The organism is Parvibaculum sp. MBR-TMA-1.3b-4.2 (assembly GCF_053628815.1).
In genome coordinates, this window is record NZ_JBRJHC010000001.1 from 1 (window position 1) to 109203 (window position 109203).

The 109203-nt window shown below is 61.9% G+C and carries 122 protein-coding genes, 2 tRNA genes, 1 pseudogene and 1 riboswitch (1 of these 126 only partly in view); of the genes and pseudogenes, 84 read left to right on the forward strand and 41 right to left on the reverse strand.

The annotated features are described in order from the left end of the window. The 29 genes from ACSSVQ_RS00005 to ACSSVQ_RS00145 all read left to right on the forward strand — a co-directional run. Positions 1–735 (forward strand): EF-Tu C-terminal domain-related protein (locus tag ACSSVQ_RS00005; RefSeq protein WP_454180325.1); only part of this gene is annotated, 735 nt, incomplete at its 5' end. A gap of 70 nt (positions 736–805) precedes the next feature. After that, complete coding sequence (gene rpsJ, locus ACSSVQ_RS00010) at positions 806–1114, forward strand: 30S ribosomal protein S10 (RefSeq protein WP_167089717.1); 309 nt, start codon at positions 806–808, stop codon at positions 1112–1114. Between the two features lie 37 nt (positions 1115–1151). Next, positions 1152–1946: a 50S ribosomal protein L3 gene (gene rplC / locus ACSSVQ_RS00015; protein WP_293328322.1), complete on the forward strand. Its 795-nt coding sequence runs from the start codon at positions 1152–1154 to the stop codon at positions 1944–1946. After that, a complete protein-coding gene (gene rplD, locus ACSSVQ_RS00020; protein WP_454180326.1) occupies positions 1946–2566 on the forward strand; it encodes a 50S ribosomal protein L4 in 621 nt (206 codons plus the stop codon). Before rplC ends, rplD begins: the two co-directional genes overlap by 1 nt. Then, entirely contained in the window at positions 2563–2853 is a 291-nt protein-coding gene (locus tag ACSSVQ_RS00025; protein ID WP_293328320.1) for a 50S ribosomal protein L23, read from the forward strand. The genes rplD and ACSSVQ_RS00025 overlap by 4 nt, the downstream gene beginning before the upstream one ends. Before the next feature lie 43 nt (positions 2854–2896). Continuing rightward, positions 2897–3730: a 50S ribosomal protein L2 gene (gene rplB, locus ACSSVQ_RS00030; protein WP_293328319.1), complete on the forward strand. Its 834-nt coding sequence runs from the start codon at positions 2897–2899 to the stop codon at positions 3728–3730. Between the two features lie 11 nt (positions 3731–3741). After that, complete coding sequence (rpsS, locus tag ACSSVQ_RS00035; protein WP_167089707.1) at positions 3742–4017, forward strand: 30S ribosomal protein S19; 276 nt, start codon at positions 3742–3744, stop codon at positions 4015–4017. Between the two features lie 3 nt (positions 4018–4020). Further along, on the forward strand, positions 4021–4401 hold the full coding sequence (gene rplV / locus ACSSVQ_RS00040) for a 50S ribosomal protein L22 (protein ID WP_167089706.1): 381 nt from the start codon (positions 4021–4023) through the stop codon (positions 4399–4401). Beyond that, positions 4401–5111, forward strand: coding sequence for a 30S ribosomal protein S3 (rpsC, locus tag ACSSVQ_RS00045; protein WP_293328318.1), 711 nt, complete (start codon positions 4401–4403; stop codon positions 5109–5111). Before rplV ends, rpsC begins: the two co-directional genes overlap by 1 nt. 65 nt (positions 5112–5176) lie before the next feature. Further along, a complete protein-coding gene (gene rplP, locus ACSSVQ_RS00050; protein WP_293328317.1) occupies positions 5177–5596 on the forward strand; it encodes a 50S ribosomal protein L16 in 420 nt (139 codons plus the stop codon). A gap of 63 nt (positions 5597–5659) precedes the next feature. Further along, positions 5660–5866 (forward strand): 50S ribosomal protein L29, encoded by a 207-nt coding sequence (gene rpmC, locus ACSSVQ_RS00055; protein WP_293328316.1) that lies wholly within the window; start codon positions 5660–5662, stop codon positions 5864–5866. Between the two features lie 11 nt (positions 5867–5877). Next, a complete protein-coding gene (gene rpsQ / locus ACSSVQ_RS00060) occupies positions 5878–6114 on the forward strand; it encodes a 30S ribosomal protein S17 (protein ID WP_293328315.1) in 237 nt (78 codons plus the stop codon). Positions 6115–6158: 44 nt separating this feature from the next. After that, on the forward strand, positions 6159–6527 hold the full coding sequence (gene rplN / locus ACSSVQ_RS00065; RefSeq protein WP_167089696.1) for a 50S ribosomal protein L14: 369 nt from the start codon (positions 6159–6161) through the stop codon (positions 6525–6527). Next, positions 6527–6844 (forward strand): 50S ribosomal protein L24, encoded by a 318-nt coding sequence (gene rplX / locus ACSSVQ_RS00070; RefSeq protein ID WP_293328314.1) that lies wholly within the window; start codon positions 6527–6529, stop codon positions 6842–6844. Before rplN ends, rplX begins: the two co-directional genes overlap by 1 nt. After that, the gene (rplE, locus tag ACSSVQ_RS00075) at positions 6837–7397 is read left to right on the forward strand and encodes a 50S ribosomal protein L5 (protein ID WP_293328313.1); all 561 of its coding nucleotides are present in this window, start codon (positions 6837–6839) and stop codon (positions 7395–7397) included. The genes rplX and rplE overlap by 8 nt, the downstream gene beginning before the upstream one ends. Before the next feature lie 42 nt (positions 7398–7439). Then, entirely contained in the window at positions 7440–7745 is a 306-nt protein-coding gene (rpsN, locus tag ACSSVQ_RS00080) for a 30S ribosomal protein S14 (RefSeq protein ID WP_293328312.1), read from the forward strand. Between the two features lie 13 nt (positions 7746–7758). Beyond that, positions 7759–8157 (forward strand): 30S ribosomal protein S8, encoded by a 399-nt coding sequence (gene rpsH, locus ACSSVQ_RS00085; RefSeq protein ID WP_293328311.1) that lies wholly within the window; start codon positions 7759–7761, stop codon positions 8155–8157. Positions 8158–8204: 47 nt separating this feature from the next. Next, positions 8205–8738: a 50S ribosomal protein L6 gene (gene rplF, locus ACSSVQ_RS00090; protein WP_293328310.1), complete on the forward strand. Its 534-nt coding sequence runs from the start codon at positions 8205–8207 to the stop codon at positions 8736–8738. A gap of 12 nt (positions 8739–8750) precedes the next feature. Continuing rightward, positions 8751–9104, forward strand: a complete 354-nt coding sequence (gene rplR, locus ACSSVQ_RS00095; protein ID WP_293328309.1) for a 50S ribosomal protein L18 — start codon at positions 8751–8753, stop codon at positions 9102–9104. Positions 9105–9116: 12 nt separating this feature from the next. Continuing rightward, positions 9117–9671, forward strand: a complete 555-nt coding sequence (gene rpsE, locus ACSSVQ_RS00100) for a 30S ribosomal protein S5 (protein WP_293328308.1) — start codon at positions 9117–9119, stop codon at positions 9669–9671. Between the two features lie 20 nt (positions 9672–9691). Then, positions 9692–9892, forward strand: a complete 201-nt coding sequence (gene rpmD / locus ACSSVQ_RS00105; RefSeq protein ID WP_293328307.1) for a 50S ribosomal protein L30 — start codon at positions 9692–9694, stop codon at positions 9890–9892. A 31-nt stretch (positions 9893–9923) separates the two neighbouring features. Next, complete coding sequence (gene rplO / locus ACSSVQ_RS00110) at positions 9924–10412, forward strand: 50S ribosomal protein L15 (protein WP_454180327.1); 489 nt, start codon at positions 9924–9926, stop codon at positions 10410–10412. A 73-nt stretch (positions 10413–10485) separates the two neighbouring features. After that, positions 10486–11817 (forward strand): preprotein translocase subunit SecY, encoded by a 1332-nt coding sequence (gene secY, locus ACSSVQ_RS00115; RefSeq protein ID WP_293328305.1) that lies wholly within the window; start codon positions 10486–10488, stop codon positions 11815–11817. Further along, positions 11814–12386: an adenylate kinase gene (locus ACSSVQ_RS00120; RefSeq protein WP_293328304.1), complete on the forward strand. Its 573-nt coding sequence runs from the start codon at positions 11814–11816 to the stop codon at positions 12384–12386. The genes secY and ACSSVQ_RS00120 overlap by 4 nt, the downstream gene beginning before the upstream one ends. A 335-nt stretch (positions 12387–12721) precedes the next feature. Then, positions 12722–13090, forward strand: coding sequence for a 30S ribosomal protein S13 (rpsM, locus tag ACSSVQ_RS00125; RefSeq protein WP_293328303.1), 369 nt, complete (start codon positions 12722–12724; stop codon positions 13088–13090). Positions 13091–13150: 60 nt separating this feature from the next. Then, positions 13151–13540, forward strand: coding sequence for a 30S ribosomal protein S11 (gene rpsK, locus ACSSVQ_RS00130; protein ID WP_167089670.1), 390 nt, complete (start codon positions 13151–13153; stop codon positions 13538–13540). 154 nt (positions 13541–13694) lie between these two features. Next, entirely contained in the window at positions 13695–14711 is a 1017-nt protein-coding gene (locus ACSSVQ_RS00135; RefSeq protein ID WP_293328302.1) for a DNA-directed RNA polymerase subunit alpha, read from the forward strand. 68 nt (positions 14712–14779) lie between these two features. Further along, positions 14780–15211, forward strand: a complete 432-nt coding sequence (gene rplQ, locus ACSSVQ_RS00140; protein WP_293328301.1) for a 50S ribosomal protein L17 — start codon at positions 14780–14782, stop codon at positions 15209–15211. A 201-nt stretch (positions 15212–15412) separates the two neighbouring features. After that, entirely contained in the window at positions 15413–16876 is a 1464-nt protein-coding gene (locus tag ACSSVQ_RS00145) for a DegQ family serine endoprotease (RefSeq protein WP_454180328.1), read from the forward strand. A 6-nt stretch (positions 16877–16882) separates the two neighbouring features. Here ACSSVQ_RS00145 and bfr read toward each other — a convergent pair whose 3' ends face one another. Both bfr and ACSSVQ_RS00155 read right to left on the reverse strand, forming a co-directional pair. After that, the gene (bfr, locus tag ACSSVQ_RS00150; protein WP_454180329.1) at positions 16883–17365 is read right to left on the reverse strand and encodes a bacterioferritin; all 483 of its coding nucleotides are present in this window, start codon (positions 17363–17365) and stop codon (positions 16883–16885) included. Positions 17366–17458: 93 nt separating this feature from the next. After that, positions 17459–17665 carry a (2Fe-2S)-binding protein gene (locus tag ACSSVQ_RS00155; RefSeq protein ID WP_293328298.1) on the reverse strand — a complete coding sequence of 69 codons (207 nt, stop codon included), beginning with the start codon at positions 17663–17665 and terminating at the stop codon, positions 17459–17461. A gap of 171 nt (positions 17666–17836) precedes the next feature. Here ACSSVQ_RS00155 and ACSSVQ_RS00160 point away from each other — a divergent pair, with 171 nt between their 5' ends. The 9 genes from ACSSVQ_RS00160 to ACSSVQ_RS00200 all read left to right on the forward strand — a co-directional run bounded on the left by ACSSVQ_RS00160 (position 17837) and on the right by ACSSVQ_RS00200 (position 28799). After that, positions 17837–19141 (forward strand): replication-associated recombination protein A, encoded by a 1305-nt coding sequence (locus tag ACSSVQ_RS00160; RefSeq protein WP_454180330.1) that lies wholly within the window; start codon positions 17837–17839, stop codon positions 19139–19141. Beyond that, positions 19138–19518 carry a fluoride efflux transporter CrcB gene (crcB, locus tag ACSSVQ_RS00165; RefSeq protein WP_293328296.1) on the forward strand — a complete coding sequence of 127 codons (381 nt, stop codon included), beginning with the start codon at positions 19138–19140 and terminating at the stop codon, positions 19516–19518. Before ACSSVQ_RS00160 ends, crcB begins: the two co-directional genes overlap by 4 nt. Next, on the forward strand, positions 19515–20513 hold the full coding sequence (locus ACSSVQ_RS00170) for an RluA family pseudouridine synthase (RefSeq protein WP_293328295.1): 999 nt from the start codon (positions 19515–19517) through the stop codon (positions 20511–20513). Before crcB ends, ACSSVQ_RS00170 begins: the two co-directional genes overlap by 4 nt. Next, positions 20510–21202, forward strand: a complete 693-nt coding sequence (locus ACSSVQ_RS00175; protein WP_454180331.1) for an HAD family hydrolase — start codon at positions 20510–20512, stop codon at positions 21200–21202. Before ACSSVQ_RS00170 ends, ACSSVQ_RS00175 begins: the two co-directional genes overlap by 4 nt. An 11-nt stretch (positions 21203–21213) precedes the next feature. Further along, positions 21214–23022, forward strand: coding sequence for an AsmA family protein (locus ACSSVQ_RS00180; protein WP_454180332.1), 1809 nt, complete (start codon positions 21214–21216; stop codon positions 23020–23022). Positions 23023–23042: 20 nt separating this feature from the next. Further along, positions 23043–23852, forward strand: coding sequence for an ATP12 family chaperone protein (locus tag ACSSVQ_RS00185; protein WP_454180333.1), 810 nt, complete (start codon positions 23043–23045; stop codon positions 23850–23852). Between the two features lie 247 nt (positions 23853–24099). Further along, positions 24100–25632, forward strand: a complete 1533-nt coding sequence (locus ACSSVQ_RS00190) for an acyl-CoA carboxylase subunit beta (protein ID WP_293328291.1) — start codon at positions 24100–24102, stop codon at positions 25630–25632. Positions 25633–25643: 11 nt separating this feature from the next. Beyond that, complete coding sequence (locus tag ACSSVQ_RS00195) at positions 25644–27659, forward strand: acetyl-CoA carboxylase biotin carboxylase subunit (RefSeq protein WP_454180334.1); 2016 nt, start codon at positions 25644–25646, stop codon at positions 27657–27659. 108 nt (positions 27660–27767) lie between these two features. Beyond that, positions 27768–28799: a bactofilin family protein gene (locus ACSSVQ_RS00200; RefSeq protein WP_454180335.1), complete on the forward strand. Its 1032-nt coding sequence runs from the start codon at positions 27768–27770 to the stop codon at positions 28797–28799. Here ACSSVQ_RS00200 and lipB read toward each other — a convergent pair. Further along, positions 28796–29491: a lipoyl(octanoyl) transferase LipB gene (gene lipB, locus ACSSVQ_RS00205; RefSeq protein ID WP_454180336.1), complete on the reverse strand. Its 696-nt coding sequence runs from the start codon at positions 29489–29491 to the stop codon at positions 28796–28798. The genes ACSSVQ_RS00200 and lipB overlap by 4 nt on opposite strands. Positions 29492–29554: 63 nt before the next feature. Here lipB and ACSSVQ_RS00210 point away from each other — a divergent pair, with 63 nt between their 5' ends. The 6 genes from ACSSVQ_RS00210 (at position 29555) to ACSSVQ_RS00235 (ending at position 34180) form a co-directional block, all read left to right on the forward strand. Next, positions 29555–29803, forward strand: a complete 249-nt coding sequence (locus ACSSVQ_RS00210; RefSeq protein WP_293328286.1) for a FliM/FliN family flagellar motor switch protein — start codon at positions 29555–29557, stop codon at positions 29801–29803. Positions 29804–29974: 171 nt separating this feature from the next. After that, positions 29975–30535 (forward strand): precorrin-2 dehydrogenase/sirohydrochlorin ferrochelatase family protein, encoded by a 561-nt coding sequence (locus ACSSVQ_RS00215; RefSeq protein WP_454180337.1) that lies wholly within the window; start codon positions 29975–29977, stop codon positions 30533–30535. Next, on the forward strand, positions 30532–31365 hold the full coding sequence (locus ACSSVQ_RS00220; protein ID WP_454180338.1) for a phosphoadenylyl-sulfate reductase: 834 nt from the start codon (positions 30532–30534) through the stop codon (positions 31363–31365). The genes ACSSVQ_RS00215 and ACSSVQ_RS00220 overlap by 4 nt, the downstream gene beginning before the upstream one ends. A gap of 103 nt (positions 31366–31468) precedes the next feature. Then, a tRNA-Leu gene (locus ACSSVQ_RS00225) sits at positions 31469–31555 on the forward strand. A 160-nt stretch (positions 31556–31715) separates the two neighbouring features. Beyond that, positions 31716–33098, forward strand: a complete 1383-nt coding sequence (mgtE, locus tag ACSSVQ_RS00230) for a magnesium transporter (protein ID WP_454180339.1) — start codon at positions 31716–31718, stop codon at positions 33096–33098. A gap of 92 nt (positions 33099–33190) precedes the next feature. After that, positions 33191–34180 carry a Kelch repeat-containing protein gene (locus tag ACSSVQ_RS00235; RefSeq protein WP_454180340.1) on the forward strand — a complete coding sequence of 330 codons (990 nt, stop codon included), beginning with the start codon at positions 33191–33193 and terminating at the stop codon, positions 34178–34180. A gap of 39 nt (positions 34181–34219) precedes the next feature. Here ACSSVQ_RS00235 and ACSSVQ_RS00240 read toward each other — a convergent pair whose 3' ends face one another. Next, positions 34220–35128, reverse strand: coding sequence for a phosphatase PAP2 family protein (locus ACSSVQ_RS00240; RefSeq protein WP_454180341.1), 909 nt, complete (start codon positions 35126–35128; stop codon positions 34220–34222). Positions 35129–35219: 91 nt separating this feature from the next. On the opposite strand from ACSSVQ_RS00240, the gene ACSSVQ_RS00245 reads away from it, so the two are divergent. Continuing rightward, the gene (locus ACSSVQ_RS00245) at positions 35220–36410 is read left to right on the forward strand and encodes an acetyl-CoA C-acyltransferase (protein WP_454180342.1); all 1191 of its coding nucleotides are present in this window, start codon (positions 35220–35222) and stop codon (positions 36408–36410) included. A 3-nt stretch (positions 36411–36413) separates the two neighbouring features. Here the strand turns inward: ACSSVQ_RS00245 and ACSSVQ_RS00250 are convergent, their stop codons facing one another. Together ACSSVQ_RS00250 and ACSSVQ_RS00255 are read right to left on the reverse strand one after the other, a co-directional pair. Next, positions 36414–36815 (reverse strand): nuclear transport factor 2 family protein, encoded by a 402-nt coding sequence (locus tag ACSSVQ_RS00250; RefSeq protein WP_454180343.1) that lies wholly within the window; start codon positions 36813–36815, stop codon positions 36414–36416. 7 nt (positions 36816–36822) lie between these two features. Then, positions 36823–37419, reverse strand: a complete 597-nt coding sequence (locus ACSSVQ_RS00255) for a TetR/AcrR family transcriptional regulator (RefSeq protein WP_454180344.1) — start codon at positions 37417–37419, stop codon at positions 36823–36825. A 139-nt stretch (positions 37420–37558) separates the two neighbouring features. On the opposite strand from ACSSVQ_RS00255, the gene ACSSVQ_RS00260 reads away from it, so the two are divergent. The 6 genes from ACSSVQ_RS00260 (at position 37559) to ACSSVQ_RS00285 (ending at position 44763) form a co-directional block, all read left to right on the forward strand. Next, a complete protein-coding gene (locus ACSSVQ_RS00260) occupies positions 37559–38731 on the forward strand; it encodes an isovaleryl-CoA dehydrogenase (protein WP_454180345.1) in 1173 nt (390 codons plus the stop codon). Between the two features lie 12 nt (positions 38732–38743). Then, on the forward strand, positions 38744–40336 hold the full coding sequence (locus tag ACSSVQ_RS00265) for a carboxyl transferase domain-containing protein (RefSeq protein ID WP_454180346.1): 1593 nt from the start codon (positions 38744–38746) through the stop codon (positions 40334–40336). Between the two features lie 11 nt (positions 40337–40347). Next, a complete protein-coding gene (locus tag ACSSVQ_RS00270; RefSeq protein WP_454180347.1) occupies positions 40348–42360 on the forward strand; it encodes an acetyl/propionyl/methylcrotonyl-CoA carboxylase subunit alpha in 2013 nt (670 codons plus the stop codon). 74 nt (positions 42361–42434) lie between these two features. Beyond that, the gene (locus ACSSVQ_RS00275) at positions 42435–43328 is read left to right on the forward strand and encodes an alpha/beta hydrolase (protein ID WP_454180348.1); all 894 of its coding nucleotides are present in this window, start codon (positions 42435–42437) and stop codon (positions 43326–43328) included. 49 nt (positions 43329–43377) lie between these two features. Further along, a complete protein-coding gene (locus ACSSVQ_RS00280) occupies positions 43378–43812 on the forward strand; it encodes a DUF1489 family protein (protein ID WP_293325470.1) in 435 nt (144 codons plus the stop codon). A 93-nt stretch (positions 43813–43905) separates the two neighbouring features. After that, positions 43906–44763 (forward strand): phosphatase PAP2 family protein, encoded by an 858-nt coding sequence (locus ACSSVQ_RS00285; protein WP_454180349.1) that lies wholly within the window; start codon positions 43906–43908, stop codon positions 44761–44763. A 6-nt stretch (positions 44764–44769) separates the two neighbouring features. Here the strand turns inward: ACSSVQ_RS00285 and panC are convergent, their stop codons facing one another. Further along, positions 44770–45636 carry a pantoate--beta-alanine ligase gene (panC, locus tag ACSSVQ_RS00290; RefSeq protein ID WP_454180350.1) on the reverse strand — a complete coding sequence of 289 codons (867 nt, stop codon included), beginning with the start codon at positions 45634–45636 and terminating at the stop codon, positions 44770–44772. 157 nt (positions 45637–45793) lie between these two features. Here panC and ACSSVQ_RS00295 point away from each other — a divergent pair, with 157 nt between their 5' ends. Beyond that, the gene (locus tag ACSSVQ_RS00295) at positions 45794–46126 is read left to right on the forward strand and encodes a hypothetical protein (protein ID WP_454180351.1); all 333 of its coding nucleotides are present in this window, start codon (positions 45794–45796) and stop codon (positions 46124–46126) included. 138 nt (positions 46127–46264) lie between these two features. Continuing rightward, the gene (locus tag ACSSVQ_RS00300; protein ID WP_454180352.1) at positions 46265–47143 is read left to right on the forward strand and encodes a division plane positioning ATPase MipZ; all 879 of its coding nucleotides are present in this window, start codon (positions 46265–46267) and stop codon (positions 47141–47143) included. Here ACSSVQ_RS00300 and ACSSVQ_RS00305 read toward each other — a convergent pair whose 3' ends face one another. Then, positions 47144–48778, reverse strand: a complete 1635-nt coding sequence (locus tag ACSSVQ_RS00305) for a D-alanyl-D-alanine carboxypeptidase (RefSeq protein ID WP_293325455.1) — start codon at positions 48776–48778, stop codon at positions 47144–47146. A gap of 647 nt (positions 48779–49425) precedes the next feature. On the opposite strand from ACSSVQ_RS00305, the gene clpS reads away from it, so the two are divergent. From clpS to ACSSVQ_RS00325, 4 genes are all read left to right on the forward strand, one after another. After that, positions 49426–49758 (forward strand): ATP-dependent Clp protease adapter ClpS, encoded by a 333-nt coding sequence (clpS, locus tag ACSSVQ_RS00310; protein WP_293325452.1) that lies wholly within the window; start codon positions 49426–49428, stop codon positions 49756–49758. Between the two features lie 60 nt (positions 49759–49818). Further along, positions 49819–52239, forward strand: coding sequence for an ATP-dependent Clp protease ATP-binding subunit ClpA (gene clpA, locus ACSSVQ_RS00315; protein ID WP_454180353.1), 2421 nt, complete (start codon positions 49819–49821; stop codon positions 52237–52239). Between the two features lie 120 nt (positions 52240–52359). Continuing rightward, the gene (locus ACSSVQ_RS00320; protein ID WP_454180354.1) at positions 52360–52746 is read left to right on the forward strand and encodes a hypothetical protein; all 387 of its coding nucleotides are present in this window, start codon (positions 52360–52362) and stop codon (positions 52744–52746) included. A gap of 48 nt (positions 52747–52794) precedes the next feature. Next, positions 52795–53160 (forward strand): VOC family protein, encoded by a 366-nt coding sequence (locus ACSSVQ_RS00325; RefSeq protein WP_454180355.1) that lies wholly within the window; start codon positions 52795–52797, stop codon positions 53158–53160. A gap of 141 nt (positions 53161–53301) precedes the next feature. On the opposite strand, the gene ACSSVQ_RS00330 is transcribed toward ACSSVQ_RS00325, so the two are convergent. From ACSSVQ_RS00330 to ACSSVQ_RS00345, 4 genes are all read right to left on the reverse strand, one after another. After that, a complete protein-coding gene (locus ACSSVQ_RS00330; RefSeq protein WP_454180356.1) occupies positions 53302–54948 on the reverse strand; it encodes an SMP-30/gluconolactonase/LRE family protein in 1647 nt (548 codons plus the stop codon). Positions 54949–55013: 65 nt separating this feature from the next. Next, complete coding sequence (locus ACSSVQ_RS00335; RefSeq protein WP_293325440.1) at positions 55014–55433, reverse strand: HIT family protein; 420 nt, start codon at positions 55431–55433, stop codon at positions 55014–55016. A gap of 3 nt (positions 55434–55436) precedes the next feature. Then, positions 55437–56636 (reverse strand): GNAT family N-acetyltransferase, encoded by a 1200-nt coding sequence (locus ACSSVQ_RS00340; protein ID WP_454180357.1) that lies wholly within the window; start codon positions 56634–56636, stop codon positions 55437–55439. Positions 56637–56698: 62 nt separating this feature from the next. Continuing rightward, positions 56699–57166, reverse strand: coding sequence for a RidA family protein (locus ACSSVQ_RS00345; protein ID WP_454180358.1), 468 nt, complete (start codon positions 57164–57166; stop codon positions 56699–56701). A 155-nt stretch (positions 57167–57321) separates the two neighbouring features. On the opposite strand from ACSSVQ_RS00345, the gene aguB reads away from it, so the two are divergent. Then, positions 57322–58194, forward strand: a complete 873-nt coding sequence (gene aguB, locus ACSSVQ_RS00350) for an N-carbamoylputrescine amidase (protein ID WP_454180359.1) — start codon at positions 57322–57324, stop codon at positions 58192–58194. 15 nt (positions 58195–58209) lie between these two features. On the opposite strand, the gene ACSSVQ_RS00355 is transcribed toward aguB, so the two are convergent. Then, positions 58210–58926, reverse strand: a complete 717-nt coding sequence (locus ACSSVQ_RS00355; protein ID WP_454180360.1) for a GGDEF domain-containing protein — start codon at positions 58924–58926, stop codon at positions 58210–58212. Between the two features lie 212 nt (positions 58927–59138). Beyond that, a riboswitch (cobalamin riboswitch) is annotated at positions 59139–59340 on the forward strand. Between the two features lie 118 nt (positions 59341–59458). On the opposite strand from ACSSVQ_RS00355, the gene ACSSVQ_RS00360 reads away from it, so the two are divergent. Next, the gene (locus ACSSVQ_RS00360; RefSeq protein WP_454180361.1) at positions 59459–59998 is read left to right on the forward strand and encodes a hypothetical protein; all 540 of its coding nucleotides are present in this window, start codon (positions 59459–59461) and stop codon (positions 59996–59998) included. A gap of 33 nt (positions 59999–60031) precedes the next feature. Here the strand turns inward: ACSSVQ_RS00360 and ACSSVQ_RS00365 are convergent, their stop codons facing one another. Further along, positions 60032–60997, reverse strand: a complete 966-nt coding sequence (locus ACSSVQ_RS00365) for a 2-hydroxyacid dehydrogenase (protein ID WP_454180362.1) — start codon at positions 60995–60997, stop codon at positions 60032–60034. Between the two features lie 93 nt (positions 60998–61090). On the opposite strand from ACSSVQ_RS00365, the gene ACSSVQ_RS00370 reads away from it, so the two are divergent. Beyond that, positions 61091–61918, forward strand: a complete 828-nt coding sequence (locus ACSSVQ_RS00370) for an EipB family protein (protein ID WP_454180363.1) — start codon at positions 61091–61093, stop codon at positions 61916–61918. A gap of 1 nt (position 61919) precedes the next feature. On the opposite strand, the gene ACSSVQ_RS00375 is transcribed toward ACSSVQ_RS00370, so the two are convergent. The 4 genes from ACSSVQ_RS00375 to ACSSVQ_RS00390 all read right to left on the reverse strand — a co-directional run bounded on the left by ACSSVQ_RS00375 (position 61920) and on the right by ACSSVQ_RS00390 (position 65159). Then, positions 61920–63221 (reverse strand): DNA polymerase IV, encoded by a 1302-nt coding sequence (locus tag ACSSVQ_RS00375; protein ID WP_454180364.1) that lies wholly within the window; start codon positions 63219–63221, stop codon positions 61920–61922. After that, positions 63218–64126: an ROK family protein gene (locus tag ACSSVQ_RS00380; protein WP_454180365.1), complete on the reverse strand. Its 909-nt coding sequence runs from the start codon at positions 64124–64126 to the stop codon at positions 63218–63220. The genes ACSSVQ_RS00375 and ACSSVQ_RS00380 overlap by 4 nt, the downstream gene beginning before the upstream one ends. 61 nt (positions 64127–64187) lie before the next feature. Next, positions 64188–64871, reverse strand: a complete 684-nt coding sequence (locus ACSSVQ_RS00385) for a hypothetical protein (RefSeq protein ID WP_454180366.1) — start codon at positions 64869–64871, stop codon at positions 64188–64190. A gap of 9 nt (positions 64872–64880) precedes the next feature. Next, positions 64881–65159 (reverse strand): DUF3572 domain-containing protein, encoded by a 279-nt coding sequence (locus ACSSVQ_RS00390; protein WP_293326702.1) that lies wholly within the window; start codon positions 65157–65159, stop codon positions 64881–64883. 306 nt (positions 65160–65465) lie between these two features. Here ACSSVQ_RS00390 and ACSSVQ_RS00395 point away from each other — a divergent pair, with 306 nt between their 5' ends. Both ACSSVQ_RS00395 and ACSSVQ_RS00400 read left to right on the forward strand, forming a co-directional pair. Further along, positions 65466–65831 (forward strand): response regulator, encoded by a 366-nt coding sequence (locus ACSSVQ_RS00395; RefSeq protein WP_167089572.1) that lies wholly within the window; start codon positions 65466–65468, stop codon positions 65829–65831. Positions 65832–65840: 9 nt separating this feature from the next. After that, a complete protein-coding gene (locus ACSSVQ_RS00400; protein WP_293326694.1) occupies positions 65841–67214 on the forward strand; it encodes a PleD family two-component system response regulator in 1374 nt (457 codons plus the stop codon). 488 nt (positions 67215–67702) lie between these two features. On the opposite strand, the gene ACSSVQ_RS00405 is transcribed toward ACSSVQ_RS00400, so the two are convergent. The 5 genes from ACSSVQ_RS00405 to ACSSVQ_RS00425 all read right to left on the reverse strand — a co-directional run bounded on the left by ACSSVQ_RS00405 (position 67703) and on the right by ACSSVQ_RS00425 (position 72235). Continuing rightward, positions 67703–69193 carry an aldehyde dehydrogenase gene (locus ACSSVQ_RS00405; RefSeq protein ID WP_454180367.1) on the reverse strand — a complete coding sequence of 497 codons (1491 nt, stop codon included), beginning with the start codon at positions 69191–69193 and terminating at the stop codon, positions 67703–67705. A 54-nt stretch (positions 69194–69247) separates the two neighbouring features. Further along, on the reverse strand, positions 69248–69415 hold the full coding sequence (gene rpmG, locus ACSSVQ_RS00410; RefSeq protein WP_293326688.1) for a 50S ribosomal protein L33: 168 nt from the start codon (positions 69413–69415) through the stop codon (positions 69248–69250). Between the two features lie 108 nt (positions 69416–69523). After that, a complete protein-coding gene (locus ACSSVQ_RS00415) occupies positions 69524–70783 on the reverse strand; it encodes an MFS transporter (protein WP_454180368.1) in 1260 nt (419 codons plus the stop codon). 1 nt (position 70784) lies between these two features. Beyond that, on the reverse strand, positions 70785–71465 hold the full coding sequence (locus ACSSVQ_RS00420) for an NUDIX hydrolase (RefSeq protein WP_454180369.1): 681 nt from the start codon (positions 71463–71465) through the stop codon (positions 70785–70787). 5 nt (positions 71466–71470) lie between these two features. Then, a complete protein-coding gene (locus ACSSVQ_RS00425) occupies positions 71471–72235 on the reverse strand; it encodes an NUDIX hydrolase (RefSeq protein ID WP_454180370.1) in 765 nt (254 codons plus the stop codon). Positions 72236–72337: 102 nt separating this feature from the next. Between ACSSVQ_RS00425 and ACSSVQ_RS00430 the strand changes: the two genes are divergently transcribed. Continuing rightward, a complete protein-coding gene (locus tag ACSSVQ_RS00430) occupies positions 72338–72649 on the forward strand; it encodes a hypothetical protein (RefSeq protein WP_454180371.1) in 312 nt (103 codons plus the stop codon). Positions 72650–72688: 39 nt separating this feature from the next. On the opposite strand, the gene ACSSVQ_RS00435 is transcribed toward ACSSVQ_RS00430, so the two are convergent. From ACSSVQ_RS00435 to ACSSVQ_RS00470, 8 genes are all read right to left on the reverse strand, one after another. Beyond that, positions 72689–73372: a hypothetical protein gene (locus ACSSVQ_RS00435; RefSeq protein ID WP_454180372.1), complete on the reverse strand. Its 684-nt coding sequence runs from the start codon at positions 73370–73372 to the stop codon at positions 72689–72691. Positions 73373–73438: 66 nt separating this feature from the next. Further along, positions 73439–73864 (reverse strand): DUF983 domain-containing protein, encoded by a 426-nt coding sequence (locus ACSSVQ_RS00440; protein WP_454180373.1) that lies wholly within the window; start codon positions 73862–73864, stop codon positions 73439–73441. A gap of 123 nt (positions 73865–73987) precedes the next feature. Continuing rightward, positions 73988–76393: a ribonuclease R gene (gene rnr / locus ACSSVQ_RS00445; protein WP_454180374.1), complete on the reverse strand. Its 2406-nt coding sequence runs from the start codon at positions 76391–76393 to the stop codon at positions 73988–73990. Continuing rightward, positions 76390–79077 (reverse strand): type I DNA topoisomerase, encoded by a 2688-nt coding sequence (topA, locus tag ACSSVQ_RS00450; protein ID WP_454180375.1) that lies wholly within the window; start codon positions 79075–79077, stop codon positions 76390–76392. The genes rnr and topA overlap by 4 nt, the downstream gene beginning before the upstream one ends. A gap of 620 nt (positions 79078–79697) precedes the next feature. Then, a complete protein-coding gene (gene dprA / locus ACSSVQ_RS00455) occupies positions 79698–80825 on the reverse strand; it encodes a DNA-processing protein DprA (protein ID WP_454180376.1) in 1128 nt (375 codons plus the stop codon). After that, positions 80822–81481: a glycerol-3-phosphate 1-O-acyltransferase PlsY gene (gene plsY, locus ACSSVQ_RS00460; protein ID WP_454180377.1), complete on the reverse strand. Its 660-nt coding sequence runs from the start codon at positions 81479–81481 to the stop codon at positions 80822–80824. Before plsY ends, dprA begins: the two co-directional genes overlap by 4 nt. A 2-nt stretch (positions 81482–81483) precedes the next feature. Beyond that, entirely contained in the window at positions 81484–82779 is a 1296-nt protein-coding gene (locus ACSSVQ_RS00465; RefSeq protein WP_293323514.1) for a dihydroorotase, read from the reverse strand. Then, the gene (locus ACSSVQ_RS00470; RefSeq protein ID WP_454180378.1) at positions 82776–83759 is read right to left on the reverse strand and encodes an aspartate carbamoyltransferase catalytic subunit; all 984 of its coding nucleotides are present in this window, start codon (positions 83757–83759) and stop codon (positions 82776–82778) included. Before ACSSVQ_RS00470 ends, ACSSVQ_RS00465 begins: the two co-directional genes overlap by 4 nt. Before the next feature lie 137 nt (positions 83760–83896). Between ACSSVQ_RS00470 and ACSSVQ_RS00475 the strand changes: the two genes are divergently transcribed. Together ACSSVQ_RS00475 and ACSSVQ_RS00480 are read left to right on the forward strand one after the other, a co-directional pair. After that, a complete protein-coding gene (locus tag ACSSVQ_RS00475) occupies positions 83897–85585 on the forward strand; it encodes an isovaleryl-CoA dehydrogenase (RefSeq protein WP_454180379.1) in 1689 nt (562 codons plus the stop codon). Between the two features lie 4 nt (positions 85586–85589). After that, positions 85590–85844 carry a hypothetical protein gene (locus ACSSVQ_RS00480; RefSeq protein WP_454180380.1) on the forward strand — a complete coding sequence of 85 codons (255 nt, stop codon included), beginning with the start codon at positions 85590–85592 and terminating at the stop codon, positions 85842–85844. Between the two features lie 76 nt (positions 85845–85920). Here ACSSVQ_RS00480 and ACSSVQ_RS00485 read toward each other — a convergent pair whose 3' ends face one another. The 3 genes from ACSSVQ_RS00485 to ruvX form a co-directional block, all read right to left on the reverse strand. Further along, complete coding sequence (locus tag ACSSVQ_RS00485) at positions 85921–86097, reverse strand: YegP family protein (RefSeq protein WP_454180381.1); 177 nt, start codon at positions 86095–86097, stop codon at positions 85921–85923. Between the two features lie 87 nt (positions 86098–86184). Next, entirely contained in the window at positions 86185–87099 is a 915-nt protein-coding gene (locus ACSSVQ_RS00490; protein ID WP_293327270.1) for an AEC family transporter, read from the reverse strand. A gap of 18 nt (positions 87100–87117) precedes the next feature. Further along, positions 87118–87525, reverse strand: coding sequence for a Holliday junction resolvase RuvX (gene ruvX / locus ACSSVQ_RS00495; protein ID WP_454184620.1), 408 nt, complete (start codon positions 87523–87525; stop codon positions 87118–87120). 244 nt (positions 87526–87769) lie between these two features. On the opposite strand from ruvX, the gene gatC reads away from it, so the two are divergent. The 14 genes and pseudogenes from gatC to ACSSVQ_RS00565 all read left to right on the forward strand — a co-directional run bounded on the left by gatC (position 87770) and on the right by ACSSVQ_RS00565 (position 97525). Then, positions 87770–88057, forward strand: a complete 288-nt coding sequence (gene gatC, locus ACSSVQ_RS00500; protein ID WP_454180382.1) for an Asp-tRNA(Asn)/Glu-tRNA(Gln) amidotransferase subunit GatC — start codon at positions 87770–87772, stop codon at positions 88055–88057. Positions 88058–88062: 5 nt separating this feature from the next. Next, positions 88063–89550, forward strand: a complete 1488-nt coding sequence (gene gatA, locus ACSSVQ_RS00505; protein ID WP_454180383.1) for an Asp-tRNA(Asn)/Glu-tRNA(Gln) amidotransferase subunit GatA — start codon at positions 88063–88065, stop codon at positions 89548–89550. Next, the gene (gene gatB / locus ACSSVQ_RS00510) at positions 89550–91040 is read left to right on the forward strand and encodes an Asp-tRNA(Asn)/Glu-tRNA(Gln) amidotransferase subunit GatB (RefSeq protein ID WP_454180384.1); all 1491 of its coding nucleotides are present in this window, start codon (positions 89550–89552) and stop codon (positions 91038–91040) included. Before gatA ends, gatB begins: the two co-directional genes overlap by 1 nt. A gap of 221 nt (positions 91041–91261) precedes the next feature. After that, entirely contained in the window at positions 91262–92047 is a 786-nt protein-coding gene (locus ACSSVQ_RS00515; RefSeq protein WP_454180385.1) for a histone H1-like repetitive region-containing protein, read from the forward strand. 146 nt (positions 92048–92193) lie between these two features. Continuing rightward, positions 92194–92841, forward strand: a complete 648-nt coding sequence (locus tag ACSSVQ_RS00520; RefSeq protein ID WP_454184621.1) for a glutathione S-transferase family protein — start codon at positions 92194–92196, stop codon at positions 92839–92841. A 106-nt stretch (positions 92842–92947) separates the two neighbouring features. Beyond that, complete coding sequence (locus tag ACSSVQ_RS00525) at positions 92948–93310, forward strand: hypothetical protein (protein ID WP_454180386.1); 363 nt, start codon at positions 92948–92950, stop codon at positions 93308–93310. Positions 93311–93358: 48 nt separating this feature from the next. Next, positions 93359–93634: an acylphosphatase gene (locus tag ACSSVQ_RS00530; RefSeq protein ID WP_454180387.1), complete on the forward strand. Its 276-nt coding sequence runs from the start codon at positions 93359–93361 to the stop codon at positions 93632–93634. 121 nt (positions 93635–93755) lie between these two features. Continuing rightward, a complete protein-coding gene (locus tag ACSSVQ_RS00535) occupies positions 93756–94391 on the forward strand; it encodes a glutathione S-transferase N-terminal domain-containing protein (protein ID WP_454180388.1) in 636 nt (211 codons plus the stop codon). 116 nt (positions 94392–94507) lie between these two features. Continuing rightward, complete coding sequence (locus ACSSVQ_RS00540; protein WP_454180389.1) at positions 94508–94840, forward strand: hypothetical protein; 333 nt, start codon at positions 94508–94510, stop codon at positions 94838–94840. Positions 94841–94942: 102 nt separating this feature from the next. Continuing rightward, positions 94943–95809: an acyl-CoA thioesterase II gene (gene tesB, locus ACSSVQ_RS00545; RefSeq protein ID WP_454180390.1), complete on the forward strand. Its 867-nt coding sequence runs from the start codon at positions 94943–94945 to the stop codon at positions 95807–95809. Between the two features lie 81 nt (positions 95810–95890). Further along, a tRNA-Ser gene (locus tag ACSSVQ_RS00550) sits at positions 95891–95981 on the forward strand. Positions 95982–96102: 121 nt separating this feature from the next. Then, positions 96103–96345: a GIY-YIG nuclease family protein gene (locus tag ACSSVQ_RS00555; RefSeq protein WP_454180391.1), complete on the forward strand. Its 243-nt coding sequence runs from the start codon at positions 96103–96105 to the stop codon at positions 96343–96345. A 67-nt stretch (positions 96346–96412) separates the two neighbouring features. Beyond that, positions 96413–96559: pseudogene (locus ACSSVQ_RS00560) on the forward strand (DUF4236 domain-containing protein); the annotation flags it as partial. Positions 96560–96667: 108 nt separating this feature from the next. Next, entirely contained in the window at positions 96668–97525 is an 858-nt protein-coding gene (locus ACSSVQ_RS00565; RefSeq protein ID WP_454184719.1) for a GlsB/YeaQ/YmgE family stress response membrane protein, read from the forward strand. A gap of 51 nt (positions 97526–97576) precedes the next feature. On the opposite strand, the gene arsH is transcribed toward ACSSVQ_RS00565, so the two are convergent. The 3 genes from arsH to ACSSVQ_RS00580 form a co-directional block, all read right to left on the reverse strand. Beyond that, on the reverse strand, positions 97577–98287 hold the full coding sequence (gene arsH, locus ACSSVQ_RS00570; protein WP_454180392.1) for an arsenical resistance protein ArsH: 711 nt from the start codon (positions 98285–98287) through the stop codon (positions 97577–97579). Next, positions 98280–98699 carry an arsenate reductase family protein gene (locus tag ACSSVQ_RS00575; protein ID WP_454180393.1) on the reverse strand — a complete coding sequence of 140 codons (420 nt, stop codon included), beginning with the start codon at positions 98697–98699 and terminating at the stop codon, positions 98280–98282. The genes arsH and ACSSVQ_RS00575 overlap by 8 nt, the downstream gene beginning before the upstream one ends. A gap of 89 nt (positions 98700–98788) precedes the next feature. Continuing rightward, complete coding sequence (locus tag ACSSVQ_RS00580; RefSeq protein WP_454180394.1) at positions 98789–100573, reverse strand: SLC13 family permease; 1785 nt, start codon at positions 100571–100573, stop codon at positions 98789–98791. 223 nt (positions 100574–100796) lie between these two features. Between ACSSVQ_RS00580 and can the strand changes: the two genes are divergently transcribed. Then, positions 100797–101462: a carbonate dehydratase gene (can, locus tag ACSSVQ_RS00585; protein WP_293323781.1), complete on the forward strand. Its 666-nt coding sequence runs from the start codon at positions 100797–100799 to the stop codon at positions 101460–101462. Between the two features lie 24 nt (positions 101463–101486). Here the strand turns inward: can and ACSSVQ_RS00590 are convergent, their stop codons facing one another. Together ACSSVQ_RS00590 and ACSSVQ_RS00595 are read right to left on the reverse strand one after the other, a co-directional pair. Then, on the reverse strand, positions 101487–102269 hold the full coding sequence (locus ACSSVQ_RS00590) for a 3-hydroxybutyrate dehydrogenase (protein ID WP_293323784.1): 783 nt from the start codon (positions 102267–102269) through the stop codon (positions 101487–101489). Between the two features lie 26 nt (positions 102270–102295). Next, entirely contained in the window at positions 102296–103450 is a 1155-nt protein-coding gene (locus tag ACSSVQ_RS00595) for a DUF3734 domain-containing protein (RefSeq protein ID WP_454180395.1), read from the reverse strand. A gap of 136 nt (positions 103451–103586) precedes the next feature. Here ACSSVQ_RS00595 and ACSSVQ_RS00600 point away from each other — a divergent pair, with 136 nt between their 5' ends. The 4 genes from ACSSVQ_RS00600 to ACSSVQ_RS00615 all read left to right on the forward strand — a co-directional run bounded on the left by ACSSVQ_RS00600 (position 103587) and on the right by ACSSVQ_RS00615 (position 107401). Then, positions 103587–104441 carry an MBL fold metallo-hydrolase gene (locus tag ACSSVQ_RS00600; protein ID WP_454180396.1) on the forward strand — a complete coding sequence of 285 codons (855 nt, stop codon included), beginning with the start codon at positions 103587–103589 and terminating at the stop codon, positions 104439–104441. Between the two features lie 401 nt (positions 104442–104842). After that, the gene (locus ACSSVQ_RS00605; RefSeq protein ID WP_293324503.1) at positions 104843–105658 is read left to right on the forward strand and encodes a glycine/sarcosine N-methyltransferase; all 816 of its coding nucleotides are present in this window, start codon (positions 104843–104845) and stop codon (positions 105656–105658) included. Continuing rightward, positions 105645–106487, forward strand: coding sequence for an SAM-dependent methyltransferase (locus tag ACSSVQ_RS00610; protein WP_454180397.1), 843 nt, complete (start codon positions 105645–105647; stop codon positions 106485–106487). Before ACSSVQ_RS00605 ends, ACSSVQ_RS00610 begins: the two co-directional genes overlap by 14 nt. Before the next feature lie 224 nt (positions 106488–106711). Beyond that, positions 106712–107401 carry a hypothetical protein gene (locus ACSSVQ_RS00615; protein ID WP_454180398.1) on the forward strand — a complete coding sequence of 230 codons (690 nt, stop codon included), beginning with the start codon at positions 106712–106714 and terminating at the stop codon, positions 107399–107401. A gap of 10 nt (positions 107402–107411) precedes the next feature. On the opposite strand, the gene ACSSVQ_RS00620 is transcribed toward ACSSVQ_RS00615, so the two are convergent. Continuing rightward, positions 107412–108290, reverse strand: a complete 879-nt coding sequence (locus ACSSVQ_RS00620) for an alpha/beta fold hydrolase (RefSeq protein ID WP_454180399.1) — start codon at positions 108288–108290, stop codon at positions 107412–107414. Between the two features lie 33 nt (positions 108291–108323). Further along, a protein-coding gene (locus tag ACSSVQ_RS00625) for a lytic transglycosylase domain-containing protein (RefSeq protein WP_454180400.1) crosses the window boundary here: on the reverse strand, positions 108324–109203 show its 3' end. The gene runs 1289 nt beyond the window's last position; 880 of the gene's 2169 nt are visible here — the last part of the coding sequence; its start codon lies off the right edge, out of view; its stop codon occupies positions 108324–108326.

A 109203-nucleotide genomic window follows, 5' to 3' on the forward strand; every position in this document is an offset into this window, starting at 1 on the left:
GAAATCCGCGAGCTTCTGTCGGCTTACGAGTTCCCGGGCGACGATATTCCGATCGTGAAGGGCTCTGCTCTCGTGGCGCTTGAAGGCGGCGATCCCAAGATCGGTGCCGATGCGATCCTCGAGCTGATGCGCGCGGTCGACGACTACATTCCGCAGCCGGAGCGTCCGGTTGACCAGCCGTTCCTGATGCCGATCGAAGACGTGTTCTCGATCTCGGGTCGCGGCACGGTTGTGACGGGCCGCGTGGAGCGCGGTATCGTGAAGGTTGGCGACGAGCTTGAAATCGTCGGCATCAAGGACACGCAGAAGACGACCTGCACGGGCGTCGAGATGTTCCGCAAGCTGCTCGACCAGGGCGAGGCGGGCGACAATGTGGGCGTTCTGCTTCGCGGTACGAAGCGCGAAGACGTGGAGCGCGGCCAGGTTCTGTGCCAGCCGGGTTCGATCACGCCGCATACGCGTTTCGAGGCCGAGGCCTACATCCTGACGAAGGATGAAGGTGGACGTCATACGCCGTTCTTCACGAACTACCGTCCGCAGTTCTACTTCCGCACGACGGACGTGACGGGCGTGGTGACGCTTCCGGAAGGGACCGAGATGGTCATGCCGGGCGACAATGTGAAGATGGTGGTTCAGCTGATCGCGCCGATCGCGATGGAAGAGAAGCTGCGCTTCGCCATCCGCGAAGGCGGCCGTACCGTCGGCGCCGGCGTCGTCTCCAAGATCATCGAGTGATGTAAGAAACAGGTGAGGGCGCGCCTTGGCGGCGCGCCCCGCCCAAGCCGATTACAGGCAAGGATTGAAGATGCAACAGCAGAAGATCCGCATCAGGCTCAAGGGTTTCGACCACCGTGTGCTGGACGTGTCCACGCGGGAAATCGTGAACACGGCGAAGCGTACGGGCGCCCAGGTTCTGGGTCCTATCCCGCTGCCGACGCGGCTTGAAAAATTTACGGTGCTTCGCGGCCCGCATATCGACAAGAAGAGCCGTGAGCAATTCGAAATTCGGACGCACAAGCGTGTGCTCGACATCGTGGACCCCACGCCCCAGACGGTAGACGCTCTTATGAAGCTCGACCTGGCGGCCGGTGTGGACGTGGAAATCAAGCTCTAAGCAGCTTGTTTTCTGGATCAAGACGAGGAATGGGACCATGCGTTCCGGTGTGATTGTCAAAAAGATGGGCATGACCCGCCTGTTCACCGAAGACGGGCGGCATGTACCAGTGACGGTGCTGAAGCTGGATAATTGCCAGGTTGTCAGCCAGCGTACCGAGGAAAAGAACGGCTACACCGCCGTTCAGCTCGGTGCCGGGCTTGCCAAGGCGAAGAACGTGTCCAGATCGCAGCGCGGCCAGTTTGCCGTGGCGAGCGTCGAGCCGAAGAGGGAGATCGTGGAGTTCCGCGTGACCCCGGAAAACCTGCTCGACGTGGGCGTGGAACTGACGGCGGATCATTTCGTCGCCGGCCAGCTCGTCGATGCCTGCGGCACGTCGATCGGTAAGGGCTTTCAGGGTGCGATGAAGCGGCACAATTTCGGCGGCCTGCGTGCAACGCATGGCGTGTCGATCAGCCACCGCAGCCACGGCTCGACCGGTCAGTGCCAGGACCCCGGCAAGGTGTTCAAGGGCAAGAAGATGGCCGGCCACATGGGTGCGCGTCGTGTGACGACGCAGAACCTGGAAGTGGTGCAGACCGATCCCGAGCGCGGTCTCATCATGGTGCGCGGCGCGGTGCCGGGCTCCAAGGGCGGCTGGATCATGCTTCGCGACGCGGTGAAGTCCAAGCTTCCCGACGAAGCCCCGATGCCGGGCGCGTTCCGCCGGGCTGGCGAAGAGCTTGCGAAGCCTGCCGAGGAAGCCGCGGAAGTGGCTGCCGAAGACGCTCCCGCCGAAGCGCCGGCTGAAGAGACGAATGGTGCCGAAGGCGCCGACAAGGAAGGTGCGTGATGAAGGCGGACGTAACCACGCTCGACGCCGGCAAGGCGGGCTCTGTCGAGCTTCTCGACGAAGTGTTTGCGCTGGAACCCCGCGCGGACATCCTGCATCGCATGGTCAGCTATCAGCTAGCCAAGCGTCAGGCTGGCACGCACAAGACGAAGGGCCGCAGCGAGATCGCGGCCACGGGCAAGAAGTTCGTGCGTCAGAAGGGTTCTGGCGGTGCGCGTCACGGTGACCGCAAGGCGCCGCAGTTCCGCGGTGGCGGCAAGGCGTTCGGTCCGGTTGTGCGCAGCCACACGATCGACCTGCCCAAGAAGGTTCGCGCGCTTGCGCTGCGCCATGCTCTTTCGAGCAAGGCCAAGAGCGACAATCTCGTCATCATCGACGAGGCGAAGCTCGCCGAGCCGAAGACCAAGGCCGCCAAGGAAGCCTTCGCGAAGCTGGGGCTGAGCAATGCACTCATCATCGACGGTGCGGAGCTCGACTCGAATTTCGCCAAGGCGGCGAGCAACATCCCGAATGTGGATGTGCTGCCGGTGCAGGGCATCAATGTGTACGACATTCTGCGGCGCGAGAAGCTCGTGCTGACCAAGGCCGCAGTCGAGAGCCTGGAGGCGCGCTTCAAATGAGCGAGACGCATTACGACATCATCGTGGCGCCGATCATCACCGAGAAGTCGACTTTCGCGGCCGAGAACAACCAGGTGGTTTTCAAGGTCGTCGATAGCGCGACGAAGCCTCAGGTGAAGGAAGCGGTCGAAGCTCTCTTCAAGGTGAAGGTGAAAGCGGTCAACACGCTGAACCGGAAGGGCAAGACGAAGCGTTTCCGCGGCATCAAGGGTAAGCAGAGCGACGTCAAGAAGGCGGTCGTGACCCTCGAAGAGGGCCATTCGATCGACATCACGACGGGTCTTTGAGGAATTGGTCCGCTAGGGCCGCCAAGGTAAGAAGCTTAAAGCTATGGCACTTAAAAAGTACAAACCGACAAGCCCGGCGCAACGCGGCCTGGTGATCGTGGACCGGTCGGGTCTTCACAAGGGCAAGCCCGTGAAGACCTTGACGGAAGGCCTCACCAAGTCGGGTGGCCGTAACAACAAGGGCCGCGTGACGACGCGCTTCCGCGGTGGCGGGCACAAGCGCAGCTATCGTCTCGTGGACTTCAAGCGCCGCAAGGCCGACGTCTCTGCGACGGTGGAACGCCTCGAATACGATCCGAACCGGACCGCGTTCATCGCGCTCATCAAGTATGACGATGGCGAGCTGAGCTACATTCTGGCGCCGCAGCGTCTGCAGGCTGGCGACAAGGTGGTTTCGGGCGAGCGCGTCGACGTGAAGCCGGGCAATGCGATGCCGCTGAAGAACATTCCGGTCGGCACCATCGTCCACAATGTGGAGATGAAGCCGGGCAAGGGTGGTCAGATCGCACGGTCCGCGGGTGCCTATGTGCAGCTCGTCGGCCGCGACCAGGGTTACGCGCTGCTTCGCCTTTCTTCCGGCGAGACGCGCATGGTTTCGGGTGAGTGCATGGCGTCGATCGGCGCGGTGTCCAATCCGGACCACATGAACATCACGATCGCGAAAGCCGGCCGCAAGCGCTGGATGGGCAAGCGCCCGCATGTTCGCGGTGTGGTTATGAACCCGGTCGACCATCCGCATGGCGGTGGTGAAGGACGTACTTCGGGCGGCCGTCATCCGGTGACGCCGTGGGGCAAGCCGACCAAGGGCAAGCGCACGCGCAGCAACAAGGCGACCGACAAATATATCGTCCGTAGCCGTCACAAGCGTAAGGGTTAAGGGAACTAACTATGGCTCGTTCAGTCAAAAAAGGCCCCTTCGTCGACGGGTATCTGCTGAAGAAGGCAGAGAAGTCGGGTTCTTCGGGACGCAAGGAAGTCATCAAGACCTGGAGCCGCCGCTCGGTCATCCTGCCGCAATTTGTCGGCCTGACCTTCGGTGTGCATAACGGCAAGAAGCATGTGCCGGTCCTGGTCACGGAAGACATGGTGGGCCATAAGCTCGGCGAGTTCTCGCCGTCGCGGACCTATTACGGCCACACGGCCGACAAGAAAGCGAAGAGGTAAGCCATGGGCAAACCTGCAGCAAAAAGGCGTCTGCCTGAGAATGAGGCGCAGGCCGTGGGTCGCATGATCCGCATCAGCCCGCAGAAGCTGAACCTCGTCGCGCAGACCATTCGCGGCAAGAAGGTGGAGACGGCTCTGGCCGACCTGACCTTCTCGCGCAAGCGTATCGCGAAGGACGTGAAGAAGATTCTGCAGAGCGCGATCGCGAATGCGGAAAACAACCACGACCTCGATGTCGACGATCTCGTCGTCTCCGAGGCCTATGTGGGCAAGAATCTGGTGATGAAGCGGTGGCATGCCCGTGCGCGTGGTCGCGTGGGCCGCATCGAGAAGCCGTTCAGCCAGCTCACGATCGTCGTTCGCCAAGTCGAGGAGACGGCCTGATGGGTCATAAAGTTAATCCGATCGGTCTGCGGCTGGGTATCAACCGCACCTGGGACTCCCGCTGGTACGCCGGCCGTCACGAATACGGCAAGCTGCTGCATGAGGATCTGAAGATCCGCGAGTTCCTGGCCAAGGAAGTCAAGCAGGCCGGCGTTTCGCGCATCGTGATCGAGCGCCCGCACAAGAAGTGCCGCGTCTCCATCCACACGGCGCGTCCGGGTGTGGTGATCGGCAAGAAGGGCCAGGACATCGAAGTCCTTCGCCGCAAGATCAGCAAGATGACGAATTCGGAAGTTCATCTGAATATCGTCGAAGTTCGCAAGCCCGAAATCGATGCGACGCTGGTCGCGGAGAATATCGCGCAGCAGCTCGAGCGCCGTGTGGCGTTCCGCCGCGCGATGAAGCGGGCGGTGCAGTCTGCCATGCGTCTCGGCGCGGGCGGCATCCGCATCACCTGCTCGGGCCGTCTGGGCGGTGCAGAAATCGCACGCACGGAATGGTACCGCGAAGGCCGTGTGCCGCTTCACACGCTGCGCGCCGACATCGACTACGGCGTTGCGACGGCGAAGACCGCTTACGGCACCTGCGGCGTGAAGGTCTGGATCTACAAGGGCGAAATCCTTGAGCACGATCCGATGGCGTCCGAACGCCGCGCGCTGGAAGGCGATGGCAGTGGCCAGCGTCAGCGCCGTGAGCACCAGAACGGCTAAAAGGGCTTAAGCACAATCGGCGGGACGGAAACATTCCCGCGATCGAGCGATAGAGAGTAACGACGATGCTGCAACCGAAGCGCACAAAGTTCCGCAAGCAACACAAGGGCCGTATTCACGGCGCTGCCAAGGGCGGAACGAATCTGGATTTCGGCGCCTATGGCCTCAAGGCCCAGGAGCCGGCTCGAGTGACCGCGCGCCAGATCGAGGCGGCACGCCGTGCGATCACGCGTCACATGAAGCGTGCGGGCCGTGTGTGGATCCGCATCTTCCCGGATGTCCCGGTTTCCCAGAAGCCGACCGAAGTCCGTATGGGTAAGGGTAAGGGGACGCCGGAATATTGGGCGGCCAAGGTGAAGCCGGGCCGGATCATGTTCGAGATCGACGGTGTTCCGCACGCGATCGCCGAAGAGGCGCTGCGTCTCGGTGCGGCCAAGCTTCCGGTCAAGACGCGCTTCGTGTCGCGTCCCGGTGAGCACGGTTGAGCTTGAGGTCGGTTAAGGCAAATTTCCCGCCGTGCGGCGGCGACGAAATGAAAGGGTCGGGCCATGAAGGCCAGTGAAGTGAGAGATATGACGCCGGATCAGCTCGACGACGAGCTGGTGAAGCTGAAGAAGGAACAGTTCAACCTTCGCTTCCAGCAGGCGAGCGGCCAGCTGGAGAAGACTGCACGCTTCCGTCAGATCCGCCGCGATATTGCGCGGATCAAGACCATGCAGCGGCAGAGCGCGCCGGCTGAACAGAATAAGGGCTGAGGACGAAAGCAATGCCGAAGAGAATCCTCCAGGGTGTCGTTGTCAGCGACAAGAACGAAAAGACGGTGACAGTGAATATCGAGCGCCGCTTCAAGGACCCGCTCCTGAAGAAGATCGTGCGCCGCACCAAGAAGTATCACGCTCATGACGAGAGCAATCAGGCGAAGGTCGGCCAGATCGTGAAGATCCAGGAATGCCGCCCGCACTCTCGTAGCAAGCGATGGGAAGTCATTACGGACGAGTCCTGATCCCGTAGGGGTGAGGTTCGGTCCGAGCGAAGGCGGATTAAGTTATGATTCAGCAGGAAACAAACCTGGAGGTCGCCGACAACTCTGGTGCGCGTCGCGTGATGTGCATCAAGGTTCTGGGTGGTTCCAAGCGGAAATACGCTTCCGTGGGCGACATCATTGTCGTCAGCGTGAAGGAAGCCATTCCGCGCGGCAAGGTGAAGAAGGGCGATGTGGTCAAGGCCGTGATCGTTCGCACCGCGAAGGATATCCGCCGCGCAGATGGAAGCGTCATCCGTTTCGACCGCAACGCGGCGGTGCTTGTGAATAACCAGGGCGAGCCGATCGGCACCCGTATCTTCGGTCCGGTGACCCGCGAACTTCGCGCGAAGAACCACATGAAGATCGTCTCGCTGGCCCCGGAGGTGCTCTGATGGCCCAGAAGATCAAAAAGGGTGACAAGGTCGTTGTCCTCACGGGCAAGGACAAGGGCAGGACCGGCGAAGTTCTCGCCGTGCTCCCGAAAGAGTCCCGCGCTCTGGTTCAGGGCGTGAACATGGTGAAGCGCCACGAGAAGCCGTCCCAGGTGTCGGCCGGTGGTATTTCGACCCGCGAGGCGTCCATTCACCTGTCGAATCTCGCCATTGCCGATCCGGCTTCCGGCAAGGCGACGCGAGTTGGTTTCAAGACGCTGGACGACGGCCGCAAGGTCCGGTTCGCCAAGGCGTCGGGAGATGTGATCGATGGCTGAAGCACAGAGCTACGCGCCGCGTCTGCGCGCACAGTATAACGAGGCCATTCGTGGCGAGATGAAGGAGCAGTTCAACTATGCGAACCTGCTTCAGATCCCGCGGATCGACAAGGTCGTGATCAACATGGGTGTCGGCGAAGCTGTCGGCGATTCCAAGAAGATCAAGTCCGCCTTTGAAGACCTGCAGGCGATTACCGGTCAGAAGCCGGTTATCACCAAGGCCAAGACGTCGATCGCGGGCTTCAAGCTCCGCGAAGACATGCCGATCGGCGTAAAAGTTACGCTGCGCCGCGACCGCATGTATGAGTTTCTCGACCGGCTGATCACCATCGCGCTGCCGCGCGTGCGTGACTTCCGCGGCCTGAACCCGAAGAGCTTCGACGGGCGCGGCAACTTTGCGATGGGACTCAAAGAACACATCGTTTTCCCCGAGATCGAATACGACAAGGTCGATCAGGTCTGGGGTATGGACATCATCGTGTGCACCACGGCGGACACGAACGACGAAGCGCGCGAGCTGCTTCGGAAGTTCAACTTCCCGTTCACGAAGTAAGTTTCTCACGGTCCGCATGGGGCGGACCCGACGGAGGTAGGAATGGCTAAGAAAAGCGCCATCAACCGGGATCAAAAGCGCCGCAAGCTTGTTGCGCAGTATGCCGAAAAGCGCGCCAAGCTGAAGGCGATGACTAAGGACGGGTCTCTTTCGATGGAAGAGCGTTTCCAGGCGCAGCTCAAGCTCAACGAGCTGCCGCGCAATTCGTCCAAGACGCGTCTTCATAACCGGTGCGAAGTCACCGGTCGTCCCAAGGCGTACTACCGCAAGCTGCGCATGTCGCGTATCGCGCTCCGGGACCTCGCGTCCAAGGGGCAGATTCCCGGCATGGTGAAGTCGAGCTGGTAAGGAGACTACGCGCATGACAATGTCCGATCCTCTTGGCGATATGCTCACCCGGATTCGCAACGCGCAGACGCGCGGCAAATCCAAGGTGGTTACGCCGGCTTCCAAGCTTCGTGGCTGGGTGCTCGACGTTCTCGCTGAAGAAGGCTTTATCCGCGGCTATTCGAAGACCGAATATGCCGACGGCAAAAGCGAGTTCGAGATCGAACTGAAATATACCGAGGGTGAGCCGGTCATCCGGGAGATCGAGCGTGTCTCGACGCCGGGCCGCCGGGTGTACTCTTCGGTCAAGACGATGCCGACGGTCCATAACGGGCTCGGCATTTCGATCCTCTCCACGCCGAAGGGCATTATGTCCGACGCGGCGGCGAGGGAACAGAATGTAGGTGGCGAAGTCCTGTGCCGCGTCTTCTAAGACGCGTCAGACCGGCTGCAACGAGTTGACGACAGGAAGCAGAGACCATGTCTCGAATTGGCAAAAGACCCATTGAGGTTCCGAAGGGCGTCGAAACGAAGATCGACGGCCAGAAGGTGTCGGTAAAGGGCCCGAAGGGGACCCTGGAACTGACGCTGGTTGACGACGTCACAGTGGAGATGGGCGACGAAGGCATCTCCGTGCAGCCGCGCGAAGGCGCGCCGCGTGGCCGTGCCATGTGGGGCCTGAGCCGTACGCTGGTGCAGAACCTGGTGACGGGCGTGACCGAAGGCTTCACCAAGAAGCTCGAGATCAACGGTGTCGGTTACCGTGCAGCAGTGCAGGGTAAGGCGCTCCAGCTCAATCTCGGCTTCAGCCATGACGTGAAGTATCCGATCCCGGACGGCATCGAGATCAAGTGTGCGAAGCCGACCGAGATCGAAGTGAGCGGTATCGACAAGCAGCGCGTCGGTCAGGTGGCGGCGGAAATCCGCGCCTATCGCGCTCCGGAGCCCTATAAGGGCAAGGGCGTGAAATATGCCGGCGAGTACATCTTCCGCAAGGAAGGCAAGAAGAAGTAATCGGGTGTATCCATGAAGAACATGACCCTTTCCCAGCGGCGCGCAATGCGCAACCGCTCGCGGCTCGCGAAAAACGCGAATGGGCGCCCGAGGCTCTCGGTGTTCCGTTCGTCCAAGCATATCTATGCCCAGGTGATCGATGATAAGGAGGGCAAGACGCTTGCCCACGCCTCGTCGCTCGATCCGGATCTCGGCATCAAGGCCGGCGGCAATGTCGATGCGGCGAGCAAGGTTGGCGAACTGCTGGCAAAGCGTGCCAAGGATGCGGGCGTCACCGAAGTGGTGTTCGACCGCGGCGGCTATATCTATCACGGTCGGGTCAAGGCGCTCGCGGACGGTGCGCGCGAGGGCGGACTCAACTTCTAAGGGAATTTGAACGTGGCACGTAAAGACAATCGTGAACGGGAAGATCGCGACAGCGAATTCGTGGACAAGCTGGTCCACATCAATCGCGTCGCCAAGGTGGTGAAGGGCGGCCGTCGTTTCGGCTTTGCCGCGCTCGTCGTTGTCGGCGACCAGAAGGGCCGTGTCGGCTTTGGTCACGGCAAGGCGCGTGAAGTGCCGGAAGCGATCCGCAAGGCGACCGAGGCCGCCAAGCGCTCGATGATCCGGGTTCCGCTTCGTGAAGGGCGTACGCTGCATCACGATGTCGATGGCCGTCATGGCGCGGGCCGCGTTGTGCTTCGCGCTGCGCCTCCCGGCACCGGCATCATCGCCGGCGGTCCGATGCGCGCCGTTTTCGAGACGCTGGGTGTGCAGGATGTCGTGGCGAAGTCGCTCGGCACCTCCAATCCCTACAACATGGTTCGCGCGACGTTTGACGCGCTGAAGAACGAGCAGAGCCCGCGTATGGTTGCGGCGCGCCGCGGGAAGAAGGTCAGCGACATCGTTGGCCGTCGTTCCGATGCCGCCGCCGAAAGCGGCCTCGAGTAAGCGCGGAGAGGTAACTGACAATGGCTGCCAAGAAGTCGGCGAAGACCATCACGGTTCAGCAGATCGGAAGCCCGATCCGCCGCAAGGCGGACCAGCGTGCCACGCTGGTGGGTCTTGGACTGAACAAGATGCACAAGACGCGGACCCTTGCCGATACGCCGGCGGTTCGCGGCATGATCAATAAGCTGCCCCACCTCGTTCGCATCGTGGACGAAGGCTAATCGGGCTCAAGTGGTTGCAGAGGCAAAGCCAATGAAACTCAATGAAATCGCCGACAATGAAGGCGCCCGCAAGTCGCGCATGCGCGTGGGCCGCGGTATCGGTTCCGGCAAGGGCAAGACCGGCGGTCGCGGTGTGAAGGGCCAGAAGTCCCGCAGCGGCGTGGCGATCAAGGGCTATGAGGGCGGCCAGATGCCGATCCACATGCGCCTGCCCAAGCGCGGCTTCAAGAATCCGTTCCGGCTGGACTACAACACGGTCAATCTCGGCCGTGTGCAGCAGGCGGTCGAAGCCGGCAAGCTTGCCGATGGCGCGACGGTCGATGCGGCTGCGCTGGTCGAGGCCGGTGTCCTTCGCCGGGTGAAGGATGGCGTGCGCCTACTCAACAAGGGCGAGCTCAAGGCCAAACTCAACTTCCAGGTTGCGGGCGTGTCCGAAGCGGCCAAGGCCGCGGTCGAGAAGGCCGGCGGTTCGGTGACGGTTGTCGAGCCGAAAGCCAAGGCGAAAGCTGCTGCCGAGTAATCGGCGGCGCGTGAGTTAAACGGGATTCGCATTTCTCAAGGGGCGCCAGGCGATCGGCGCAGAGGTGAGTTGAATGGCATCAGCGGCGGAACAGCTTGCAGCGAATCTTAATTTCTCCGCGTTTGCGAAGGCGGAAGAGCTGAAAAAGCGCATCTGGTTCACACTGGGTGCGCTCATCGTTTACCGGCTGGGCACCTATATTCCGCTGCCCGGCATCGACCCGGCGGCGCTGGCGCGTGTTTTTAACCAGCAGCAGTCGGGCCTGCTCGGCGTGTTCGATATGTTCGCGGGCGGTGCGGTCGGTCGCATGGCGATCTTCGCGCTGGCGATCATGCCCTATATTTCCGCGTCGATTATCATCCAGCTGATGACGAGCGTTTCGCCCCATCTTGAGCAGCTCAAGAAGGAAGGTGAGCAGGGACGCAAGCAGATCAACCAGTACACGCGTTACGGCACGGTGTTCCTGGCGGCGATCCAGGGGTATGGCATCGCGATCGGCCTTGAAGGCGCCCAGAACGTGGTGATGGATCCGGGGCTCTTCTTCAGGGCGACGACGACCATCACGCTTGTGGGCGGTACCGTGTTCCTGATGTGGCTTGGCGAGCAGATCACCTCGCGCGGCGTCGGTAACGGTATCTCGCTCATCATCTTCTCTGGCATCGTGGCGCAGCTGCCCCATGCGATCGTCGGCACGCTGGAACTCGGCCGGGAAGGGGCGCTGTCCACCTTCGTGATCCTGTTCCTCGTCGTCATGATCGTCGCGGTTATCATGGCGATCGTCTTCATGGAGCGCGCGCAGCGAAAACTGATCGTGCAGTATCCAAAGCGACAGGTCGGGAACAAGATGTATGGCGGCGACAGCTCGCATCTTCCGCTGAAGCTGAACACCGCCGGTGTGATTCCGCCGATCTTCGCCTCCTCGTTGCTGCTGCTGCCGGTGACGGCCGCCAATTTCAGCGGCGGGCAGGGGCCTGAATGGCTGAACACGATGACGGCCCTGCTGGCGCATGGTCAGCCGCTCTATATGCTGCTTTATGCTGCCGGTATCATTTTCTTCGCCTTCTTCTACACGGCGATCGTCTTCAATCCTCAGGAGACGGCCGACAATCTGAAGAAGTATGGCGGCTTCATTCCGGGCATCCGTCCGGGCACCCGCACGGCGGAATATATCGACTACGTACTGACGCGGCTTACCCTTGTTGGCGCGATCTACCTCGTCGCCGTCTGCCTGCTGCCGGAAGTGCTGATTTCGCAGTACAAGGTGCCGTTCTATTTCGGCGGTACGTCGCTGCTGATCGTCGTCAGCGTGACCATGGATACGGTCTCGCAGATCCAGAGCCATTTGCTGGCTCACCAGTATGAAGGACTCATCAAGAAGTCGAAACTGCGGGGGCAGCGCCGATGAAACTCATTCTTCTTGGTCCGCCCGGGGCGGGTAAGGGAACCCAGGCAAAACGGCTGGAAGAGCGGTATGGCTTTACCCAACTTTCCACCGGCGACATGCTGCGCGCCGCGGTGAAGGCCGGGACGGAAGTCGGCAAGAAGGCCGAAAAGCTGATGGAAGCCGGCGAGCTTGTGCCGAACGAGCTTGTGGTCGGCATCATCGAGGATCGCATTGCCGAGCCGGATTGCGCCAAGGGCTATATCCTGGACGGTTTTCCGCGCAATGTGGCCCAGGCCGAGGCGCTGGACGCGATGCTGGCCCGTAACGGCACCCAGCTCGATGCTGTGGTTGAACTTAAGGTCGACGACAATGCGCTTCTGGCGCGTATCGAAGGCCGCGCGGCGGAAACCGAAGGCGGTCCGCGCGCAGACGACAATGCAGAGGCGCTGGCGAAGCGCCTCAAGGTCTATCATGAGCAGACGGCGCCTCTCTCCGCCTATTACGCGGGCAAGGGCCAGCTCAAGACCGTGGACGGCATGAAAGATATCGACGAGGTGACCCGCCAGATCGAGGCGGCTCTCGGAGTTTAAGGATTTTCCGGCTGTAAGCCGGTTGGACGTTGAAAAACAAAGAGGAATCTCGCTTAACGCGGTTGACTGGGGTGGGGTAAATCCTATAATCCCGGCCTTCGCGACGGCTCCGATGATGTAGATTCCGGTTGGGTCCGAAAAATTGGCGGGTTTCCGCGGTTTTTCCGGAGCTGAACAACCGGTTTTTCGTGCAGGCGCCGTGTAAGCGATTCCAGGTCGCTTTAAGGAAAAGTGCCCCCCTTGTGAAGACAGGGGCGATTTTCCGAAAAGGGCGATCTAACCATAAGAGTTAGAGCGTTTTCGCCGAAAACGCTCTGGGTGAGCAGGAGAAAACATTGGCTCGTATCGCTGGCGTCAACATCCCGACCAACAAACGGGTTGTCATCGCACTGACCTATATTCACGGCATCGGTGATGCCAAGTCGAAAGAGATTTGTGATCAGGTCGGCATTCCGGCCGAGCGTCGCGTCAATGAACTGACAGATGCCGAGGTCATTCAGATCCGCGAATCGATCGACCGCGACTATCTCGTGGAAGGCGATCTTCGCCGCGACGTCGCGATGAACATCAAGCGTCTGATGGATCTGGGCTGCTATCGCGGTCTGCGCCATCGTCGCGGGCTTCCGGTTCGCGGGCAGCGCACGCATACCAATGCGCGCACCCGCAAGGGGCCGGCCAAGGCGATTGCCGGTAAGAAGAAGTAAGTTTCGAAGGTTTTCAGCCGCGGATGCTTGTTGCTCGCGGCACAAGAGGTTTAGAGACGCATGGCCAAGGAAAAGGCGCGCGTGAAGCGCAAGGAACGTAAGAATATCTCGTCGGGCGTTGCTCACGTGAATTCGACGTTCAACAACACCATGATCACCATCGCCGACGCGCAGGGGAATGCGATCTCCTGGTCTTCGGCCGGGATGATGGGCTTCAAGGGGAGCCGTAAGTCCACTCCCTTCGCCGCGCAGATGGCTGCCGAAGATGCGGGCAAGAAGGCCCAGGAGCATGGCATGAAGACCCTTGAGGTCGAAGTTTGCGGTCCGGGCGCCGGCCGTGAATCCGCGCTTCGCGCGCTGCAGTCCGTCGGGTTCACCGTGACGTCGATCCGCGACGTGACGCCGATCCCGCATAATGGCTGCCGCCCTCCGAAGCGTCGCCGCGTCTGACACGACCTATCTGACAGAGCCCGTTGCATGCCGGCACCGGGTTCGTCACGTCCGCTCGCACGAATGAATGGTGGAGGGGACGTTAAACAGCTCAGATGGCGGGTTAGCCCGCCCGGATGCCAACGGCATCCGTTAACGGCACGAGGTTCAAGACGTGATCCAGAAGAACTGGGAAGAGCTGATCAAGCCGAACAAGCTTGAGATCAATCCGGGCCATGATGCCCAGCGTTTCGCGACCGTGGTTGCCGAGCCGCTCGAGCGCGGTTTCGGTCTGACGCTCGGTAATGCGCTGCGGCGTGTGCTGATGTCCTCGCTGCAGGGTGCGGCGGTGACCGCGGTGCAGATCGATGGTGTGCTGCACGAGTTCTCCTCCATCGCGGGCGTCCGCGAGGATGTGACGGACATCATTCTGAACATCAAGCAGCTCGCGCTCCGCATGCATGCGGAAGGCACCAAGCGCATGACGCTGACCAAGACCGGTCCCGGCATCGTGACGGCTGCCGACATCACCGCGCCGGCCGATATCGAAGTGCTGAACCCGGAGCTGGTGATCTGCACGCTCGATGAAGGCGCCGAGATGCGTATGGAATTCAGCGTGTCGCAGGGCAAGGGCTATGTGGCTTCGGACCGCAACCGGCCTGAAGATGCGCCGATCGGCCTGATCCCGATCGACAGCCTTTACAGCCCGGTGAAGCGCGTTTCCTACAAGGTGGAAAACACGCGCGAAGGCCAGATCCTCGACTATGACAAGCTCACCATGCAGGTCGAGACCAATGGCGCGATTTCGCCGGACGATGCGGTGGCCTATGCCGCGCGCATCCTGCAGGATCAGCTCCAGACCTTCGTGAATTTCGAAGAGCCCGAGCAGAAGCAGGTCGAAGAGACCCGTCCGGAACTCGAGTTCAATGCCGCCCTTCTCAAGAAGGTGGACGAGCTGGAATTGTCGGTCCGTTCGGCGAACTGCCTGAAGAACGACAACATCGTCTATATCGGCGACCTCATTCAGAAGACCGAGAGCGAAATGCTCCGTACGCCGAATTTCGGCCGCAAGTCGCTGAACGAGATCAAGGAAGTGCTGGCGCAGATGGGGCTCCATCTTGGTATGGAAGTGCCGAACTGGCCGCCGGAGAATATCGAAGAGCTGGCCAAGCGCTACGAAGACCAGTATTGATTGCCCAATCGGGCGTTTGAGTTGACCGCAGCGTCTGGGAGACGCCGCAATAGACAAGGAGACGGGTCATGCGTCACGGAAATTCCGGCCGCAAGCTCAACAGGACGGCAAGCCATCGCAAGGCGATGCTCGCCAATATGGCTGTCGCGCTGATCAAACATGAGCAGATCGTTACGACGCTGCCCAAGGCGAAGGAGCTTCGTCCCTATGTGGAGAAGCTGGTGACGCTCGGCAAGCGTGGCGACCTCCATGCCCGCCGCCAGGCCTATTCGGCCCTGCCGGACAAGGAGTGGGCGGCGAAGCTGTTCGACGTGCTCGGACCGCGCTATGCAGAGCGCAATGGCGGCTACACCCGCGTTCTGAAAGCCGGCTTCCGCCATGGCGACAGCGCGCCGATGGCCGTGATCGAGTTCGTCGACCGCGACGAGACGGCCCGCGGACAGGATTCCGGTCCGGTCTATGTCGAGGGCGAGCAGGAAGCGGCGCTCGAAAACGCCTGATCCTTCAGAGCGAACAGAGATTTCAAAGGGGCGGTTGCTTTGGGCAGCCGCCCCTTTTCTTTGTGACAATTCGGTCAGGTCGTATATCGGCGCTTGAAAGCGATGTGACGAACCCGGAAAATCGGTTTGCGGCGGTCGGAATGGACGGGTGGGATGTGAGGCCATGAGCTACCTGTCGGTTTCTGCCGGGGGGCGAGCCGTATGTTGGTGGAGATTATGTCGCAATCGTCATTTGGAAGCGTGGTGCTGATGCTGGTCACGGCGGTCGTGCTCAGCGTCACCCTGGCGCTTTTTCCGTGGACCGCCGGCAAGGCGCGCGCCGACGCGCAGGTGCCGCAGAGCCGCGAGCAGATACAGCTTTCCTATGCGCCCGTCGTGAAGCGTGTCGCGCCTGCCGTCGTGAATGTCTATGCGCGGCGCGTGGTGAAGGAGCGGGCCTCACCGCTCTTCAACGATCCCTTTTTCCAGCGGTTTTTCGGCGGTCAGGTTCCGGGCGGCCCCTCGCGCGAGCGGGTGGCGCAATCGCTCGGCTCGGGCGTGATCGTTTCCAAAGACGGGCTCATCGTCACCAACAATCATGTGATCGACGGCGCGCAACAGCTCACCATCGCGCTGACGGACCGGCGCGAATTCGATGCGAAGGTGGTGCTTGCGGACAAGCGCACCGACCTCGCCGTGCTGAAGATCGATACGAAGGGCAAGGATCTGCCTTATCTGAAGTTCCGGGATTCAGATACGCTCGAAGTCGGGGACCTGGTGCTGGCCGTCGGCAATCCGTTCGGCGTGGGACAGACGGTGACCACGGGCATCGTGTCGGCGCTGGCGCGCACGCATGTGGGCGTTTCCGACTATCAGTTCTTCATCCAGACCGACGCGGCGATCAATCCGGGCAATTCCGGAGGGGCGCTCGTCACCATGGATGGCAAGCTTGCCGGCATCAACACGGCGATCTTCTCGCAATCGGGTGGCAGTGTCGGGATCGGTTTTGCCATTCCGGCCAATATGGTGCGCCTCATCGTGGACGGCGCGCGCGATGGCGGTCACATCAAGCGGCCCTGGCTCGGCGCGCAGCTTCAGGCGGTCGACAAGGAGATGGCAGGTTCGCTCGGGCTCGACCGGTCTGGCGGCGGCATTATTCGCGACATCTATCCGAACGGGCCTGCCGCGAAGGCGGGCCTGAAGGTCGGCGATGTGATCCGCGCCGTGGACGGGCATGACGTCATCGATCCGGCCGCGGTGCGCTACCGCTTCGCCACGAAGGGGCTCGGCGGCAAGGCGGATGTTTCCTATATGCGTGACGGCGATGTGCACACGGCGCGTGTCATGCTTGTGGCGCCGCCGGAAGATCCGCCCGCGCATGAAACCAGCATCGACGGACGCAATCCGTTTTCGGGCATGCGTGTCGCCAATCTCTCGCCGGCCATTGCCGACCGTCTCGGCCTGTCGGTGATGGGCGGGCAGGGCGGCGTGGTTGTGCTCGACGTGGAGCAGGGCTCGCCCGCGTCGCGCATCAAGTTCCAGCGCGGCGATGTGATCCTGGAGGTCAACCGGCGCAAGATCGAGCGAGTGAAGGACCTTACCGGTCTTGTCGGCACGAGCCGTGCGCAATGGGATTTCTCGGTGCGCCGGGGCGACCGGGTCTTCAGTGCGACGGTAAGCGGGTAAGGCGCCTCAGCCTTCTCCGCCTTCGCCGATCTGGGTCTGGAGATAGTTTTCGCTGCCGACCTTCTTCGCCAGGTCGAGCTGGGTTTCAAGGAAGTCGATATGCTCTTCCTCGCCTTCGAGAATGTCCTCGAAGAGCTCGCGGGTGACATAATCCTTGGCGCCCTCGCAGAAGGCGACGGCCTCGCGATAGAAGGCTTGCGCTTCCATCTCCAGCTTCAGGTCGCATTCGAGGCACTCGACGACGTCTTCGCCGATATAGATTTTGCCGAGATCCTGCAGGTTGGGCAGGCCTTCCAGGAACAGGATCCGTTCGATGAGCTTGTCGGCATGCTTCATCTCATCGATGGATTCTTCGTATTCCTTGTCCGCGATCCGCTTGAAGCCCCAGTCCTTGAACATGCGGGCATGCAGGAAATACTGGTTGATGGCGGTCAGTTCCATCTTCAGCGCCCGGTTCAGATACTCGATGACCTTAGTGTCGCCTTTCATGGGGTGCCTCTTGGATCGCGCGGGGGGAATCTCATGCCCATCGTCCCCCTTCAGGCGAACGGGGTCAAACGGTGAAAAGAACCGATTTGTGGATTAATCGGCGGCCTGAACAGAGGAGGCGAGAGCGGTTTCGAGCTTCGCTTCGGCGATCAGCTCGGCCAGGCTCGGCAGGCAGCGGCCGCATTGGGCCTTGCAGCCATGGGCGCGGTGGAGGGCGGCCGGCGTTGCAATATGCGGCGCGGTCGCGAGCGTTTGCTTTACGGAACGGTCGCTGATGGCATTGCAGACGCAGACGATCATGCTGTTGGCCTTCCCTTCGGTCGGGCTTTATCCCCATTTCGCTGGCAATATGCCATGGCTGAACCGTTATTGCAAGGCATTCGCAATTGCAAATTGTCGCACACCCAGTTTTTTGCACCGGCTTTCCCGGGCGCTGGTGAGTACGCCCGGCAAACGTGATAAATCCCGCGCATGAGTAATCTTTTCGAAGCAGCCGGAATGGATGAGGGGGCGCCGCGCCCGCTCGCCGACAAGCTGCGCCCGCAGACGCTGGAAGAGGTGGTCGGCCAGTCGCATCTGCTGGGCGAGAAGGGACCGCTTGCGCGGATGCTGGCGTCCGGGCATCTCTCCTCGATTATCCTCTGGGGGCCGCCCGGCACGGGCAAGACGACCATCGCCCGGCTGCTGGCAAACCGGGTGGGGCTCCATTTCGAGCCCATGTCGGCGATCTTCAGCGGTGTGGCGGACCTCAAGAAAGTGTTCGACGCCGCCCGGGCGCGCCGCCAGACGGGGCAGGGGACGCTGCTTTTCGTGGATGAGATCCACCGCTTCAACCGGACCCAGCAGGACAGCTTCCTGCCGGTCATGGAGGACGGGACGGTGACGGTGGTGGGCGCGACGACGGAGAACCCGTCTTTCGAGCTCAATGCCGCGCTTCTCTCCCGTGCGCAGGTGCTGGTGCTGAACCGGCTGGACGATGCCGCGCTGGAGGAACTGCTGGCGCGTGCCGAGGCGCATAAGGGTCGCCCGCTGCCGCTGACCGACGAGGCGCGGGCAAGCCTCCGCGCCATGGCCGATGGCGACGGGCGCTATGCGCTGAACCTGGCCGAAGAGGTTTATGCGCTGGCGCCGGACGAGCCGTTCGAAACCGCCGATCTGATTGCCGCCATTCAGCGACGGGCGCCGCTTTACGACAAGGGGCGGGAGGGGCACTACAACCTCGTCTCCGCGCTCCATAAATCCATTCGCGGCTCCGATTGCGATGCGGCGCTCTATTGGCTGGCGCGCATGCTTGTCGGCGGCGAAGATCCGCTCTTCATTGCCAGACGGCTGGTGCGCGCGGCAATCGAGGATATCGGTCTGGCCGATCCGCAAGCGGTACACCAGGCGCTGGCGGCCAAGGAGGTTTTCGATTTCCTGGGCTCGCCGGAGGGCGATCTGGCACTGGCGCAGGCGACGATCTATCTCGCCATGGCGCCGAAATCGAATGCTGGGTACAAGGCCTTCGGCGCCTCGAAGCGCGCGGCCAAGGAGACGGGCTCCGTCTCGCCGCCCGCTCATATCCTCAATGCGCCGACGCGGCTGATGGAAGATCTCGGCTATGGCGCAGGCTATGAATACGACCATGACGCGCCGAACGCGTTTTCGGGACAGGATTATTTCCCCGAGGAGATGACGCGCCAGAAATTCTATTCGCCGGTGGATCGCGGTTTCGAGCGCGAGATCGCAAAGCGGCTGGCTTATTGGCAGAAACTCAGACAGGAGAAGGGTCAGTGAACGGACTTTTCGCAGTGGCAATTGGCGGCGCTGTCGGCGCGAGTGGACGATACTTGCTTAGCGCGCAGATGCTGCATTGGTTCGGCTCCAGTTTTCCGTGGGGCACTTTCAGTGCGAACCTGATCGGCTCTTTCATTATGGGTTTTGTCGCGGAGGGGCTGGCGCTGAAGTTCCACCTCTCTCCTGAAATGCGCAGCTTCGTCATGACGGGCCTTCTTGGCGGGTTCACGACCTTCTCCGCTTTCTCTCTCGATGCGGCCAATATGATGGAGCGCGGTGATGGGCTTCTTTCCTTGCTCTATGTGGGCGGCTCGGTGATAGGCGCGATCGCGGCTCTCTTCGCCGGGCTTTATTTCGTACGATTGGTTCTTGTATGAGCGCTGTCGAGCAGATCGAGGTTTCGCAGGCTGAAGACGGGACGCGGCTTGATCGCTGGTTCAAACGCCGTTACCCGGCGTTGACGCATGGCCGTCTCGAAAAGCTTCTGCGCACCGGGCAGGTTCGTGTGGATGGCGCTCGGGCCAAGGCCAATCTGCGGCTTGAGGCCGGGCAGACCGTGCGCGTGCCGCCGATGGGCGACGATATCGAAAAGCCTGCGCCGAAAAAGGAACAGAAGCTCTCCGATGAAGATGCAGACTTCGTTCGTTCGCTTGTCATCTATCGCGACGATGATGTGATTGCGATCAACAAACCGGCGGGACTTGCCGTGCAGGGCGGAACGAAGACCGAGCGCCATTTGGACGGGATGCTCGACGCACTCACATTCGATGCGAGCGAACGGCCCAAGCTTGTGCACCGGCTGGACCGCGATACGTCCGGCGTGCTCGTTCTGGCGCGCAATACCAGGGCCGCGACGGAGCTTGCTCGAGCCTTCAAGCAGAAGGATGCCCGCAAGGTTTACTGGGCGCTGGTGGTGGGCGTGCCGATGCCGCATCGCGGGACCATCAAGCTGGCGCTCTCCAAGCAGGGCGGGCCGCGGGCGGAGCGCGTGTTCCCCGCCGCCAAAGGCGATCCCGACGGCAAATATGCCGAGACGCATTATGCGGTTGTCGGCACGGCGTCCTACAAACTTGCCTGGGTCGCTTTCATGCCGATGACAGGGCGTACCCATCAGATCCGCGCCCATGCGGCGGCCATCGAAACGCCTATCGTGGGCGACGGGAAATATGGCGGCGTCAATGCCCATCCGGGCGGCGAGATTCCGCGTCAGCTTCATCTGCATGCGCGCTCGCTTGACATTGCGCATCCGGCAGGTAAAGGCAAACGTCTGCATCTTGTCGCGCCTTTGCCGCCGCATATGCAGAAGAGCTGGAAGCTGCTCGCCTTCGACCTGGAAGACGACGAGAACCCCTTCGAGGAGCTTGAGCTTTGAGTGATCGCCTGAAACTTGTGGTTTTCGATTGCGACGGCACGCTGATCGACAGCCAGCACATGATCGTCGCTGCCATGTCTCATGCCTTCACCAAGCATGAGATGGAGCCGCTGCCGCGCGAGCAGGTGCTGTCGATTGTCGGGCTGTCGCTGGACGAGGCCATCGCGACGCTGGTGCCGCATGTGGAAGCGCCGAAGCGGGACGAGCTGACGCTGGCTTATAAGGATGCGTTTTTCGAACTGCGCAAACGGGCCGATCTGGTGGAGCCGCTCTTCGAGGGCGCGCGGGCCGCGCTGGAAGGGCTCTATGCCATCGACCATGTGCTGATGGGCGTCGCGACGGGCAAGTCGCAGCGAGGGCTCCGTCACGCGCTGGAGGCGCATGGGCTCGGGCGCTATTTCATGACCCTTCAGACGGCGGACGATGCACCGTCCAAGCCGCATCCGGAAATGCTGCGCCGCGCCATCAGGGAGGCGGGTGTGGAGCCCGCCGACACGGTGCTCGTGGGCGATACGACTTATGACATGGAGATGGCCCGTGCCGCGGGCGCATATGCGCTGGGTGTCGATTGGGGCTATCATGAAGTGGACACGCTGAGGCGTGCCGGCGCCGGGAAGGTGCTTACCCATTTCGACGAGCTTCTGCCGGCACTGGATCGCTTATGGGCGGCGGAAGCGCCAACAGGATAAGAGGTAGTGACATGAAGGGTCTGCTGAAGGTTCTCGTCGTTCTCGTCCTCGTTTTGGGTGGCGCGCTGGTCGCGCTCAGTTTCGTCGATCTCGGGCGCTTTGCGCCGCAGATCGAGCAGGCGGCGAAAGAGGCCACGGGGCGTGAGCTCAAGATTTCGGGGCCGCTCCATATCGGTGTTTCGCTGGTGCCCACGGTCGTTGCGGAGAATGTGAGCTTCGCCAATGCCGATTGGGGTTCGAGGCCGAACATGCTCACCGCGAAGAAGCTCGGCATTCAGGTCGCTCTTCTGCCGTTGCTGAGCGGGAAGATCGATGCGCGCTCGGTGGAGATCGACGGCGCGGATATCTATCTGGAGACGAACAGGAAGGGCGTGGGTAACTGGGAGCTGTCGACCGGCGCCGCGCCCGAGCCTGCCAAACCGGAAGACAATTCGGGCGGTCCCAGCCTGGCGAGCATCCCCGATGTGAAGATCGCCGATCTCGCCATCACCTATCGCGATGGCGTGACGGGCAAGGTGAACGAAGCCAGCTTCGACGAGGTGCGGCTCGATCCGGGGTTCAGCTCCACCGATGTCAGAGTGAAGGGCGAGGTGAACGGCACCGAGATTTCATTCGACTCGGTCGTTTCCGGTGATGCCTCCGATCTGTCGCTCAAGGGAACGGCGCTGACCATCGGCGATACCAGCGTCAGCGGCGACCTGTCGTTGAAGCGCGGCGCGAACAAGCGGCTGACGCTGAAAGGCGCATTTACGAGCCCGGAACTCGATGTGACGCCGCTGCTGAAAGGCGGCAAGACCGGTTCTTCCGGCGGAAAGTCGGGCGGCAAACTTTTCAGCAGCGATCCGCTTCCTTTCGATGCGCTCGAAACGGTGGATGTCGATCTCGACCTTTCCATTGATAAGCTCGTTTACGGCGGCGTGACGCTCACGGATTTCAAGGCGCCGCTCAAAATCGGCAACGGTAAACTCGACTTGCCTTTGAGCGTGCGATATCGCGACCGTCCCATCACGGCGGATATCGGCGTCAACGGCAAGGCAAAGTCGATGAGCCTCGATGCGAAGTCTTCCGCCTTGGATTTCGGCCGTCTCCTGAGCGATGCGGATGTGACCGACCTTCTGAGTGCCAAGGCCGATTTCGGCGCGGAACTTCGAGGGCGCGGCGCTTCGCTCCATGCGATCGCGGCCAGTGCGAACGGCCAGACCAATTTTGCGCTCGGCGAGGGCAGTATCAATTCACGCGCCTTCGCGATGGTGTCGGACGATCTGGTGAATGTCCTCATTCCCAATGGCGAGAAGGGCGACCGCGCAAAGCTTGTTTGCGCGCTGAGCCGGTTCGATTTCAAGAAAGGCGTCGGCACGTCGAAGGCGCTGGCGCTGGAGACGGACAGCCTCGTCACCACGGGCAGCGGCACGGTCAATCTCGGGTCGGAATATGTCGACCTGTTGCTGAAGCCCAAGCCCAAGAACCCGTCGCTTGTCAGCCTTGCCTTTCCGGTGCGCCTGTCAGGGCCGCTGGCATCGCCCTCTGCTGGTCTCGACAGGACGGGCGTGGTCACCGGCGTGGCGACGGCGGTGGCCGGTACTGCGCTGACGGGCGGTGTGGGCGCGCTCCTGCCGCTGATGAGCACCGGCGATCAGTCGGTTGCCAGTTCCGGCGGTTGCGCCGCGCTAGCCGCGACGGCGGCGAAGGATGGCGGCATGACGGGCCTCGTGAAGGGCGTCGGCGAGACCGTTGGCGGTGCTGCCAAGGGCGCGGCGGAAGGCGTCGGCGGCGCGCTTGAGGATGTCGGCAAGGGCATCGGCAATCTATTCGGCAAGTAAGGATTTCGAGTAAGGATTTCATGCAGGACGATAGCGACAAGAGCGGCGGCATTTTCGATCTCGCCGAACGAAAAGAAGGCGACGAGCAGGCCGCCCATCCCGGCGGACAGAAGCTCAGAAAGCTGCCCAAACGCTTCTACAAGAAAGCGGAGGCCGCGCCGCTGGAGGACGGGCATACGGTGCTGCTGGACGGCAAGGGCGTGAAGACCCCTTCGCGCCGGGCGCTTGTCGTGCCCAGCGAGGCGCTGGCCCGCGCCATGGCCGAGGAATGGGAGGCGCAGACCGAGGAAATCGATCCGCGTGTCATGTGGCTCACACGGCTTGCCAATACCGCGCTCGATTTGGTGGAGCCGCGCCATGACATAGTGGCGGAGGAAATCGTCAAATTCGGCGGCTCGGACCTCACCTGCTACCGGGCGGAATATCCCGAGGGGCTCGTGGCCCTGCAGGCCGCGCATTGGGATCCGGTACTCAACTGGGCGCGTGACGAACTCGGGGCCGCCTTCGTCACGACCAGCGGCCTCATTCAGGTGCCGCAGGATGCCGATGCGCTGGACCGGCTGCGCCGCACCGTGAGCGGGCTCGATGCCTTCCGGGTCGCAGCGCTCCACAATATGACCACGCTGACGGGCTCTGCCCTGATCGCGCTGGCGATGGTGCGGGGCAGGATGGATGCGGAGGCGGTCCACCAGGCGGCCCATGTTGAAGAAGCCTGGGCGGAACAGCTTTGCGGGGAGGATGAGGAGGAGCGAATCCGCCTTGAAACCCGCCGCTCGGAGATTGCCGATACCGCGCGGTTTCTGGCCCTGCTGGACCGAGAACCGGTCTGACGCAGCGTCGGCGCGCCGGGCATGGCCCGTGCCCCCGGAAAACCGCCGTAAACCGCGCGTACCATTGGCAATTTTTCGTGCAGGGTGCTATTGAAAGCGCCTCGCACAGGGAAGGCGTTCGCAGCCGGCCTGCGTCTCCGATCGGGAGAGGGCAGGCGGTTTCCGGCGCCGGATAATGTCATCACGCCCGGCCACAGCCCGCCTGTTTTCCAGCGGCGGGAAGCCAGCCAGCAAATAAGGGGGCGGCATGAAGGAAATTCTTCGCCAGCTTGAGGAGAGGCGTGCCACAGCGCGGCTCGGCGGCGGTCAGAAGCGCATCGACTCGCAGCATTCCAAGGGCAAGCTGACGGCCCGCGAACGCATCGAGCTTCTGCTCGACGAGGGCTCCTTCGAGGAGTTCGACATGTTCGTGGAACATGACTGCCACGATTTCGGGATGGACGGACAGAAGATCCCGGGTGACGGCGTCGTCACCGGCTGGGGCACCGTCAACGGTCGCCCGGTCTATCTTTTCGTGAAGGACTTCACCGTCTTTGGCGGCTCGCTGTCGAAATCCCATGCCCGCAAGATGACCAAGGTACAGGACATGGCGCTGAAGACCGGTGCGCCGATCATCGGTCTGTTCGACGCGGGCGGCGCGCGCATTCAGGAAGGTGTGGATGCGCTGGGCGGTTACGGCGAAGTGTTCACGCGCAACGTGCTGGCCTCGGGCGTGATCCCGCAGATTTCCGTCATCATGGGGCCTTGCGCGGGCGGCGACGTTTATTCGCCGGCGATGACCGATTTCATCTTCATGGTGCGCGATACCTCCTACATGTTTGTGACCGGCCCGGATGTGGTGAAGACGGTGACGAACGAGACCGTTACGTCGGAAGAGCTGGGCGGTGCGTCCATTCACACGGTGAAATCTTCGGTCGCGGACGGCGCCTGGGACAATGACGTCATCACGCTGGGTCAAATTCGTCGCCTGATCGACTTCCTGCCGTCGTCGAACCGCGATGAGGTGCCGGAGCGTCCTTTCTTCGACGACAAGGACCGTAACGAGCCGTCGCTCGACACGCTTATCCCCCGCAACCCCAACATGCCCTATGACATGAAGGAGTTGATCCAGAAGACGGTGGACGAGGGCGACTTCTTCGAGCTGCAGGAAAACTTCGCCAAGAACATCATTACCGGCTTTGGCCGTATCGAGGGCCGCACGGTGGGCGTCGTCGCCAACCAGCCCATGGTGTTGGCGGGCGTGCTGGACAGCGATGCGAGCCGCAAGGCCGCGCGCTTCGTGCGCTTCTGCGACTGCTTCGATATTCCGATCGTCACCTTCGTCGATGTGCCGGGCTTCCTGCCGGGCACCGCGCAGGAATATGGCGGCCTCATCAAGCATGGTGCGAAGCTGCTCTTTGCCTATACGGAAGCGACGGTGCCGAAAGTCACCGTTATCACCCGCAAGGCCTATGGCGGTGCTTATGACGTGATGTCGTCCAAGCATCTGCGCGGCGATCTGAACTATGCCTGGCCGACCGCCGAGATCGCGGTGATGGGCGCCAAGGGCGCGGTGGAGATCATCCATCGTCAGGACCTTGGGGACGAAGAGAAAATCGCGTCCCATACCAAGGCTTATGAAGACCGCTTCCTCAACCCCTTCGTCGCGGCGGAGCGGGGCTATATCGATGAAGTGATCATGCCGCATTCCACGCGGCCGCGGCTTGCCCGCGCGCTCGCGCTCCTTCGCGACAAGGAGCTCGAGAATCCCTGGAAGAAGCACGACAACATTCCGCTCTGAGGGCGATCTCCATGTTCAAGAAAATCCTGATCGCCAACCGAGGCGAAATTGCCTGCCGCGTCATCAAGACGGCGCGCGCCATGGGCATCAAGACGGTGGCCGTCTATTCCGAGGCGGATGCCGACGCACTTCATGTCGAGATGGCGGACGAGCACGTGTTTATCGGCCCGCCGCCCGCATCGGAATCCTATCTGATCGCGGACAAGATCATCGCGGCCTGTAAGGAGACGGGCGCCGAGGCCGTTCACCCCGGCTATGGCTTCCTGTCGGAGAATGCGAAATTCGCTCAGGCGCTCGCCGATAACGGCATCGCCTTCATCGGGCCGAACATCAGGGCCATCGAGGTGATGGGCGACAAGATCGAGTCCAAGAAGTTCGCCAACGAAGCCAAGGTCAACACGGTGCCGGGTTATCTCGGCGTGATCGAGACGGCGGAAGAGGCCGTGAAGATCGCCAACGACATCGGCTATCCGGTGATGATCAAGGCGTCTGCCGGCGGTGGCGGCAAGGGCATGCGTATCGCCTGGTCGGAATCCGAAGTGGCCGACGGCTTTGCCTCGTCCATGTCGGAAGCCAAGTCGAGCTTCGGCGACGACCGCGTCTTCATCGAAAAGTTCGTGACGCAGCCGCGCCATATCGAAATTCAGGTGCTGGCCGACAAAAAGGGCAATGCGATCTATGTGGTCGAGCGCGAATGCTCGATCCAGCGCCGCAACCAGAAGGTGATCGAGGAAGCGCCGTCTCCCTTCCTCGATGAGGAAACCCGCAAGGCCATGGGCGAGCAGGCCGTGGCGCTTGCCAAGGCCGTGAACTATGAGAGCGCGGGCACGGTGGAGTTCATCGTCGACAAGGACAAGAACTTCTACTTCCTCGAGATGAACACGCGCCTGCAGGTGGAGCATCCGGTGACCGAGCTCATCACCGGTATCGACCTGGTGGAACAGATGATCCGCGTCGCCAATGGCGAAGAGCTGAAGATCAAGCAGTCGGATGTGAAGATCAACGGCTGGGCCATGGAGAGCCGCATCTATGCGGAAGATCCGTACAGGAACTTCCTGCCGTCCACCGGCCGTCTGGTGCGCTACCAGCCGCCGCAGGAGGGGACGGAGAAGGGCCTCACCATCCGCAACGATACCGGCGTGTTCGAGGGCGGCGAGATTTCGCTGTTCTACGATCCGATGATCGCCAAGCTCTGCACGCACGGGCCGGACCGGCTCTCGGCGATCAAGCATATGTCGAAAGCGCTGGACAGCTTTCATATCAAGGGGATCGGGCACAATATTCCGTTCCTTGCCGCGATCATGGAGCATCCGCGGTTCCGCGAAGGCCGCCTGACGACCAATTTCATCCCCGAAGAATATCCGGACGGGTTCAAGGGTGTGGATCTGGCCGATGAGCGCGCCGTCATGCTGGCCGTCATCGCGGTTCACATGAACAAGCTGCATGCGGACCGCGCGGTGCAGATTTCCGGTCAGCTGCCCAACAGGCCGCGCGTGCTGCCGACGGAGTGGATCGTGTCGCTGGACGAATGGAACCAGCGCGTTTCCGCGACGGATGTGGCGGCGGGGCTGGAGGTCTTCTTCCTCGACGAGAACGGCAAGCGGCTTTCCGAGCATCTGGTGCGGTCGGACTGGACGCCGGGACAGGCTGTCTGGAAGGGCAAGATCGACGGCAAGGAATATGTCGTCGAGACGGACCGCGCCAAACAGGGCTATCTGCTGCGTTATCGCGGTGCGACGGCCAATGCCATCGTGCATACGGTGCGCGGCTATGCGCTCGCGGCGCTGATGCCCGAGCTCAAGGTCGCCGACACGTCCAAGATGCTTCTCTGCCCCATGCCGGGCCTGGTGAAGAAGCTTCATGCGGAGGTCGGCCAGGAAGTGCAGGCGGGCGAAGCGCTTGCCGTGGTCGAAGCCATGAAGATGGAAAACATTCTCCGCGCCGAAGTGGATGCGGTGGTGAAGAGCATCAATTGCGAAGAGGGCGACAGCCTGGCAGTCGACGCCGTCATCATGGAATTCGAATAGGTTTTCCGTTCGAGAAGCACAAAAAAGGGCGCTTTCGGGCGCCCTTTTTCATATGCGGCGCTTGTGCCTATAGTGCGGGTTGAGCGTCACGAGCTGAAAGGACCGACGATGCGCGCGTTTCTGCTGGCCTTGTTGCTGATGATCCTGCCGGTTCTGTCCGCCTTGCCGGGCGGTTCGGCCCATGCGGCCCAGAAAGGCTATGAATGGGGGACGGATAACGCCCTGTTCCTGACCGGGCAGGAAGTGACCTTCTCGCGCAAGACGGACCGCGATCTCAATGTGCTGGCCGAGACCGTGATTCTGACGCCGGATGCCGCTATCGACGGGAACGTCTGGGTTGCCGCGCGGCGTGTCGCGATGAGCGGCAAGGTCGATGGCGATGTTTCCATCCGCTCGCAGGATGCGCTTATCAATGGCGTGGTCGACGGCAACGTCACATTCTATGGCAGCAAGCTGACGCTCGGACCGGATGCGAAGATCGGCGGAGATGTGAATTATTACGCTGCCTCGCGGGCCGAAATCGATCCGGGGGCGGAAGTTTCCGGCAAGGTGAGCGAAAACGCCTGGTCGTCCGAGGAGGCCGAACCGCGTCCCGTCCCGCGGGCCATGCCCGGTGACCGGCAACTGCCGCGCGAATGGGAAGAGCGGAGCCGGTCGGAATGGTCCGCGCCGGGCTATCGTGTCTCGGCAGGCGGTGCGGTCGTATTCGGTATTCTTGCTGCGATCTTCGCCCTGCTATCACCGGAGGGGAGCGCGCGTCTGTGCGACGGGTTTAGCGACAACCCGCTGCTCGCCTTTCTCTTCGGCCTGGCCTGGATCATCGGCGTGCCGGTTCTTGCAGTCGCCGTTGCGTTGACGATTGTCGGCATTCCGGCGGCTTTCATTCTGATCCTGTTGTGGCCGCTCGGCGTGATCGCAGGGTTCATCACTTCGATCGTCGCGGCTGGCGCCTTTGTCTGGTCGAAGCTCGGTGCGGTGGGCGAGGGCGCGCTGGGTCGCATTATCGGCGTTGCCATTGCGACATTCGTGTTCTGGGTGGCGCTTTCCATGCCGATTGCGGGCGGCCTTTTCTGGCTCGCCATCGTGACCGCGGGGATCGGGTCTATCGTGCTGGGGATGAAGCAGGCGGATTTGCCTTAGGCGTTCTCGTTATCGCGGAAAACCTCATCGAAGGTCTCGCGCAGCACCATGTCGACTTCCGGGATCGAGACGAGATGCCCGAGATCGGCGAGGCTCGTCACGCCATGCTGGCTGATGCCGCAGGGCACGATGCCGGTGAAGTGATCGAGATCGGGATCGACGTTCAGGCTGATGCCGTGAAACGTCACCCAGCGGCGCAGGCGTACGCCAATGGCGGCGATCTTGTCTTCGCGGCCCGGTCCCTTTTCAGGGCGGCGGACCCAGACGCCGACGCGATCCTCGCGGATTTCGCCCTTCACGTTGAACCGTTCCAGCGCGGCGATGAGCCATCGCTCCAGGTCCTGCACATAGGCGCGGACATCCGGCTTGCGGCGTTTCAGATCCAGCATGACGTAAGCCACGCGCTGGCCGGGACCGTGATAGGTGTACTGGCCGCCACGGCCCGTCTTGAAGACCGGGAAGCGGTCGGGCGTCAGCAGGTCGCGCTCATCGGCGCTGGTGCCGGCGGTGTAGAGCGGTGGATGCTCCAGCAGCCAGACCAGCTCTGGCGCCTCGCCGGCGGCAATGGCGGCGGCGCGCTCTTCCATGACGGCGACGGCCTCTTCATAGGGCACGGGCGCGTCCGACACGCGCCATTCCACTTCGGATGGTGCGTCGGCTGAAAGGGTCTGGCTGTTCGTCTGGTTAACCACGAGGTAACTCCGCCATGCGAATTTGTGCTCCGGGTGGTGCTCCTCTACGGGGCAGATAAGCTAATGGGCGCGAAAATGAACTCCGTCAACAAGGTCTTTGTCGAACTATCGGTGGTACTTGGCAAGACCACCTTGCCAATTCAGCAATTGCTGAAGATGGGCCGCGGCGCGGTGATCGAACTCAATACGCGCCATGAGGACGATGTCCTCCTCCTCGCCAACAATATCCCGATTGCGAGGGGCCAGATCGTCGTGGAAGGCGAGCGGATCGCCATTTCGGTCACGGAGCTGATCAGCCAGCAAGCCGATTAGGTCGCTAAACGCCCCGGATTCGACTGGAAGGGCCGGGAGCGGCTCTTTTTTGCGCGCAAAAAGAACATAATATTTGTGTTATTATTTGTATAATACGTTATCTTCTTGAATTATTTTCTCCGGTTCCATATCTCTTTGGGGAATTGGAGTTTAGCAGGAGGCCGGACGTCCATGTTTCCGATCCTGATCGATACCGCCAGCGTGAAGATTGTGCTGATCGGAGAGGGCGAGGATGCCCAACGCCGGCTGCGCCTGCTGGATGAGGCCGGTGCGGTGCGGCTGGACGTTTATGCGCGCGATCCGGCGCCGGATTATGCCGAGGCGATTGGCGACAGGTTGCGTGGCGTGCGGCCCTCGGCGGAGGCGCTGAAGACGGCGGGCGTGGTCTTCATTGCGGGTCTCGAGGAAGACGAGTCTGCGAAAATGGCCAGAGCGGCGCGGGAGGTAGGTGCCCTTGTGAATACGGAAGACCGCCGGGCGCTCTGCGATTTTCATGTGCCCTCCATGCTGCGGCGTGGCGATCTTACGCTCACCGTTTCGACGGGCGGCAAGTCGCCGGGTCTGGCACGACGGCTGAAGCGCTATCTGGCTGAAAAATTCGGGCCGGAGTGGGGCGGGCGGCTCGACGAACTGGCCCGCCAGCGAGAGATGTGGCGGGACGAAGGAACAGGCATTGCCGAACTCGGACGCCGGACCGACGCCCTTATCGACGAGAAAGGCTGGTTGTCATGACCGCACTCGACCTTACGAGAAAAAGCACGGGGCTGACCGACCGGCAGGCCGCGGTGATGGATGCCGAGCCTGTCACGTCGGAACGTCTGCGCGCATTGCGCGACGCCTATGAGAGTCTTGCGCCGCAGGAGCTTCTCGAGGTCATGATCCAGCGCGAGTTTCAGGGCCGTATTGCCGCCGTATCCTCCTTCGGGGCGGAATCGGCCGTGCTGCTCCACATGATTTCGCAGATCGACCCGACGACGCCGGTCATCTTTCTCAATACGGGAAAGCTCTTCGGCGAGACGCTGCGCTATCGCGACCGGTTGCAGGAAAAGCTGGGGCTTGCGGATTTGCGCGCCATTGGCCCGCATCCCGACGACCTGAAGGCCGATGACCCCCAGGGCGGTCTGTGGAACGCCAATCCGGACCGGTGCTGCCATATCCGCAAGGTGCTGCCGCTGGAGCGCGCCCTCAAGGGCGTGGATATGTCGATCACGGGCCGGAAGCGCTTCCAGACGAGCGCCCGCTCCGCCATGCACAAGATCGAGGAAGAGGCGATCCGGGGCACCGGTGAGCCCGGAGCGGCCAAATCCGCCGCGCTTGGCACCCGCTTCAAGCTCAATCCGCTGGCGGATTGGGACCAGGAGAAGCTGGAGGCCTATCTGGACGAATACCGGCTGCCGCGCCATCCGCTGGTGAAGGACGGCTATCTGTCCATCGGCTGCATGCCCTGCACGGAACGTGTGCCCGAGGGCGGGTCTTATCGCGACGGGCGCTGGGCCGGGCAGGACAAGGACGAGTGCGGCATCCACCTTCCGGTCACCAATACCGACGGCGACGGCATTTAATCCCAACTTGTGCGTTCGGATGCATTTTGCCGCTTGAGTAGCCGTCAGGGATTTGTTACATGGGCGGCTCTCCAGAACGGAATCTGGTCTGGGACATGCGTGCGCGGTCGTGGCGGAATTGGTAGACGCGCAGCGTTGAGGTCGCTGTGGGGTAAAACCCGTGGAAGTTCGAGTCTTCTCGACCGCACCATGTCCTTCGGACCTGTCGGATTTCCGGTCCTCCCTTCTATTCGCCGCCGGCGCCTACCGGCTGGCAGGCAATCGCCAAATAGCGCACACTCTGCACGCTTATGCGTCGGATTCGCTTTGCCGCGTCCGCGCCCGTGTTTGAGAGATCAGGAGGTGCCCGCTTGGCAGATCTGGCGACCAGGACTGATACGGAAGAACCAGACGATCTTTTGAGCCCGGCCTTTGTCCGCGCGGTGGTCGATGCGATCGATCGCGCCGACAGGGAAAAGGTGCGCTCGCTGGTTCTCGAACTCAGACCGGCCGACCTTGCCGAGTTGCTGGAACTGGTGCGTCAGGACGAGCGTCATGCGCTTGTCGAGATGCTCGGCTCCGACCTCAACCCGGAAACGCTTCACGAACTCGACGAATCCGTCCGCGACGACGTGATGGAGATGCTCGATCCGAGCGTGATCGCATCTGCCGTCGCCGAAATGGATTCCGACGACGCGGTCTATCTGCTCGAGGACATGGACGCGCACGACCAGCGCGAAATTCTCGAACAGCTCCCGGCGACCGACAGGGCGGTTCTGGAAAAGTCGCTGGAATATCCCGAATACTCCGCCGGCCGTCTCATGCAGCGCGAACTGGTCGCAGTGCCGCCGTTCTGGGACATCGGCCAGACGATCGACTATCTGCGCGAGGCCGAGCAGCTTCCCGACGAGTTCTACGAAATCTTCGTCGTCGATCCCGGCTACAAGCCGGTGGGGACGGTGCCCTTGTCGCGCGTCATGCGCACCAGGCGGCCCGTCAAGATGTCGGAAGTCATGGAGGAGGAACAGACGCTCATTCCGGTCGCCATGGACCAGGAAGACGTGGCGCTGCTGTTCAGCAAATACGACCTTATCTCGGCTGCCGTGGTGGATGAGGACGAGCGCCTTGTCGGTGTGATCACGGTGGACGACATCGTCGAAGTCATCACCGAGGAGGCGACGGAAGATATCCGGCGTCTCGGCGGTGTCGGCGAGGAAGCGATTTCCGATACGGTCATTCAGACGACGCGCAGCCGTTTCTCATGGCTGTTCCTCAATCTGCTGACGGCCATTCTGGCCTCGGCGGTCATCGGGCTTTTCGACGGTACGATTTCGCAGATGGTTGCGCTGGCCGTACTGATGCCCATCGTTGCCTCCATGGGCGGCAATGCGGGGACGCAGACGATGACGGTGGCGGTGCGCGCATTGGCGACGAAGGATCTCGTGCCCTTCAATGCGTCGCGTATCGTGACGCGCGAAGTGATGGTCGGTTTTCTGAACGGCATCATGTTCGCGCTGCTGATGGGGGGCATTGGCGGGCTCTGGTTCGAGAACCCTGCGCTGGGGATGATTATCGCGGCGGCCATGATTATCAATCTCGTGGCGGCAGGGCTCGCCGGCATCCTGATCCCGATAGGTCTCGACAAGATAGGGGTGGACCCGGCTGTGTCTTCCGCCGTCTTCCTGACGACGGTGACCGATGTGGTCGGGTTTTTTGCCTTTCTGGGGCTCGCAGCCCTGTTCCTCTTCAACTAGGCTTGCAGGGCGCGGATGCCGGATACTTCATTTCTTTTGGGGGAGGGCGGTTCGGGCGTTCCGGCAATTGTGAGGCAGGGGAAGGAGAAAAGATGACCCGGATCCGGCGTATCGCTCGTTTGGTGTCGAGCGGGATTACGGCGTTTGTCCTTTTGGCCGCTACCGGTATGCAGGCCAATGCCGACGGCTGGACGGAAGGCGCGCCGATGCTCAATGGCCGCGTCATGGCCGCCAGTGCGCTGCTGGGCGACGAGCTTTATGTGCTGGGCGGCGATGCGATCGCAGGCCCGCGTTCAGATACGACAATCTTCGACCTCAAAGGTAATTTCTGGCGATCGACCTCGGCGATGCCCGCGGGCGTGCAGCAGGCCGCGGCGGCGGCGCTTGACGGTCGCATCTATGTGTCCGGCGGCTACAAGTCGAACAAGGCGCATCCGGAAAAGTCGGGCGGTCCGAGCCGGTCCTTGTGGATTTTCAATCCGCGTATCGGCACCTGGGTGGATGGTGCGTCGATGCCCGCGCCGCGAGTGGGGCATGGTCTCGTCGCGGTCGATGACAAGCTTTACGCGATTGGCGGCAAGGGACCCGATGCGGCCCGTGTCACCGCTTACGATCCGGCTGAAAACAAATGGTCGAATACGGGTGCCGCTATTCCCGCACCGAGGGTGGAGGCCGCTTATGTGGCGGTGGGCAACCGCATCTATGTCATTGGCGGGCTTTCCGCCTCGGGCAATGCCATGTCGCGTGTCGATATTTTCGATGTCGCCAAGGGAAGCTGGTCGCGCGGTCCCGACCTGCCGTCGCCCCGCGCGGGCCATGTCGCGGTCGTTCTCGGCAACGCCATTCACGTACTGGGCGGCGAACAGCGCGATCCGCCCAAAACGCATGGCGACCATTATGTGATGGATCTGGACAGGCAGGCGCGCTGGCGCAAGTCCGTCGCACTGCCGACGCCACGTCATGGCGCGGTCGCGGCAGCTGATGACGGCAAACTCGTCGTTGCGGGCGGCAGCCCCGGCGCCGGTTTCTATTCGGTGTTCACCGAGAGCGATGTCGTGGAAATTTTCTCCACGACCGAGTAATCCGAAAGCCGGAAAGGTGAAGGCCGCCACCGTGCCGCCCTATGCCTTGGCGTGAGATGCGCCCGGTTTCATCAGGCCGAGCTTGCGGAATATCCAGGGCGCGATGCCGGTGGCGTAGAAACCGAGCAGGGCCGATACCGCCAGCCCCGTGACGGGGTGGCCGAGGCCTGTTGCCACCACCAGTTTCGTCGCACCGGCACGCAGCGCAAAGAGACCCAGCGTGCCGCCGATAGCCATGACGATCTGGAGCCACCAGGCGGGAAGGACCGGCTTATGCGGGGCGGCCTTTTTGTCCAGCGCCGCGCCGGCGAACCAGCCCAGCAACAGGAAGAGAACGCTGGCGATCGGTGCGGGATTTTCGCCATTGGGCCAGATGATCCAGAGGGCCGGGATCGAGACGATGATGACGGCGAATTCAAAGCCCGCGGGCAGACTGCGGATGAAGGCGATGACGCGCTCGCTGACCAGCCAGGCGAAGATACCGAGCGTGATGAAGCCGAGGATGGTGCCGGCCAGCACGTCGTCGATGTCGTGCACGCCGAGATAGAGGCGGCTGAAAATGACGCCGGAGGCAATGAAGGCCGCTGCGGCCCACGCCCATGGGCGTCGCATTTCCCAGGCAAGCCAGAACCACATGGCGACGGCAACCTGGGCATGGCCCGATGGGCGCCCGTAGGAATCCGCGACGCGGTCGGCATCGAGCTGAAACCGGGCTGCCGGGCGCGGGTCCTGCCAGAAATCCTTCAACCAGCCATTGAGAACCGCCGTCAGGCCGATCAGGACGACGAGGCGGGTGAACATATCCCGGTCCCATAGCCAATAGCCGATGGGCAGGAAGATGAGGAAGAAGGGGGCGTAGCCGAGAAAGGTGAAGCCGTAAAATATGTTTGTCGCGAGGTCGTTCCGCAGCGGAAGGACCCAGTTCATATCGTGAAGAATGCTGTACAAGGCTTTTTCTCTCCCCCCATCTCTCCTATCCTCCCCGACGAACAATCATCGCCGGAGAGCCCGGCGGCCATAATAAACACGGGAAGCGGAAATGTCAGACGCGAGCAAGGATCCCATCGTCATCGTCAGCGCTGCGCGCACGCCCATGGGCGGTTTTCAGGGCGCGCTCTCGAGTTTCAAGGCGCCGCAACTGGGCGCCACGGCCATCGAGGCGGCCTGCGAGAAGGCCGGTCTCAGCCATACGGCGGTGGACGAGGTGCTGATGGGCTGCGTGCTGACGGCGGGCGTCGGTCAGGCTCCGGCGCGCCAGGCGGCGCTGGGCGCGAAGCTCGATGAAAGCACACCCTGCACCACGGTGAGCAAGGTGTGCGGCTCCGGCATGAAAGCCGTGATGCAGGCGCATGACGCGCTGGCGCTGGGCAATGGCGCGGTGATCGTGGCCGGCGGCATGGAGAGCATGTCCAACGCACCGTATCTCCTGCCCAAGGCGCGCGGCGGCATGCGGCTCGGCCATGCGGAAGTGAAGGATCATATGTTCCTCGACGGGCTTGAAAACGCCTATGACGGCTATCTGATGGGCCATTTCGCCGAGGAGACGGCAAAGCACTATCAGTTCAACCGCGAGATGCAGGACGCCTATTCCATCGAATCGCTGAAGCGGGCGCGTGAGGCCAATCACGACGGCTCCTTTTCCCATGAAATCGTGCCGGTGGAAGTGAAGTCGAAAAAGGGCTCGGTCGAGGTGACGGGCGACGAGCAGCCGGACAAGTCCGATCCCGCCAAGATCCCGACACTGAAGCCGGCCTTCGCGGCGGGCGGTTCGGTGACGGCTGCGAACTCGTCATCGATCTCGGACGGCGCGGCGGCGCTCGTCATGATGAAGATGTCGGAGGCGGAACGGCGCGGGCTGAAACCGCTCGCCGTCATTCGCGGCCATGCTTCCCACGCCCGCGCGCCGGAATGGTTCACCACCGCGCCGGTGGGCGCCATCGAAACGCTGATGGAAAAGACCGGGTGGAAAACCGGCGATGTCGATCTGTGGGAAATCAACGAGGCATTCGCTGTGGTCGCCATGGCGGCGATGCGCGAACTCGATATTCGCCACGACAATATGAACGTCTATGGCGGTGCCTGTGCGCTGGGCCACCCGATCGGTGCGTCGGGTGCGCGCATCATCGTGACGCTGCTCAATGCGATGAAGCAGAAAGACGCGAAGAAGGGCGTCGCCTCGCTCTGCATTGGCGGCGGCGAAGCGACGGCTCTGGCGGTCGAACGTCTCTGAGGTTTAGGAGGCCGCCTTCGTGAGGGCGGCCTTCACATGTTCGGCCAGTGCGACCAAACCGTTCAACGGGCGGATGAGAACCTCGATATGTTCCATCTGCCCGTTTTCGTTCACGGTGATGCGGTCGATGCCCTTGAGCTTCGTGTCACCGAGACGGCCCTCGAATTCCAGGATCATCTCGTTCCCGTCGAACCATTCCTTCGTATAGGTGAAATCCTCCAGGCCTTCTGCCACGGCGCGCAGGATCGCCATCACATAGGGGCGGTCGTATTTCGGCGCGAAGAAGGCGGGGGAGGAGATGCCGGTGTTTTCCGCCACGAGTTTGTCCAGCAGGTCCGGATCGTGGTTTTCGATATAGGCATACCAGAGGCTGAGAAACTTCTCGGCTGCGGGGCTTTTCGACATGGGGTCTTCACCTGTTTTTTGTCACGCCGTCGAGCACCAGTTGCTCATGGATGCGGATCAGCGCTTTCCGGTCGATGCGGCCGCCCGGATCGTACCATGTGCAGATGCCGGTCAGCATGGCGAGTATGGCATAGGCGGCCACCCGAACGTCTTCCGCGATGAAGTCGCCCGAGGCGACACCTGCCTCCAGAATGGCGCAGAGACGGTCTTCATAGGTTCGGCGCAGGCCGACAATGATCTCGCGGTTTTCCGGGTCGAGGCTTCTCAGCTCCGCCGAGCCGATGAAGACCTCCCGCTTTCTCTCGATGTGATAGGTGAGGTGGAAGGCGGTGAACGCCTTGAGGCTCTCCACAGGGTTCGTATGGCCTTCCAGCGCCTTGTCCAGGCTTTCCATGAGGGTAATCATGTGATTGTGGATGAGGTCGAACAGCAGCTCCTGCTTGGTCGCGATGTGATTGTAGAGCGACCCCGGCTGCAGCCCGACCTCCCGGGCGAGGCGGCGCAGCGTCATCGCTTCATAGCCATGTTCGTAGATAAGCTGGAGCCCGGCCTCGCGGATCGCGGCCAGCGTCTTGGCGCCAGATGAGCCGGCGGTTCTGGACATTTCGGACGGGTTCCCCGCTTGCGGCGAAAAATAAAAGAACGTATGTTCGTTTTTATAATAAGGAATGATGGCTGCCGGTCAAATGCGTAATCCCGCCGACCGCCGCGGCCGATCCGGCATTCTGTGAGGAGAGGCTTCCATGCTGCCCAATGAATACCCCTCGCTCGATTTCGACCTCGGCGAGACGGCCGACGCGATCCGCGACACGGTGCGCGCCTTTACGGCCGACAAGATCACCCCTCGCGCCGACGAGATCGACAAGACGAACGAGTTTCCGCGCGATCTCTGGCCACAGATGGGCGAGCTGGGCCTGCTGGGCATGACGGTGGAAGAGGAATATGGCGGCACGGGGCTCGGCTATCTGGAGCATGTCGTGGCGATGGAGGAGATCAGCCGCGGCTCGGCGAGCGTCGGTCTTTCCTATGGCGCGCATTCCAATCTCTGCGTGAACCAGCTCCGCCGCTGCGGCTCGGATGCGCAGAAGCGCAAATATCTGCCCAAGCTGATGACCGGCGAGCATGTCGGCGCGCTCGCCATGTCGGAGCCGGGGGCGGGGTCCGATGTCGTCTCCATGAAGCTCAAGGCGGAGAAGAAGGGTGACCGCTACGTCCTCAACGGCAACAAGATGTGGATCACCAACGGCCCGGATGCCGAGGTGCTGATTGTCTATGCCAAGACGGACCCGCAAGGCGGCCCGCGCGGTATCACGCCCTTCATCATCGAAAAGGGGATGAAGGGGTTCAGCCCGGCGCAGAAGCTCGACAAGCTCGGCATGCGCGGCTCCAGCACCGCCGAACTCGTCTTCGAGGATTGCGAGGTGCCGGAAGAGAATATCGTCGGCAAGCTCAATGAAGGCGTGCGGGTGCTGATGTCCGGTCTCGATTATGAGCGCGCGGTGCTCTCCGCCGGGCCGCTCGGCATCATGCAGGCCTGCATGGACGCGGTGATCCCTTACGTGCATGAGCGCAAGCAGTTCGGTGAGCCCATCGGCAATTTCCAGCTCATGCAGGGCAAACTCGCCGATATGTATTCGACCATGAATGCCTGCCGGGCCTATGTCTATGCCGTCGCCAAGGCCTGCGACCGCGGTCAGACCACGCGCAAGGACGCGGCGGGTGCGATCCTTTATGCCGCCGAGAAAGCGACCTGGATGGCGCTTGAAGCGATCCAGACGCTGGGCGGTAACGGCTATATCAACGATTACCCGACAGGCCGCCTGCTGCGCGACGCGAAGCTTTACGAGATCGGCGCGGGTACGAGCGAAATCCGCCGCATGCTGATCGGGCGCGAACTCTTCAACGAGACGGCGTAAGGGAGGCGGGTCATGTCCATCCTGCAAAGCGGCGTCTCCACGCGCGACGACAAGTTCAAGGCGAATGCCGAAGCGATGGCGGCACTCACCGCCGATCTCAACGCGCAGCGCGAAAAGGCAGCGCTGGGCGGCGATGAGCGTTCGCGCGAGCGGCATGTGAAGCGCGGCAAGATGCTGCCGCGCGATCGCGTTTACGGGCTCATCGATCCGGGTACGCCGTTTCTGGAACTCTCGCTCCTGGCCGCGCATGGCCTTTATGGCGAGGACATCAATGCGGCGGGCATCATCACCGGTATCGGCCGCGTGGCAGGGCAGGAATGCGTCATTGTCTGCAATGATGCGACGATCAAGGGCGGCACCTATTATCCGGTCACGGTGAAGAAACATCTGCGTGCGCAGGAAGTGGCGTTGGAAAACAACCTGCCTTGCTTCTACCTCGTGGATTCAGGCGGGGCGAACCTGCCCAACCAGGCCGACATCTTTCCCGACCGCGAGCATTTCGGGCGCATCTTCTACAATCAGGCGCGCATGTCGGCGGCGGGCATTCCGCAGGTCGCGGTCGTCATGGGGTCCTGTACGGCGGGTGGGGCCTATGTGCCGGCCATGTCCGACGAGACGATCATCGTGCGCAATCAGGGCACGATTTTTCTGGGCGGTCCGCCGCTGGTGAAGGCGGCGACGGGAGAAATCGTGACCGCCGAAGATCTGGGCGGCGCGGATGTGCATTCGCGCAAATCCGGCGTGACCGACCATTATGCGGTGGACGATGCGCATGCGCTGGCGCTTGCCCGCCAGATCGCGTCCACGCTCAACCGCAAAAAATCCATCGACATTCCGCTGAAAGAGCCGGAAGCCCCGCTTTACGACATGGCGGAGCTCGACGGCGTGGTGCCGTCCTCGCTCTCCGTGCAATATGATGTACGCGAAGTGATAGCACGTCTGGTGGACGGGTCGGCTTTCGACGAATTCAAGAAGCTCTACGGCACGACGCTGGTTTGCGGCTTTGCCCATCTTCATGGCATTCCGGTCGGGATCGTCGCGAATAACGGCATTCTCTTCTCGGAATCGGCGCTCAAGGGCGCGCATTTCATCGAGCTTTGCGCGCAGCGGAAAATTCCGCTTCTCTTCCTGCAGAACATCGCGGGCTTCATGGTCGGCCGCGAATACGAAACCGGCGGCATCGCCAAGGATGGCGCGAAGCTCGTGACCGCCGTGGCGTGCGCCAATGTGCCGAAGATCACGTTGGTGATTGGCGGTTCCTATGGCGCGGGCAATTACGGCATGTGCGGACGCGCCTATTCCCCGCGTTTCCTTTTCACCTGGCCGAATGCACGCATCTCCGTCATGGGCGGCGAGCAGGCGGCGAGTGTGCTCGCAACCGTGCATCGCGATGCCGAGAAATGGACGGAGGAAGAGGCGGAAGCCTTCAAGGCTCCGATCCGCGAGAAATATGAGGAAGAGGGGCATCCCTATTTCGCGACAGCGCGGCTCTGGGATGATGGCATCATCGCACCGTCCGAAACGCGCCGCGTGTTGGCGCTTGCCTTCTCAGCCACGCTCAATGCGCCCGTGCCGGACACGAAGTTCGGCGTCTTCAGGATGTGAGGCAGCGATCCATGTTCAAGTCTCTTCTCATCGCCAATCGCGGCGAAATCGCTGTCCGTGTCATCCGCACCGCGCGGGCGATGGGCCTGCGTACCATAGCGGTCTATTCGGATGCCGACGCGAATGCCTATCATGTGGCGGAAGCCGACGAGGCCGTGCATATCGGTCCCGCCGCGGCGGCGGAGAGTTATCTTCGTCCTGAAAAGATCATCGAGGCAGCGAAGCTCACCGGCGCGGAGGCGATCCATCCGGGCTACGGCTTTCTGTCGGAGAACGCAGCCTTCGCCGAGGCTTGTGCGGAAGCGGGCATTATCTTCGTCGGGCCGCCGGCGGAGGCAATCCGCGCCATGGGACTCAAGGACGCCGCCAAGGCGCTGATGGAAAAGGCGGACGTGCCTGTCGTGCCCGGCTATCACGGCGACAATCAGGACCCGGAATTTCTCGCGGGCGAAGCGGAGCGCATCGGCTATCCGGTGCTTATCAAGGCGGTTGCGGGCGGCGGCGGCAAGGGCATGCGCCGCGTGGATGCAGCCGACGATTTCGCAAAGGCTTTGAAGTCCGCACAGCGCGAGGCGAGTTCCGCGTTTAGTGATGAACGTGTGCTGATCGAGAAATTCGTGACGAGCCCGCGTCATATCGAGGTGCAGGTCTTCGCGGACGGTCACGGCAATGTGGTGTCGCTCTGGGAGCGCGACTGCTCGCTTCAGCGCCGCCACCAGAAGGTGATCGAGGAAGCGCCCGCGCCGGGCATGCCGTCCGACATGCGCGATGCGATGAGCGATGCGGCGGTGAAGGCCGCGCTTGCCATCGGCTATCGCGGGGCGGGAACGATCGAGTTCATTGCTGACGGCTCCAACGGTCTCTCCAAGGATCGTTTCTTCTTCATGGAGATGAATACGCGGCTTCAGGTGGAGCATCCCGTAACGGAGGCGATCACCGGGCAGGATCTTGTCGAATGGCAGCTCCGTGTCGCGGCGGGCGAGCCGCTGCCGCTGGCGCAGGACGAAATTCCGCTCAACGGCCATGCGGTGGAAGCGCGTCTTTATGCCGAAGATCCGGCCAAGAGCTTCTTCCCGTCCACGGGTCGTCTCGTTCGGCTGCGCATGCCGCAGAACCGGCCCGAGATCCGCACCGACATGGGCGTGCGCGAAGGCGACGAAGTAACGATGTTCTACGATCCGATGATCGGCAAGATCATCGCGCATGGGGCAGACCGTCATCAGGCCATCGGCGCGCTTGCGAACTTCCTGAGACAGATGGAGGTTGCGGGCCCCAAAACGAATCTGCGCTTTCTGGAGCGCGTCATGTCCTCGGAAGCCTTCCGCGCGGCGCATCTCGATACGGGTTTCATCGACCGCCATATCTCGGACCTCGTGCCGAAGGGCCCTGCACCGGCCGAGGTGATTGCGCTGGCCGCGCTTGGGCATTTGCTGGCGCGGGATGAGCGGCAGTGCGCGCGGCAGCTCGAAACCGCGGAACCTCATTCGCCCTGGGCGGCGAATGATTCCTTCGTACTGGGCGGCCATCGCCGCGAGGTGCTGAGGCTCGAATGCGACGGCGATACGCTGATGGTGGGCGTGGAGCCCTCGGGTGAGGGCTGGCGCATTCAGCCCGAAGGCGGGGAGGCGCTTGTCGCGTCCGGCACGCTTTCGGCGGATGGCGCCTTGCTGGCGACAGTCGGCACGCGCCGTCTCCGCGCCGGGTTCGTCGCGCAGGCGAAAGGCTTTGTCCTGATCCATGAAGGTGCATCCTACGGTTTCGATCCGCATGACGCGCTGGAGGCTGACGATGCGGCGGAGGGTGGTACCGGCGCGGTGACGGCGCCCATGCCGGGCAAGGTCATTCAGGTGGCGGTAAAGCCCGGCGACCGTGTGAAGAAGGGTTCCGCGCTTGTCGTGCTGGAAGCCATGAAGATGGAGCAGACGCTTTCCGCCGCGTCTGACGGCGTGGTCGCCTCGGTCAATGCGGGCGAGGGCGATCAGGTGGACGGCGGCGCGGTGCTTGTCACCTTCGAGGAAGAATAGACCCGCCCGAAAAGACGGGTGACAGGCCGCTCTCTCCATGTTGAGGTTTAAGAAAAACCGGGAGGGAGAAAACAATGCGGCGCGATATCGAATTTAAGACCGAAGACGGCGTGACACTTCGCGGCTGGTTCTACCAGGGCAAAGGAACGAAGGGCCCTGCGCCCATCGTCGTGATGGCGCATGGCTTTTCCGCCGTGAAGGAAATGTATCTCGGCGATTTCGCTGAGTTCTTCGCGGGGGAGGGGATTTCCACGCTCGTCTACGATCACCGTAATCTGGGCGATAGCGATGGCTCGCCACGCGGACATATCGATCCGCGCCAGCAGATCGACGGCTATCGCGATGCGATCACCCATGCGCAATCCATGGACGAGGTCGATGCGGATCGCATCGGCATCTGGGGGTCGAGCTATTCCGGCGCGCATGTGCTGGTCGTCGGCGCGATCGACCGGCGCGTCAAATGCGTCGTCTCGCAGGTGCCTCTGGTGGCCGGACTGGAGTCCGCGCGCCGGCTTATCCGTGGCGATCACTGGGCGATGCTGCGCGCCGGTTTCGAGGCGGACAGGGCGGCGCGTATGCGTGGCGAGCCGGGCGCGCGCATGCCGGTGGCCGCGCCCGAAGGAGAACCCGCCGTATTGCCGACGCCGGATACCTATGAGTTCTTTACCGAGTTCGCAAAGTCGAATGAGAGCAAATGGGAAAACGACGTGACGATGCATTCCGTCGAGCTTTTCACGGAATATGAGCCGGGCGTCTATGTTCCACGCATCTCGCCGACGCCCTTGCTGCTCATCGCGGCGACGGGAGATCATCTGACGCCCTACGACCTCACGGCGAAGGCCTATGAGGAGGCGCTGGAACCGAAGAAGTTTCTGTCGATCCCCTGTAAGCATTTCGAGGCCTATACCGGGGAGAACTTCAAGATGTCCGCACCGGTGCAGAGGGAGTGGTTCAAGACGCATCTTTGAACCATGTCCTCGGTTGCGGCTTTCGCGCCGAAAGGCATAATCGGGCGCCATGACCCTTCACCTCTTGAAACTATGCGTCGGCGCCGAAGACGTGGACGATCTGCGCGGCTGGCAGGCGGCGCGGCTCGCCGACAAGAAGGCACGTGGCGAGGACCCCGTTCTCGCCCATGTGACGCGCATGGTGCCCAAGCGGGCCGACGAGCTGCTGGATGGCGGCTCGCTCTATTGGGTGATGAAGGGCGTCATCCGCTGCCGGCAGACGCTTCTTGATATCGAGCCCTTTGTGGACGGGGAGGGAACCCGGCGCTGCCGCCTCGTCCTCGACCCGGAGATCGTGCTGACCCAGCGCCGCGAGAAGCGCCCGTTTCAGGGCTGGCGCTATCTGGAAGCCGCCGATGCGCCCCGGGACGCCGCCACGGGCGGGGATGTGGAGGAAATGCCGGAGGAAATGCGGCGGGAGCTGGAGGAGCTGGGGCTTCTCTGAGTGCATTTCCAGCGGAAACCGCCATTCCCGAATGGTTCGCTTAACCGCCCTGTGCCATATTGCGCGCTGATTTAACGCCCGCCTTCAAAGCCCATGCAGCGCTATAAAAATCCCATCCGCTGGTTCGTCCTCGTGTCGCTCTTCTTCCTGATGTTCCCTGATGTGGATATCTGGGTGTCGGGCCTCTTCTATTCGCCTGAAAGCGGCTTTTTCTGGCGTGACGCAGCGCCGATGCGCTTCGTCTATGAGGGCATCCATTTCGTCACGCGCTGGCTTTCCATCTTCCTGCTGGGCAGCCTTCTGGTCCGGCTTATCGTGGCCTGGGTGCCGCGTTTGCGGTCGCGCTATGCGGCGTCGCCTGCCGGGGCCGCGTCGCGGCGGATCGAGCGCCGCGTCGGGGCAGCGGTGGATGCCTCGCTCATCTTCCGCATGGGCGCGGGCGCATTGCGTGCGGTCAAGGGTGTCTGGCGGGAAGTCTGGGGCTTCATCAAGGGGATCGCCCATAGCGTGTCGACGGCAAAGCTCGTCTATCTTGCGCTTTGCATGGCGCTGGGGCCGGGCCTTGTGGTCAATACGATCTTCAAGAACGAATGGGGCCGGGCACGGCCGCATCAGATCGTGGAGTTCGGCGGCGCGGATCAGTTCACGCCGGTCTGGGTCATTTCCAACCAGTGCGTGAAGAATTGCTCCTTCGTCTCCGGCCATGCGGCGATGGGCTATTACCTGTTCGCCTTTGCCTTCCTGGCATTTCCGCCCTTGCGGCGCTGCCTGTTCGCTCTTTCCATGGTCGCGGGCTTTGCGGTGGGCATGGTGCGCGTCATACAGGGCGATCATTTCCTCAGCGACGTGATCCTGCCCGGCTTCTTCGTCTTTGCCGTTTGTGCGGCGCTCTATGAGCTTTTCGTTGCCCGCGGCTGGCTTGCGGATGCGCGGTCGCCCGGACGCTACTGAGGCGGCTTATACCGGCATATTGTCGATCAGGCGTGTGCGGCCGATTTTGGCGGCGACGAGGATGCGCGCATCGCCATGCGTCTTGTCGTCCTCGAAGGGGGCCAGCGACGCGGCGTGACGGATTTCCAGATAGTCCAGCGTGTCGAAGCCGGCGGTGAGAATGCGCTCTCCGCCTTCCTTTACCGCCTGTGAAACGGGCGTGCCGCTGGCGGCCATTTTTGCCGTCTCACGCAGGATGACGTTCAGTTCGCCCGCAATCCTGCGTTCTTCCGGCGAGAGATAGACGTTGCGCGAGGACATGGCGAGGCCGTCCGCCTCGCGCATGATGGGGCCGCCGAGGATTTCCACCGGAATATTGAGATCGCGCACCATGCGGCGGATGACCATGAGCTGCTGCCAGTCCTTCTCGCCGAAAATGGCGATGTCGGGCAGCGCGGCCAGCAGCAGCTTGGAGACGATGGTGGCGACGCCTGCGAAATGGGTGGGGCGGAAGCTGCCTTCCAGCGGTTCGGAGACGCCGAAAACGCTGACCGTGGTGGAAAAGCCTTCCGGATACATTTCCTGCGCCGTGGGCGCGAAAATGAGCGAGGCCTTGTCGGCCAGCGCGTTCGCGTCCGCTACTTCCTGACGGGGATAGGCGTCGAGGTCCTCATGCGGTGCGAATTGGGTCGGGTTTACGAAGATCGAGACGACGACATGGTCGGCCTTTTCGCGGGCGAGATCCACCAGCGACAGATGGCCTGCATGGAGCGCCCCCATGGTCGGGACGAGCGCGACCGTCTCGCCCTTCATGACCCAACCGGCAACCGCGGCGCGAAGGTCTTCTATCGAGCGGGCGACGGGCAGGGCGTAGCTGTTCGTGTCGAGCGCCATATTCGTATTCCCCGAAAGGCTGTGAGTTCTGCCGGACAATAGGCAGGCCCCGCGCTTCGTTCAATGGCGTTGGGCCTTGGGCGCGCGGGATAAGGCATATCCGGCATGCGACCGTTGGGCCGCTTCCAATCGGGGGAAAACGGACTACATATTGGTGATGTCCAAAATCGCGACCAGTCTTGCCGTTCTTGTCTCGCTCGCCCTTCCGGCGGTGCCGGCCCATGCGGTCGATCTGATGTCGGGCGGGAAGCCCGGATCGGCTGCCTCGCCAAACTATCCGATGCCCGAAACCAAATCCTCGACGGCACCGGAAGTGAAGCCGCGCAAGAATTACATTCCGGGGCATCCGAGCAAATATGGCGGTTATGTCCGCGGCCGGTACGAAGAGGGGCCGCCTTTGCCGCCGCTTGCACCGGGCGAGAAATCGCAAGGCTATGTACCGGGGCATCATGATGCGGACGGGCGCTATATCCCCGGTCATCCCAAATAGAAAACCACGTGTTTGTGCCGTTTCCGAACGGAAGCGCACGGGCTTGGGCGTCCCGCTCCGCAACAAGTTGACGAGCGGTGCCCGGCGCTCGCAAACTCCGGTAATCGATTCCCATTTATGTGGCGTTTGCGGGGGCGAATGAGCCAGAGCGAAGGGCGGAATGCCGCCCATGTCATTGTTCTAGGCAATGAGAAGGGCGGGTCGGGCAAGACCACCACCGCCATGCATGTCATTGCGAGTCTGCTTCATGAAGGCATGCGCGTCGGGTCCATCGACCTCGACAGCCGCCAACGCTCGCTTACCCGTTATGTGGAAAACCGCAAGGCCTGGTGCGATGCCAATGGCGTGAAGCTTGCCATGCCGGATCATCGCGTGATCGACCGCTCCAAGGCGGCCACCGTGGCCGACGCGCAGGCGGAAGAACAGGCGGCTTTCGACGCGGCTTTCGGGGAGCTGGCGAGTACATGCGATTTTATCGTCATCGATTCTCCGGGTACGGATAACTACCTGTCGCGCGCAGGCCATGCCGTTGCCGACACGCTGATCACGCCGATGAATGACAGTTTCGTCGATTTCGACCTGTTGGGACGCGTGGATCCGCAGACCTATCAGCTCAAGGGGCCGAGCGTTTACAGTGAAATGGTCTGGGAAAGCCGCAAGCGGCGCGCGATGAAGGATGGCGGTCAGATCGACTGGGTGGTGATGCGAAACCGCCTGTCGCATGTCGATGCCAAGAACAAACGCCGCGTGGAAGCCGTGCTCGAAACGCTTACCGAGCGTATCGGGTTTCGCCTTGCGCCGGGGTTCGGCGAGCGTGTGATCTTCCGTGAGATGTTTCCCTCCGGCCTGACCTTGCTGGACCTGCGCGATGGCGGGGTGGACCAGCAGCTGTCGATGAGCCATGTCGCGGCGCGTGCAGAGATCAGAGCTCTGTTCGATATGCTCGAATTGCCGATCGGAGAAAAAGGGGATGGCGGTTCGTCGGAGAATCTGCGCGCCGCTGCGGCCTCGGGCTGATCAGCCCCGATCGTTGCGCGCCGTCCTTATGCCCGCGGGCAGCGACCAGTTGGACGGCGGAATGGCAACGCAGGAAATGTTCTGACGCGAAAGGCGTCCGCAGGCCGTGCTGGCCGATTTCTCACCGTCGAAACCACCGAAACGCGAGCGGTAAAGCGTGCGGTTGTCCGCCGTGCGCACGGGGATCGTCACAGGTACGGCGGCGTCGAGCTGGTCCGGCGCGGCGCGAATGGCGCGGCGAATGCTTTGCACGGCATCCGACTGGTTGGAATAGGCGCCGATCTGGATGACCCAGGTGCCTTCCGGGATGAGCGGCGCGCCCGCTTGCCAGTTCTGTTCCGCAGCGATAACGCCCGCCGTCTGCTTGACGACCGGTGCGCGGGGCTGCTCGCCGGTGCTGGCATGGGCGGGGGTCACGAGCATGCTGCCCAGGCTTTCGCCGGCCTTGGCGACAGGGCCCTTGGCTTTGCGATAGGCGGCCACGGCGAAGGATTTGACGTCCTCGAGCGATTTCTCACCACTATCCTTCTCGGTCTGCGCGGATGCGAGTTCCGGGTCGGGTAGCGGGAGGATGGTATTGTCTGCGTAGGTCTCCTCATCCGGATCCGCGCTGTCGTCTTCTTCAAGCAGCGAGGCAAGCTGCATGCGGTCCTCGTTGCTGACAAGGTTCACCGGGCGGGCAATCGGCTGAGGGATGTTCTTGACCATGGCAGAGGCGAGGCGGGTGTTCCCGTCCGCCCACGCGACGGCGCGCGGCACAAAGCGGTCCAGAAGGCCCATCATGCGCCGGTCGCGGGCCTTGGAGGTCTTGCCGCCCATCACCACGGCGATGACATAGCGATCATCGCGCTCGATCGTGGCCGTCAGGTTGAAGCCCGAAGCGCGCGTGTAGCCGGTCTTGATGCCCGTCGTGCCGCGATAATGGTACTTGGTCAGCAGGTTGTTGTGGTTCTTGTAGCGGCGGCCGTTATAGGCGAAATATTTGCGGCTGAAGAAGTGATAATATTGCGGGAAATCGAGGCGCATGCGCTTGGCGAGGGTTGCCTGGTCGCGCGCCGTCGTCCGCTGGTAGCGGTTGGGCAGACCGGAAGCATTTTTGTAGGTGGTGTTCTTCATGCCGAGCCGATGCGCCGTCTTGGTCATCAGCTTGGCGAACTCATACTCCGTGCCCGCGATCTTTTCGCCTACGGCGGCGGCCACATCGTTCGCCGATTTGGTGACGAGGGCGAGGATGGCGGATTCCACCGAAATGCTGCGACCCGGCTTGATGCCCAGCCTGGACGGCGCCATGCCGGCGGCATGCCGGGAGAAGACGACGCGGTCGTTCAGCTCGATATCGCCCTTCTTCATTTTCTCGAAGAGGATGTAGAGCGTCATGATCTTGGTCAGCGAGGCAGGGTAGCGCTTCGCATCGGCATGGCTCGAATAGAGCACCTTGCCGCTGAAGGCGTCGATCACGATGGCGGATTGCTTGGGGGCCGCCTGCGCGGTGCCGGCGTAGGTGCCCGAGAGGGCGATCGCGCAGAGGATGAGAAGGGACAGGGCAATATTGGGCAGCAAGCGGCGCCGAATCGTTTCGTTCGCGCCGAGCTTCTCAGCTTCGGACTCCGGTGCTTCGCTCGCTGATACGCGCATGACCCATGACCCCGACTCGAGAGCCGCCCCCCTATGGGTCGCCCCTCGTTACTTCCCCTGAATACTGTAGCCGAAGAAACACAGGCGAGGAAAGCCCCGCGCGGTATCCGATGCCGGATAATCCCAGATTCTTCGGCACTTACAGGCTTGTTCCAAGGGTAAGGGCGAAATGTTACCCGATGGTTAACTTGGTTACTCTTTTCTTAACCGGCAGATTCGAGCAGCCTTTTCCTTCGCTATTTACCGTAAATCCTCAAGAAGGCGGGTGTCGCGGGTAAGAGCCGCCGGGGAGGCATGTAAAAGAAAAATGAAAACCTTTCCCATAGCGTCCCGGGGGAGGGATTCCCGTTTCATGGGGAAAGGATCTTCCGCGCAAGCGGTAAATCGCGCCGCCCGGGGCTTGCGCCGCACCGTTCCGGGCTGATTTGCTGGGGATAAAGCCAATCGGCCTTTGAATTTCCCGGCGTTCGCCTATGTAATAGGAACCAGGAACCGGTTGTCGGGGTGCTTTGCGCAAGCGTCGAGTATTCCGCAACATTTACGGGGTCGGCCGGTTAAGGAGCAAACTGATGCAGCCGGCGGTGAGTGACTGGCAGGTAAGGGCGCGGGTAAGGGCAATGTCCTACGAAAAAGCGTCAGGCGAGAGAATGTCTGACGATAACAGGCCGGACGATGATGACGGGGATGCCGGAACGGGCGTCGTTACCCGCACGAAGCCCAAAACCAAAAAACCCTCGCTCTACAAAGTTTTACTGTTGAATGACGATTACACTCCCATGGAGTTCGTCGTTCATATTCTGGAGCGGTTTTTCAACAAGGGGCCTGAAGAGGCCATGAAGATCATGCTCCATGTGCATCAGCACGGGGTGGGCGTCTGCGGTCTCTACACCTATGAGGTGGCCGAGACGAAAGTGACGCAAGTGATGGACTTCGCGCGGCAGCATCAGCATCCGTTGCAATGCACGATGGAGAGAGAGTAGCGTTTTTGCATGTAGCGTTGAGCGTCCGGGAGGCGCCTCAGCAGAAGGGAAGGTCTAAAAGTGCCGACATTTTCTCGTAGTCTCGAAGATGGCCTTCACCGAGCGCTCGCCCTAGCGAATGATCGCAGTCACGAATATGCGACGCTGGAACATCTCCTGCTGGCGTTGGTGGACGATCAGGACGCAGCCGCCGTCATGCGGGCCTGCAATGTCGATGTCGACCTCATCCGCCAGCAGCTCACCAATTACGTCGATAACGAACTTTCCAGCCTGGTGATCGAGGATGGCGACGACGCCAAACCGACGGCGGGTTTCCAACGCGTCATCCAGCGCGCGGTCATTCATGTGCAGTCGTCGGGACGCGAAGAGGTGACCGGCGCCAATGTGCTCGTCGCCATGTTTGCCGAGCGCGAGAGCCATGCCGCCTATTTCCTGCAGGAGCAGGACATGACGCGCTATGACGCCGTGAATTACATCAGCCACGGCATCGCCAAGCGCGCCGACATGAACGAAACCCGTCCCGTCACGGGCTCGGGCGAGCAGGCGGAAGAGGGCGAACGCCAGCGCAACGGCAAGGAACGCTCCTCGACCGAGGCGCTGGACGCCTATTGCGTGAACCTCAACGAGAAGGCAAAGGCCGGCAAGGTCGATCCGCTGATCGGCCGTGAGCGCGAGGTCGAGCGCACCATCCAGATCCTTTGCCGCCGGTCGAAGAACAATCCGCTCTTCGTGGGCGATCCGGGCGTCGGCAAGACGGCGATCGCGGAAGGCCTTGCCAAACGCATTGCCGAGGGCGATGTGCCGGATGTGCTGAAGGACGCGACCATCTTCTCGCTCGATATGGGCACGCTCCTGGCGGGCACGCGCTATCGCGGCGATTTCGAGGAGCGCATCAAGGCGGTCATCAAGGAGATTGAGGCCTATCCAGGCGCGGTGATGTTCATCGACGAAATCCACACCGTCATCGGCGCTGGTGCGACGAGCGGCGGGGCGATGGATGCCTCGAACCTGTTGAAGCCGGCGCTTGCCAGCGGCACGCTACGCTGCATCGGGTCCACAACCTATAAGGAATACCGCCAGCACTTCGAGAAGGATCGGGCGCTTGTCCGCCGCTTCCAGAAGATCGATGTGGCGGAACCGAGCGTGGCGGACTCGATCAAGATCCTGAAGGGTCTCAAGCCCTATTTCGAGACCTTCCACAAGATCCGCTACACCAACGACGCCATCAAGACGGCGGTGGAGCTGTCGTCCAAATACATGCATGACCGCAAGCTGCCCGACAAGGCGATCGACGTGATCGACGAGGCGGGCGCCTCGCAGATGCTGCTGCCGGAATCGCGCCGCAAGAAGACCATCGGTGTGAACGAGATCGAGGCCGTGATTTCGACCATGGCGCGCATTCCGCCGAAATCCGTGTCGAAGAACGATACGGAGAAGCTGCGCGATCTCGATACCGAGCTGAAGCGCGTGGTGTTCGGGCAGGATAATGCCATCGATGCACTGGCCGCTTCGATCAAGCTTGCTCGCGCAGGCCTGCGCGACGGCGAGAAGCCCATCGGCTCCTATCTCTTCTCCGGCCCCACCGGCGTCGGCAAAACCGAAGTGGCGCGCCAGCTTGCATCCATCATGGGCGTGGAGATGCTGCGCTTCGACATGTCGGAATATATGGAGCGGCATACCGTGTCGCGTCTCATCGGCGCGCCGCCCGGCTATGTCGGTTTCGACCAGGGCGGTCTCCTGACCGATGGCGTGGACCAGCATCCGCATTGCGTGCTGCTGCTCGACGAAATCGAGAAGGCGCATCCCGATCTCTTCAACATCCTGTTGCAGGTGATGGATCACGGGAAGCTGACCGACCACAACGGCAAGAAGATCGACTTCCGCAATGTAGTGCTCATCATGACCACCAATGCGGGCGCGTCGGAAGCCGCCAAGAACGCCATCGGTTTCGGGCGGGCCAAGCGGGAAGGCGAGGATGAGGATGCGATCAAGCGTCTCTTCACGCCGGAGTTCCGCAACCGTCTCGACGCGGTGATCCCCTTCGGCCAGCTGCCGGAAGCCGTCATCGCGCAGGTCGTCGAAAAGTTCGTCATGCAGCTCGAGGCGCAGCTTGCCGACCGCAACGTCACCATCGAGCTGATGCCGGAAGCCAACAAATGGCTGGCCAATCGCGGCTATGACGAGCAGATGGGCGCAAGGCCGCTTGCCCGCGTCATCCAGGAGAGCATCAAGAAGCCGCTGGCGGATGAGGTTCTCTTCGGGCGGCTCATCAAGGGCGGCCACGTCAAGGTCGGGGTCGATGCCGAGAAGGACGAACTGTCCTTCGACATCGAGGAAACCCCGCCCAAGGCCAGCGCACCCAAGCGCAAGCCCGGCCAGAAGAAGGGCGGCGGCAGGTCCGACGATTCCGGTCCGAGCGATACGGGGTCGGGCGATTCCGGCGGCGGCAGCGTGCCGAAGGTTCCGCTGCTCACCGAGTGATCGCGCCTAGCGGGAAATATGGAAAGGCCGCCGAGGAGATTTCTCTCCGGCGGCCTTTTTCATAGTCTGGCGACCGCAGAGTGGAAACCGAGACACCGGACCGAAAAGGGGGAGGAAAGATTGAGTGAATACGAGGAAAGCATCGCGGGTGCCATGAAATGTCTCACCGACTTCATGGCTGCCTTCAATGCCGGCGATGTGGAGGCGTGGGAGGCGACGCTCAACTATCCGAGCGTGCGCATCGCCTCGGGCAAGCTCGTCATCATCGACAAACCCGGCTGGCATCCCCGCGACATGTTCGAAAAGGGGCTCGGCGTGGACTGGGCGCGCTCTGGCTGGGAGCGGCGCGAGGTTATTCATGCCGGTCACGACAAAGTGCATTTCGATACGCGTTTTGTGCGTTATCGTGCCGATGGCAGCGTCATAGGGCATTACGACTCGATTTACGTCGTGACCCTTCAGGACGGACATTGGGGAGTAAAGGCGAGGTCCAGCTTCGCCCCGTAATGTCCTCGCAGCCGTAAACAAGAACAGACCTCCAGGGAGAGATTTCCGATGATCGGATATGTAACGGTAGGCACGAACGACCGCGCGCGGTCCAAGGCGTTTTACGAGCCGCTGATGGCCGAGATGGGTGCGAAGGAGCTCATGGAGAGTGATCGCTATACCTTCTGGGGTACCGGTCAGGGGCCCATGCTGGGGGTGTTCGTGCCTTACGACCAGCAGGAAGCCAAGCCCGGCAACGGCAATATGGTGGCGCTGGCCATGCCCGACCGCGAGTCGGTCGACAAGGTACACGCCAAGGCGATGGAACTGGGCGCGCCGGACGAGGGCGCGCCGGGCGAGCGGATGCCGACCTTCTATGGCGCCTATTTCCGCGACCCGGACGGCAACAAGATCTGCGTCTTCAAGATGGGCTGAGGCTTTCGGCCTTCAAGATACCGAACCCCGGCAGGCGACTGCCGGGGTTTTTTTATTGCCCGGGTGCGGCGGCGAACGCAGCGGGGGTGAGGAGGCAAAGACAAGCGGCAAGCCGGATCGTCTTTGTCTCCTCCCTGACCGTCAGCTCGCGCCGGTCTCCGTCAGCCGGAAGATCCGGGCGTCGATATCGGACGAGAAATAGATGTCGCCCTCGGGCCCCACCGACACGCCGGTCGGAACATAGGATGACGGCACTTCAGCGGGACCTTTGAGGCCGATGGGCAGGTCGTCGCGCAAAACCTCTTTGGTGCCGCTTTCCGGATCGACGGCGACGATGCGTTTCGCCCCGACCTCGGCAATGATGAGCTTGCCGTCCGGTGCGATGTCGAAGCCTTCGGGGGCATCGAGGTCGGCGACCAGTACGGTTCGCTTCCCGGTTTCAGGGTCGATGCGCGAAATGACGCCGCCATCGGTCTCGCTCACATAGATGGAGCCGTCGCCCGTTGCCATCATGTTTTCGGGGCCTTCGAGGCCGGTGACGATCTCGGTGCGTGCGTCGGAATGTTCCGGATCCACCATGAGAAGGCGGCCCTTGGCATATTCGGCGACGACGATACGGCCATCCGTCATGGCAATGGCGGAACTCGGCGTGATGAACCCGTGCATAAGAGCAATGGATTTACCAGCTTCCTGATCGAAGACCTGCACGGCGCCGGAGGTGAGCCCGGCCACGGTGACATGGCCGTTGGCGACGGCGACGTTGAGCGGGTAGTCGATATTGCCGCTCCACATCCGGGCGATTTCTTCCATCCGTCCGCTGGCGAGGTGAAGTTTCCGGAAGGCGAATCCGTCGGCGATATAAAGCACATCCTCGCCGCCTTCATTGGCGCGCGCGATGCCGCCTGCGAGGGCCAGCGGCCCGGAAACGACGGTCCGGGATTTCCCCGACCTGGTATCCACCGCGATGACGGCATTGTCTGCCATGTTGGTGATAAAGAGATTGCCGCCATTGTCGAAGGCGAGGTTGTCGATGGACGGTTTCACTTTCGCCACGATCTCTTTCGATCCGTCCGCGGGATCGACGCGCACGACTTCGCCGCGCTGCGTATCGACGGCGTAGAGTTTTCCGTCCGGGCTGAAATTGGCTGCGGCGGGAATGCCGAAGCCGGTGGCGACGACATCGAGCGTGGCCTTGTCCACGTCGACACGGGCGATCTCGCCCTTGTCCCAGAGCGGTCCATAAAGTTTTCCGTCCGGTCCGAAATCGAAACCGTTCAGGCCGCCCATGCCTTCCATGATCTTGCGCGGCGGTTTCTTGCCGGTAGGGTCGATCTCGTACAGCGCGTCGCCCAGAAAGACCTGCGTTGCGAAAAGGCGTCCGTCATCGGTCCAGGCGATGGAGTTGATGCCGGGCAGGCCTTTGGCGAGCATCGTTACTGTGCCGTCGGGTTTGCGGGCGTAGATCTTGCCGTCGATGAAGGCGGTCCATGCGAGCGTGCCGTCCGGGCCCTGTTCCAGATCGTCTGCCATGCCTTTGGGTGGGCCTTCATAGACGGAGGTGGCGCCCGTTTCCGGATCGACCTTGTAGATGCTGCGGCCGATCACGCTGCCCGCCAGCATGGTGCCGTCCTTTTCGACGGTGATCCCATGAATGCCGTGAAAGGGCGAGGGGCCGGTCACTTCTTCCAGCGAATAGCGCTGGGCGGGCGTATCCTTGTTTTCGTCGCAGGCGGTTAGCAGCAGGGCCGACATGGCCGTTACGCCGACGGCCAATGCCGTTCTTCTCATCGTCTTCATCTTTCCCCCACGTACCGCGGTCTTCTTATTATCCGCAGCCCCCGCGAAAGCCGGTCTCAGTCGAGAGCGGCGATCACGCGTTCGGCATGTTGTTTCAGAACATTCGTATCGGCCATCTGGCGCGCATGAAGTTTCAGGTCGATCCCTTCCGCACGCGGAATGATATGCGTATGGATGTGGAACACGGTTTGCCCGGCGGGCGCGCCGTTGAGCTGTGCAATCATGATCCCCGGCGCGTCGAAGGCCTTCTTCACCGCCGCGGCGATCTTCTTCGTCGTCTTCGCCATGGCGGCCGCATAATCGGCATCGAGGTCGAAGAGGTTTTCCGCCTCATATTTCGGGATGACCAGCGTGTGGCCTTCGGTCTGAGGCATGACATCCATAAAGGCAAAGGTCATGTCGTCTTCATAGACCTTGAAGCAGGGCGCCTCGCCACGAAGGATTTTCGCGAAAATATTGTTCTTGTCATAGGCCATGGATCAGAAGTCGTCCTCTTCGCGTTGCATTGCGTCGTTATCGTGCCGAAAGGGGGCGTATTCGCCAAGCGTTTCGATGTCGTGCTCGACATATTGGCGCTCGCGCTCCAGATATTCGCCGACCGCGTTTCGGAAGCTTTCATTGGCGATCCAGTGCGCGCTGTGGGTGCGCGAGGGGACGTAACCCCGGGCGAGCTTGTGTTCGCCCTGCGCGCCGGCCTCGACCCGCTTCAGCCCCCTGTCGATGGCGAAGTCGATCGCCTGATAGTAGCAGCACTCGAAATGCAGGAAGGGGTGGTGCTCCACCGCCCCCCAGTTGCGTCCGTAGAGTGCGTCGGAGCCGATCAGGTTCAGCGCACCGGCGATGTAGCGGCCGTCGCGCTTTGCCATGATGAGCAGAATGTCTTCGGGCATGCGTTCATTGACGATGCTGAAGAAGGAACGGGTGAGATAGGGCGAACCCCATTTGCGCGCGCCCGTATCCATATAGAACATATAGAACGCGTCCCAGTGGTCCTCCGTCAGGTCGCTGCCCGTCACCCATTCGATTTCGATGCCGTTTTCCAGCGCGCGCTCCCGTTCCTTGCGGATGTTCTTGCGCTTGCGCGAGGACAGGTCCGCCAGGAAGTCGTCAAAGCCGTCATAGCCGCGATTGTGCCAGTGGAATTGCTGGTCGGTGCGTTGCAGCAGGCCCCGGTCGCCCAGATAGTCCCATTCCTCTTCGGTGAGGAAGGTCATGTGCAATGACGAGGTGCCGAGACGGTTGCCGATCTCGATGCCGCCTGCGATCAGCGCGTCCCGGGAGGCGTTCATGGTCGGGCCCGGCGGCACCAGAAGCCGCCGCCCCGTCACGGGCGTGAAGGGGATGGACACCTGCAATTTGGGATAGTAGCTGCCGCCGGCGCGCTCGAAGGCGTCCGCCCAGCCATAGTCGAAGACATATTCGCCCCGGCTATGGCTCTTCAGATACATGGGCATGGCGCCGGCCACGTTGCCCGCGCCGTCTTCGAGCAGCAGGTGGTAGGGCATCCAGCCGGTTGCGCGCGTGGCGGAGCCGCTTTCCTCCAGCGCGGAGAGGAAGGCATGGCGCAGAAACGGGTTATAGGGCTCGTCGGGCGGATTGGCGCAGGCGTCCCATGCCGCCGGATCGACCTCCGACAGGCTGTTCACTGCTCTGATAATGGCTTGTTCCGCGTCACCCATGCCCTGAATCTAAACGACCGGCACGCGGACGCAAAATCCCGTTATGGCAAGGTCGATCACGATCAGGCGATCTCCACCACCGCCTCGATCTCGGTCGTCATCTGGAAGGGGAGGCTCATCATGCCCACGGCGGAGCGGGCATGGCGGCCCTTGTCGCCGAAGATTTCCACCAGCAGGTCGGAGGCACCGTTGATGACGGTGGGGTGCTGGTCGAAATCGGGCGTGCAGTTGACGAAGCCGGTCAGCTTCACGATGCGCGTCACCCGGTCGAGATCGCCGCCACAGGCTTCCTTGAGCTGGGCGATCACGTTGAGGGCTGTCAGGCGGGCCGATTTGGCTGCGTCCTCGGCGGTATGGTCGGCGCCGACCTTGCCGATATATTCAAGTCCGTTCGGCCCGACGGGCCCTTGTCCGGAAATGAACACCTGATTGCCGGTGATGACGAAGGGCACATAGCTGCCGGCGGGCGCAGACGCCTTGGGCAGGTCGATCCCGAGTTCCTTGAGCCGTGTCTCGATCTGTCCAGCCATGTCATTCTCCCTTTATCGCGTGTTGGCACCGACCGCCTTTATAGCGAAACCGCCCCGGCCCGGCGAGGGCTGTTCGCCAAGATGACGCCTGTGCAGAGCGGTGTCGAAAGCTTATATTTCCAATCATAACGGATGCCATTCAAGGATGATGCGCCATGCGGGAAGTTACATTCGCGGCCACACAGATGGCCTGCACATGGGCGCGGGACGAAAATGTCGACCGCGCGGTCTCGCTGGTGCGGGAAGCGGCGGAAAAGGGCGCTCAGGCGATCCTCCTGCAGGAACTTTTCGAGACCCCCTATTTCTGCGTAGACCAGAAGCCGGAGCATTTCGAGCTTGCCGCCGAGGCGATGGAGCATGAGCTCATCAAGCGCATGCAGGAGCTGGCAAAGGAACTGAAGGTCGTCCTGCCGCTTTCCTTTTTCGAGCGCGCGCATCATGCCCATTTCAATTCGCTGGTGATGATCGACGCGGACGGCGAGGTGCTGGGCCTTTATCGCAAGAGCCATATTCCGGACGGGCCGGGCTATCAGGAGAAATATTATTTCTCGCCCGGCGATACCGGCTTCAAGGTCTGGGATACGGCCTATGGGCGGTTCGGCGCGGCGATCTGCTGGGATCAGTGGTTTCCGGAGTCGGCCCGCTCCATGGCGGTGCAGGGGGCGGAGGCGCTCTTCTATCCCACGGCGATCGGTTCGGAACCGCCGCCGGCGCCGCCCATCGACTCGCGCGATCACTGGCAGCGTGTCATGCAGGGCCATGCAGCGGCGAATATCGTGCCGCTGGTGGCGTCGAATCGTATCGGGAAGGAAGTCGGCGAGGAATGCGAGCTGACGTTTTACGGCTCGTCTTTCCTGGCCGGTCCGACCGGCGAGATCGTGGCCGAGGCCAGCCGCGACAAGCAGGAAGTCATCACGGCGACATTCGACCTGGACGAAATACGCAAGCGCCGCGTCGGCTGGGGCCTTTTCCGCGACAGGCGGCCGGAGCTCTATCATCCGATATCCGCGCATCACGGAAAGCCGTAAGGCCGGCGTTTTGCGTTACTCGTGCATGGTGAAGGGCACGATGCGCGGGCGCTGTTTCTTGGCGCGGTACATGGCGCGGTCTGCGCGGTCCATGAGGTCGTGACCGTCCGTTTCGCCATGATAGGTCGCCGTGCCAAGACTAGCCCTGACCGGCAGTTCGAGGTTCGAATAGACAGCCTTCAGTGAGTTGATGCCGCGCACGATGTCGCGGGCGCGCTCTCTGGCGGGGCGGATGTCGGCGCGCACGAAGATCAGGGCGAATTCGTCGCCACCCAGACGCGCGGCGAAGTCGGTCGCGCGGACGCTTCGCTTGAGATAGGCCCCCACCGCGCGCAGAACTTCATCGCCTGCCGCATGGCCGTGTTCGTCATTCACCGCCTTGAAGCCGTCAAGGTCGATAAAGGCGAGGACGCCGGTTTCGTGATAGCGCGCCGCGCTCATCAGATTGCGGTGAAGGATGTCCTGGAAGCCGCGCCGGTTGAGAAGGCCGGTCAGTTCGTCGGTCTGGCTCAGCGCTTCCAGCCGGTGGACGCGCTCATTGAGCTCCATAATGCGGTTTTCCGCTTCCCGCGCATAGGCAAGCGCGCGTTCCATCAGATGGCGGTCTGCGCCGCTGGAGGGGCTTGCCGACATCATGTCGTGAAAGCGCGCGGTCAGTGAATCGGATCTTTCGGCCACGACTTCGGGCGCCGCATAGCTTCCCATCGCCCCCAGATGATTTGTTCGTGCCATCTTTGTGTACCCCCAATCAGGTCCCTCGTACCGTTGCCACGGGACCAGTCCTGGATTTCAGCCTGAACGGTAGGAAGCAAGCAGCTTGCCAAGGGTGAAACACGCGGTTTTCTGCGGAAAAGTGTCGGCAAGGTTTCGGTAGGCAGGCAATTGCTGCCGGGTATGGTTCGTCTTGCTGGGAAGTTGTTTCCTTGACACGCGCGTATGGATCGCCACTCTCGGGACGTTACGGCGTTCCGCCTCATGGCGGGACAAGGGAATCCGGTGCGTTTTTCTAGACAAGGCCGGAGCTGCCCCCGCAACTGTAAGCGGTAAGTGATTGCCCATGATTTGCCACTGATGCCGACGCATCGGGAAGGCGGGCCATCGCATCGATCCGTGAGCCAGGAGACCTGCCGTAATCAAGATGATGTTCATTCCTCGGGCGGGGTGCCCCGAAGGCTGACGGCAGGCGGTGCCATCCGTTTTCCTTTCAGGCCTTCATGCATTCCCCCGACGAGAGCCCGGGTGGGGCGGAAAGGAAGACTTAAAGATGAATGATAACCGGCAATGGATTCTGTTCGGTGTCCTTGGCGCGGCGAGCGTGGGGCTGAGCTATGTGTTCACCTGCGCGATACCGTTTGCGGCACTGGCAACAGTCGCCGCCTTGAATATGAACCGCCGCGACGCATTGCTGCTTGTCGGTGCGGCGTGGGGTGTCAATCAGGCCGTCGGTTTCGGCCTTCTCGGCTATCCTCTTGCGACGAGCACGTTTCTTTGGGGCGCTGCGATCGGTGCGGCGGCTCTGTTGGCGACGCTCACCGTCTTCCAGGCACGATCCGTCATCTCGCGCTTCGGCGGCCTCGGCTCTGCGGCGCTTGGACTGATAGCGGCCTTTCTCGCATATGAGGCGGTGCTTTATATGATGGCACTCGCCATGCAATCGGGCTTCGGTGCCTTTACAGGCGAGATCATGCGGGAAATGTTCGCTGTGAACGTACTCGCGCTGGCGGGGCTCGTGGCGCTGCAAAAGATAGCGGCGTACGCCGGGATACAGGGATCCGGGCGCGGAACGCCTCACGCCGCGGGTTAAATCTCGATACAGGCCGGTCGATCTCTCTGTCCGTCAGGCGGTCACGAGATCGCCCGGCTTGTTTTCCTTGAAGAAGGCGTCGAGATTGTCGAGCGCGCGTTCGGCCATGGCGGTTCGGGTGCTCAGTGTCGCGCTGCCGAGATGGGGCAACAGGAAGACATTGCCCAGCTCGAGATATCCCCGGTGGAAATTCGGTTCGTTGTTGAAAACATCGAGGCCCGCCGCCGCCGGTCGTCCGGTCTTCAATCCCGCGATCAACGCCTCGTCATCCACAATGTCGCCGCGCGCCGTGTTCACCAGCACCGCATCGTCCGGTAACAGGGCGAGGCGGTCCGCATTCACCAGCCCGCGTGTTTCGGGCGTGGAGGCGCAGTTGATCGAGAGAACGTCTGCGACCTTGAAAAGCGAGTCCGCCGTTTCATGGAAGATGGCGCCCTCGGCCTCGCCGGGGTCGAGCGGGCGGCGGTTGTGGTAGTGGATTTCCATGCCGAAGGCACGGGCCTTGCGCGCCACCGATTTGCCGATGCGCCCCATGCCGAGGATCGCCATGCGTTTGCCGCTGACCTCGATGCCCAGCATGCCGGTGGGCGACCAGCTCTTCCATTCGCCCTGTCGAAGCATGCGTTCCGCCACGGTGGCGCCGCGCGCCGCGCCCAGCATCAGCAGGATGGCGATTTCGGCGGTTGCCTCGGTCAGCACATCCGGCGTGTTGGTGACGGCGATGCCGCGTGCTTGTGCGGCGGCGATGTCGATATGGTCATAGCCGACCGAGGCGGTGGCGATTATTTTTATCGAGGCGGGCAGGGCGTTTATGGCGGCCGCGTCGAGCCTGTCGGTCACCGTGGGCAAGAGGGCGTCGCAGCCTTGGGCGGCACGGACTAGCTCGTCGGTCGTTATCAGCCGATCGTCCTCGTTGAGGCGGACTTCATAGCTGTCGGCGGCGCGGGCTTGTGCCCGATCGGGCCATTTCCGGGTGATGAGAATTGTCGGGCGAGCCATTGTTCCATCCGCGATCTGCAAACCATAGATGATTGGTGTAGGCTCTCAGGCTGCGCCGGGGCAAGGCCCCGGGCTCTTGCGGGATTGAGATTCATGCACGTCAGACGCTTTCTTTTCGTTGCCGCCCTGGTCGCGGCGGGGCTTGCGGGCCTGGGTCACGGGGCCGGGGCCGCGCCTTTGCAGATGCATCGGGCGATTTACGACCTTTCGCTGCTCAAGGCCGACACGATGAGCGATATCGCCAACGTCTCCGGACGTATGGTGGTGGAGTGGCGGGGCGGGCCGTCCTGCGACGGCTATACCTCGCTCCAGCGGGTCGTTACCGATATGCGCTCCGACGAAGGGCTTTCGCGCAACGATGTCCGCCTGAGCACCTGGGAGGCGCTTGACGGCAAGAGTTTCCGTTATGAACGCCTGACCTATTTCAACGGCCAGCGTTCGGAAAAGGTGAGCGGGCGCGTCAGGAGCGATCCGGCGGCGGATGAGGCGTCGATTGCTATTGACGGCAAGCCGTCCGTGCCGCTTTCCGGCGCGGTTCTGTTTCCTGCCTCGGCGAATATCGCGCTGATCGACGCCGCGCAGGCTGGCGAAAAAATCGTCGCGCAGAAAGTGTTCGACGGGGCGGAAGAGAAGGCGACGCTTTCCACCGCTTTCATCGGCAAGCCCGTTCCGCCCGGCAAGGAAGCCCGGCGGGTCAAGATCCTGAACGCGGAAGCGGGCAAGCAGCTTACGGGGATGAAGGCCTGGCCGATGCGGGTCGCCTATTTCGAGGACGGGCCGGGCGACAGCGAACCGGAATTCCAGATGGCGTTTCGGCTCTTCCCCAATGGCGTGGTGACGAAACTGGAACTCGACTATCCGGATATGTCGCTTGCCGGGCACCTTGTGGGATTGGAATATTTCTCGCCGGGGAGCTGCTGACCTATTTTTTCGGTAGCGTTCGTCCGGAGATGATGGCGTCCTTCCCGAATTTGGCGCGCAGCTTGTCCATCGCGCGTTCAGCATCCGCCCGGCGCATGGAACCGGGGTCGAGCATGTCGGGCGGGTCGGCCAGATCGCCGTCGGTGAGCTGGGAAATGCCTATGCCGATGAGGCGGAACGGGGTTCCGTCCGCTTCGCGCGCAAGCATCGGCGAGGCCGCGCGATAGATGCGGTCGGCAAGCTGGGTGGGGTCGTGCAGCGTCAGGTTGCGGGTGCGCGACTTGAAATCGCCCGTCTTGAGTTTCAGGACGATGGTCGATCCGGCAAGCCCGGCTTCCTTGGCGCGCGCGGAAACCTTCTCGCAGAGCTTCCACAATGTGCGGTCGAGTTCGGCCTTCAATGAAATGTCGGTCTGGAACGTGACCTCGGTCGAAATGCTTTTCGTCTCATGCGATGGCTCGACGATGCGCGCATCCTGCCCGCGCGACAGCCGCCAGAGCCTGCGGCCCATGACGCCGTATCGGGCCATCAGGTCGTTTTCTTCCATATGCTGAAGCTGGCCGATATGGGTGATCCCCTGCGCGGAGAGCTTCGCATTGAGCGATTTGCCGACGCCCCAGATCATCGAGACGGGCTTTTCCGCGAGGAAGGCGATGGTCTCCACCTTGCCGATCACGGAGAAGCCGCGCGGCTTGTCGAGGTCCGAGGCCATCTTGGCAAGGAACTTGTTGTGGCTGAGGCCGATCGAGGCCGTGATGCCGATATCGGTTTCGATCCGCTTCACCAGCTTTGCCGCGCTGATCGCCGGGCTCGCATGGTGAAGGCGTTCGGTGCCGGAGAGGTCGAGAAAGGCCTCGTCGATGGAGACCGGCTCCACGAGAGGAGTCAGGTCGCGCATCAGCGCGCGGACTTCCTTGGCGACAGCGGCATATTTCGCCATGTCGGGCTTCAGCACCACGGCATCGGGGCAGAGGGCTTTTGCCTTGAACATGGGCATGGCTGACCGAACGCCGCGAATACGCGCGATGTAGCAGGCTGTGGAGACGACGCCGCGCTGTCCGCCGCCGATGATGAGCGGCTTGTCGCGCAGCTCCGGGTTATCGCGTTTCTCGACCGCCGCATAGAAGGCGTCGCAATCCATATGCGCGATGGAAAGCGCATGGATCTCGTCATGCCAGACGAGACGCGGCCGATTGCAGGCCGGACAGCGGGTGACGCGGCCTTCCAGCGGCGTGAAGCAGTCCCGGCAGAAACCGGGCGTGCGCTCTTCCTTTTCTTCCTCTCTTTCGGTGTCCGCTGTCATGGTGTTTGATCTTCCGGCCAGAGCCATGCCGCGCCGCGCCCGCCGGAGGCATCTCCATGGCGATGGCACTCGATCCGTGTACGTACCGTATCGGAAAACACATAAGCCGGCAGAAGCTCGGGCAGCAGCGTGTAAAGCGCGCCGATATTCGACATGCCGCCGCCCAGCACCACCATGTCGGGATCGAGAACATTGACGACGGATGCCAGCGCACGGGCGAGGCGGTCGGCATAACGGCGGATCGCGTCGGTGGCGTCCGGGTCGCCTGCCTGCGCCGCGCCGGCGATCTCTTCCGCCGTTGCCGTGCGGCCCGTCTCGCGCTCGAAGGCGGCGGCAAGGCCGGGGCCGCTTGTCCATGTTTCGATGCAGCCTTGCTTGCCGCAATAACAGGGAGGTCCGGGCCGTTCGTCTTCGTGGGGCCAGGGCAGGGGGTTGTGGCCCCATTCCCCGGCAATCGCATTGGGGCCGGAGAGAAGCCTGCCGTCATGCACGATGCCGCCGCCCGTGCCGGTGCCGATGATGACGCCGAACACGGTTCGGCAGCCGGCGCCCGCGCCGTCCTTCGCTTCGGAAAGCGCAAAGCAATCGGCATCATTGGCGAGGCGAACCTCGCGGCCCAGCCGGTCTTCGAGGTCGGGTCCGAAGGGCCGGCCGTTGAGCCAGGTCGAATTGGCGTTTTTCACAAGCCCGCTGGCAGGCGAGATCGCGCCGGGCATGCCGATGCCGACGGAGCAGGTCGCGCCGCATTCGGTTTCGAGATGCTCAACCATGCCGCAAATGGCGCTCAGCGTGTCGTCATAATCGCCTCGGGGTGAGGGGATGCGCCGTCTTGCGCGCACTTTTCTCCCGGCATCGAGAACGATGCCTTCGATCTTCGTTCCTCCGAGGTCGATGCCGATCCGCATGGCGGAGACTCAAAATCCGGTTGTCGTTTGCGAGGGGCAGAATAGCCGCCCGGACGCCCCGTCAGAAGCCTTCCGCCGCCAGCTTCTCTTCGATGAAGGCTTTTGCCGCGTTCCAGTCGGTGGTGTGGAAATGGCTGTCCTTTGCCGGGCCGAGCAGTTTTGCCAGCCTTTCATCCGCAATGAAGTGGATGCGGTGCGAGGGTTCATATGCCTCGGCCACGGAAGAGATGTTGGGCGGCAGGTCGTCGAGAAAGAAGACCGGAGCCTCCACCAGTTCGGCTAGTTTACGGACGGGACCGCCTTTCAGGCCCTGGTTGGCGATCACGGGGTAATCAAGGCCCTGCGCCGACAGATTGTCGATCCGGGTTCTGCGTTGCGTCAGGGGCAGGTTGGACAGCACCACCACCTGGGCGCGCTTCGACAGTTCGGCAAGGGCGTCCGCCGCGCCTTCGACCGCGTCCAGCCGGTGGGTCTCGGTATCGAAGAAACGCTCGAGCAGGGCGGGCATCTCTTTGGGCGGCACGGGCTCGTTCGTGTCGCGATGCTTGATATTGCCGGAGAGGGCGAAACTTTGCAGGTCGATCCAGAGATTATTGGCCTCCAGATAGCGTTCGAGCCCTTTCAGGAACTCCACCAGCACCTCGTCGCAATCGGTGACGATGAGCGGGCGGCCGCGTTCCAGTCGCAGCTCGTCGAGCTGTGCGGGAACGCTTTCATGAAGGGCCAGCGGATCGGGGGAGGTCATGCGGCGGCTTTACGTCCAGTTTACATGCTCGCCGCCGGGCAGGGCATGGCGGGCGGCCAGCGGGGTTTCGGGCGATAGCCTCTCGGCGGCGCAGAAAGCGAGCACGCGTTCGTCTTCCATCAACAGGAAGTCCAGCACGCCGATGAGGAACCCCGGCTCGTTCAGGCGCTCGCGCAACTCGTCCGGCGAGAGGCCGGACTGGGCCAGAAAGGCGCCCATCAGGTCCTGATCCTGCGCAAGGAAGGTGAGCGCCTTGATGGCGATTGTTTCCGCCCTGTCGCGTTTCAACGTGTTTCTCCCTGAATCCCGCTACGACCACTACCTCAGGCGCGCAAATTGCCCGAAACACGAACCCCGTGCGTCATTTTTTTGCATTTTGAACGAGAAAGATCGTCGGCATTAATCTCGAGTTTAGCGTGAATTGCGAATATTGGGGCTCTGGAGGCGATAAGCGCGGTTTTTCCCCGATTCCGGCCATTGATAAAGAGTTGGTTAAGGATGTCATGGGCACTATCGGGATGATCCTGCCAGTGAATCGCGGGGATACCCCCCGCCGGTTTCGAGGTCAATTGGAGTTCCGGAGCGATGGACGCTATGTCGAAGAAAGTCCTGATCGTGGAAGACAACGAGCTGAACATGAAGCTCTTTCACGATTTGCTGGATGCACACGGCTATGAGACGCTGCAGACGCGCGATGGCATCGAAGCGCTCGAAATCGCCAGGGAAAACCGTCCGGACCTGATCCTGATGGACATCCAGCTTCCGGAAGTTTCCGGGCTCGAGGTCACGAAGTGGATCAAGGAAGACGATAGCCTGCGGGCTATCCCAGTCGTCGCCGTCACCGCGTTTGCGATGAAGGGCGATGAAGAAAAGATCCGTGAGGGCGGGTGTGAGGCCTATATCTCCAAACCCATTTCCGTGACCCAGTTTCTGGAGACTGTGAAACGGTTCCTCGGCTGAGGTGATTTCGTGACGGCCCGTATCCTGATAGTCGACGATATTCCGGCAAACCTGAAGCTTCTCGATGCGAAGCTGACCGGCGAATATTTCGAAGTGTTCGCCGCCAGCTCCGGGCCGGAAGCCCTGGAGGCCGTGAAGGAATGCCAGCCGGACATCATCCTGCTCGATGTGATGATGCCGGGCATGGACGGGTTCGAGGTGTGCCGCAGGCTCAAATCCTCGTCCGAGACCGAACATATTCCCGTCATCATGGTCACCGCGCTCGACCAGCCCAAGGATCGTGTCCAGGGGCTGGAGGCGGGGGCCGACGATTTCCTGACCAAGCCGGTCAACGACCTGGCGCTGTTTGCGCGTGTGCGAAGCCTCGTTCGCCTGAAAATGGTGACCGACGAGCTGCGCCTGCGCGATGCGACGGGCCAGCGCATCGGCGCTTTTTCGGCGAAGGAAGGGGCTGACATGCTCCTGAAGGAGCCCGGCCGTTTCCTCGTGATCGACGACCGGCCCTCCTCGTTGCGGCGTATCACCGATACGCTTTCGTCGGAACATACGGTCATGGTGTCCGAGACGCCCGACGAGCTTATCGAGCTTGCCGGTCAGGGCGATTTCGACATGTATATCGTGAGCCTCACGCTGGAGGCGCATGACGGGCTCCGTCTGTGCTCGCAGCTCCGCTCGCTGGAGGCGACGCGGCAGACGCCGATCCTCGTCATCGTCGAGGAAGGCGATACGGCGCGGCTGGTTCGCGCGCTGGATATGGGCGTGAACGATTATCTGGTTCGCCCGGTGGAGCGTAACGAGCTTGTGGCCCGCTGCCGCTCGCAGCTTCGCCGTAAACGCTATCAGGACTTCCTGCGCGACAAGTTCCAGCAGGGCATGGAGCAGGCGGTGACGGACCCGCTGACCGGGCTGCATAACCGCCGGTATATGGAAGGCCATCTGGAATCGCTCGTCGGCGATGCTGCGCATACCGGCAAGCAGGTTTCCCTGCTGATCTTCGACATCGACCATTTCAAGGCCGTCAACGACACCTATGGGCATCCGGCGGGCGATGCCGTGCTGAAGGAGTTCGCCCAGCGGATCGCTCACAATGTCCGCGGTGTGGATCTGTGCTGCCGGCTGGGCGGCGAGGAATTCGTCGTGGTGATGCCCGATACCGATGCGGATTTCGCCAAAGTGGTGGCCGAGCGGCTGAGGGTCTGCATCGCGTCGCGGCCTTTCGCTCTCGATGACGGCAAGACGATGCTCGATGTGACGGTGTCGATCGGCCTTTCGACCACGATCGGGGGCGGGGATAGCCCATCCGGCCTGCTGTCGCGGGCCGATGACTGTCTCTATGAAGCCAAGCGGAGCGGTCGCAACAAGGTTGTCGCGCAAGCGGCCTGACGGAGCGTTACAAAGCGTTTTCTCGCGGAATTGTCCCGAAACCGGCGGATTGAGGGTGCTACTTCAGATTGTGGATGAAGTGGCGTACTCGCGCATTAACCTTAATTCTTTAATATATTTCAAGCGTCTGGCCTCTGACTTTATCGTGTCACTTTATCCTTGTTGAGAAACATGGTAATTTTTGTCTTAACGTGGAATCTCGTTGCCGCACAGTCTTCCGCCCTTGCTGGGGGGTGAGGCGGATAGGCGAACGGTAACGAAACGTGTCCCCGTGGGGTGCTCAGGTCCGCCGCATCTCCTGGGTCCGCGGGGCACGGCCGGTCGGGGCGTGGTAATGGAGTGGCCTCCTCTGATACCCGCATTATTTCCCGGCCGGCCACCCCCCCCGGGGGTGGTGGCGGTAGAGAGGCGTCAGGCGCGAAAATGACGAAAGGCCGGTCCATCAGGACCGGCCTTTGTCATGTCGGCTTCCCGCTTGCGGCGCGGGGTCAGCTCAGCTTGATGTAGGTGGTCTTGAGTTGGGTGTACTTGTCGTAGGCGTGAAGCGACTTGTCCCGCCCGATGCCCGACTGCTTATAGCCGCCAAAGGGAACCGTGATGTCGCCGCCGTCGGTGTCGTTCACATTCACCGTGCCGGCCTTCAGCCTGCGCGCAACCTTGTGGGCGCGGTTGAGATCGTCGGTCCAGAGGCAGGCCTGCAGGCCGTAGATCGTGTCATTGGCGATGCGGACCGCTTCCTCTTCGTCCCTGAAGGTGATGGTGGAGAGGACGGGGCCGAAGATTTCCTCCTGCGCGATGCGCATGGAGTTGTCCACCTTGTCGAAGATGGTCGGCTCGACATAGGCGCCACCGGTGTTCTGGCGCACCTGCTTGCCGCCCTGTACCAGGCTTGCGCCTTCTTTCTCGCCGATCTCGATATAGCTCTTCACGCGCTCCATCTGGTCTACATCGACCATGGACCCCATCAGCGTTGCGGGATCGAGCGGATCGCCCGGCTGCATGGTTTCGGCGACCTTCTTCACCTTCTCCACGAACTCGTCATGGATGTCCTCCTGTACGAGGAGGCGGGTGGAGGCGACGCAAACCTGGCCGGTATTGAAGAACACGCCCATGCCGGAGCCCATGGCGGCGGCATCGAGGTCCTTGCAGTCGTTGAAGACGATGTTGGGCGTCTTGCCGCCGCATTCGAGGCTTATGTGCTTCATGTTGCTGTCGGCAGCGTATTTCAGGAAGTATTTGCCGACTTCGGTCGAGCCGGTGAAGGCGACCATATCGACATCCATATGGAGACCGAGCGCCTGACCGGCCTTTTCGCCGAAGCCCGGTACGACGTTGAAGACGCCGTCGGGGATGCCTGCTTCCGCTGCGATCTCGGCAAGGCGGAGCGCGGAAAGCGGCGACTGCTCGGCCGGCTTCATGATGATGGAATTGCCCGCGGCGAGCGCCGGGCCGAATTTCCAGGCGCCCATGAGGAGAGGGAAGTTCCACGGCACCACGGTGGCGACGACACCCAGCGGTTCGCGCGTGATCATGCCGATCGCATCGCGGCCTGTCGGCGCGATCTCGTCATAGATCTTGTCGATCGCTTCGGCATACCACTGCACGGTGGACACGACGCCGTCGATATCCACGCTTTGCGCAAAGGTGATCGGCTTGCCCATGTCGAGCGTTTCGAGGAGCGCCAGTTCCTCGCGATGGTCGGCAATGGCGGCGGCAAAACGCAGCAATGCTTGCTTGCGGTCGCGCGGGTCCATTTCCGACCAGACACCGCTTTCGAAGGCGGCCCGCGCGGCTTTCACCGCAGCGTCCACATCTTCCTTGTCGCAGGATGCCACGCTGGTCAGCACGGCGCCGTCGATGGGGCTTACGCAATCGAAGGTTTCGCCGGAGACGGCAGGCACGTATTTGCCGCCAATGAAAGCCTGGTTGCGGTAGCTGAGGGAGGATGCCTGATTACGATACTGTTCGGCGGTCGCCATGGGAGGTCTCCAGAGAGCACAAAGAAAAAGAGCAGGCCGTGGCCTGCTCTGATCTTATTTGATTTTGGTCTCTTTGAACTCGACGTGTTTTCGAACGACGGGGTCGTATTTGCGGACCGTCATCTTCTCGGTCATCGTGCGGCTGTTCTTCTTGGCAACGTAGAAGTAGCCCGTATCCGCCGTGCTCTCGAGCTTGATCTTGATCGTGGTCGGCTTCGCCATGGCGCGAAATCCCTGTGGTTGCGCGGGGTTTAGGGACCCTCGCGGATGGTCGTCTCGCAATCTAAGGATGTGCGTGTTGGCGGGAGACTACTCGTGCGCCCTGTGAAGTCAAGAGCCTGATTTTCCGGGGGTTTCGCTCTCAAATCCCGTATCGGCGGGGCCTTTGGGGCCGGTGAAATAGCGCCAGCCCGCCACAAGCAGGTACAGCCCGCAAATCGCCCCTATGGCGACGACCAGGCCATGCGGGTTCCACAGCTCCATTGCATAGCCCGAAACGGGCGGTCCGGCGAGCGCGCCCACCGAATACATGATGACGAAGGCGCCATTGGCGCTGGCAAGGTCGGCGCCCCGGAATCGCTCGCCGAGCAGGGTAAGGCCCACCGTGTAGAGCCCCACCACCACGCCGCCAAAGACGAAAAGCGTCGGCGCGAAGGTCCAGATCGAGCCGGAAACGGCCGGAATGGCCAGGGCGCCGATCATGCCCACGCCGGCGCAGACCATGAGGACGAACCGGCGGTCGGCCCGGTCGGCCCAATAGCCGATGGGGATCTGGAAAAGGATATTGCCGGCCGCGAAGATCGACAGCACGAAGGCCGCCGATTGTTCCGTCATGCCGATGCGCACGGCATAGACGGGAAGAAGGTTGAAGACATCCGTCTCCGTCGCGCCATAGACGAGGCCTGCCAGCGTGGCGGCGGGCGCCACCAGCACGAAGCTCAAAAGACCCCGGCTCGGCCTTTCCGTCAGGCGCGGGGCGAGGCCGCGCCCGAAGAAGACCAACGGGATCCCGGCGGCAAGAATGATGAGCGAGATGGTGACGAAGGGGGTTGCGCCTTGCGTGCCCACAAGCGCCAGCAGGATCGGGCCGGAGGCGAAGCCCGCGGAAAGCACCGTGCCGTAAATGCCGATCATGCGGCCGCGCGCCTTTTCGTCGGCCAGCGAATTGACCCAGAACTCGCTCACCACGAAAAGGCCGGTGAGGCCGATGCCGTTCACGAAGCGAATGGCGAACCAGAGCCAGACATTGGGGAAGATATAATAGCTCGGCATGGCCAGGCCGCAGATGACGATGCACCCCAGCAAGAAGGGAATGATCGGAACGCGCTGCAGAATGGCCGGAATGAAGGGCGTGAAAGCGAGCGTCGCCAGGGCGGGCATGGCGGTATTGGCGCCGATCAACGTGCTGGAAAGCCCTTCGCGCTCCATCATCAGCGCAAGAAGGGGGATCGAGACACCCAGCCCCATGCCCACGACCGAAATGCAGGCGATGACGGCGATGAGGCTGTTCCGCCTCTGACGGGGCGTCAGTTCGCCCTGCCGCATCCCGGGCGGCACTTCCATGGTCAATGTCTGCTGGGTGTCTTCCATTTTACTTCCGCAAAAGCGGCCGCCCGTTCCTGTAGGCAAAGAGCGGAACCGGTCTGTCGCCCGATGCCTGTTCGGGCATGCCGCCTTGTACCTCATGAAGTACGAATTCGGTGACATCTATAACCGGCAGCTTCAGCGCTTGCGACAGGGGATACCAGTCGAGGTCTTCCAGTTCGCCGCTGCCGCGCAATTCGCCCGTCGCGATTCCGGCGGGTGCGGCATAGAAGCGGGCGTGAAAGCGGATCGGGCTTTCGGTGGGCGTGATGGCGCGGGCGACGAAGCGCAGCGGCGCAAGATGCGGGGCAAGCCCCTGGTCGCGGAAAGGCGACCAGGCGTCGCCCGATGCCTCGCCGACATCGCCGGGCGCGGCGATCAGCAGGCCGGTTTCCTCCATGGTCTCGCGAATGGCGGCCATGGCAAGCGCTTCGGCCCGGCGGCTCAGTGCCGGGGTCTGCGCGATCTGGGCTTTCATTTCAGCGTCGAACGCGGTCGCCGGTTTCGCTTTCTCGTCCGTGGCGTCGAGCTTGCCGCCGGGGAAGACGAAAGCGTCCGGTACGAAAGACATTTTCGAATGACGGCGGCCCATCAGGATGCACGGTTCCTCGCCCGACCGGTCGATCAGGACGAGGCTGGCGGCATCGCGCGGGCGCACCGCGCGGGTTTTGGGGGCGGCATGCTGCAACAGGCTCAGTCCTTGATTTCGTCGCGGATGGCAGAGCCGTTGCGGAAGTGAATGAAGGGGACGGGCCTGCGCGCCTGGGCGGCTCGGTTCTGCTTCAGGCGTTCCTCGATTTCGTCCAGCACCACGCGGGTGATGTTGGGCAGGTCGAGATCGCGCGCATCGTCGAGCGTCAGCCAGTGCAGGCCCTGCAATTCGCCGGAGCCGGCGACGGCGAGCGGGTCGCCCTGAATATGTTCGGCATCGGCGATGAAAAAGCGTGTGTCGAAGCGGCGCGTGCGATAGGGCGGGGTGATGGCGCGGGCGACGAAGTCGAGCCGTCCGAGCGCGGGCGCCACGCCTTGTGCGAAATAGGCCGCCCAGTCTTCATGCTTGCTCGACATGGCGTCGCGCACGGGCTTGCCGAGGACGAGGCCGGTTTCCTCGAAGGTTTCGCGGATGGCAGCCATGGCAAGCGCGCGGGCGCGGTTTTCGCTGGGCGTGCCGCGCATGCGGGTCATCAGTCGCCGCGTGACCACGGGCCGCAAGTCTTCGGCTGCGCGCACGCGGCTGTCGGCCCGGTCCACGCGTCCGCCGGGAAAGACGAACTTGTTCGGCATGAATTTGTGATTCTCATGCCGCTGCCCCATCAGAACCTTGGGCCGGCTTGCATCATTGTTGACGATGATGAGGGTCGCGGCATCGCGCGGCCGCACGGCGCGCGTCGCGCCGTCCCGATATTCCTGACCGCGCGATTGTTTGGGGTCAAAGGTGGTCTGTGGCGCCTCGCTCATATTTTCGTCCCTGATTTTTTATGATTGCTGTTGAGAACAGGATGCATGGGGCTCAATACGCTGTCCAGTTCCACGCCCGGACTGTAGGATTCCGCTGCGACGATGGACGAGAAGCAGGAACAGCTCATGTTGTCAGGAACAATTGAAGAAACAGCCCATCAGGCGGAGGAAATTCTTCGCTCCATTGCAGAAGAGACGTATTGCGTCCCGCAGGAATGGGACAATCGCATCGATTGTCTGGTTAAGCTTCCCGACGGACGCGTCTTTGGCGAGATGGTCTCTTTGCGAGATGCAAATGAGAAGCGGATCCGGGAGGCAGGAGAGAGGTTAAAGAGAAAGGCACGGGGAGAAGACGTCATCCTGGTCAACGAGTTGCGGTCGCCCATTCGGATTATGCCTTCTCCCACAAGCTAGTCTCCACCGTTAGAACTCAAGTCGCGTCCTCGGTCGAGGTTATCGCGTTGGCTGGGGCGGGTACGCCTCAAGAAGGTGTTCGATCGGTGTCTTTCCGTTAGTCAGGTAGGGCCGCTTCACGGGGCGACAATTCGGGACATAGGCTGAGACAGCATCCTTGGCGAGAGGCCTTTTTACCTCGTCTGTGCGGGCGAGCTGGAAGACGTCACCTTCGACGGAATCGACCGTAGACATGCTCGCTGACTGCACCGCGCCGCACTCGAATCCACTACCGGTATGTCCGGTAAGCGGGTTCACGCTCGCACCTTCATAGGCAAAACAAACCTTCGTGAAACCGCCCTCCTGCTCGATTTTCCATCGGCCGTGAAGAACTCGACTGTTGCCCGGATACCAGAGGTGCGCTTCACCATCTGCAGAAGTGTATTCGATCTGTGTCCCATGGGTGTCCGAACTGACTTGGGTCTTGTCAGCGAACATCGTACGGGCTTCATCAACGGGTATTTCAGCGAGCGCGCGGAAGAGGTCCATGCCGTTGTACTGGGCCATGTCGAATTGGCCCGTCGTACAATCGTGGTTCATTACCGCCTCTCGGATGGCCTTAAGTTCTTCAGGCGAGGCTGGTTGTTTGGCGGCGACTTCACTTGAGCCAACTGAGATACAGAAGATCGCAAGCAGGCAAAGCCAAGCTTCGGACGCAACGCGCCCGGCATTTAAGACAGTCATTTTCTCCCCCCTAAAGTAGAACTGCGATTTTGCGGTCAATCGGGGAGAGGGGCAAGAAGATTGAGGCTAGTTCGGGGTGGTGCCGCGTTCCGCGTCGGGATTGCCGAAACCGTGCATGCGGGCGGCCCATTGCCAGCCTACAATGCCGCCTTTCAGGCGCGGTAGAAGCCAGAGCGACAGGAGCAGGGTGAGGGCCGGCCACAGCGCCATATGCACCCAGATCGGCGGCAGATATTCGAGCTCCAGCCAAAGCATCAGCGGCACGATGATGTGGCCCACGATCATGATCGTGAAATAGGGCGGGGCGTCGTCGGCCTGATGATAATGCAGCGCTTCCCCGCAATCCGGGCAGTGATCGGACACTTTCAGGAACTTGTAGAACATGTGGCCCTTGCCACAGGCCGGACAGCGCATGCTCAGACCGCGCAGAATCGCCTCTTTGGCGGGGCGCGGCGCATTTTCGTCTTGCTGGTAGATTTCGGGCCGGGACATGTCCAAGGGCGCACTCATTTCGTTCACGCGGCTAAACGCCACGAATTTGGAGACTCAAGTCCTACTAAAATGGTGGGTAAAGCCCCGGGGCGGAATGTGGCAGGTTGCCGCGCTTGATTTGGTTTAACGACGGCGCCCTTTTCCGGGGCTTCCCGTCTTGCGCTTGCCTTTCGGCTTGGCGCCGGATTTCTGCGGGCCCCTGCGCCGAGACGTGCCCGGTCGCCCGCGGCCGGATGCATTGCGGCGCCCGGTAGAGCCGCCGGTACTGCCGCCGTCGAGCAGTTCGAAGCGCATACCGCCGGTAATGGGAGCGGCTTCGGCGAGCTTCACGCGCACCGCTTCGCCCAGGCGGTAGGTGGTGCGGCTGCGTTCGCCCACCAGCGCATGTCCGACTTCGTCGTGATGGAAATATTCCGCGCCGAGCGTGGCGATGGGAACAATGCCGTCCGCGCCATTATCGTCGAGCTTCACGAAGAGGCCGAAGCGCGTCACGCCCGAAATATGGCCTTTGAACTCCGCGCCGATCCGCGATTCGAGATATTGCGCGATGAAGCGGTCCTTGCTGTCGCGTTCGGCCATCATGGAGCGGCGCTCGGTCATCGAGATATGGGTCGCGATCTCTTCCAGCCCGCGTTCTTCCTCTTCCGGCTGGCCGTCCTTCTTCACATCGGGGCCGAGGTTCAGCGAGGCGATGAGCGCACGGTGAACGGTCAAGTCCGCATAGCGGCGGATGGGCGAGGTAAAATGCGCATAGCGGCGCAGATTGAGCCCGAAATGGCCGATATTGTCCGGCGAGTAGATGGCCTGGGCCTGGGAGCGAAGGATGACCTCGCTCACCATGCGGTCGTGCTCGGTATCGTGGACCTGTTTCAGGATGCGGTTGAAATTCTGTGGACGGACGACCTCGCCCTTGGAAAAGCTGATGTCGAGCGTATCGAGAAATTCCGCCAGCGCCATGATGCGTTCGCGGCTCGGGCCGTCATGCACGCGGTAAATGACGCGCTTGCGCTTGTCCTCCACCGATTCCGCCGCGCAGACATTCGCCTGGATCATGCACTCCTCGATCAGGCGCATGCTCTCGAAGCGTTCATATTCCTTCACCTGCACGACCTTGCCGTTGTCGTCGAAGCCGATGCGGTATTCGGGCAGATCCAGCTCCAGGGGCCCGCGCTGTTCGCGGCCTTTCAGCATGGTCTGATAGGCGTTCCAGAGCGGCTGCAAAACGGTGTCGAGCAGCGGACCGGTCTTGTCGTCCGGCTTGCCGTCGATGGCTTCCTGCATCTGGCGATAGGTGAGGCTCGCCGCCGACTTCATCAGGCCGCGAATGAATTCGTGACCGATCTTGGTGCCGTGCCGGTCGAAGGTCATGCGCACGGCGATGCAGGCGCGATCTTCCTTTTCCCGCAGCGAGCAGAGATCGTTTGAAATCCGCTCCGGCAGCATGGGGACCACGCGGTCGGGGAAATAGGTGGAGTTGCCGCGCTTCTTGGCTTCCTCGTCCATCGGTTCGCCGGGGCGCACATAGGCGGCCACATCGGCGATGGCGACGATGACGATATGCCCGCCCTCGTTTTTCGGATTGTCGTCGGGCATCGCCCAGACGGCGTCGTCATGGTCGCGCGCATCGGCGGGGTCGATGGTGACGAGCGGAATGTCGCGCAGATCCTCCCGGCCCTTGAGGCCGCGATGACGCATCCGGGCGGCGGATTTCACCACCTCTTCGGGGAAGGCGTCGGGAATGCCATGCGCATGGATGGCGATGAGACTAACGACGCGCGGGTCATCGCGATTGCCGAGCACCTCGATCACGCGGGCGCGCGGTCGGCCATGCTGTTTGCCCGGAATGGTTTCACCCATGACGAGATCGCCGTCTCCGGCATCGCCCGCATCGCCTCTTCCAACTTCGAATTCGTGCCGGGTCTTCTTGTCCACGGGCAGGATGCGTCCGCCGCGCGCATCGGCTTTGAAGACGCCGAGCACGCGTTCCGCGCCCTTGCCGACGCGTTTGATGACGCGCGCCTCATAGGGGTAGGTGTCGGGCTCGTCCGTGTTTTGCGCAATGCGCGCCAGCACGCGGTCGCCGACGCCCGTGGGGGCGTCTCCGGCATAGCGTTTGCCGCGTCTTTTTTCCGGCACGATGACGATAAGGGGCGCAGGCTCTTCGCCGCTCCAGTTGAGCGGCTTGGCGATCAGATCGCCATCCATGTCGGTATGGGTGACTTCCAGCACGGTGACGGCGGGCAGTTCGCCCGGGCGGCGCAGCTTCTTGCCGCCATCCTTTTCCAGCAGGCCCTCCGCTTCCAGCTCGCGCAGCATGCGCTTCAGCGGAATGCGGTCTGAGCCCTTGATGTTGAAGGCGCGGGCGATTTCGCGCTTGCCGATATTGCCTTCGGTCTCGGAGATGAATGCCAGGACCCGCTCACGGCTGGGCAGACCTCCGGCGCTGTCATCTTTCGCCTGTCCGGCGGAGGGTTTCGCCTTGCCGGCAGGGGCTTTCTTGGGTCTCGGCGGCGTCTTGCGCGCGGTCACTCAGTTTCGGCCTTTGCGGAATCTGTTTTGCTGGCCGCCGGCTTTTTCTTCACAGCCGGCTTCTTTGCGGGCGCTTTCTTCTTCGCCGGCGCCTTTTTGGCGGCAGGCTTCTTTGCTGCGGGCTTTTTCGCAGCGGCTTTCGTTGTCGTCTTCTTGGCGGCGGCTTTCTTCTTGCCCTTGGCGGGAACCTTCTCTGCGATGAGTTCAAGCGCCTGCTCGAAGGTCACCGCGTCATGATCGGCCCCCTTGGGCAGCGTCACATTGGCGGTGCCATAGCGGATATAGGGGCCGTATTTGCCCTCGCGAAGCTGCACCGGCTTTTTCGTGTCCGGATGCTCGCCCAGCTCTTTCAGGATCTTGCCCGCGCGCTTTTCCGCCCGTTCGATCTTTTCCGCCAGCACGGTGAGTGCGCGGTTGAGGCCGATGGTGAAGAGTTCTTCCGGGTCCTTGATATTGGCGTAGGTGCCGTCGTGATAGATGTAGGGACCGAAGCGGCCGAGGCCAGCCGTCACTTTCTTGCCGGTCTCCGGGTGCAGGCCGATCTCGCGGGGCAGGGTGAGCAGCTTCAGCGCCTTTTCAAGGTCCACATCGGCGGCGGCAAGCCCGTTGGGCAGGCCGGAGCGTTTCGGCTTTTCGCCTTCTTCCAGCGGCGCGCGCTCCACGTAAGGACCGAAGCGCCCGGATTTCAGCGTGATTTCCGCGCCCGTATCCGGGTCTTCGCCCAGCACGCGGTCGCCGGTCGCCGCGGCGCTATCCGCGTCGAGCGCGGCTGTCAGCGGGCGGGTGAAGCGGCATTCGGGATAGTTGGAGCAGCCCACAAAGGCGCCGAACTTTCCGACCTTGAGCGAGAGGCGCCCGTTTTCGCAGGTGGGGCATTTGCGCGGGTCCGATCCGTCTTCCTTTTCGGGGAAGACATGCGGCGCCAGCACTTCGTTCAGCCGGTCCAGCACTTCGGTGATGCGCAGATCCGCGATGTCCTCGACAGTGCCGGTGAAGCCCTTCCAGAAGTCGCGCAGCAGCTCCTTCCAGTCGAGTTCGCCCGCCGACACCTTGTCGAGCTTTTCTTCCAGATCGGCGGTGAAGCCGTATTCGACATAGCGCTCGAAGAAGTTTTCGAGGAAGGCCGTCACCAGCCGTCCCTTGTCGTCGGGGACGAGGCGGTTCTTGTCCATCGTCACATAGCCGCGGTCGCGCAGCGTTTGCAGCGTCGAGGCATAGGTGGAGGGACGGCCGATGCCGAGTTCTTCCATGCGCTTCACGAGCGTCGCTTCGGTGAAGCGGGGCGGCGGCTCGGTGAAATGCTGGTCGGGACGCACATTCACGAGGCTGGGCTTGTCGCCCTTGGCCATTTTCGGCAGGCGGTTGCTGTCCTCGCCATCGCCTGCATCGTCGTCCCGGCCTTCCTGATAAAGGCGCAGGAAGCCGTCGAAGATGATGACGGAGCCCGTCGCGCGCATGCCGATGGGGGCGTCGTTCGCCTCGATCTCGATTGTGGTGCGTTCGAGCTGCACGCTCTCCATCTGGCTGGCGACCGTGCGGTTCCAGACAAGTTCGTAGAGGCGGCGCTGATCGTCGTCGAGCACATGGGCGACCTGTTTGGGCAGGCGCGACAGCTCGGTCGGACGAATGGCTTCATGCGCTTCCTGCGCATTCTTGGCCTTGGTCTTGTAGACGCGGGGCCCGTCCGGCAGATAGGTCTCGCCGAATTCGTTATTGATGACGGTGCGTGTCGCCGCGATCGCCTCATCGGCGATCTGCACGCCGTCGGTACGCATATAGGTGATGAGACCGGTGGTCTCGCCGTCAAGTTCCACGCCTTCATAAAGCCGCTGAGCGACCTGCATGGTGCGGCTCGCGGAAAAGCCCAGCTTGCGCGAGGCTTCCTGCTGCAGGGTGGAGGTCGTGAAGGGCGGGTTCGGATTGCGCCTGGTCGGCTTGCTTTCGACCGAGGTGACCGTGAATTTCGAGTCGCGGATGCGCGCCTCGATGTCCTTCGCGGATTTCTCGTCGGGAATGGCGAATTTGTCGAGCTTCTTGCCGTCGAGCTGCGTCAGGCGGGCAATGAAGCTTTGAGACTTCTCGGTCTGGAAATCGGTTTCGACGGTCCAGTATTCCTGGGCGCGGAAGGATTCGATTTCGAGCTCGCGGTCGCAGACCAGACGCAGCGCGACCGATTGCACGCGCCCCGCCGAACGCGAGCCCGGCAGTTTGCGCCAAAGCACCGGCGACAGCGTGAACCCGACGAGATAGTCGAGGGCGCGGCGGGCGAGATAGGCGTCGATCAGTTCCTTGTCGAGGTCGCGCGGATGCTTCATCGCTTCCGTCACGGACTGCTTGGTGATCGCGTTGAAGACCACGCGGCTCACGTTCTTGTCGCCGAGCGCCTTTTTGTCGCGGAGTACTTCCAGCACATGCCAGGAAATGGCCTCGCCTTCGCGGTCGGGGTCGGTTGCGAGGATCAGGCCGTCGGCGTCCTTCACGGCCTTCACGATGTCGTTCAGCCGTTTCTGGGACTTGGCATCCACATCCCAGTGCATGGTGAAGTCTTCGTCAGGCTGCACGGAGCCGTCCTTGGACGGCAGGTCCCGCACATGGCCGTAGGAGGCCATGACTTTATAGTCCTTGCCCAAATACTTGTTGATGGTTTTCGCCTTGGCTGGCGATTCTACTATGACGACATCCATCTAGGGCTCGAATGCTCTCCTGTGGGGGACAAGAAACTTTGCCGGCCTGTCCGCTCGTATTCCGGTGATCCGACTGGTGATCCGGGGGCGACCTTGCGCCGACGCGGGACAATGCGGAAAAGCCCGTGACCTGTCAAACTTCCTCGGAAGGCCGCGGAAATCCTCATGTATTGAGAAACTGCTATCTCCGTTTTATTCAAAACGACAATTTTTACAGCGAGAAACGGATTGGATTTTGTGTGACCCGATCTAAATAGCGCGTAATAATCGAAAACAAGAGATTAGTAATCTTGAATGTTCTCGCGCTGGGAACGTTTTTCAAGAGACAGGAGGTAAAATGCGAAATCCTGTCGGAGGAACCAAGCGGAAGGTGAAGTCCGATAGCGCCGATGGGCGGATGCGTAGGGGACGTCCATTGCAAGATACGAAAACGAAAGAGGACGGTAGCGAAACAGGCGGTGAGGGGGCGGACTATCTTCTGGAGACGTTGACCGGCGCGCGTCAGCTCGCCGCGGCACAGGGATACCGTTTCCTCGCCTATCTTCTCGGGTTGGCATTGGAGGAGGCCCGTCAACTCTCGCAAACGGGCGAGTCTTGGTCGACCTCATGGCGGGACCGGTCTAGCGGGACCGATCGTCGGGGGGAATAAGGCTCAGGCGGTCGCCGGGGTCGCGTTGCAGGCGGCCGGCAAGTTCCAGTTCGATCAGGACGGCGCGAACCGATCCGGGATCGGCGGCGGCCTCGTTCAGCAGGTCGCCAAGCGGCGTCGGCGTGGGGCCGAGTGCTTCGAGAACACGCAGGCGTATCGCGTCGTCGGGCTCTGCGCCCTGCGACGGCTGTGAAAAATCGACATGTTGCGGTTCCGCCAGGCGTCGATGCGCCTGATGAGGTGCGCCGAGCGCATCCACCACATCTTCCGCCGTTTCCACCAGTGTCGCGCCTTGCTTGATGAGGCGGTTCGCGCCATGTGCGCGCGGGTCGAGCGGCGAGCCGGGCACCGCGCAGACCTCGCGGTTCTGCTCCAGTGCATAGCGCGCCGTGATGAGCGAGCCTGAGCGCAACGCGGCTTCCACCACCACCGTTGCCAGCGACAGGCCGGAAATCAGCCGGTTGCGGCGTGGAAAATGGCGGGCCTGTGGGCTCGTGCCGGGCGGCATTTCGCCGACAAGCAGGCCGTCTTCACCGATGGCTCGTTGCAGTTTCTCGTTTTCAGGCGGGTAGAAAATGTCGAGGCCGCCGGCGACCACCGCGATGGTGCCGCTTGCCAGCGATGCTTGATGCGCGGCCGTGTCGATGCCGCGCGCAAGACCCGAGGCGACGACATATCCGCGTTCGGACAGACCCTTGGCGATATCGCCTGCGATCCGCCGCCCCGCGGCGGAGGCATTGCGCGAGCCGACCATGGCGATGGTGTCGCGTGTCAGAAGCGAGAGGTTTCCCTTTACCGCGATGACCGGCGGAGGCGGGTCGGTGAGGGCGAGGGGTGGCGGATAATCCGCATCGCCCAGAACGAGAAGCGTGGCGCCGAACTTTTCCAGCGTCGCCATTTCCCGTTCTGCATCGGCGGCGCTCGCGACCCGGATCGCGCGTTTGCGCCCGCCGCGCGCCGCGAGGCCGGGCAGGGCGTCGAGCGCGGTTCCGGCGGAACCGAAATGTTCGAGCAGATCGCGAAAGGTGACGGGGCCGATATTTTCGCTACGTGCGAGCCGCAGGCGCGCCAGGCGCTCTTCCTGCGGCAGCGGGCTCACTGACCTGCCTCGCTACCGTCGGCTTTGGTCTCTTTTTTCTTTGCGCCGATTTTCGGTTCGGTACCGCTCAGCAGCCGCGAGATGTTTTCGCGGTGCGCCCAGTAGATCAGCACCACAAGCGGCACGGACAGCGCCACGAGCTGCCATTGGTCCAGCCAGGCGAGATAGAGCGGCGTCAGCAGCGCGGCGACGAGCGCGGAGAGCGAGGAGTAACGGCCGAGAACCGCCACGGCGAGCCATGTCGCGCAGAAGAGGAGGCCGATGGGCCAGTAGAGCGCCAGCAATATGCCGATGAAGACGGCGACCCCTTTACCGCCCTTGAATTTGAGCCATACCGGGTAGAGATGACCGAGAAAGGCGCCGATGCCCGCCAGCCCCGCCATGGTGACGGGGTGGGCGCCGAATTCGCGCATGATGAGGACGGCGGCAATGCCCTTGCCAGCATCGCCGAGAAGCGTCCCGGCGGCGACCCAGCGATTGCCCGTGCGCAGCGCGTTGGTGGCGCCGATACTGCCCGAGCCGATGTCGCGAATGTCGCCGAGGCCCGCGATACGGGTCAGCAGCAGGCCGAAGGGGATCGACCCCAGCAGATATCCGACGATCAGCGCACCGGCGAGCCACGGCCCGTCGGTCGCCAGCGTAACCCCCTCGAACATGCTTAGCCCTCTTCCCCGTGAACGAAAACCATCCGGCCGCCGACAATAGTCCGCAAAACGCGGCCTTGAAAGCGCCGGTCCTCGAAGGGTGTGTTCTTGGAAACGGATTTGAGCGCTTCCGGCTTCAACTGCCAGGGCATATCCGTATCGATGAGGATGAGGTCGGCGGGCAGACCCGCGGCAAGCCGCCCCGTGCCCAGGTCCAGCAGGTCGGCGGGCACATGGGTCATGGTGTCGAGCAGGCGCGCGAGCGGTACGTCGCCGGAATGGACGAGGGCGAGCCCCGCGGCCAGCAGCGTTTCAAGCCCGATGGCGCCAAAATTGGCTTCTTCGAAGGGGCGGCGTTTGACGTCGGCGTCCTGCGGGTCGTGGCCGGAGACGATGACGTCGATCGTGCCGTCGGCCAGCCCCGCGACGAGGGCCTGGCGGTCCTGTTCGCTGCGAAGCGGCGGCGAAAGCTTGAAAAAGGTCCGGTAGCCCTGAATGTCGAGTTCGTTGAGTTGCAGGTGTGCAGCGGAGACGCCGCAAGTGACCTGCAATCCCCGGTTCTTCGCCGCGCGGATGATCTCGACCGAGGCTTCGCAGGAAATCTGCGCGATGTGGAGGCGTCCGCCGGTGAGTTCCATGAGGCGCAGATCGCGCTCGATCATGATGGTTTCGGCGGCGGCCGGGATGCCGGGCAGGCCCCAGCGGCTCGACAATTCGCCTTCATGCATCACGCCGCTGGCAAGTGCAGGCTCTTCGGCATGCTGGACCAGCAAGGCGTCGAAAAGTTTTGCGTAGGACATGGCGCGGCGAACGACCTGCGCATTGGCGACCGCCTTGTCGCCATCGGTGAAGGCGACCGCGCCTGCTTCCTTCAGCAGGCCGATCTCCGTCATCTCCTGTCCCTTGAGGCCCTTGGTCAGCGCCGCCATGGGATGGACATTGACGATGGCGGTATCGCGCGCGCGGCGTTCCATGAAATCGACCAGCGCCACATCGTCGATCACCGGATCGGTATTCGGCATGACGATAACGGTGGTGACGCCGCCCGCCGCCGCCGCCTGGCTGGTGAGCGCCAGCGTTTCGCGGTGTTCCGCGCCGGGCTCGCCGGTAAAGACACGCATGTCGACGAGGCCGGGGCAGAGGACCTTGCCGCCGCACTCCACCGTTTCCACGCCTTCCGGCACGCCGTCATTGAAAAGATCGGGGCCCAGATCGACGATCTTGCCGTCCTCTACCAGCAGGTTTCCGATCTGGTCGTAGCCGCTGGCCGGATCGAGGAGGCGTGCATTGACGAAGGCGGTGCGGGTCATTTCGCAGTCTCCGCCGTTTCGGGATCGTTGGGCAGGTTGCGCGCCAGCGCGTCGAGCACCGCCATGCGCACCGCCACGCCCATTTCCACCTGTTCGCGGATCAGGCTGCGGTGAATGTCGTCGGCCACCGCGCTGTCGATTTCGACGCCGCGGTTCATCGGGCCTGGATGCATGACGAGCGCGTCGGGCTTGGCGGCGGAGAGCTTGTCGTAGTCGAGGCCGTAATAGCGGAAATATTCGCGCTGCGAGGGCACGTAGGAGCCTGCCATGCGCTCAAGCTGCAGGCGGAGCATCATCACGATGTCGCAGTCCTCCAGCCCCTTCTTCATGTCGTGGAAGATTTCCACGCCGAAGCGCTCGATGCCGGTGGGCATCAGCGTGGGCGGGCCGATCACGCGGACGCGCGCGCCCATGGTCTGCAGCAGCAGGATATTGGAGCGCGCCACACGGCTGTGCAGGATGTCGCCGCAGATCGCGACCTGAAGGCCCTGCAGCGTTCCTTTGCGGCGGCGAATGGTCAGTGCGTCGAGCAGGGCCTGTGTCGGATGTTCATGCGCGCCGTCGCCCGCATTTACCACCGAGCAGGAGACTTTCTGAGAGAGAAGCTCCACCGCGCCGGAATTCTGGTGCCGCACTACGATCATGTCCGGGTGCATGGCATTGAGCGTCACCGCCGTATCGATCAGCGTTTCGCCCTTCTTTACGGAGGATGTGCCGACCGACATGTTCATCACATCGGCGCCGAGCCGCTTGCCCGCCAGCTCGAAGGAGCTTTGCGTGCGCGTGGAGGCTTCGAAGAAGAGGTTGATCTGGGTCCGGCCCCTGAGCACGGCTCCCTTTTTATCGATCCGCCGGTTCTGCTCGACATAGGTGTCGGCAAGGTCCAACAGGGCGGTGATGTCTTGGGGAGAAAGCCCCTCGATCCCGATCAGATGACGATGCGGGAAGATGGGGGCGGGGGATGTTTCCGGACTGCTCATTAAAGCCGAATGTATAGGTGCGATTCCCGGTTCCAGCAAGGAACAATCTCGGTTTTGGCTGCGTCCTTTCGCACGGGTTGCGTAGGGGGTGACGTTGGGTCTCCAATGGGCCTCAAAATGTCAGGAGGTGGCCCAAAATGACCAATCCCGAGTTCGAGCCTGAGGCATTCGCGACCCATGAGGTGTTCAACCAGCCGCCGGCGCTGGAAAACTACAACCTCTTCACCAGCGATATTGCGCTGCGGGAGACTATCGCGCGGGAAGGCGGCGGGGCCGCGGAAGACAATCTGACGGCTTTCGGCGGCAGGATCGGCACCTCCGAGGTGATCGATCTGGGGCGGCAGGCGAACGCCTATCTGCCGGTGCTGAAGAGCTTCGACCGGTTCGGCCATCGCATCGACCGGGTGGAGTTTCACCCCTCCTATCATCAGCTCATGTCGCTTTCTGTGGCGCAGGGGCTTCATGGCAGCCCGTGGGACCATTTGAAGGACGGGTCGGCGCCGAAAAAGGGCGCCATCGTCTCGCGGCTCGCCGGCACCTACATGATGAGCCAGATCGAGGCCGGTCATGGCTGTCCCATCACCATGACCAATGCCGCGGTGCCCGCGCTGATGTTCCAGCCGAGCCTTGCGGAGGAGTGGCTCCCGCGCATCCTGTCGCGCGACTACGATCCCTCCTTCAAGCCTGCGAGCGAGAAGACCGGCGTTACGCTCGGCATGGGGATGACGGAAAAGCAGGGCGGCACGGATGTGCGCGCCAACACGACCCATGCGCAGCCGGTGAATGGCGGCGGGCCGGGCGAGGAATATCGCATCACAGGCCATAAATGGTTTTTCTCCGCACCCATGTGCGATGCGTTTCTCGTGCTCGCACAGGCGCCGAACGGGCTTTCCTGTTTCCTCATGCCGCGCTTTACGCCGGACGGAGAGCCGAACCGCATTCGTATCCAGCGCCTGAAGGAGAAGGTGGGCAACAAGTCCAATGCCTCCTCGGAAGTCGAGTTCCAGGCGGCGGCGGGTTGGCTCATCGGTGAGGAAGGCCGTGGCGTGCGCAACATCATCGAGATGGCGACCTATACGCGGCTCGATTGCGCGGTGGCGACGGCGGGCATGATGCGGCAGGCGGTGGCGCAGGCCGTGCATCATTGCAGCTACCGGCGTGTCTTCCAGAAGCATCTGATCGACCAGCCGCTCATGTCGGGCGTGCTGGCGGATCTGGCGCTTGAAACGGAAGCGGCGACGGCGCTTTCTTTCCGGGTGGCGCGATCCTTCGACGAAGCCTTCACCGACGAGCAGGAGGCCGCCTATCGCCGCATCATGACGCCGGTTGCGAAATACTGGGTCTGCAAACGCGCGCCGAACCTTGCCTATGAGGCGATGGAGTGTCTCGGCGGCAATGGTTATGTGGAAGAGGGCATTGCAGGCCGCATCTATCGCGAGATGCCGGTGAATGCGATCTGGGAAGGATCGGGCAATGTCATGTGCCTCGACGTGCTGCGGGCGCTGGGCCGCGAGCCGGAGGCGCTGGATGTTGTGTTTGCCGAGTTCGACGCCGCCAGGGGTGCCAATGCGCATTACGACAAGGCGGTGGATTTGCTGAAGCAGCAATTCACCGACATCGGTACGCTGGAAATGCGCGCCCGCGTCGTCGTGGAGGATATGGCCAAGGTCGCGGCGGCCTCGGTGCTGGTGAAACACGCGCCGGACTATGTGTCCGACGCCTTCTGTGCCACCCGCCTCAACCGCGATTGGGGCGACCTCTACGGCACGCTGCCGGAGGGCGTGGATCAGCGCGCGATCATCGATCGGTCGCGGCCTATGGCGTGATCTCATGCTGCGCTGGATAGGTGGAGTTATCGGGCTGCTGTTGATTGCCTGGGGTGTTTTGCTCATCACCGGAGGCGGTCTGCTGGTTCGCGACGATCCGCTATGTGGAACTGTCGAGCTTAAGGACGCCGCTTGTACCTATCTTACGGGTTCCGGTCTGCAGACCGCTTATCGCTACGGCGTCGAATACTGTCCGAAAATTTCCGACGGCGTCGATTACGGGGCCTATAATCCAGCAAAGAGTAGCTGCCACCGTTGAACGGCGGAGCTACTTCTTGCGGTTCGAGAGTGCCTGGCAGGATTGAGGGGAGATCGTCTAATCTCCCCCAAGTGTCTCAGCTGTTATCTTCCGTCGGGGCGCCCGGCCCGTTTTTCTTGATGGAGTCGATGGCGTTCTGAGCGCTTGCCTTGCTCGTATAACCCTCGGTCGCGAAGATCACTTCGCCATTGTATTTGAAACGAACTCGAAACTCGCCAGCCTTGTCCTTGTAGATCTCGAACTTGTGCGCCATCGAAAATCCCTTTCGTTTTGAAGCGGTGTCAGGGCACCGTCCGGGTATTCTTCGGCACAAGGGGACGGGGCGCAAACTTTTTGGGTGTTACCCCAATAACCAGAGCATCAGCGGCATCGTGATGGCGGCGAGGATCGTGCCGCCGGTGATGAGGCTTGCCATCAGCGTCGCATCGCCGCCGAGCTGGCGGGCGAGGATGTAGGACGATGTTGCGCCCGGCACGGCGCCGCAGACCAGTACGACGAGGCGCGGTAGCCCCGTGACGCCGAAGACATAGCACCAGCCCATCATCATCAGCGGCATGGCGATGAGGCGCAGCCCGCTCGTCAGCAGCACGATCCATTTCGTGTCGAAAGCGTGTGCCGGTTTCAGTCCGGCGCCGATGGCGATGAGACCGATGGTGAGCGCCGCCTTGCCGAGAATGTCGAGCGTCGGGTCGAGCGGGCCGGGAAGCCCGATACCAGAGACGTTGAGCGCGATACCGACCGCGCAGGCGAGGATGAGCGGGTTCTTGATCAGCAATCGTCCCACCGTACCGAGACCGGCAGGCGTGTCGCCCGCATAGCGCGTGAGGATGAGGACGGAGAGCACGTTTACCGCGGGTACCAGCACCGCGAAACCGACCGCGGCGAGCGCCACGCCTTCATGTCCATAGAAGGAGGCGATGGCCGCCAGCGCCACGAAGCCGTTCCAGCGCGCCGCGCCCTGAAAGACGGACGAGAATTGCGGGCCGGTCAGCGGCAATATCTGCTTCAGCACCATCAGCAGTACGACCATGCTTGCAAGCCCCGCGGCCAGTGCGGATGCCATCGGCCCGATGTCATAGGGGCCAAGATCGGCCACGGCGAGCGTGCGGCAGAGGAGGGCGGGGAAGAAGATGTAATAGGTCAGCTTGTCCAGCGGTGCCCAGATCTCATCACCCAGAAAATCCATCCGCTTGATGGTCCAGCCGAGAGCGATGACGAGGAAGACGGGAATGAGGGCGTTGAGGATCTGGAGCATGATCTGCTTCTTGTTGTTCTAGAGGTTCCGCAGCCGGTCGAGCGCTCCCTGAAGGATGTGCGCGGCGGCCATCTTGTCCACCAGCTCGGCGCGGCGGGCGCGGCTGGTATCGGCTTCGAGCAGGGTGCGGGTGACGGCCTGGGTGGACATGCGCTCGTCCTGAAAGACCACCGGCAGCTCGGTCAGCTTTTCCAGATTGCGGACGAAGGCGCGGGTGGACTGGCAGCGCGGGCCCTCCGTGCCATCCATATTGAGCGGCAGGCCAACCACGAGCGCGGCGACCTCATATTGGGTGGCCAGGGCAAGGAGGCGTTCCGCATCGGCGGTGAATTTGGTCCGCTTGATGGTTTCGAGCGGCGAGGCGACGAAAAGCGAGACGTCGGAGAGGGCGAGGCCGATGGTTTTGGTGCCGAGATCGAGCCCCATCAGCCGGCTGTTGCGCCCCAGACGGGCCTTCAGCTCTTCCAGCGTGGTTATATTGCCGCTCAAAGCCGCTAAATCCCCAAAAATTCAAGCCGAAATGGCCTTTGTCGCGGGCGGACAATAGGCGGCGTTGCGGCTTCGGCCAAGGCTTTGTTATGTTGCCGCCGATTCAAGCGAGAACTGGGCGCATGCGGGGCTTTCACGGCTTTCCTTCGCCCGCTCTCCTAACCCCAACAAAGGCAGGCCTATGTCGGTCGATCAGAACACCGTCCGGCACATCGCCCGGCTTGCGCGGATTGCCGTGCGGGACGATGAGCTGGAACATCTCGCCAAGGAACTCAACAGCATCCTCGACTGGGTGGAACAGCTCGGCGAACTCGACACCTCCGATGTCGAGCCGATGACCAGCGCCGTGGAAACCACGATGAAAATGCGCGAGGACGAGGTCACGGTCGGCAATCTGCAGGACGAGGTCACGCGCAACGCGCCTGCGTCCGAAGACGGCTTCTATGTCGTCCCGAAAGTGGTGGAGTAAGGCGCATGGCGAAGAATGACGAACTGATCGGCCTCACGCTCGCCGAAGCGCGCGACAAGCTGAAGGCGAAGGAGATCACCTCCGCGGAGCTGACCGACGCCTATATCTCCGAGATGGAAGCGGGCCGCGACCTGAACGCCTATGTGCTGGAAACGGCGGAGCAGGCGCGCGAAATGGCGAAAGCCTCCGACGCGAAGCTCGCCAGGGGCGAGGGCGGCGCCATCGAGGGCGTGCCGCTCGGCATCAAGGACCTGTTCTGCACGAAGGATGTGCGGTCCACGGCCTGCAGCCACATTCTTGACGGTTTCACGCCGCCTTATGAGTCCACCGTCACCTCACAGCTCTGGCGCGATGGCGCGGTGATGCTGGGCAAACTCAACAATGACGAGTTTGCCATGGGCTCGTCTAACGAGACGAGCTTCTACGGTCCCGTCACCAATCCGTGGCGCCGTGAAGGCGACGACACAAAGCTGGTGCCGGGCGGTTCGTCCGGCGGCTCGTCTGCTGCCGTGGCGGCGAAACTCTGCCTCGGGGCAACGGCGACCGATACGGGCGGATCCATCCGCCAGCCGGCCGCCTTTACCGGCACGGTCGGCATGAAGCCGACTTACGGCCGTTGCTCCCGCTGGGGAATCGTGGCGTTCGCCTCCTCGCTCGATCAGGCAGGCTCGATCACGCGCGACGTGCGCGATGCGGCGATCATGCTGAAATCCATGGCCGGTCACGATCCGCAGGACACGACCAGCGTCGACCGTCCCGTGCCGGACTATGAGGCCGCGCTGGGGCAGGGCGTGAAGGGGCTCACGGTCGGTATTCCGAAGGAATATCGCGTGGACGGCATGCCCGAAGAGATCGACACGCTGTGGTCGCAGGGCATCGAATGGCTGAAGGCGGCGGGCGCGAATATCAAGGAAGTGAGCCTGCCTCACACCAAATACGCGCTGCCGGCCTATTACATCGTGGCGCCGGCGGAAGCCTCGTCCAACCTCGCGCGCTATGACGGCGTGCGCTACGGGTTGCGTGTCGACGGCAAGGACATCACCGAGATGTACGAAAACACGCGGGCGGAAGGCTTCGGCGACGAAGTGCGCCGCCGCGTGCTGATCGGCACCTATGTGCTGTCGGCGGGCTATTACGACGCCTATTACCTGAAAGCGCAAAAGGTGCGTTCGCTCATCGCGCATGACTTCCGGCAGGCATTTTCGGAAGTCGATGTGCTGTTGACGCCAACGGCGCCGTCCGCGGCCTTCGGTATCGGCGAAAAGAGCAATGATCCGCTTTCCATGTATCTGAACGACGTTTTCACCGTGACGGTGAACCTTGCGGGGCTTCCGGGCATTTCGGTGCCCGCGGGGCTGTCGAAAGAAGGGTTGCCGCTGGGGCTGCAGCTCATCGGACGCGGTTTCGACGAGGAAACTTTGTTCCGCACTGCACACAAACTCGAAGAGGCCGCGCAGTTCACGGCGGCGCCTGAAGCCTGGTGGAGGTCGTGATGGACATCGGCAAGCGCGTTGCGCGCGAGGAAGACTGGATTCAGGGCGCCACGGGCGATTGGGAAATCGTTCTCGGCCTTGAGGTTCATGCGCAGATCACGTCGAAGGCGAAGCTCTTTTCCGGCTCTTCGACCGAGTTCGGTGCAGAGCAAAACACGCATGTCAGTCTGGTGGATGCGGCGTTGCCGGGCATGTTGCCGGTAATCAACCGCGTTTGCGTCGAGCAGGCGGTAAAGACGGGGCTCGGCCTTAAGGCGCAGATCAATCTGCGTTCGGTCTTCGACCGGAAGAACTATTTCTATCCGGATCTGCCGCAGGGCTACCAGATTTCGCAGTTCAAACACCCCATCGTGGGCGAGGGCGAAATCGAAATCGACCTGCCGGAAGAGCGCGTCGAGAAAATCGGCATCGAGCGTCTGCACATGGAACAGGATGCGGGCAAGAGCGTTCACGACATGCACCCGACGATGAGCCATGTCGACCTTAACCGGTCGGGCGTTGCGCTCATGGAAATCGTGTCGCGCCCGGACATGCGCTCGGCGGAAGAAGCGCAGGCCTATGTGCGAAAATTGCGCACGATTCTGCGGTATCTGGGCACGTGCGACGGCAATATGGAGCAGGGAAGTCTGCGCGCGGACGTGAATGTGTCCGTGCGCCGGCCCGGCGGTGAGCTCGGCACGCGCTGCGAAATCAAGAATGTGAATTCGATCCGTTTCATCGGCCAGGCGATCGAACATGAAGCGCGCCGACAGATCGAAATTCTCGAAGACGGCGGCAAGATCGATCAGGAAACGCGGCTTTTCGATCCGAAAACGGGCGAGACGCGCTCCATGCGTTCCAAGGAAGAGGCGCATGACTATCGCTACTTCCCGGATCCGGATCTTCTGCCGCTGGAATTGCAGCAGGAGGATGTCGACCGCATTGCAGCATCGCTACCGGAGCTGCCGGACGAAAAGAAAGAACGCCTGATGACCGACTACGGATTGTCGGCATACGACGCGACCGTTCTCGTCAGCGATGGGGCGCGTGCGGACTTCTTCGAAGAGGTTGCGAAGGGGCGCGATCCGAAGCTTGCGGTGAACTGGGTGAACGGCGATTTGTTCGGTGCGCTGAACCGCGAAGGCCACTCTCTGGAGGCGTCGCCGGTGTCTGCAAAACAGCTTGGAGAGCTGCTGGACCTCATTTCCGACAACACGATTTCAGGTCGAATCGCGAAGGACGTTTTTGATTCGATGTACAAAACGGGCAGAAATGCCATCGAAATCGTCGAAAAAGAAGGTCTTCGTCAGGTTACGGATACAGGCGCTATCGAAGCGGCGATCGACGAGGTGATCGCGGCCAATCCGGACAAGGTGGAACAGGTCAAAACCAAGCCGAAACTTGCAGGCTGGTTTGTCGGCCAAGTCATGAAAGCCACGTCTGGCAAGGCTAATCCGCAACTCGTCAACGAAATTCTCGCGAAGAAAATAGACATACCTTCCGAGGACTGACGAACGAATCCATGTTTCCGGTGAACTGTTTGTAAACCACTTTCACATGAAAGTGGCGCGACTGCGCTTGCGTAAAACTGTTGCAATTTGTTGCCGAGCGCATTTGTGACGCCCATAGTAGCAATGTGCGCCTTGATGGGTACGGGGGCACGTGAGTTTGTGTGCGTTGCAAGTCTTTGGATTGTCGCCAACACAAATGGCACATCAGGAGCTGAATTAACATGGCTACCACGACGAGAAAGGCGAAGCCGAAAACGGCAACCGCCAAAAAGACGACCGCTCGCAAGACGACGGCCGCCAAGAAGACCACCGCTCGTAAACCCGCGGCGAAAAAGACCGCCGCGAAGAAACCTGCGGCGAAAAAGACCACGGCTGCGAAGAAGCCTGCGGCGAAGAAGACGACCGCTCGCAAGCCCGCCGCCAAGAAGACGACGGCTGCGAAGAAGACCACTACGGCTCGTAAGCCCGCAGCCAAGAAGACGACAACGGCTCGCAAGCCCGCGGCGAAGAAGACAACCGCCCGTAAGCCTGCTGCCCGGAAGACCACGGCTGCCAAGAAGACGACAGCCCGGAAACCCGCTGCCCGTAAGACGACGGCTCGCAAGACGACCGCTCGGAAGACGACGGCGGCCCGCAAGCCCGCAGCCAGGAAGACGACAACGGCTCGCAAGCCTGCGGCGAAGAAGACGACGGCTCGTAAAACGACGGCTCGTAAGACGACAACCGCTCGTAAGACGACGGCGGCTCGTAAGCCTGCAGCCAGGAAGACGACAACGGCCCGCAAGCCTGCGGCCAAGAAGACGACCGCTCGCAAGACCGCTGCGAAGAAGCCCGCAGCGCGCAAGACAGCGGCCCGGAAGGCGCCTGCGCGCAAGACCACTGCCCGCAAGACGTCTGCCACCCGTCGCGCGACGGTTCGCAAGGCTCCTGCTCGTCGCACCGCGACGCGCCGGACGACGGCGGCCCGCAAGCCCGCGACCCGTCGCAGGACGGCAGCCAAGAAGTAATGGCTGCGCGCCGGAAATCATCCGAGGGGGCTACTCGTAAAACGGCCCCGGCGAAGCGGTCCGCTTCGGCCGGGGTCGTGCGCTCCTCCGAAAAGCCGATCGAACTCTATTACTGGCCGACACCCAATGGCTGGAAGGTTTCGATCATGCTGGAGGAGTGCAGGCTTCCCTATGTGATGAAACCGGTGAATATCGGCATTGGCGACCAGTTCAAGCGATCCTTTCTCAGGATCGCGCCGAACAACAGGATGCCGGCTATCATCGATCCGGATGGCCCCGGGGGGAAATCCATCTCGATCTTCGAATCCGGTGCAATCCTGCAATATCTCGGCCGCAAGACGGGAAAGTTCTACCCGGCAAACGAGCGGCAGAGGGTTGAGGTCGATCAATGGCTGTTCTGGCAAATGGGGGGTCTGGGGCCAATGGCCGGCCAGGCACATCATTTCCGGCAATACGCTCAGGAGAAAATTCCGTATGCGATCAAGCGGTACACGAATGAGGTGAACCGGCTCTATGGCGTTATGAACAAGCGCCTGAAGGACCGCGATTACCTTGCCGGCCGTTATTCCATCGCAGACATGGCTTGCTGGGGCTGGGTCGTACCCGCCAAAAACCAGGGTCAGCGGCTTGAGAATTTTCCACATCTCAAAAAATGGTTCGAACGGGTAAGCGCCCGTCCGGCCGTTCGCAGAGGGTTCGCCCTGGGGCGCGATTTGCGTCAGGGCACCCTGGGAGACAAGACCAAAGACGCCGAGAAGGCTCGCAAGATCCTTTTCGGGCAACGCGCAAACTAAGATGCGGCACATGGGCGGGACTTCATGTCCCGCGACGGTGTGCTAGGTTTGCAGCGCATCCGCGATCTTCGCGGGTGCGCTGTTCTTTTTGGATGAGGGGAGCAAGATGATGGGAAGCAAAAGCACGGGCCAATGGCTCGCACTCGCTCTGGCGGCGGCTCTGGTCGCGGCGCCTCAGGCAGCCTTCGCCGCTTCCGTCACCGGCACGGGCTCGGTGGTGAAGCATGATGCATACGGAACGGAGCGCGAATGGGGCCGCGATCTCGTTCTGCCCGAGGCGGGCGAGATCACGCGCGTCACCGACGGCACTTATGGTTTCACGCTTTATCATGGCAGCGAACAGGTGGCCGCGTTCATCACGCCGGAAAGCGCGGTGGGAACGAAGCTGCCCGCGGGCAAATACCGGATCGAGCCGAATGTCTGTCCGACGCATCGTCACCATCATGTCGAGGTGACGGCGAAATACTGAATGCCGGCGCCGGGGGTGTCCTCGCGCGGTGGCGGAAGGAAGGCGCAGATGACCGAAAACCGGTCCGTGCGCGTGCGGATCAGCGGCAGGGTTCAGGGCGTGGGCTACCGCGCCTGGGCGATGCGCCGGGCATCCGCTCTCGGTCTTTCCGGCTGGGTGCGCAATCTGGCCGATGGCGATGTCGAGGCGGTTTTTTCAGGCCCCTTGGAGCGTGTCTCCGAAATGATTGCGGCATGTCGCGAAGGGCCGCGCATGGCCTCGGTTCGCGCCGTGGAAGAGCTTGGCCCCGATGAGCCGTATGGCGGCCGTTTCGAGGTGCGCTAGGTGGATTTCCAGTTCAGCTTGCGATCACAATTTCGGCAATGCCGCCGCGCACGGCTCGCAATGGGGCACTGCGCTGCCCATATCGCTTTGATTACGCAAATCAGGCAGCTGGGAGGCTCTCATGATCGACTTTTATACCTGGACGACGCCCAACGGATACAAGGTGTCCATCATGCTGGAAGAGACCGGGCTTCCCTATGAAGTGCATCCGGTGGATCTCGGCAATCAGGCGCAGTTCGATCCGGCGTTTGTGAAGATTTCGCCCAATGGGCGTATCCCGGCCGTCGTCGATCGCGAAGGCGATGGCGGCGCGCCGCTGACGCTGATGGAGTCCGGGGCGATCCTCGTTTATCTCGCGGAGAAGACGGGCAAGTTCCTCGCCGCGAAGGGCGGCCAGCGCGCCAAGGCGCTGGAATGGCTGATGTGGCAGATGGGCGGCGTCGGTCCGATGATGGGGCAGGCCAATCATTTCCTGAACACCGCCAGCGAGAAAATCCCCTATGCCATCGATCGCTATGTCGGTGAGAGCGCCCGCCTGCTGAAGGTGATGGACGGCCGTCTGGGGCAGGCGGATTATCTGGGCGGGGACTATTCCATCGCCGATATGGCGACCTATCCCTGGGTTGCGGTCGGTTTCGACCTTATTCGCCAGGCCCGCCCGGACATTGTGGGCGAGGGCGCGAATATCGAACGCTGGATGAAGAATGTCGCCGCGCGGCCCGCCGTGCAGCGCGGTATGAAGATACCTTCGGTCTGATTTCGGTTAATTTCAGTCAAATTGTTGTAATGCTGCGTCACTCCCGGGCGCGGCGTTAACCATTCTTTCAAAACGGTCATGAAAGCATCCCTATGACGCAGGAAGGTCCTGCGATCATGAACAGCAAGCCGGCGGGCACGCGCAAGACGCGTCCGGCCTGTTTATGGGGGTTTGAAACCATGGCTCGTATGCAATTCGACGTTGCCGACAAGAGTGAACTTGGGGCGCCGGGCGGTTCCGGAGATGCTCTGCTTAATCTCGGCCTGATGTATTCGACGGGGCGCGACGTGGAAGTCGATCTCGTCACGGCTCACAAATGGTTCAATCTGGCCGCGATGCGCGGCAGCGTTGCGGCGCGCGACTACCGGGCGGAACTTGCCCGGGAGATGTCGCCGGCCGAGGTCGCGGAAGCGCAACGCCAGGCGCGTGAGTGGCTCGCCAGCCAGTAAGATACCGGTTGCGGCCAACGCCTTGCCCGAGGGTAGCGGGCAGGCGCGTTTGAGCCTATGTTCCGGCCCACTCCGCCAGCTTTATTCGCGATGGATGGGACCATGCCGGACGCCGTAGAAGACCTGATTCAGATTCTCGATCTCGAACCGATCGAACAGAACCTTTTCCGGGGCCACAGCCCCGATGTGAGCTGGCAGCGCGTTTTCGGCGGCCAGGTGATCGGTCAGGCGCTGGTGGCGGCCTATCGCACGGTGGAAGAGCGCATCTGCCATTCGCTTCACGCCTATTTCATCCGTCCGGGCGACCCGAAGGTGCCGATCCTCTATGAAGTGGACCGTGCGCGGGACGGCAAGAGCTTTACCACACGGCGCGTCGTTGCGATCCAGCACGGCAAGCAGATCTTCAATCTCGCCGCCTCCTTCCAGATACAGGAAGAAGGCTTCGAGCATCAGGCCGACATGCCCGATGTGCCGATGCCCGAAGACCTGAAGACCGAAACGGAGCTGCGCGAGGCGGTGAAGGACAAGCTCACGCCGGAAATCGCCGCGCATTTCTCGCGGCCCCGTCCCATCGAGATCCGGCCCGTCGATCCGCAGAATTATTTCGATCCCGAGCCCATGGTGCCCGCCCAGCATGTCTGGTTCCGGGCGGTGAAGGATGTGGGCACCACGGAATCCATCAATCAGTGCGTGCTGGCCTATGCCTCCGACATGACGCTGCTCGACACCTGCATTCGCCCGCATGGCGTGAGCTGGATGCAGGGCAAGCTCCAGTCGGCCAGTCTCGACCATGCCATGTGGTTTCACGCGCCGGTCCGCACCAGCGACTGGCTCCTTTATGTGCAGGACAGCCCCAGCGCCTCGGGCAGCCGGGGCTTCAACCGGGGCAGCATCTTTACCCGGGATGGCCGGCTGGTGGCCTCGGTCGCGCAGGAAGGCCTGATCCGCTATCACGGCAAGAAGCGCTAAATCTCTGAAACGGAAGAAATTCCCCGGCTTTTCGCCTCATCCCTCTTGAAGCCGCGCCCGAACTTGGGCATACACGGCGGTGGAGAGGTGGCCGAGTGGCTGAAGGCGCTCCCCTGCTAAGGGAGTATACGTTAACCGCGTATCGTGGGTTCGAATCCCATCCTCTCCGCCATCCTGCTTCGCTCTTCGAGCTTCGCAGGATTGGCCCTGTGAAACGTTTGCGCCGCAGGAATGGCAATCTCCACCAGTACGAAGCAGGATGCCCTCCGGAGCTTTAGCGAAGGGGGGCCGTTTTGTTTTACGTCTATCTTATTGAGAGCCTGTCAAATCACAGCCAGCGTTATGTGGGCATGACCGTCGATCTCAAACGACGCCTTCAGGAACACAATGCCGGTAAATCTATCCATACGTCCAAATTCAAGCCTTGGCAGCTGACGACATATGTCGCCTTTTCCGACAGAGCGAAGGCCGAATCTTTCGAGCGCTACCTAAAGTCAGGCTCGGGCCATGCCTTTGCGAACAGGAGACTGTGGTAAAGCCTGCGTAACTTATACCTAATCTGTATAGTAGAGATGTCGTCAGCTCTTCGGGGGGGAGGGATAGATGCCATTTTATCTACGCAAATCTGTGCGCGCAGGACCGTTTCGCTTTAATTTTTCGAAGAGCGGCGTCGGCGTATCCGTTGGCGTGAAGGGGCTTCGCGTAGGAACGGGACCTCGGGGGCACTACGTCCACGCTGGACGCAATGGGTTTTACTATCGCGCTTCGGCTAGAAGAGCTGGATCATCGCCTGCTTCCAGCAAAACTGAGTCGCAGATTGATCGGAAACATATGGTCTTCGACGTCGAAGGTGTCGAAATGACCGAAATCGACTCCGGTGACGTCTTGGCTATGCGTGACGAGTCGTTTGATGAATTGTTGGACGAAATCAATGCTAAGCGCGATCAGTTTAGCATGGCGGTGCTTCTGGGTCTGGCCGGAGCTGTCATAGGTGGAACGATAGCACCTGCTATCGGACCAGAGGCATTGTGGTTGGTGGCGCTGGCCCTACCGGGAGCCCTGATAGGGCACTGGCTGGACACCTATCGTCGGACAGCAGTCCTTTTTTATGACCTCGAACAAGACATGGAAGCTCTCTATCGGGCTGTCACAGAAAGCTTTGATGCATTATCTCAATGTGGTGGAAAATGGCATGTGGAAGCAGGTGGAGCTGTCCGTGATTTGACCACTTGGAAGCGAAATGCGGGAGCAACGCATATTGTGCGTAAAAAGCGGACGGCACTGTCCTACAGACTTCCCAATGTCGTGAAAAGCAACGTGACTCCTCCAGCATTGCAAGTAGGAAAACAAGTAATCTATTTCCTGCCGGATACCGCTCTGGTCGATGATGGTCGGCATTTAGGGGCGGTAGGGTATTCGGACCTTCGTATCAAGCTGGAAGAATCGGATTTCATTGAAGAAGGTGGTGTTCCCCACGATGCAATAGTTGTCAGGCACACTTGGAAGCACCCAAACAAGCGAGGCGGGCCTGACCGTAGGTACAAGGACAATTATCAAATTCCGGTTTGCCGCTATGAGATGATGCATCTTACGAGCAAGAGTGGACTCAATGAACTCGTTGAGTTTTCGAAACTGGGCGTAGCAATAAATTTTGTAGATGCGATTAGAGAAATGCCGAAGAATGTCTGTCTGAAGTCTCTTCAAGAGAAGGCCTAAGTGACCGGGGCGCTGGCGGACTGTTCTTTGCCCGGCTATTCTAACTGCCGATTACCGTCGATTCACCCGCGCCGACAGCTCTTCCGCGCTCTCCTTGCGCTCCGAATAGCGGTCGACGAGATAGTCGGCGCGTTCGCGGGTCAACAGGGTGAACTTCACCAGTTCTTCCATCACATCCACGATGCGGTCGTAATAGGGCGAGGGCTTCATGCGGCCGTCTTCCTCGAATTCGAGGAATGCCTTGGCGACGGAAGACTGGTTGGGAATGGTGATGAGCCGCATCCAGCGGCCCAGAATGCGCATCTGGTTGACGGCGTTGAAGCTTTGCGAGCCACCGGAGACCTGCATTACCGCCAGTGTCTTGCCTTGCGTGGGGCGCACGGCGCCCCGCTTCAGCGGCAGCCAGTCGATCTGGGTTTTCATCACGCCGGACATCGCGCCATGGCGTTCCGGCGAGCACCAGACCATGCCTTCCGACCAGATCACGAGATCGAGCAGTTCCCGCACCTTGGGATGGCTTTCCTCCACGCCGTCTACCAGCGGCAGGCCGTGCGGGTCGAAGACGCGCGTCTCGCAGCCGAAGCGGCGCAGGATGCGCGCGGCTTCTTCATTGGCGAGGCGGCTGTAGGAGCGTTCCCGGAGCGACCCATGCAGCAGCAGGATGCGCGGCGGATGCGCCATGCGGGGCGGCGTGAAGAGCGTCTCTTCGTCGATGGACCGAAAGCTCGTTTCGTCGAGATTGGGGAAGGTGTCGTCAGCCAACGCGCTTTCCCTCCGCATCGATCAGCAGGTCGCCGTCTTCCTTGTGGAAGGGTCCGGGCGGCAGGCGGTCGAGAAGGTCGAGCACCGTCTCGCTCGGGCGGCAGAGCTTCACGCCCTTGGGCGAACAGACGATGGGGCGGTTAACGAGTACGGGATGCTCGAGCATGGCCGTGAGGATCGTTTCGTCGGAAACGCCGTCCTCCAGCAGGCCCAGGTCGGCGGCGGGCGATTTGGTTTCCCTCAGCGCTTCACGCGGCGTGAGGTCGGCCGCGGCGAAGAGGGCGAGGAGCTGAGCCTTCGTCCAGCCTTCCTTGAGATACTCGATCACTATCGGCGTTTCGCCGGATGCCTCGATGATCTTGAGGACATTGCGCGATGTCACGCAATCGGGATTGTGATGGATGACAATCATCGGACGTTCCTTTCGACCCGGCTGCGGTTACGCTTCTGGTTTGTCGGAAAGCCGCGCATTGTCAACCCGAAACGCCCGTTCAGGCCGGCTCAGAACGGCCAGAGCATCGGCACGAGCGTTACCGTGATGGCAGCGGCGATGAGGTTCATCGGGATGCCGATCTTCATGAAATCGGTGAAGCGGTAGCCGCCGGGGCCGTAGACCAGGGTATTCGTCTGGTAGCCGATGGGGGTCGCGAAGCTTGCGCTGGCCGAGAACATCACCGCCACCACGAAGGGACGGGGGTCGTATCCCAGCTGATGCGCAAGGCCGATGGCGATAGGGGTCATCACGATGGCGACGGCGTTATTGGTCACAAGCTCGGTCATGATCGATGTCATGAGATAGACCGCGAGAAGCGCGGCAATCGGGGGCAGGCCTGAAAGCCATGGCGCGACGCCGTTCACGATGAGCGCCGCCGCGCCGGATTTTTCCAGCGCCGCGCCGACGGCGAGCATGGAAAAGATCAGCACCAATATGCGCCCGTCTATCGCGCGGAAGGCGTCGTCGGCATCGAGGCAGCCGGTGAAGAGCACCACGCCCACGCCGATCACCGCGAGGGCGGAAAGCGGCATCACATTGAGCGCGCCGAGCAGCACCACGCCCGCCAGCACGGCGAAGGCGAGGGGCGCCTTGTTGCGGCGATAGCCGCGTTCGGCAGGCTCGGTAAGGTTCAGCAGGTTCATCTCTTCCGACAGGCGTTTCACGTCGTCCGCGGCACCTTCGATCAGCAGCGTGTCGCCCGCCTTGGGGGCGATCTCGCCGATCTGGCGGCCGAGATTCTCGCCATGGCGGTGCACGGCGAGAATGTAGATCGCATAGCGGCGGCGCAGGCGCTGGTGGCGCAGCTCCGTTCCGATCAGGCTGCTGTTGGGGGCGACCAGCGCTTCCACCACCACGGCTTCGCGCTGGCCGACTTCGGAAAGGCCTTCTGGCGCGAGCTGAACGCTCGCCTCGGAGCGCAGGCTCAGCACTTCGGCCATGCTGGATTCGAAAACGATGCGGTCGCGCGGTTCCAGCACCAGCGTGTCGAGCCGGTGGCGCTGCGAGCGTTCGTTGCGCACCACGTCCACCACGCGAATGTCGCGCTTGCGGAAGGTTTCGATTTCGCCGACGCGCTTGCCGATGAAGGGTGAGCCGGGGTTGAGCAGCGCGTCGGTGAGGAAACGCTGTGATTTGCGCTCGCCCAGCATACCGGCCAGCGTCATGCGGTCAGGCAGCAGGAAATGCGCCATCACCAGCATCGCCGCGCCGCCCACAATGGTCAGGGTCAGGCCGAGCGCGGTGATCTCGAACATGCCGAACGACTCCATGCCGTTTGCTACCGCGACGCCATTGACCAGCAGATTGGTCGACGTGCCGATCAGCGTGCAGGTGCCGCCCAGGATCGCCGCATAGGAAAGCGGGATCAGCATGCGCGAGGGCGCCATCTTCAGCTTTGCCGCGATGCCCATCACGATGGGGATCATCACCATCACGACCGGCGTATTGTTGACGAAGGCGGAGGCCGTGGCGGTGAGCCCCATCAGCCAGGAGAAGACGCCGCGGTTTCCTTTTTCCGCCGCCCGCTGGAAACGCGAGGTCAGATTAGCGAGAAAGCCCGTGCGCACCAGCGCACCTGACAGGATGAACATGGCTGCGATCGTCACCGGCGCGTCATTGGCGAAGGAGGACAGCATGGAATCGGCATCGAGCAGGCCCGTGGCCAGCAGTACGCCCACGCCGCCAAGCGCCACCACTTCGGGCGGGAACTTCTCGGTGGTGAAGAAGACGAGCATGATGGCGATGACGCCGAGAACGGCGTAAGGGGCCAGGGGAGCGGCTGCTTGGAACATGCTACCTTGTCGTTTCGACGTGCCGGCCGGCATCTGCCAGCTTGCGGGGATCCGATGGGGTGAAAGTGAGACGCCGCCGCATAAAATTCAATAAAAAAATGTGCTTTAATTCATCCAACAAAAATGTGGTGTAAAAAATAGCGCGTATTTTCTTCCGCGAAAAAAATGCTATCTACCCCGGCGCCGCTCGGGCGGTTTCTTACAGGGATGCAGGATGGGGAAAATGCCAGAACTCAAGGTGTTGTTCGAGCGTAACCGGGAATGGGCCGAAGGGGTCAAGGAACGCGATCCGGAATTCTTCAACCGCCTTTCCCGCCAGCAGGCGCCTGAGTTTCTCTGGATCGGCTGTGCCGACAGCCGGGTTCCCGCCAATCAGATCATCGACCTGCCGCCGGGCGAGGTCTTCGTTCACCGCAACATCGCGAATGTGGTGGTCGCCTCGGACCTGAACTGCCTCTCCGTTATTCAGTTCGCGGTCGAGGTGCTGAAGGTGAAGCACATCATCGTCACGGGCCATTATGGCTGCGGCGGCGTGCGCGCCTCGCTGGAGAAGTCCGATCACGGCCTGATCGACAACTGGCTCAACCATATTCGCGGCGTCTACAGGCTGCACCGCCATCATGTGGACGCGGCCGAGGATGAAGAAGGCCGTGTGGACCGGCTCTGCGAGCTGAATGTGCTCGAGCAGGTGCGCAATGTCTGCACCACCACCATCGTCCGCGACGCCTGGGCCAACGGGCAGGACCTTCGGGTTCACGGCTGGTGCTATTCGATCAAGGACGGCCTGGTGCGCGGCCTGTGCTCGCATGGCGGGCAGGACGATATCGACACCGGCCTCGGGGACGATCTGGAAGCGCTGGCCGCGCGGTGGCTGACGGGCGAGGTCTGAGCCCGCCCGCCAGCGCAAGCGTGCCTACTGCATGTACCAGCCATGGCTTACCACCACGGACTGGCCGGTCAGCGCATTGCTGGGGAAGCTTGCGAACATCAGGGCAATTTCGGCGACGTCTTCCACGGTCGTGAATTCGCCGTCGACGGTCTGTTTCAGCATCACGTTCTTGATGACTTCTTCCTCCGAGATGCCGAGTTCCTCGGCCTGTTCGGGGATCTGTTTGTCCACCAGCGGCGTGCGCACGAAGCCGGGGCAGATCACATTGGCGCGCACGCCATGCTCGGCCCCTTCCTTCGACACGGTGCGGCAGAGACCCAGTAATCCGTGTTTCGCCGTCACATAGGCCGATTTCAGGACCGACGCCTCCTTGGAGTGCACCGAGCCCATATAGATCACGCTGCCCGAGCCCTGTTTGTACATATGGGGCAGGCAGGCTTTCGTGGTCAGGAAGGCGCCGTCGAGATGGATCGCCAGCATCTTCTTCCAGTCGTCGAAGGAGAAGTCCTGCACAGGGTTCACGATCTGCACGCCGGCATTGCTCACCAGCACATCGATCCTGCCCCATTTGTCCACGACCTGCTGGACGCCGTCATTCACGGCCTTTTCGTTCGTGACGTCCATTTCGACGGCCATGGCCGAGCCGCTGCTTCCATTGTCGATTTCCTTCGCCGTCGCCTGCGCCTTGTCGGCATTGAGGTCGGCGATCACCACTTTCGCGCCCTCGGAGGCGTAGCGGGTGGCGATGGCCTTGCCGATGCCGCTCGCCGATCCGGTAATAAGAGCCACCTTGTCTTTCATTTTCATGTTTGCACTCCTTTCAGTGCTGACGCTCAGTCGGTCGCATCCCGCGTCAGGTCGAAGACCTGGATGCCGCTTTCGGGGCGGTGGCGGTCGCGCCATGCCTGGTGGCGCAGCGTGCGCGTCACGTCGTTGCGGCCCGCCTGCCAGTGATCGCCGATCGTGGCGCGGGAGAATTCATAATCCTTCGCATGGTTGTGGTAGCGCATGCGGCGATGGATGAGATGGATGATGGTGATGGCGTTGTGCCGGTCGCATTCGCGCAATGCCTGCACATCCGGATCGTCGGAAAATTCCGGCGGCAGCTTTTCCAGCAGGTTGCTGACGGCCTTTTCCATGCGGTGGCGGCGGCGGAACACATCGGTGTTGAGGCGCGTGCGGCTGGAGTAGCGGATGTCCTTCTGGCGTTCGGCCACTTCGCCGATGGTGCGCGGCAGGGAGCCGCGTGCATTGAAGAGATCGACCTGGAAGACGCACATATCGTCCACCGTGTCTTCCTCCAGCACATATTGAAGCGGCGTGTTGGAGACGATGCCGCCGTCCCAGTAATGCTCGCCGTCGATTTCGACAGGCGGGAAGCCGGGCGGAAGCGCGCCGGAGGCCATGACATGCCTCAGATCGATTTCCATATCGTGATTGTCGAAATAGACGAAATTGCCGCTTCGGACGTTGACCGCGCCGACGCTGAAACGCATATCGCCCTTGTTCAGCCGGTCGAAATCGACCAGCTCCTTCAGCGTGTCGGCGAGCGGGGCCGTGTCGTAAAAGCTGAGCGCCGCGGGGCTGCCGGCCGGATTAAGCCAGGGCGGCGGCATACGCGGCGTGAAGAAACTCGGGATGCCGAAGGCGAGGGCGGACGCAGCGCTGGCCTGGGCATAGAGGCTGCGTATTTCCAGCCCCGGCATGACGGGCTGGCCCAGCAGCGTGCCGGATACGCGGTCCCAGAAGGATTTGAGCTTTTCCACGCGGTCTTCGCGCCGGTTGCCGGCAATGATCGCCGCGTTGATGGCGCCGACGGAAATTCCGGCCAGCCATTGCGGTTCGATCCCGGCCTCCGACAAGGCGCTATAGACGCCGGCCTGGTAGGCGCCGAGGGCGCCGCCGCCCTGCAGCACCAGCACCGGGCATTCCGCCTCGGTGGAGGATGGGGGCTTTCGAGTGGGTCGAGAAGGTGTCTGCGCGGCCATGGGAGGCTCCGATAAGCAACCGTTCTATCGGGTCATGTGGGGAGCCATTTCGCAACTGCAAAATGAAATTTTTGAGAGATTCGCGCCGGTTTGTCCTAGCTTTGCAGGAAAGGAACAAAAACGGGGGGCGGAGAGAATGGAACAGTGGCGCATCGGCGATGTGACCGTGACGCGGATCGTCGAGATGGAGATGGCGGGCGGTACGCGCTTTATCCTTCCCCAGGCGACGCCGGAAGCGGTCGCGCCCTATGAGTGGATGAAACCGCATTTCGTGACGGAGGAGGGCAAGCTCGTGATGAGCATTCATGCCCTTATCGTCGACACGCCGTCGGTACGGATCATGGTCGATACCTGTCTGGGCAATGACAAGCAGGGCCGTATGGCGCCGATCTGGAACGACCGGCACGAGCCCTTTCTGGAGCGCATGGAGGAGGCCGGCTATCCGGCGTCCTCGATCGACATGGTGATGTGCACTCATCTGCATGTCGACCATGTCGGCTGGAACACCATGCTCAAGGACGGGGAGTGGGTGCCGACCTTTCCTCAGGCGCGCTATCTGATGGCGCGTACCGAGTTCGAGCATTGGCAGTCCCAGACGGAAAACGAAGAGCAGGTCCATGTCTTCGCCGATTCGGTGAAGCCGGTCTTCGATGCGGGGCTTGTCGATCTGGTGGAGATGGACCACCGGCTTTGCGATGAGGTGTCTCTCGTTCCCACCGTCGGGCATACGCCGGGCCATGTGAGCGTGAAAATTTCGTCGAAAGGCGAGGAAGCGCTGATTACGGGCGATTTCATCCATCACCCCTGCCAGTTCGCGCGGCCGGACTGGGCGTCGTCGGCGGATGTCGATTCTGCGGGATCGACGGCGACACGCGAGAGCATGTTCAAAAACCTAGCGGAAACGCCGGTTCTCGTGATCGGGACGCATTTTGCGGCGCCCACAGCCGGTTATGTGAAACGAGAGGGAAAAGCATACAGGCTCGATACATAAGAGCTGCTTTTTGAAAGAAATATCTCAAATAAAAGACGCAAAACGCTGAAAAGCATTTGTTTTTAAAAGATTTACCCTGCCGCTGTTGATACCTCGCAGAGGCTTTGTTACGGTCCCATCCCGTCGGGCAAGGAATTCTCCGGCGCAGCAATCATGCTGTGCCGTTGCGAGGATTTCGACCTCGACAGCACCATCCAAGCGGCGCCTATGCCGCTCAATCGCGAAATCCCTCGCGATTGTGTCCGGTGCGGTCTGCGCTGCGCATCCTGCGCACATCTTTACGTAGACCTTTGAAATCGAGACCTAGGGCGCCAGTCATGTGGCTGGTGCCATCACAAATTGACCGATCGGCGGAGCGCGCCTTTGCGCGCCCGGCATGTCGGCATTTTTGAAGGGGCAATATGTCTGGTACCGTACTCAAGAAAGAACAGGATTTCGGCGAGGATCCCCTCGCAGTTCGTGAATCCGATCACTATCAGCACGAATATACGGAATCCTTCGTCGACAAATGGGATCAGCTGATCGACTGGAAGGGCCGCGCCGAAGGCGAGGGCCGTTTCTTCATCGACCTGCTGAAAAAGCTCGGCAAGCACAAGATCCTCGACGTCGCCGCGGGTACAGGTTTTCACTCCGTGCAGCTCGCCAAAGCCGGTTTCGACGTGACCACCGTCGACGGCGCCAAGGAAATGCTCGTCAAGGCATTCGACAATGGCCGCGACAACGGCATCGTTCTTCAGACCATCTGCGCGGACTGGCGCTGGCTGAACAAGGACGTACACGGCAAATACGATGCGATTGTTTGCCTCGGTAATTCCTTCACCCATCTCTTCGAGGAGAAGGACCGTCGCCGGGCGCTCGCCGAATTCTATGCCGCTCTGAAGCATGACGGCGTCCTCATCCTGGACCAGCGCAACTACGACCTGATTATGGATGAAGGCTTCAGCACGAAGCACAAATACTACTATTGCGGCGACAAGGTTACGGCCGAGCCGGAACATGTCGACGACTCGCTGGCGCGCTTCCGGTACACATTCCCGGACGACAGCGTCTATCACCTCAACATGTTCCCGCTGCGCAAGGCCTATGTGAAGCGCCTCATGCACGAGATCGGCTTCCAGAAGATCACCACCTATGGTGACTTCAACGCTGACTATGACGATAAGGAAACCGACTTTTACGTTCATGTTGCGGAGAAAGCCTACGATGACGAGTCCTGATACGAACGCCGTCGCCAAGGCAGAAGAATATTACGACAGCGACGATGCCGATAAGTTCTATTTCACCATCTGGGGTGGGAAGGACATCCATATCGGTCTGTACAAGGACGATGAGGAGCCCGTCGGCGATGCGAGCCATCGCACCGACGAGACCATCGCGTCCAAGATCCAGGGCATCGGTCCCGACACCAAGGTGCTCGACATCGGTGCCGCTTATGGCGGTGCGGCGCGCTACCTCGCGGAGACCTATGGCTGTCACGTCACTTGCGTGAACATCTCCGACAAGCAGAATGCCATCAATCGCGAGATGACTGAGAAGGCCGGCCTGTCGGACAAGATCACCGTCAAGCATGGCAGCTTCGAGGATATTCCCGCCGAGGATGGCTCCTTCGACGTCGTCTGGTCGCAGGACTCGATCCTGCACAGCGGCAATCGCGTCAAGGTGATGGAAGAGGTGGCCCGCGTGCTGAAGCCGGGCGGCCAGTTCATCTTCACCGATCCGATGCAGTCGGACGATTGCCCGGCGGATGTGCTGCAGCCGATCCTCGATCGCATTCATCTTGCGACGCTGGGTTCCCCGGGTTTCTATGACAAGGAACTCAAGGCGCTCGGTTTCGAGAAGCTCGGTTTCGACGATCATGTCGATCAGCTTCGCCGCCACTACTGGCGCGTGAGGCAGGAGCTCCAGAAGGGCTATGACAAGCTTGTCGAGGTCGGCGTGAGCCGTGACTACATCGACAACATGATCAAGGGCTTGGAGCACTGGGTGAATGGCGCCGACAAGGGCTATCTGGCCTGGGGCATCATGCATTACCGCAAGGCGAAGTAAGCACTTGGCGAAAGCACCGGGCGGGCGTAATGTCCCGTTCAACGAATGAGGATCGAATGACTTACGTCGCGCACAAGATGATCGGTTGGTGGACCACCTGAGGGTGGCCCTGGACCAGATCGTGCGTCGATCCGACAGAAAGGCCGCCCGTTTCGAGGCGGCCTTTTTCGTTTCCTCCACCGGAGAAGGCCGTTTCCGAAAATGGCCTGAAAGGAGAGCCGGTGATGGAGATGGAGCAGGAATTCAAACTGGACGGGATCGTGCCCTGGGGGCGGCGCCTCTGGGAGTATCGCGCCTTTTTCGCACTGGAAGAGGCGGATCTGCGCGGAGCCGTTCTGGATGTCGGGTCGGGGCCGTCGTCTTTTGCCGCCGAGGCCTCGGCGGCGGGCGCGCGGGTGACCGCTACCGATCCGCTTTACGCATTGCCCGGTGAGGCAATCGCGCAGCGTTTCGAGGAGACGCGCGGCGCGATGATGGAGGGCTTGCGTCAGGCGCGGTATCGCTTCCGGTGGTCGCAATACGGTTCGCCCGAGGCCATCGAGACCATCAGGCGCGAAGCGCTGGAGCTCTTTCTGGCCGATTACGAAAGGGCAGGCGCACGGCGTTATGTCGAAGCCTCCTTGCCAGAACTGCCTTTCGGCGAGGGCGCTTTCCGTCTCGCGCTTTCATCTCACCTGCTGTTCCTTTACGGCGACGATCTCGACTTCGCCTTTCACATAGGGGCGTTGCACGAGTTGCTGCGCGTCGCAGGAGAGGTGCGCGTCTTTCCGCTGATCAATCTCGACGGGCGGCCGTCGAGCCACCTGCCGGGCGTGCTGGCGCATTTCGCGCGGGAAGGCATGCAAGCGGAGCTGGTGCCGGTCCCTTACGAATTTCAGAGGGGTGCAACGAAGATGCTGCGGCTGAGGCGATGAGCGGTGCCGATCAGAGGGCGTGGCGCTCGAGGAAGTCGGAGATCACGCTGAATTCGTGTTCGCTGTCCAGGAAGGGCGCATGGCCCTGGTCGGGCAGTGTGACGGCTGTCAGCGCGGGATGTTCTTCGGCCATCTTCGCCAGTGTGTCGGCGGAGAGGATGTCGGAGTTCTCGCCGCGCAGCGCGAGGACGGGCACATGGGCGAGCGCCTTGAACTGGGCCCACATATCGGGCAGTTCGCCCTTGGCGGCGTCCAGTCCCTTGCGCATGGCCGTGCCGATTTTCGGGTCGTAGTCCATTTTCGGCGCGCCGTTTTCGTCGGTGGCGAAGGTACGCTGCGAGAAGGCCCGCCATTCCCCGCCCGTGACATTGGGAAAGTCGCGCTCGTTCATCATGCGCAGCTTCACCGCCGCTTCGTCCCAGGTTGAGGGCGTCTCCATCGTGCCCGCATAGCCTGCAATGCGTTCCAGGCCCTTTGCCTCCACCTCCGGGCCGATATCGTTGAGGATCGCCGCCTTGAGGGCGACCGGGCGGAAGGCGGCCATCAGCATGGTGATGATGCCGCCGCGCGAAGTGCCGATGAAGACCGCCTGATGGATACCCGCCGCCGTCATCAGGTCGAGCGTATCCATCAATTCGTTCTGGGGCGTGTAGGCGTCCGCGCCGCCTGCATATTCAGACAGGCCGCGCCCGCGCAGGTCCGGGCAGAGAACGCGCCGCTCCTGCGAGAGGAACCCCGCCAGCGCCTCGAAATCCTTGGAATTGCGGGTCAGCCCCGGCAGGCAGATAACAGGCGTTTTCGGCGCGGTCCGCTCGCCATAGTCCCGCGCATAGAGCCTCAGTCCTTCCTGCGTGGTGTAGAGGAAGTCCCGGTAGGGCGTGGGCTGCATGCGTTATCTCCCGCGGGTTATCACGAAAAGGGGTCAGCGATCGTCGGCCTCGACGACGGGAGCCATATGGCCTTTGGGGGCAGGGCGCACAAGCGGTAAATCATCGGGTTTGCGCTCGGGCGGCGGGGTGGTGATTGCCGGTCCCGTATTGCGCCGGAGATCGGCCCCGAGCCGGACAGGCTGCTCCTTGCCCTCGAGCCGCGCCCGATAGACTTCGAGGTTCTCCATCACGCGCTGCACATAGTTGCGGGTTTCGGAATAGGGAATGTTCTCGATCCAGTCGATCGGGTCGACGGCCGTGGAGCGCGGATCGCCATACCGGTCCACCCATTGGTCGACGCGCCGCTTGCCGGCATTATAGGCGGCGATGCTCATGATGTAGGAGCCGCCAAACTCGTTTTGCACGAGATCGCCGAGATGGGCGGCGCCGAGTGTCGCATTGTATTCCGCATCGGTCAGACGGCTGCGCGAATAGGGCATGTTGAACTGCCGCGCAACCAGCCGCGCCGTCGAGGGCATGAGCTGCATCAGGCCGCGCGCGCCGGCATGGCTGACGGCGTCGGCGTCGAATTCGCTTTCCTGCCGCGACAGGCCATAGACGAGCGAGGGTTCCACGCTGGGGCCGACCTGCTTCCAGCTCGGCATCAGGTTCGTCGGATAGGCCCTGTCGGTCAGCACGATATTGCGCATGGCCGCCGCCTTGGCGATGCGGATCGACAGTTTCGGATCGCCGAACTGCCGGGCGAGGTCGGAAAGGGCGGCGAGTTCAGCCGGGTCGTTCAGCCTGCTCGCCATGTGCAGCATGAAGGTCCAGAGCGTGCTCTGGCGGTCGATCTGGTGGAGGATTTTCGCCACCTGCACGAGTTCGCGTTTTTCGAAGCTCTGCTTTTCCTTCCGCGGCAGCGTCGGATCG

Coding starts and splice junctions, on each gene's coding strand:
- rpsJ (WP_167089717.1), top strand. CDS start 806: ATGCAACAGCAGAAGATCCGCATCAGGCTCAAGGGTTTCGACCACCGT.
- rplC (WP_293328322.1), top strand. CDS start 1,152: ATGCGTTCCGGTGTGATTGTCAAAAAGATGGGCATGACCCGCCTGTTC.
- rplD (WP_454180326.1), top strand. CDS start 1,946: ATGAAGGCGGACGTAACCACGCTCGACGCCGGCAAGGCGGGCTCTGTC.
- ACSSVQ_RS00025 (WP_293328320.1), top strand. CDS start 2,563: ATGAGCGAGACGCATTACGACATCATCGTGGCGCCGATCATCACCGAG.
- rplB (WP_293328319.1), top strand. CDS start 2,897: ATGGCACTTAAAAAGTACAAACCGACAAGCCCGGCGCAACGCGGCCTG.
- rpsS (WP_167089707.1), top strand. CDS start 3,742: ATGGCTCGTTCAGTCAAAAAAGGCCCCTTCGTCGACGGGTATCTGCTG.
- rplV (WP_167089706.1), top strand. CDS start 4,021: ATGGGCAAACCTGCAGCAAAAAGGCGTCTGCCTGAGAATGAGGCGCAG.
- rpsC (WP_293328318.1), top strand. CDS start 4,401: ATGGGTCATAAAGTTAATCCGATCGGTCTGCGGCTGGGTATCAACCGC.
- rplP (WP_293328317.1), top strand. CDS start 5,177: ATGCTGCAACCGAAGCGCACAAAGTTCCGCAAGCAACACAAGGGCCGT.
- rpmC (WP_293328316.1), top strand. CDS start 5,660: ATGAAGGCCAGTGAAGTGAGAGATATGACGCCGGATCAGCTCGACGAC.
- rpsQ (WP_293328315.1), top strand. CDS start 5,878: ATGCCGAAGAGAATCCTCCAGGGTGTCGTTGTCAGCGACAAGAACGAA.
- rplN (WP_167089696.1), top strand. CDS start 6,159: ATGATTCAGCAGGAAACAAACCTGGAGGTCGCCGACAACTCTGGTGCG.
- rplX (WP_293328314.1), top strand. CDS start 6,527: ATGGCCCAGAAGATCAAAAAGGGTGACAAGGTCGTTGTCCTCACGGGC.
- rplE (WP_293328313.1), top strand. CDS start 6,837: ATGGCTGAAGCACAGAGCTACGCGCCGCGTCTGCGCGCACAGTATAAC.
- rpsN (WP_293328312.1), top strand. CDS start 7,440: ATGGCTAAGAAAAGCGCCATCAACCGGGATCAAAAGCGCCGCAAGCTT.
- rpsH (WP_293328311.1), top strand. CDS start 7,759: ATGACAATGTCCGATCCTCTTGGCGATATGCTCACCCGGATTCGCAAC.
- rplF (WP_293328310.1), top strand. CDS start 8,205: ATGTCTCGAATTGGCAAAAGACCCATTGAGGTTCCGAAGGGCGTCGAA.
- rplR (WP_293328309.1), top strand. CDS start 8,751: ATGAAGAACATGACCCTTTCCCAGCGGCGCGCAATGCGCAACCGCTCG.
- rpmD (WP_293328307.1), top strand. CDS start 9,692: ATGGCTGCCAAGAAGTCGGCGAAGACCATCACGGTTCAGCAGATCGGA.
- rplO (WP_454180327.1), top strand. CDS start 9,924: ATGAAACTCAATGAAATCGCCGACAATGAAGGCGCCCGCAAGTCGCGC.
- secY (WP_293328305.1), top strand. CDS start 10,486: ATGGCATCAGCGGCGGAACAGCTTGCAGCGAATCTTAATTTCTCCGCG.
- ACSSVQ_RS00120 (WP_293328304.1), top strand. CDS start 11,814: ATGAAACTCATTCTTCTTGGTCCGCCCGGGGCGGGTAAGGGAACCCAG.
- rpsK (WP_167089670.1), top strand. CDS start 13,151: ATGGCCAAGGAAAAGGCGCGCGTGAAGCGCAAGGAACGTAAGAATATC.
- rplQ (WP_293328301.1), top strand. CDS start 14,780: ATGCGTCACGGAAATTCCGGCCGCAAGCTCAACAGGACGGCAAGCCAT.
- ACSSVQ_RS00145 (WP_454180328.1), top strand. CDS start 15,413: ATGTTGGTGGAGATTATGTCGCAATCGTCATTTGGAAGCGTGGTGCTG.
- bfr (WP_454180329.1), bottom strand. CDS start 17,365: ATGAAAGGCGACACTAAGGTCATCGAGTATCTGAACCGGGCGCTGAAG.
- ACSSVQ_RS00155 (WP_293328298.1), bottom strand. CDS start 17,665: ATGATCGTCTGCGTCTGCAATGCCATCAGCGACCGTTCCGTAAAGCAA.
- ACSSVQ_RS00160 (WP_454180330.1), top strand. CDS start 17,837: ATGAGTAATCTTTTCGAAGCAGCCGGAATGGATGAGGGGGCGCCGCGC.
- ACSSVQ_RS00170 (WP_293328295.1), top strand. CDS start 19,515: ATGAGCGCTGTCGAGCAGATCGAGGTTTCGCAGGCTGAAGACGGGACG.
- ACSSVQ_RS00180 (WP_454180332.1), top strand. CDS start 21,214: ATGAAGGGTCTGCTGAAGGTTCTCGTCGTTCTCGTCCTCGTTTTGGGT.
- ACSSVQ_RS00185 (WP_454180333.1), top strand. CDS start 23,043: ATGCAGGACGATAGCGACAAGAGCGGCGGCATTTTCGATCTCGCCGAA.
- ACSSVQ_RS00190 (WP_293328291.1), top strand. CDS start 24,100: ATGAAGGAAATTCTTCGCCAGCTTGAGGAGAGGCGTGCCACAGCGCGG.
- ACSSVQ_RS00195 (WP_454180334.1), top strand. CDS start 25,644: ATGTTCAAGAAAATCCTGATCGCCAACCGAGGCGAAATTGCCTGCCGC.
- ACSSVQ_RS00200 (WP_454180335.1), top strand. CDS start 27,768: ATGCGCGCGTTTCTGCTGGCCTTGTTGCTGATGATCCTGCCGGTTCTG.
- ACSSVQ_RS00210 (WP_293328286.1), top strand. CDS start 29,555: ATGGGCGCGAAAATGAACTCCGTCAACAAGGTCTTTGTCGAACTATCG.
- ACSSVQ_RS00215 (WP_454180337.1), top strand. CDS start 29,975: ATGTTTCCGATCCTGATCGATACCGCCAGCGTGAAGATTGTGCTGATC.
- ACSSVQ_RS00220 (WP_454180338.1), top strand. CDS start 30,532: ATGACCGCACTCGACCTTACGAGAAAAAGCACGGGGCTGACCGACCGG.
- ACSSVQ_RS00235 (WP_454180340.1), top strand. CDS start 33,191: ATGACCCGGATCCGGCGTATCGCTCGTTTGGTGTCGAGCGGGATTACG.
- ACSSVQ_RS00245 (WP_454180342.1), top strand. CDS start 35,220: ATGTCAGACGCGAGCAAGGATCCCATCGTCATCGTCAGCGCTGCGCGC.
- ACSSVQ_RS00250 (WP_454180343.1), bottom strand. CDS start 36,815: ATGTCGAAAAGCCCCGCAGCCGAGAAGTTTCTCAGCCTCTGGTATGCC.
- ACSSVQ_RS00255 (WP_454180344.1), bottom strand. CDS start 37,419: ATGTCCAGAACCGCCGGCTCATCTGGCGCCAAGACGCTGGCCGCGATC.
- ACSSVQ_RS00260 (WP_454180345.1), top strand. CDS start 37,559: ATGCTGCCCAATGAATACCCCTCGCTCGATTTCGACCTCGGCGAGACG.
- ACSSVQ_RS00265 (WP_454180346.1), top strand. CDS start 38,744: ATGTCCATCCTGCAAAGCGGCGTCTCCACGCGCGACGACAAGTTCAAG.
- ACSSVQ_RS00270 (WP_454180347.1), top strand. CDS start 40,348: ATGTTCAAGTCTCTTCTCATCGCCAATCGCGGCGAAATCGCTGTCCGT.
- ACSSVQ_RS00275 (WP_454180348.1), top strand. CDS start 42,435: ATGCGGCGCGATATCGAATTTAAGACCGAAGACGGCGTGACACTTCGC.
- ACSSVQ_RS00280 (WP_293325470.1), top strand. CDS start 43,378: ATGACCCTTCACCTCTTGAAACTATGCGTCGGCGCCGAAGACGTGGAC.
- ACSSVQ_RS00285 (WP_454180349.1), top strand. CDS start 43,906: ATGCAGCGCTATAAAAATCCCATCCGCTGGTTCGTCCTCGTGTCGCTC.
- panC (WP_454180350.1), bottom strand. CDS start 45,636: ATGGCGCTCGACACGAACAGCTACGCCCTGCCCGTCGCCCGCTCGATA.
- ACSSVQ_RS00295 (WP_454180351.1), top strand. CDS start 45,794: ATGTCCAAAATCGCGACCAGTCTTGCCGTTCTTGTCTCGCTCGCCCTT.
- ACSSVQ_RS00300 (WP_454180352.1), top strand. CDS start 46,265: ATGAGCCAGAGCGAAGGGCGGAATGCCGCCCATGTCATTGTTCTAGGC.
- ACSSVQ_RS00305 (WP_293325455.1), bottom strand. CDS start 48,778: ATGCGCGTATCAGCGAGCGAAGCACCGGAGTCCGAAGCTGAGAAGCTC.
- clpS (WP_293325452.1), top strand. CDS start 49,426: ATGTCTGACGATAACAGGCCGGACGATGATGACGGGGATGCCGGAACG.
- ACSSVQ_RS00325 (WP_454180355.1), top strand. CDS start 52,795: ATGATCGGATATGTAACGGTAGGCACGAACGACCGCGCGCGGTCCAAG.
- ACSSVQ_RS00330 (WP_454180356.1), bottom strand. CDS start 54,948: ATGAGAAGAACGGCATTGGCCGTCGGCGTAACGGCCATGTCGGCCCTG.
- ACSSVQ_RS00335 (WP_293325440.1), bottom strand. CDS start 55,433: ATGGCCTATGACAAGAACAATATTTTCGCGAAAATCCTTCGTGGCGAG.
- ACSSVQ_RS00340 (WP_454180357.1), bottom strand. CDS start 56,636: ATGGGTGACGCGGAACAAGCCATTATCAGAGCAGTGAACAGCCTGTCG.
- ACSSVQ_RS00345 (WP_454180358.1), bottom strand. CDS start 57,166: ATGGCTGGACAGATCGAGACACGGCTCAAGGAACTCGGGATCGACCTG.
- aguB (WP_454180359.1), top strand. CDS start 57,322: ATGCGGGAAGTTACATTCGCGGCCACACAGATGGCCTGCACATGGGCG.
- ACSSVQ_RS00355 (WP_454180360.1), bottom strand. CDS start 58,926: ATGGCACGAACAAATCATCTGGGGGCGATGGGAAGCTATGCGGCGCCC.
- ACSSVQ_RS00360 (WP_454180361.1), top strand. CDS start 59,459: ATGAATGATAACCGGCAATGGATTCTGTTCGGTGTCCTTGGCGCGGCG.
- ACSSVQ_RS00365 (WP_454180362.1), bottom strand. CDS start 60,997: ATGGCTCGCCCGACAATTCTCATCACCCGGAAATGGCCCGATCGGGCA.
- ACSSVQ_RS00370 (WP_454180363.1), top strand. CDS start 61,091: ATGCACGTCAGACGCTTTCTTTTCGTTGCCGCCCTGGTCGCGGCGGGG.
- ACSSVQ_RS00375 (WP_454180364.1), bottom strand. CDS start 63,221: ATGACAGCGGACACCGAAAGAGAGGAAGAAAAGGAAGAGCGCACGCCC.
- ACSSVQ_RS00380 (WP_454180365.1), bottom strand. CDS start 64,126: ATGCGGATCGGCATCGACCTCGGAGGAACGAAGATCGAAGGCATCGTT.
- ACSSVQ_RS00385 (WP_454180366.1), bottom strand. CDS start 64,871: ATGACCTCCCCCGATCCGCTGGCCCTTCATGAAAGCGTTCCCGCACAG.
- ACSSVQ_RS00395 (WP_167089572.1), top strand. CDS start 65,466: ATGTCGAAGAAAGTCCTGATCGTGGAAGACAACGAGCTGAACATGAAG.
- ACSSVQ_RS00405 (WP_454180367.1), bottom strand. CDS start 69,193: ATGGCGACCGCCGAACAGTATCGTAATCAGGCATCCTCCCTCAGCTAC.
- rpmG (WP_293326688.1), bottom strand. CDS start 69,415: ATGGCGAAGCCGACCACGATCAAGATCAAGCTCGAGAGCACGGCGGAT.
- ACSSVQ_RS00415 (WP_454180368.1), bottom strand. CDS start 70,783: ATGGAAGACACCCAGCAGACATTGACCATGGAAGTGCCGCCCGGGATG.
- ACSSVQ_RS00425 (WP_454180370.1), bottom strand. CDS start 72,235: ATGAGCGAGGCGCCACAGACCACCTTTGACCCCAAACAATCGCGCGGT.
- ACSSVQ_RS00430 (WP_454180371.1), top strand. CDS start 72,338: ATGGACGAGAAGCAGGAACAGCTCATGTTGTCAGGAACAATTGAAGAA.
- ACSSVQ_RS00435 (WP_454180372.1), bottom strand. CDS start 73,372: ATGACTGTCTTAAATGCCGGGCGCGTTGCGTCCGAAGCTTGGCTTTGC.
- ACSSVQ_RS00440 (WP_454180373.1), bottom strand. CDS start 73,864: ATGTCCCGGCCCGAAATCTACCAGCAAGACGAAAATGCGCCGCGCCCC.
- topA (WP_454180375.1), bottom strand. CDS start 79,077: ATGGATGTCGTCATAGTAGAATCGCCAGCCAAGGCGAAAACCATCAAC.
- plsY (WP_454180377.1), bottom strand. CDS start 81,481: ATGTTCGAGGGGGTTACGCTGGCGACCGACGGGCCGTGGCTCGCCGGT.
- ACSSVQ_RS00465 (WP_293323514.1), bottom strand. CDS start 82,779: ATGACCCGCACCGCCTTCGTCAATGCACGCCTCCTCGATCCGGCCAGC.
- ACSSVQ_RS00470 (WP_454180378.1), bottom strand. CDS start 83,759: ATGAGCAGTCCGGAAACATCCCCCGCCCCCATCTTCCCGCATCGTCAT.
- ACSSVQ_RS00475 (WP_454180379.1), top strand. CDS start 83,897: ATGACCAATCCCGAGTTCGAGCCTGAGGCATTCGCGACCCATGAGGTG.
- ACSSVQ_RS00480 (WP_454180380.1), top strand. CDS start 85,590: ATGCTGCGCTGGATAGGTGGAGTTATCGGGCTGCTGTTGATTGCCTGG.
- ACSSVQ_RS00485 (WP_454180381.1), bottom strand. CDS start 86,097: ATGGCGCACAAGTTCGAGATCTACAAGGACAAGGCTGGCGAGTTTCGA.
- ACSSVQ_RS00490 (WP_293327270.1), bottom strand. CDS start 87,099: ATGCTCCAGATCCTCAACGCCCTCATTCCCGTCTTCCTCGTCATCGCT.
- ruvX (WP_454184620.1), bottom strand. CDS start 87,525: ATGGGGCTCGATCTCGGCACCAAAACCATCGGCCTCGCCCTCTCCGAC.
- gatC (WP_454180382.1), top strand. CDS start 87,770: ATGTCGGTCGATCAGAACACCGTCCGGCACATCGCCCGGCTTGCGCGG.
- gatA (WP_454180383.1), top strand. CDS start 88,063: ATGGCGAAGAATGACGAACTGATCGGCCTCACGCTCGCCGAAGCGCGC.
- gatB (WP_454180384.1), top strand. CDS start 89,550: ATGGACATCGGCAAGCGCGTTGCGCGCGAGGAAGACTGGATTCAGGGC.
- ACSSVQ_RS00515 (WP_454180385.1), top strand. CDS start 91,262: ATGGCTACCACGACGAGAAAGGCGAAGCCGAAAACGGCAACCGCCAAA.
- ACSSVQ_RS00520 (WP_454184621.1), top strand. CDS start 92,194: ATGCTGGAGGAGTGCAGGCTTCCCTATGTGATGAAACCGGTGAATATC.
- ACSSVQ_RS00525 (WP_454180386.1), top strand. CDS start 92,948: ATGATGGGAAGCAAAAGCACGGGCCAATGGCTCGCACTCGCTCTGGCG.
- ACSSVQ_RS00530 (WP_454180387.1), top strand. CDS start 93,359: ATGACCGAAAACCGGTCCGTGCGCGTGCGGATCAGCGGCAGGGTTCAG.
- ACSSVQ_RS00535 (WP_454180388.1), top strand. CDS start 93,756: ATGATCGACTTTTATACCTGGACGACGCCCAACGGATACAAGGTGTCC.
- ACSSVQ_RS00540 (WP_454180389.1), top strand. CDS start 94,508: ATGAACAGCAAGCCGGCGGGCACGCGCAAGACGCGTCCGGCCTGTTTA.
- tesB (WP_454180390.1), top strand. CDS start 94,943: ATGCCGGACGCCGTAGAAGACCTGATTCAGATTCTCGATCTCGAACCG.
- ACSSVQ_RS00565 (WP_454184719.1), top strand. CDS start 96,668: ATGACCGAAATCGACTCCGGTGACGTCTTGGCTATGCGTGACGAGTCG.
- ACSSVQ_RS00575 (WP_454180393.1), bottom strand. CDS start 98,699: ATGATTGTCATCCATCACAATCCCGATTGCGTGACATCGCGCAATGTC.
- ACSSVQ_RS00580 (WP_454180394.1), bottom strand. CDS start 100,573: ATGTTCCAAGCAGCCGCTCCCCTGGCCCCTTACGCCGTTCTCGGCGTC.
- can (WP_293323781.1), top strand. CDS start 100,797: ATGCCAGAACTCAAGGTGTTGTTCGAGCGTAACCGGGAATGGGCCGAA.
- ACSSVQ_RS00590 (WP_293323784.1), bottom strand. CDS start 102,269: ATGAAAATGAAAGACAAGGTGGCTCTTATTACCGGATCGGCGAGCGGC.
- ACSSVQ_RS00595 (WP_454180395.1), bottom strand. CDS start 103,450: ATGGCCGCGCAGACACCTTCTCGACCCACTCGAAAGCCCCCATCCTCC.
- ACSSVQ_RS00600 (WP_454180396.1), top strand. CDS start 103,587: ATGGAACAGTGGCGCATCGGCGATGTGACCGTGACGCGGATCGTCGAG.
- ACSSVQ_RS00605 (WP_293324503.1), top strand. CDS start 104,843: ATGTCTGGTACCGTACTCAAGAAAGAACAGGATTTCGGCGAGGATCCC.
- ACSSVQ_RS00610 (WP_454180397.1), top strand. CDS start 105,645: ATGACGAGTCCTGATACGAACGCCGTCGCCAAGGCAGAAGAATATTAC.
- ACSSVQ_RS00615 (WP_454180398.1), top strand. CDS start 106,712: ATGGAGATGGAGCAGGAATTCAAACTGGACGGGATCGTGCCCTGGGGG.
- ACSSVQ_RS00620 (WP_454180399.1), bottom strand. CDS start 108,290: ATGCAGCCCACGCCCTACCGGGACTTCCTCTACACCACGCAGGAAGGA.